General features: G+C 42.1%; 100 protein-coding genes and 11 pseudogenes (2 of these 111 cut by a window edge). 70 read left to right on the top strand and 41 right to left on the bottom strand.

The annotated features are described in order from the left end of the window. On the bottom strand, positions 1 to 692 hold the 5' portion of the coding sequence (gene purU / locus ABJ384_RS15400; RefSeq protein ID WP_349929806.1) for a formyltetrahydrofolate deformylase. Its footprint begins 175 nt before the window's first position; the window shows 692 of its 867 coding nt (coding positions 1–692); its start codon is at positions 690 to 692; the stop codon falls past the left edge of the window. 254 nt (positions 693 to 946) lie between these two features. Here purU (ABJ384_RS15400) and ABJ384_RS15395 point away from each other — a divergent pair, with 254 nt between their 5' ends. The 9 genes from ABJ384_RS15395 to ABJ384_RS15355 all read left to right on the top strand — a co-directional run bounded on the left by ABJ384_RS15395 (position 947) and on the right by ABJ384_RS15355 (position 8,866). Next, entirely contained in the window at positions 947 to 1,267 is a 321-nt protein-coding gene (locus tag ABJ384_RS15395; RefSeq protein WP_349929805.1) for a multidrug efflux SMR transporter, read from the top strand. Between the two features lie 70 nt (positions 1,268 to 1,337). Then, positions 1,338 to 1,466 (top strand): hypothetical protein, encoded by a 129-nt coding sequence (locus ABJ384_RS15390; protein WP_349929804.1) that lies wholly within the window; start codon positions 1,338 to 1,340, stop codon positions 1,464 to 1,466. Further along, the gene (locus ABJ384_RS15385; protein WP_004704298.1) at positions 1,438 to 1,671 is read left to right on the top strand and encodes a hypothetical protein; all 234 of its coding nucleotides are present in this window, start codon (positions 1,438 to 1,440) and stop codon (positions 1,669 to 1,671) included. Before ABJ384_RS15390 ends, ABJ384_RS15385 begins: the two co-directional genes overlap by 29 nt. 231 nt (positions 1,672 to 1,902) lie before the next feature. Continuing rightward, entirely contained in the window at positions 1,903 to 2,769 is an 867-nt protein-coding gene (purU, locus tag ABJ384_RS15380) for a formyltetrahydrofolate deformylase (protein WP_349929803.1), read from the top strand. Next, a complete protein-coding gene (folD, locus tag ABJ384_RS15375) occupies positions 2,766 to 3,665 on the top strand; it encodes a bifunctional methylenetetrahydrofolate dehydrogenase/methenyltetrahydrofolate cyclohydrolase FolD (protein WP_349929802.1) in 900 nt (299 codons plus the stop codon). Before purU (ABJ384_RS15380) ends, folD begins: the two co-directional genes overlap by 4 nt. Before the next feature lie 38 nt (positions 3,666 to 3,703). Next, positions 3,704 to 4,942, top strand: a complete 1,239-nt coding sequence (locus ABJ384_RS15370; protein WP_004704294.1) for an FAD-dependent oxidoreductase — start codon at positions 3,704 to 3,706, stop codon at positions 4,940 to 4,942. Between the two features lie 11 nt (positions 4,943 to 4,953). After that, positions 4,954 to 5,289 (top strand): sarcosine oxidase subunit delta, encoded by a 336-nt coding sequence (locus tag ABJ384_RS15365; protein WP_086176141.1) that lies wholly within the window; start codon positions 4,954 to 4,956, stop codon positions 5,287 to 5,289. Beyond that, a complete protein-coding gene (locus tag ABJ384_RS15360) occupies positions 5,286 to 8,198 on the top strand; it encodes a glycine cleavage T C-terminal barrel domain-containing protein (protein ID WP_349929801.1) in 2,913 nt (970 codons plus the stop codon). Before ABJ384_RS15365 ends, ABJ384_RS15360 begins: the two co-directional genes overlap by 4 nt. A gap of 2 nt (positions 8,199 to 8,200) precedes the next feature. Then, complete coding sequence (locus tag ABJ384_RS15355; protein ID WP_349929800.1) at positions 8,201 to 8,866, top strand: sarcosine oxidase; 666 nt, start codon at positions 8,201 to 8,203, stop codon at positions 8,864 to 8,866. A gap of 639 nt (positions 8,867 to 9,505) precedes the next feature. On the opposite strand, the gene ABJ384_RS15350 is transcribed toward ABJ384_RS15355, so the two are convergent. The 3 genes from ABJ384_RS15350 to ABJ384_RS15340 form a co-directional block, all read right to left on the bottom strand. Next, positions 9,506 to 10,819: an ammonium transporter gene (locus ABJ384_RS15350; RefSeq protein ID WP_349929799.1), complete on the bottom strand. Its 1,314-nt coding sequence runs from the start codon at positions 10,817 to 10,819 to the stop codon at positions 9,506 to 9,508. Positions 10,820 to 11,233: 414 nt separating this feature from the next. Beyond that, the gene (locus ABJ384_RS15345) at positions 11,234 to 12,547 is read right to left on the bottom strand and encodes an ammonium transporter (RefSeq protein ID WP_349929798.1); all 1,314 of its coding nucleotides are present in this window, start codon (positions 12,545 to 12,547) and stop codon (positions 11,234 to 11,236) included. 305 nt (positions 12,548 to 12,852) lie between these two features. Further along, entirely contained in the window at positions 12,853 to 13,452 is a 600-nt protein-coding gene (locus ABJ384_RS15340) for an XRE family transcriptional regulator (protein ID WP_004704287.1), read from the bottom strand. Positions 13,453 to 13,746: 294 nt separating this feature from the next. On the opposite strand from ABJ384_RS15340, the gene glnT reads away from it, so the two are divergent. From glnT to ABJ384_RS15285, 11 genes are all read left to right on the top strand, one after another. After that, positions 13,747 to 15,144, top strand: a complete 1,398-nt coding sequence (glnT, locus tag ABJ384_RS15335) for a type III glutamate--ammonia ligase (RefSeq protein WP_349929797.1) — start codon at positions 13,747 to 13,749, stop codon at positions 15,142 to 15,144. Between the two features lie 67 nt (positions 15,145 to 15,211). Further along, on the top strand, positions 15,212 to 16,126 hold the full coding sequence (locus ABJ384_RS15330; RefSeq protein WP_004704283.1) for a glutamine amidotransferase family protein: 915 nt from the start codon (positions 15,212 to 15,214) through the stop codon (positions 16,124 to 16,126). A 33-nt stretch (positions 16,127 to 16,159) separates the two neighbouring features. Next, positions 16,160 to 16,885: a protein glxC gene (locus ABJ384_RS15325; RefSeq protein ID WP_349929796.1), complete on the top strand. Its 726-nt coding sequence runs from the start codon at positions 16,160 to 16,162 to the stop codon at positions 16,883 to 16,885. Positions 16,886 to 16,912: 27 nt separating this feature from the next. Further along, positions 16,913 to 18,247, top strand: coding sequence for an FMN-binding glutamate synthase family protein (locus tag ABJ384_RS15320; protein WP_349929795.1), 1,335 nt, complete (start codon positions 16,913 to 16,915; stop codon positions 18,245 to 18,247). A gap of 1,000 nt (positions 18,248 to 19,247) precedes the next feature. Beyond that, positions 19,248 to 20,468, top strand: a complete 1,221-nt coding sequence (locus ABJ384_RS15315) for an integrase arm-type DNA-binding domain-containing protein (RefSeq protein WP_349929794.1) — start codon at positions 19,248 to 19,250, stop codon at positions 20,466 to 20,468. 348 nt (positions 20,469 to 20,816) lie between these two features. Continuing rightward, complete coding sequence (locus ABJ384_RS15310) at positions 20,817 to 21,359, top strand: ATP/GTP-binding protein (protein ID WP_349929793.1); 543 nt, start codon at positions 20,817 to 20,819, stop codon at positions 21,357 to 21,359. Between the two features lie 71 nt (positions 21,360 to 21,430). Next, positions 21,431 to 21,787, top strand: a complete 357-nt coding sequence (locus tag ABJ384_RS15305; RefSeq protein ID WP_349929908.1) for a roadblock/LC7 domain-containing protein — start codon at positions 21,431 to 21,433, stop codon at positions 21,785 to 21,787. 110 nt (positions 21,788 to 21,897) lie between these two features. Next, on the top strand, positions 21,898 to 22,857 hold the full coding sequence (locus ABJ384_RS15300) for a hypothetical protein (RefSeq protein WP_349929792.1): 960 nt from the start codon (positions 21,898 to 21,900) through the stop codon (positions 22,855 to 22,857). Between the two features lie 47 nt (positions 22,858 to 22,904). Next, entirely contained in the window at positions 22,905 to 23,261 is a 357-nt protein-coding gene (locus ABJ384_RS15295) for a roadblock/LC7 domain-containing protein (protein ID WP_349929791.1), read from the top strand. Between the two features lie 231 nt (positions 23,262 to 23,492). Beyond that, a complete protein-coding gene (locus ABJ384_RS15290) occupies positions 23,493 to 23,885 on the top strand; it encodes a hypothetical protein (protein WP_349929790.1) in 393 nt (130 codons plus the stop codon). Then, entirely contained in the window at positions 23,882 to 25,516 is a 1,635-nt protein-coding gene (locus ABJ384_RS15285; protein ID WP_349929789.1) for a SulP family inorganic anion transporter, read from the top strand. Before ABJ384_RS15290 ends, ABJ384_RS15285 begins: the two co-directional genes overlap by 4 nt. A 297-nt stretch (positions 25,517 to 25,813) precedes the next feature. Here the strand turns inward: ABJ384_RS15285 and ABJ384_RS15280 are convergent, their stop codons facing one another. Then, positions 25,814 to 26,041, bottom strand: coding sequence for a hypothetical protein (locus ABJ384_RS15280; RefSeq protein ID WP_349929788.1), 228 nt, complete (start codon positions 26,039 to 26,041; stop codon positions 25,814 to 25,816). A gap of 117 nt (positions 26,042 to 26,158) precedes the next feature. Beyond that, positions 26,159 to 28,237, bottom strand: coding sequence for a polyphosphate kinase 1 (gene ppk1, locus ABJ384_RS15275; protein ID WP_349929787.1), 2,079 nt, complete (start codon positions 28,235 to 28,237; stop codon positions 26,159 to 26,161). A gap of 424 nt (positions 28,238 to 28,661) precedes the next feature. Between ppk1 and ABJ384_RS15270 the strand changes: the two genes are divergently transcribed. The 6 genes from ABJ384_RS15270 to ABJ384_RS15245 all read left to right on the top strand — a co-directional run bounded on the left by ABJ384_RS15270 (position 28,662) and on the right by ABJ384_RS15245 (position 37,936). Next, positions 28,662 to 29,408, top strand: coding sequence for a beta-ketoacyl-ACP reductase (locus ABJ384_RS15270; RefSeq protein WP_086197570.1), 747 nt, complete (start codon positions 28,662 to 28,664; stop codon positions 29,406 to 29,408). 85 nt (positions 29,409 to 29,493) lie between these two features. Beyond that, positions 29,494 to 29,838: a phasin family protein gene (locus ABJ384_RS15265; protein WP_086197569.1), complete on the top strand. Its 345-nt coding sequence runs from the start codon at positions 29,494 to 29,496 to the stop codon at positions 29,836 to 29,838. 122 nt (positions 29,839 to 29,960) lie between these two features. Beyond that, positions 29,961 to 31,730: a class I poly(R)-hydroxyalkanoic acid synthase gene (gene phaC, locus ABJ384_RS15260; protein WP_180176561.1), complete on the top strand. Its 1,770-nt coding sequence runs from the start codon at positions 29,961 to 29,963 to the stop codon at positions 31,728 to 31,730. Between the two features lie 81 nt (positions 31,731 to 31,811). Then, positions 31,812 to 32,990 carry an acetyl-CoA C-acetyltransferase gene (locus ABJ384_RS15255; protein WP_349929786.1) on the top strand — a complete coding sequence of 393 codons (1,179 nt, stop codon included), beginning with the start codon at positions 31,812 to 31,814 and terminating at the stop codon, positions 32,988 to 32,990. A 335-nt stretch (positions 32,991 to 33,325) separates the two neighbouring features. Next, the gene (locus ABJ384_RS15250; RefSeq protein ID WP_349929785.1) at positions 33,326 to 35,785 is read left to right on the top strand and encodes an ExeM/NucH family extracellular endonuclease; all 2,460 of its coding nucleotides are present in this window, start codon (positions 33,326 to 33,328) and stop codon (positions 35,783 to 35,785) included. Between the two features lie 225 nt (positions 35,786 to 36,010). Beyond that, positions 36,011 to 37,936, top strand: coding sequence for a 5'-nucleotidase C-terminal domain-containing protein (locus tag ABJ384_RS15245; protein ID WP_349929784.1), 1,926 nt, complete (start codon positions 36,011 to 36,013; stop codon positions 37,934 to 37,936). 193 nt (positions 37,937 to 38,129) lie between these two features. Here the strand turns inward: ABJ384_RS15245 and ABJ384_RS15240 are convergent, their stop codons facing one another. Both ABJ384_RS15240 and ABJ384_RS15235 read right to left on the bottom strand, forming a co-directional pair. Next, positions 38,130 to 38,312, bottom strand: coding sequence for a hypothetical protein (locus ABJ384_RS15240; RefSeq protein WP_349929783.1), 183 nt, complete (start codon positions 38,310 to 38,312; stop codon positions 38,130 to 38,132). 408 nt (positions 38,313 to 38,720) lie between these two features. Then, positions 38,721 to 40,298, bottom strand: coding sequence for a Na/Pi symporter (locus ABJ384_RS15235; protein ID WP_349929907.1), 1,578 nt, complete (start codon positions 40,296 to 40,298; stop codon positions 38,721 to 38,723). Positions 40,299 to 40,633: 335 nt separating this feature from the next. Here ABJ384_RS15235 and ABJ384_RS15230 point away from each other — a divergent pair, with 335 nt between their 5' ends. Then, entirely contained in the window at positions 40,634 to 40,852 is a 219-nt protein-coding gene (locus tag ABJ384_RS15230; protein WP_349929906.1) for a TIGR03643 family protein, read from the top strand. A gap of 5 nt (positions 40,853 to 40,857) precedes the next feature. Here the strand turns inward: ABJ384_RS15230 and ABJ384_RS15225 are convergent, their stop codons facing one another. Beyond that, entirely contained in the window at positions 40,858 to 41,001 is a 144-nt protein-coding gene (locus tag ABJ384_RS15225) for a DUF2256 domain-containing protein (protein ID WP_349929782.1), read from the bottom strand. A 3-nt stretch (positions 41,002 to 41,004) separates the two neighbouring features. Then, a complete protein-coding gene (locus ABJ384_RS15220) occupies positions 41,005 to 42,528 on the bottom strand; it encodes a cryptochrome/photolyase family protein (RefSeq protein WP_349929781.1) in 1,524 nt (507 codons plus the stop codon). A 383-nt stretch (positions 42,529 to 42,911) separates the two neighbouring features. Between ABJ384_RS15220 and nudC the strand changes: the two genes are divergently transcribed. After that, positions 42,912 to 43,685 (top strand): NAD(+) diphosphatase, encoded by a 774-nt coding sequence (gene nudC / locus ABJ384_RS15215; protein WP_349929780.1) that lies wholly within the window; start codon positions 42,912 to 42,914, stop codon positions 43,683 to 43,685. A 187-nt stretch (positions 43,686 to 43,872) separates the two neighbouring features. Continuing rightward, on the top strand, positions 43,873 to 43,983 hold the full coding sequence (locus ABJ384_RS15210) for a helix-turn-helix domain-containing protein (RefSeq protein WP_349929779.1): 111 nt from the start codon (positions 43,873 to 43,875) through the stop codon (positions 43,981 to 43,983). Between the two features lie 19 nt (positions 43,984 to 44,002). Here the strand turns inward: ABJ384_RS15210 and ABJ384_RS15205 are convergent, their stop codons facing one another. From ABJ384_RS15205 to ABJ384_RS15185, 5 genes are all read right to left on the bottom strand, one after another. Then, positions 44,003 to 44,200: a hypothetical protein gene (locus ABJ384_RS15205; RefSeq protein ID WP_349929778.1), complete on the bottom strand. Its 198-nt coding sequence runs from the start codon at positions 44,198 to 44,200 to the stop codon at positions 44,003 to 44,005. Positions 44,201 to 44,264: 64 nt separating this feature from the next. Further along, complete coding sequence (locus ABJ384_RS15200; RefSeq protein WP_004761266.1) at positions 44,265 to 44,492, bottom strand: hypothetical protein; 228 nt, start codon at positions 44,490 to 44,492, stop codon at positions 44,265 to 44,267. 101 nt (positions 44,493 to 44,593) lie between these two features. Then, positions 44,594 to 44,809 carry a cold-shock protein gene (locus tag ABJ384_RS15195; protein WP_019837890.1) on the bottom strand — a complete coding sequence of 72 codons (216 nt, stop codon included), beginning with the start codon at positions 44,807 to 44,809 and terminating at the stop codon, positions 44,594 to 44,596. 640 nt (positions 44,810 to 45,449) lie between these two features. Next, positions 45,450 to 46,823, bottom strand: coding sequence for a heavy metal sensor histidine kinase (locus ABJ384_RS15190; protein ID WP_349929777.1), 1,374 nt, complete (start codon positions 46,821 to 46,823; stop codon positions 45,450 to 45,452). After that, positions 46,820 to 47,491, bottom strand: coding sequence for a heavy metal response regulator transcription factor (locus ABJ384_RS15185; protein WP_349929776.1), 672 nt, complete (start codon positions 47,489 to 47,491; stop codon positions 46,820 to 46,822). The genes ABJ384_RS15190 and ABJ384_RS15185 overlap by 4 nt, the downstream gene beginning before the upstream one ends. Positions 47,492 to 47,612: 121 nt before the next feature. On the opposite strand from ABJ384_RS15185, the gene ABJ384_RS15180 reads away from it, so the two are divergent. From ABJ384_RS15180 to ABJ384_RS15170, 3 genes and pseudogenes are all read left to right on the top strand, one after another. Further along, positions 47,613 to 48,089 (top strand): heme-binding protein, encoded by a 477-nt coding sequence (locus ABJ384_RS15180; RefSeq protein ID WP_349929905.1) that lies wholly within the window; start codon positions 47,613 to 47,615, stop codon positions 48,087 to 48,089. A 26-nt stretch (positions 48,090 to 48,115) separates the two neighbouring features. Beyond that, positions 48,116 to 48,514: a hydroxyisourate hydrolase gene (uraH, locus tag ABJ384_RS15175; protein WP_349929775.1), complete on the top strand. Its 399-nt coding sequence runs from the start codon at positions 48,116 to 48,118 to the stop codon at positions 48,512 to 48,514. Positions 48,515 to 48,710: 196 nt separating this feature from the next. Continuing rightward, positions 48,711 to 49,916, top strand: a pseudogene (locus ABJ384_RS15170) (alpha/beta fold hydrolase). Between the two features lie 296 nt (positions 49,917 to 50,212). Here ABJ384_RS15170 and ABJ384_RS15165 read toward each other — a convergent pair. Then, on the bottom strand, positions 50,213 to 50,410 hold the full coding sequence (locus tag ABJ384_RS15165) for a hypothetical protein (RefSeq protein ID WP_180044177.1): 198 nt from the start codon (positions 50,408 to 50,410) through the stop codon (positions 50,213 to 50,215). Between the two features lie 307 nt (positions 50,411 to 50,717). Between ABJ384_RS15165 and ABJ384_RS15160 the strand changes: the two genes are divergently transcribed. From ABJ384_RS15160 to ABJ384_RS15125, 8 genes are all read left to right on the top strand, one after another. Next, positions 50,718 to 51,266, top strand: coding sequence for a lipocalin family protein (locus ABJ384_RS15160; protein ID WP_349929774.1), 549 nt, complete (start codon positions 50,718 to 50,720; stop codon positions 51,264 to 51,266). Between the two features lie 137 nt (positions 51,267 to 51,403). Further along, the gene (locus ABJ384_RS15155; RefSeq protein ID WP_349929773.1) at positions 51,404 to 52,390 is read left to right on the top strand and encodes an acyl-CoA desaturase; all 987 of its coding nucleotides are present in this window, start codon (positions 51,404 to 51,406) and stop codon (positions 52,388 to 52,390) included. Beyond that, positions 52,387 to 53,679: an FAD-dependent oxidoreductase gene (locus tag ABJ384_RS15150; RefSeq protein ID WP_349929772.1), complete on the top strand. Its 1,293-nt coding sequence runs from the start codon at positions 52,387 to 52,389 to the stop codon at positions 53,677 to 53,679. Before ABJ384_RS15155 ends, ABJ384_RS15150 begins: the two co-directional genes overlap by 4 nt. Further along, entirely contained in the window at positions 53,679 to 54,473 is a 795-nt protein-coding gene (locus tag ABJ384_RS15145; RefSeq protein WP_349929904.1) for a DUF1365 domain-containing protein, read from the top strand. The genes ABJ384_RS15150 and ABJ384_RS15145 overlap by 1 nt, the downstream gene beginning before the upstream one ends. Further along, positions 54,470 to 55,666: a cyclopropane-fatty-acyl-phospholipid synthase family protein gene (locus ABJ384_RS15140; RefSeq protein WP_349929771.1), complete on the top strand. Its 1,197-nt coding sequence runs from the start codon at positions 54,470 to 54,472 to the stop codon at positions 55,664 to 55,666. Before ABJ384_RS15145 ends, ABJ384_RS15140 begins: the two co-directional genes overlap by 4 nt. A gap of 25 nt (positions 55,667 to 55,691) precedes the next feature. Continuing rightward, positions 55,692 to 56,471, top strand: a complete 780-nt coding sequence (locus ABJ384_RS15135) for a DUF1295 domain-containing protein (protein ID WP_349929770.1) — start codon at positions 55,692 to 55,694, stop codon at positions 56,469 to 56,471. A gap of 8 nt (positions 56,472 to 56,479) precedes the next feature. After that, a complete protein-coding gene (locus ABJ384_RS15130; protein WP_349929769.1) occupies positions 56,480 to 57,529 on the top strand; it encodes a class I SAM-dependent methyltransferase in 1,050 nt (349 codons plus the stop codon). A gap of 39 nt (positions 57,530 to 57,568) precedes the next feature. Next, positions 57,569 to 58,903: a HAMP domain-containing sensor histidine kinase gene (locus tag ABJ384_RS15125; protein WP_349929768.1), complete on the top strand. Its 1,335-nt coding sequence runs from the start codon at positions 57,569 to 57,571 to the stop codon at positions 58,901 to 58,903. A 5-nt stretch (positions 58,904 to 58,908) separates the two neighbouring features. Here the strand turns inward: ABJ384_RS15125 and ABJ384_RS15120 are convergent, their stop codons facing one another. From ABJ384_RS15120 to ABJ384_RS15110, 3 genes are read right to left on the bottom strand one after another with little or no spacing between them, the layout of a single operon-like run. Further along, positions 58,909 to 59,595, bottom strand: coding sequence for a response regulator transcription factor (locus tag ABJ384_RS15120; RefSeq protein ID WP_349929767.1), 687 nt, complete (start codon positions 59,593 to 59,595; stop codon positions 58,909 to 58,911). Between the two features lie 11 nt (positions 59,596 to 59,606). Then, positions 59,607 to 60,107, bottom strand: a complete 501-nt coding sequence (locus tag ABJ384_RS15115; RefSeq protein ID WP_349929766.1) for a chalcone isomerase family protein — start codon at positions 60,105 to 60,107, stop codon at positions 59,607 to 59,609. After that, positions 60,083 to 60,655, bottom strand: coding sequence for a nuclear transport factor 2 family protein (locus ABJ384_RS15110; RefSeq protein ID WP_349929765.1), 573 nt, complete (start codon positions 60,653 to 60,655; stop codon positions 60,083 to 60,085). Before ABJ384_RS15110 ends, ABJ384_RS15115 begins: the two co-directional genes overlap by 25 nt. Positions 60,656 to 61,057: 402 nt before the next feature. On the opposite strand from ABJ384_RS15110, the gene ABJ384_RS15105 reads away from it, so the two are divergent. Together ABJ384_RS15105 and ABJ384_RS15100 are read left to right on the top strand one after the other, a co-directional pair. After that, positions 61,058 to 61,945: a diguanylate cyclase gene (locus tag ABJ384_RS15105; protein WP_349929764.1), complete on the top strand. Its 888-nt coding sequence runs from the start codon at positions 61,058 to 61,060 to the stop codon at positions 61,943 to 61,945. 365 nt (positions 61,946 to 62,310) lie between these two features. Beyond that, a complete protein-coding gene (locus ABJ384_RS15100; protein ID WP_349929900.1) occupies positions 62,311 to 65,268 on the top strand; it encodes an EAL domain-containing protein in 2,958 nt (985 codons plus the stop codon). Between the two features lie 585 nt (positions 65,269 to 65,853). On the opposite strand, the gene ABJ384_RS15095 is transcribed toward ABJ384_RS15100, so the two are convergent. Beyond that, entirely contained in the window at positions 65,854 to 66,117 is a 264-nt protein-coding gene (locus ABJ384_RS15095; protein WP_349929899.1) for a hypothetical protein, read from the bottom strand. A 330-nt stretch (positions 66,118 to 66,447) separates the two neighbouring features. Between ABJ384_RS15095 and ABJ384_RS15090 the strand changes: the two genes are divergently transcribed. Beyond that, positions 66,448 to 67,761, top strand: a complete 1,314-nt coding sequence (locus ABJ384_RS15090) for a metallophosphoesterase (protein WP_349929898.1) — start codon at positions 66,448 to 66,450, stop codon at positions 67,759 to 67,761. Positions 67,762 to 68,116: 355 nt separating this feature from the next. On the opposite strand, the pseudogene ABJ384_RS15085 reads toward ABJ384_RS15090, so the two are convergent. From ABJ384_RS15085 to ABJ384_RS15075, 3 genes and pseudogenes are all read right to left on the bottom strand, one after another. Beyond that, a pseudogene (locus tag ABJ384_RS15085) lies at positions 68,117 to 68,568 on the bottom strand (helix-turn-helix domain-containing protein); the annotation flags it as partial. 146 nt (positions 68,569 to 68,714) lie between these two features. After that, positions 68,715 to 70,039: pseudogene (locus tag ABJ384_RS15080) on the bottom strand (ISNCY family transposase). A 145-nt stretch (positions 70,040 to 70,184) separates the two neighbouring features. After that, positions 70,185 to 70,664 carry a hypothetical protein gene (locus ABJ384_RS15075; RefSeq protein ID WP_349929897.1) on the bottom strand — a complete coding sequence of 160 codons (480 nt, stop codon included), beginning with the start codon at positions 70,662 to 70,664 and terminating at the stop codon, positions 70,185 to 70,187. 162 nt (positions 70,665 to 70,826) lie between these two features. Here ABJ384_RS15075 and ABJ384_RS15070 point away from each other — a divergent pair, with 162 nt between their 5' ends. The 3 genes and pseudogenes from ABJ384_RS15070 to ABJ384_RS15060 all read left to right on the top strand — a co-directional run bounded on the left by ABJ384_RS15070 (position 70,827) and on the right by ABJ384_RS15060 (position 74,286). After that, positions 70,827 to 72,152: an ISNCY family transposase gene (locus tag ABJ384_RS15070; RefSeq protein ID WP_349929903.1), complete on the top strand. Its 1,326-nt coding sequence runs from the start codon at positions 70,827 to 70,829 to the stop codon at positions 72,150 to 72,152. A gap of 146 nt (positions 72,153 to 72,298) precedes the next feature. Continuing rightward, positions 72,299 to 73,632: pseudogene (locus ABJ384_RS15065) on the top strand (ISNCY family transposase). Positions 73,633 to 73,782: 150 nt separating this feature from the next. Continuing rightward, the gene (locus tag ABJ384_RS15060; protein ID WP_349929896.1) at positions 73,783 to 74,286 is read left to right on the top strand and encodes a hypothetical protein; all 504 of its coding nucleotides are present in this window, start codon (positions 73,783 to 73,785) and stop codon (positions 74,284 to 74,286) included. Positions 74,287 to 74,339: 53 nt separating this feature from the next. Here ABJ384_RS15060 and ABJ384_RS15055 read toward each other — a convergent pair. Next, positions 74,340 to 74,582: pseudogene (locus tag ABJ384_RS15055) on the bottom strand (transposase family protein); the annotation flags it as partial. Positions 74,583 to 74,592: 10 nt separating this feature from the next. On the opposite strand from ABJ384_RS15055, the gene ABJ384_RS15050 reads away from it, so the two are divergent. The 3 genes from ABJ384_RS15050 to ABJ384_RS15040 all read left to right on the top strand — a co-directional run bounded on the left by ABJ384_RS15050 (position 74,593) and on the right by ABJ384_RS15040 (position 75,733). Next, complete coding sequence (locus ABJ384_RS15050; protein ID WP_349929895.1) at positions 74,593 to 74,724, top strand: hypothetical protein; 132 nt, start codon at positions 74,593 to 74,595, stop codon at positions 74,722 to 74,724. 269 nt (positions 74,725 to 74,993) lie between these two features. Continuing rightward, positions 74,994 to 75,407, top strand: coding sequence for a hypothetical protein (locus tag ABJ384_RS15045; protein ID WP_349929894.1), 414 nt, complete (start codon positions 74,994 to 74,996; stop codon positions 75,405 to 75,407). Positions 75,408 to 75,409: 2 nt separating this feature from the next. After that, entirely contained in the window at positions 75,410 to 75,733 is a 324-nt protein-coding gene (locus ABJ384_RS15040) for a hypothetical protein (protein ID WP_349929893.1), read from the top strand. 44 nt (positions 75,734 to 75,777) lie between these two features. Here ABJ384_RS15040 and ABJ384_RS15035 read toward each other — a convergent pair whose 3' ends face one another. The 3 genes from ABJ384_RS15035 to ABJ384_RS15025 all read right to left on the bottom strand — a co-directional run bounded on the left by ABJ384_RS15035 (position 75,778) and on the right by ABJ384_RS15025 (position 77,204). Further along, the gene (locus ABJ384_RS15035) at positions 75,778 to 76,017 is read right to left on the bottom strand and encodes a BrnA antitoxin family protein (protein ID WP_349929902.1); all 240 of its coding nucleotides are present in this window, start codon (positions 76,015 to 76,017) and stop codon (positions 75,778 to 75,780) included. Positions 76,018 to 76,085: 68 nt separating this feature from the next. Continuing rightward, positions 76,086 to 76,511, bottom strand: a complete 426-nt coding sequence (locus ABJ384_RS15030) for a GFA family protein (protein WP_205683573.1) — start codon at positions 76,509 to 76,511, stop codon at positions 76,086 to 76,088. 63 nt (positions 76,512 to 76,574) lie between these two features. Then, a complete protein-coding gene (locus tag ABJ384_RS15025; RefSeq protein WP_349929892.1) occupies positions 76,575 to 77,204 on the bottom strand; it encodes a LysE family translocator in 630 nt (209 codons plus the stop codon). 131 nt (positions 77,205 to 77,335) lie between these two features. On the opposite strand from ABJ384_RS15025, the gene ABJ384_RS15020 reads away from it, so the two are divergent. The 3 genes from ABJ384_RS15020 (at position 77,336) to ABJ384_RS15010 (ending at position 79,388) form a co-directional block, all read left to right on the top strand. Continuing rightward, on the top strand, positions 77,336 to 77,821 hold the full coding sequence (locus ABJ384_RS15020) for an Lrp/AsnC family transcriptional regulator (RefSeq protein ID WP_349929891.1): 486 nt from the start codon (positions 77,336 to 77,338) through the stop codon (positions 77,819 to 77,821). 133 nt (positions 77,822 to 77,954) lie between these two features. Continuing rightward, complete coding sequence (locus tag ABJ384_RS15015) at positions 77,955 to 78,179, top strand: FMN-binding negative transcriptional regulator (RefSeq protein WP_349929890.1); 225 nt, start codon at positions 77,955 to 77,957, stop codon at positions 78,177 to 78,179. Positions 78,180 to 78,240: 61 nt separating this feature from the next. After that, positions 78,241 to 79,388, top strand: a protein-coding gene (locus ABJ384_RS15010) for an IS3 family transposase (RefSeq protein ID WP_349929889.1) whose coding sequence is annotated in 2 segments (ribosomal slippage) — positions 78,241 to 78,487 and positions 78,487 to 79,388 — 1,149 coding nt in all. Because the reading frame shifts where the segments join, the coding sequence is not laid out codon by codon here. 15 nt (positions 79,389 to 79,403) lie between these two features. On the opposite strand, the gene ABJ384_RS15005 is transcribed toward ABJ384_RS15010, so the two are convergent. From ABJ384_RS15005 to ABJ384_RS14995, 3 genes are all read right to left on the bottom strand, one after another. Then, positions 79,404 to 79,832: a DUF6338 family protein gene (locus tag ABJ384_RS15005; protein WP_349929888.1), complete on the bottom strand. Its 429-nt coding sequence runs from the start codon at positions 79,830 to 79,832 to the stop codon at positions 79,404 to 79,406. 33 nt (positions 79,833 to 79,865) lie between these two features. Further along, on the bottom strand, positions 79,866 to 80,240 hold the full coding sequence (locus tag ABJ384_RS15000; RefSeq protein ID WP_349929887.1) for a hypothetical protein: 375 nt from the start codon (positions 80,238 to 80,240) through the stop codon (positions 79,866 to 79,868). 80 nt (positions 80,241 to 80,320) lie between these two features. Continuing rightward, positions 80,321 to 80,479 (bottom strand): hypothetical protein, encoded by a 159-nt coding sequence (locus ABJ384_RS14995; protein WP_349929909.1) that lies wholly within the window; start codon positions 80,477 to 80,479, stop codon positions 80,321 to 80,323. A gap of 296 nt (positions 80,480 to 80,775) precedes the next feature. Between ABJ384_RS14995 and ABJ384_RS14990 the strand changes: the two genes are divergently transcribed. Further along, positions 80,776 to 81,948, top strand: a complete 1,173-nt coding sequence (locus tag ABJ384_RS14990; RefSeq protein ID WP_349929886.1) for a MobA/MobL family protein — start codon at positions 80,776 to 80,778, stop codon at positions 81,946 to 81,948. A gap of 294 nt (positions 81,949 to 82,242) precedes the next feature. Here the strand turns inward: ABJ384_RS14990 and ABJ384_RS14985 are convergent. Then, positions 82,243 to 82,784 (bottom strand): annotated as a pseudogene (locus ABJ384_RS14985) (transposase); the annotation flags it as partial. A 279-nt stretch (positions 82,785 to 83,063) separates the two neighbouring features. Between ABJ384_RS14985 and ABJ384_RS14980 the strand changes: the two are divergent. Together ABJ384_RS14980 and add are read left to right on the top strand one after the other, a co-directional pair. After that, the gene (locus ABJ384_RS14980) at positions 83,064 to 83,765 is read left to right on the top strand and encodes a VIT family protein (RefSeq protein ID WP_349929885.1); all 702 of its coding nucleotides are present in this window, start codon (positions 83,064 to 83,066) and stop codon (positions 83,763 to 83,765) included. A gap of 299 nt (positions 83,766 to 84,064) precedes the next feature. Further along, entirely contained in the window at positions 84,065 to 85,087 is a 1,023-nt protein-coding gene (add, locus tag ABJ384_RS14975) for an adenosine deaminase (protein ID WP_349929884.1), read from the top strand. A gap of 133 nt (positions 85,088 to 85,220) precedes the next feature. On the opposite strand, the pseudogene ABJ384_RS14970 reads toward add, so the two are convergent. The 3 genes and pseudogenes from ABJ384_RS14970 to ABJ384_RS14960 all read right to left on the bottom strand — a co-directional run. Beyond that, positions 85,221 to 85,388: pseudogene (locus ABJ384_RS14970) on the bottom strand (IS982 family transposase); the annotation flags it as partial. Between the two features lie 57 nt (positions 85,389 to 85,445). Then, positions 85,446 to 85,775, bottom strand: a complete 330-nt coding sequence (locus tag ABJ384_RS14965) for an XRE family transcriptional regulator (protein WP_349929901.1) — start codon at positions 85,773 to 85,775, stop codon at positions 85,446 to 85,448. Between the two features lie 52 nt (positions 85,776 to 85,827). Continuing rightward, a pseudogene (locus tag ABJ384_RS14960) lies at positions 85,828 to 86,487 on the bottom strand (IS6 family transposase); the annotation flags it as partial. Here ABJ384_RS14960 and ABJ384_RS14955 point away from each other — a divergent pair. After that, a pseudogene (locus ABJ384_RS14955) lies at positions 86,487 to 87,426 on the top strand (ISNCY family transposase); the annotation flags it as partial. The pseudogenes ABJ384_RS14960 and ABJ384_RS14955 sit on opposite strands and share 1 nt — an antisense overlap. A 346-nt stretch (positions 87,427 to 87,772) precedes the next feature. Here the strand turns inward: ABJ384_RS14955 and ABJ384_RS14950 are convergent. From ABJ384_RS14950 to ABJ384_RS14935, 4 genes are all read right to left on the bottom strand, one after another. Next, positions 87,773 to 88,900 (bottom strand): ABC transporter permease, encoded by a 1,128-nt coding sequence (locus ABJ384_RS14950; RefSeq protein ID WP_349929883.1) that lies wholly within the window; start codon positions 88,898 to 88,900, stop codon positions 87,773 to 87,775. Position 88,901: 1 nt separating this feature from the next. Then, on the bottom strand, positions 88,902 to 91,658 hold the full coding sequence (rbbA, locus tag ABJ384_RS14945) for a ribosome-associated ATPase/putative transporter RbbA (protein ID WP_349929882.1): 2,757 nt from the start codon (positions 91,656 to 91,658) through the stop codon (positions 88,902 to 88,904). Next, positions 91,655 to 92,716: an HlyD family efflux transporter periplasmic adaptor subunit gene (locus ABJ384_RS14940; RefSeq protein ID WP_349929881.1), complete on the bottom strand. Its 1,062-nt coding sequence runs from the start codon at positions 92,714 to 92,716 to the stop codon at positions 91,655 to 91,657. Before ABJ384_RS14940 ends, rbbA begins: the two co-directional genes overlap by 4 nt. A gap of 171 nt (positions 92,717 to 92,887) precedes the next feature. Continuing rightward, positions 92,888 to 93,802 carry a cation diffusion facilitator family transporter gene (locus ABJ384_RS14935; RefSeq protein ID WP_349929880.1) on the bottom strand — a complete coding sequence of 305 codons (915 nt, stop codon included), beginning with the start codon at positions 93,800 to 93,802 and terminating at the stop codon, positions 92,888 to 92,890. 619 nt (positions 93,803 to 94,421) lie between these two features. Between ABJ384_RS14935 and ABJ384_RS14930 the strand changes: the two genes are divergently transcribed. Next, a complete protein-coding gene (locus tag ABJ384_RS14930; protein ID WP_349929879.1) occupies positions 94,422 to 96,989 on the top strand; it encodes an EAL domain-containing protein in 2,568 nt (855 codons plus the stop codon). A gap of 21 nt (positions 96,990 to 97,010) precedes the next feature. Here ABJ384_RS14930 and ABJ384_RS14925 read toward each other — a convergent pair whose 3' ends face one another. The 3 genes and pseudogenes from ABJ384_RS14925 to ABJ384_RS14915 form a co-directional block, all read right to left on the bottom strand. After that, positions 97,011 to 98,576: a sensor domain-containing diguanylate cyclase gene (locus ABJ384_RS14925; protein ID WP_349929878.1), complete on the bottom strand. Its 1,566-nt coding sequence runs from the start codon at positions 98,574 to 98,576 to the stop codon at positions 97,011 to 97,013. A 562-nt stretch (positions 98,577 to 99,138) separates the two neighbouring features. Next, positions 99,139 to 99,790 (bottom strand): annotated as a pseudogene (locus ABJ384_RS14920) (N-6 DNA methylase); the annotation flags it as partial. Between the two features lie 290 nt (positions 99,791 to 100,080). Then, a complete protein-coding gene (locus ABJ384_RS14915; protein ID WP_349929877.1) occupies positions 100,081 to 101,250 on the bottom strand; it encodes a RepB family plasmid replication initiator protein in 1,170 nt (389 codons plus the stop codon). Positions 101,251 to 102,154: 904 nt separating this feature from the next. Between ABJ384_RS14915 and ABJ384_RS14910 the strand changes: the two genes are divergently transcribed. The 13 genes and pseudogenes from ABJ384_RS14910 to ABJ384_RS14850 all read left to right on the top strand — a co-directional run. Then, a complete protein-coding gene (locus ABJ384_RS14910) occupies positions 102,155 to 102,940 on the top strand; it encodes a ParA family protein (protein ID WP_349929876.1) in 786 nt (261 codons plus the stop codon). An 18-nt stretch (positions 102,941 to 102,958) separates the two neighbouring features. Further along, positions 102,959 to 103,858 carry a ParB/RepB/Spo0J family partition protein gene (locus tag ABJ384_RS14905; protein WP_086197142.1) on the top strand — a complete coding sequence of 300 codons (900 nt, stop codon included), beginning with the start codon at positions 102,959 to 102,961 and terminating at the stop codon, positions 103,856 to 103,858. A 294-nt stretch (positions 103,859 to 104,152) separates the two neighbouring features. Beyond that, a complete protein-coding gene (locus ABJ384_RS14900) occupies positions 104,153 to 104,296 on the top strand; it encodes a hypothetical protein (protein WP_171263237.1) in 144 nt (47 codons plus the stop codon). A 579-nt stretch (positions 104,297 to 104,875) separates the two neighbouring features. Further along, positions 104,876 to 105,625, top strand: coding sequence for a thermostable hemolysin (locus ABJ384_RS14895; RefSeq protein WP_349929875.1), 750 nt, complete (start codon positions 104,876 to 104,878; stop codon positions 105,623 to 105,625). A 30-nt stretch (positions 105,626 to 105,655) separates the two neighbouring features. Next, the gene (locus tag ABJ384_RS14890; protein ID WP_349929874.1) at positions 105,656 to 107,167 is read left to right on the top strand and encodes an AMP-binding protein; all 1,512 of its coding nucleotides are present in this window, start codon (positions 105,656 to 105,658) and stop codon (positions 107,165 to 107,167) included. Positions 107,168 to 107,231: 64 nt separating this feature from the next. Beyond that, positions 107,232 to 108,083: a TauD/TfdA family dioxygenase gene (locus tag ABJ384_RS14885; RefSeq protein WP_349929873.1), complete on the top strand. Its 852-nt coding sequence runs from the start codon at positions 107,232 to 107,234 to the stop codon at positions 108,081 to 108,083. Between the two features lie 48 nt (positions 108,084 to 108,131). Beyond that, a complete protein-coding gene (locus ABJ384_RS14880) occupies positions 108,132 to 108,941 on the top strand; it encodes an SDR family oxidoreductase (RefSeq protein WP_349929872.1) in 810 nt (269 codons plus the stop codon). Between the two features lie 344 nt (positions 108,942 to 109,285). Beyond that, the gene (gene ribA, locus ABJ384_RS14875; RefSeq protein WP_349929871.1) at positions 109,286 to 109,888 is read left to right on the top strand and encodes a GTP cyclohydrolase II; all 603 of its coding nucleotides are present in this window, start codon (positions 109,286 to 109,288) and stop codon (positions 109,886 to 109,888) included. A gap of 792 nt (positions 109,889 to 110,680) precedes the next feature. Beyond that, on the top strand, positions 110,681 to 111,238 hold the full coding sequence (locus ABJ384_RS14870; RefSeq protein WP_092819581.1) for a hypothetical protein: 558 nt from the start codon (positions 110,681 to 110,683) through the stop codon (positions 111,236 to 111,238). A gap of 399 nt (positions 111,239 to 111,637) precedes the next feature. Beyond that, positions 111,638 to 113,815 carry a TonB-dependent siderophore receptor gene (locus ABJ384_RS14865; RefSeq protein ID WP_349929870.1) on the top strand — a complete coding sequence of 726 codons (2,178 nt, stop codon included), beginning with the start codon at positions 111,638 to 111,640 and terminating at the stop codon, positions 113,813 to 113,815. A gap of 87 nt (positions 113,816 to 113,902) precedes the next feature. Beyond that, positions 113,903 to 114,030: pseudogene (locus ABJ384_RS14860) on the top strand (transposase domain-containing protein); the annotation flags it as partial. Between the two features lie 520 nt (positions 114,031 to 114,550). Beyond that, a complete protein-coding gene (locus tag ABJ384_RS14855) occupies positions 114,551 to 115,120 on the top strand; it encodes a fimbrial protein (protein WP_349929869.1) in 570 nt (189 codons plus the stop codon). Positions 115,121 to 115,220: 100 nt separating this feature from the next. After that, positions 115,221 to 115,343, top strand: partial view of a molecular chaperone gene (locus ABJ384_RS14850; RefSeq protein WP_349929868.1) — the start only. It continues 618 nt past the right edge of the window; only the first 123 of its 741 coding nucleotides appear in the window; it begins with the start codon at positions 115,221 to 115,223; its stop codon lies beyond the right edge, outside the window.

The following is a 115,343-nucleotide window of genomic DNA, read 5'->3' as shown; positions in this document are numbered from 1 at the left end:
AGATCACCGGTGACAAAATGTGCCGTGGCCCCGATCAGTTTGACGCCGCGTTCAAAGGCCTGGTGATAAGGCTTGGCCCCTTTAAAGCCAGGCAGGAAAGAATGGTGGATATTGATGGCGCGTCCTGCCAGCTGGCGGCACAGGTTGTCTGACAGGATCTGCATATAGCGCGCCAGAATCACCAGTTCGGTACCGGTTTCATCCACAATTTTTAGCAGTTCCTGTTCCTGCTGTGCTTTGGTCTCTTTGGTGACCGGCAGATAGATAAAGCGCAGGCCTTCACGTTCTGCAATCGGACGCAAATCCAGATGGTTGGACACCACTGCAGTAATCTGGAAATCCAGTTCGCCTTTATGATGGCGATACAGCAGGTTGAGGAAACAGTGATCAAATTTGCTGACCAGGATCATGACTTTCATCGGTGCGCTGCAGTCATAGAAGGTGGCCTGCATCTCGAACTGCTGTTCGACTTCGGCAAAGCTGGCTTTCAGGCTGTCAATATCGCCACTGGCGTCATTGAAACGGAAGACAATACGGGTAAAGAAATAGCCGGTGGTCTCGTCATCATACTGTGCCATTTCACTGATATAGCAGCCGTTCTGGGCAAGGCAGCCGCTGATGGCGGCAACGATGCCGGATGCAGCCGGGCAACGGATTTTTAGAATATATTGGGCTGAAGTGTACTGCGTCATGGTCGATTTGCTCCGGTATTTAAGGCAGTCAAAACTCAGGTGCTCAAGATGGATATTCTTAAGAGTAAATTTAATTTCTTGTAAAAATTTATATAAAAACACCCGCTGTTGTCCATATTTCTTGTTTAAATTCAGCTACTTTTTATGAGTATGCCTTTAGAGGTATAGGTAAAATTGGCCAGCCATCGCAGTATTAAAATCAGCCGTATGCTGAGCTGATCCGGCATAAAACTCAATTCAGGGAGTCAATACAGATGGCATGGATAGTTTTAATTCTGGCCGGTATTTTTGAGATTATCTGGGCCTATTCCATGAAACTTTCAGCCGGTTTTAGCAAGCCGATCCCCACCCTCATGACAGTGGTTTTCGTAATTTTAAGCTTTCTGCTGTTGAGCTATGCCATGCGTACGCTGCCCCTAGGTACGGCTTATACCATTTGGTCAGGCATAGGTGTGGTCGGGGCATTTTTGCTGGGTATCCTGATCTTGGGCGAACAGGCCACCTTGATGCGTATTTTAGCCGCCGTTTTGATTACGGCTGGACTGCTATTGATGAAATTATCCGAGCCATCCTGATTTGCAATTTGGTGCAGGCCATCAAGCAGATGCGCGGTTTTAATGCATAAAATATTCATATCAGGAATAAATGTCAGATTTAGCCGGCATCAAACAGGCCAAATCGGTTATTGGCAAACTTGGCGCGGTATTTGCTTTTTATCAATTGAACTTTGTAAAAGGAGAATGCGATGAGCTATCCGGAACACTTTGTGATTAAGAAAATTCGCTTATTAACACCGACCACCTGTGAGGTGTATATGCTGAATATGAACAAGAAGTTTATGAAAGGCTGGCTGATTCGATGCAATCAGGGTCTGGTTCAGCAGTTTCATGAACAGATGAATCATTTAATGCAGTCTGCCCAGCCTTTTCAGGCATTGTTGCAGCTGAAGCAGTTTCATCGGGTAGAGGTTTTATGTTAAGCCAAATCTAGCCAGCAGGAGATTAATTTCCTGCTGGTGCTTTCGCACATCTTAATAAAAATCAACAATTTAAAAAACTTTCCTAAAAATAAAAAAACTTTCCTAAAGCTGTAGACGGCTGAAAAAAAATCCTATATAAATTCTCACAGAGAAAATAATTTTCCTAAAGAGAAAATTAAACATCGCATAGAAACTCACTTTAAAGATTGAGAATTTATAGGAAGCACCCCTATGCCCCAGAACGCTCCAGCCCAATATATTCTAAAAATCCGTTGCCCGGCTGCATCCGGCATCGTTGCCGCCATCAGCGGCTGCCTTGCCCAGAACGGCTGCTATATCAGTGAAATGGCACAGTATGATGACGAGACCACCGGCTATTTCTTTACCCGTATTGTCTTCCGTTTCAATGACGCCAGTGGCGATATTGACAGCCTGAAAGCCAGCTTTGCCGAAGTCGAACAGCAGTTCGAGATGCAGGCCACCTTCTATGACTGCAGCGCACCGATGAAAGTCATGATCCTGGTCAGCAAATTTGATCACTGTTTCCTCAACCTGCTGTATCGCCATCATAAAGGCGAACTGGATTTCCAGATTACTGCAGTGGTGTCCAACCATCTGGATTTGCGTCCGATTGCAGAACGTGAAGGCCTGCGCTTTATCTATCTGCCGGTCACCAAAGAGACCAAAGCACAGCAGGAACAGGAACTGCTAAAAATTGTGGATGAAACCGGTACCGAACTGGTGATTCTGGCGCGCTATATGCAGATCCTGTCAGACAACCTGTGCCGCCAGCTGGCAGGACGCGCCATCAATATCCACCATTCTTTCCTGCCTGGCTTTAAAGGGGCCAAGCCTTATCACCAGGCCTTTGAACGCGGCGTCAAACTGATCGGGGCCACGGCACATTTTGTCACCGGTGATCTGGACGAAGGTCCGATTATCGAGCAGGAAGTGCAGCGGGTAGACCATGCCTATTTGCCGGATGACCTGGTCTCGGTGGGGCGTGATACCGAAACAGTCGCGCTGTCCAAAGCGGTGAAATACTTTGTTGAACACCGCGTATTCCTTAATGATGACCGTACGGTGGTATTTAAATGAACATAGCCATTCAAGAACACTCACAGCCGCTGATTATTGACGGCAAAGCAACTGCACAAACCGTTTTGGACGAAATCAAAAGCGAAGTGCAGCAGATGAAAGTGCAAGGTATTGAGCCTTGTCTTGCAGTAGTCCTGGTCGGAGATGACCCGGCCAGCCAGGTCTATGTGCGCAACAAAGTTGAAAAAACGCTGTATGTCGGCATCCGCTCACTGGAATACCGCATGTCGGCAGATACAGATGCTGACACGCTCTTGCAGAAAATTGATGAACTGAATGCAGATGCCTCCGTGCATGGCATCCTGGTGCAGCTGCCATTGCCTGCACATATTGATGAAACGGCGGTGTTGCAGCGCATTCATCCGCTTAAGGATGTTGACGGTTTCCACAGTGAAAATGTCGGCGGTCTGAGTCAGGGCCGTGAGGTGTTAACCCCATGTACACCGACCGGTTGTATCCGCCTGCTGAAAGATACTCTGGGGCCGGATCTGTCCGGACTGCATGCCGTGGTGGTGGGCCGTTCCAACATTGTCGGCAAGCCGATGGCGGCGCTGTTATTAAAAGAAAGTTGCACCGTCAGCATTGTCCATTCACGTACCCAGAATATTCGCGACATTTGCAAAAATGCGGACATTCTGGTGGCCGCGGTCGGTAGACCGAAAATGATCGATGCATCGTATTTAAAGCCGGGTGCGGTGGTCATTGATGTGGGGATTAACCGCATTCAGGAAAACGGCAAAAACCGTCTGGTCGGAGATGTCGATTATGACGATGCGCTGTCTGTGGTCAAAGCGATTACGCCTGTTCCGGGTGGTGTCGGGCCTATGACCATTGCCTACCTGATGAAAAATACCCTTGATGCTGCGCGTATGCAGGCAAACATTTTTAAAAAATAAGCTAGCGGCATTGGAAAAGATGCCTTGGAGAAGAAATCATGCCACTTGGTTTGCTCAAATACGGATTAAGCAGTGAATATCCTGTTGAAGTTGATTTGCCTCCACCGAAGGAGCTGAAATCACACTATGACGTAGTGATTATTGGCGCTGGCGGTCATGGTTTGGCAATCGCATATTATCTTGCAAAATATCAAGGCATCACCAATGTTGCTGTGCTGGAAAAATCCTATCTTGGCGGTGGTAATACGGCGCGCAATACTGCGGTGATTCGTTCCAACTATCTGACCTCAGAAGGGGTGAAGTTCTATTCAGAATCGGTTGATTTATTTAAAAACCTGTCCAATGAATTTGACTTTAACATCATGTATTCAGAGCGCGGCCAGCTGACTTTGGCGCATACCGATTCTACTGTGCGTGCCTTCCGCCAGCGTGCCGAAGTGAACAAGCATTTTGGCGGTCGTACCGAAATGATTGACCGTCAGCAAATTAAGGAGCTGGTACCGTGTCTGAATCTTGATCCTGCACATTTGCCGGTTCTGGCAGGACTCTGGCATATGGATGGTGCCACAGCGCGGCATGATGCCGTGGCCTGGGGCTATGCCAAGGAAGCGGCGAAACGCGGCGTGGAAATCCACCAGTTGACTGAAGTACAGGATTTTGTGACTGAAAAAAACCAGGTCACGGCAGTAAAAACCAACCGTGGCAGCATCAAGTGTGGCTGCGTGGTACAGGCAATTGCCGGTGCTTCCAGCATTTTAATGAACAAGCTGCATATCAAGTCGCCGATTCATACCTTCCCGCTGCAAGCCATGGTGTCCCAGCCGTTTAAACCGTTTATTAATCCTTTGGTCAGCTCGTCTGCTTTGCATTGTTATGTGCAGCAAACCAGCCGCGGTGAAATTGTTTTTGGTGGCGGTTCAGACCCTTATCCACTGTACAACACCCGTTCTACCCTGGATTTAAAAGAAAGCCTGCTGGCTCATGCCATTGAAATGTTCCCGTTTATGGCCAATGTCAAACTCATGCGCCAATGGGCGGGCATGACCGACATGACGCCTGACTACAGCCCGATTATGGGCAAATCGCCTTATGACAATTATTACCTGGATGCAGGCTGGGGCACATGGGGCTTTAAATCCACCCCGATCTGCGGCAAGACCATGGCGGAACTTGTGGCGACTGGCCGTACACCTGATCTGATCAAGCCATTTGAATTGTCGCGTTTCAGCCGCTTCCAGCAAGTCAATGAAATGGGCGCCACTGCGGCGAGCCATTAAGGAGTAACCCCATGAAAATAATGATTTGTCCTTTAAATGGTCCAAGAAATATCAGTGAATTTAGTTATGGCGGCGAGCTGAAAACCATGCCGGACCAGAACACCTGCAGCAATGAAGAATGGGCAGATTATGTGTTCAATAAAAGCAATATCGCCGGCGTGGTACTGGAATGGTGGATGCATACCCCAAGCAGTTATTGGTTTATTGCCGAGCGCCATACAGTGAGCGATGAAATTCTGCGTACCTTTGATGCCAAAGAAATGTTTAGCCAGCGCATCGATTTTGAAAATCCGGCAGCTACAGAAAAAACAGCAGAACAAGCTGCTAAACAGGAGGTATCCGCATGAGCAATCTAGATTTAAACCGACTGCCTTTACCGTATGGCATTTTGATTGACCGCAACCAGCCTGTGACTTTTCAGTTTGATCAGCAGACTTTTCAGGGCTATGCGGGCGACAGTATTGCCAGTGCCTTGATTGCCAATCAGCGCTGGATTATGTCGCGCTCTTTTAAATACCATCGTCCGCGTGCACCTTTAACCATGGCGGGACAAGATGCCAATACGCTGATTCAATTGCCGCAGGAGCCGAATGTACTGGCAGATAGCACCGAGATTGCAGCGAATCTGTCAGCAATGGGGCAAAACTATGCTGGCTCGTTAATGAAAGACAACGATGCGTTTTTAGGCAAATTTTCAAAATTTATGCCTGTCGGCTTCTATTACCGCTCATTCTACAAGCCTAAAGGGGTCTGGAAGCTGTGGGAGACCATGATCCGTAAAAAAGCCGGGCTGGGAGTGCTGGATCTGAATTTTCAGCCTGAATACTACGACAAAGCCTATCTATTTACGGATATTACCATTATTGGTGCCGGTCCGGCCGGTTTGCAGGCAGCGTTGACTGCCGCGAATGCCGGTATGAAAGTGTTGTTAATCGAACAGGATAAAATACTGGGTGGCAGCCTGCATTATGCGCGTTTTGATGCCGAAGGCAAAAAAGCCGCTGCATGTGCAGCCAAACTGATTGCGCAAGTAGAACAGCATGAAAACATTAATGTGCTGAAACAAGCCATTTGTAATGCCTGGTTTACCGATCATTATTTACCGGTCATTCAAGGCAAGCGCATGTATAAAGTCCGTGCCAAGCAATGCATTGTGGCCAGTGGCAGTTTTGACCAGCCGGTGGTGTTCCGCAACAACGACTTGCCTGGAGTGCTGTTGACCAGTGCCGTACAACGTCTGGTCAAACTGTATGGGGTACGGCCCGGCCAGAAAACGGTTATTTTAACCGGTAACGATGACGGCTATCTGGCTGCTCTAGATCTGGCCGAAGCCGGTATCTCTGTGGCTGCCCTGGTTGACATGCGCGCGGGTGCAGAAGATCCCGCTTTGCAAAAAGCGGTTGAACTGCAGCAGATTCCTGTCTATCTCAGCAGTACCGTGTATGAAGCCTTGCATAGCAAGGACATGCAGCATCTGACCGGAGTCGATATACGCAGTATTGTTGCGGAAGGCCAGGTAGGGACACACAGCAAGAAAATTGATTGTGATGTACTGGCCATGTCATCCGGTTATATGCCGGTGTACCAGCTGCTGTGTCAAGCCGGGGCCAAACTGAACTATAACGACAAAAAGGCACAGTTCAGCATTTCTGGTTTACCTCAGGGATTGCACATTAGTGGCTCTGTTGCCGGTGTGCATCAGCTGGACAATGTTCTGCATGATGCAGTGCAAACTGCCACGGATGCTGTGAATGCCATTTTGGGCAATGCTACTACAGCGGTGAAAAAACCTGTTGTCGAAGCAGCGGTGAATTTCCCATGGCCGATTTTCGCGCATCCTAAGGGCAAAGAATTTGTCGATTATGATGAAGACCTGCAAATCCGCGACATTATCAATGCCACCAAATCGGGCTACCGTGATGTACAGCTGGTCAAGCGTTTTTCTACCGTGGGCATGGGACCCTCTCAAGGCCGTCATTCAGCCCTACCTACTGCACGTCTCGTGGCAAAATATACAGACCGCACAGTGAGCGAAACCGGGGTGACGACCGCCCGCCCACCGTTCACCGCAGAGAAACTGGCGCATATTGCAGGACGCGGTTTTGATCCCTTCCGTCAAACCGCCATGCATCAACGCCATATTGAGGCCGGTGCACAAATGATGCCGGCAGGCAACTGGCAGCGTCCGGCCTATTATGGTGACGTCGCTGGCCGTTTACAGCATATTGAAAAGGAAGTGCGCAATGTACGTCAGAATGTCGGCATGATTGATGTCTCTACTTTAGGCGGATTAGATCTTCGCGGGCCTGACAGCGGCGAGTTCCTCAACCGATTATATACTTTCAGTTTTGTAAAATTACCGGTGGGTAAAACCCGTTATGCGGTCATGACTGCCGAAGATGGTGTGGTGATTGACGATGGTGTTGCCGGGCGTTTAAGTGAAAATCATTTTTATGTTACAGCAACCACCAGCGGGGTAGACCGCATTTACCAGCAAATGCTGAAATGGAATGCACAGTGGCGCTTAAATGTCGATATCGCCAATGTCACGTCGGCATTTGCGGCGGTGAATATTGCCGGTCCGAATTCCCGCAAAGTGCTGCAAAAGGTCTGTCAGGACGTGGACTTCAGTGCAGCAGCATTTCCCTACCTGGGTTTGCGCACCGGAACCATCCAGGGCATTGCTGTGCGTATCTTGCGCGTTGGTTTTGTGGGCGAATTGGGCTATGAAATTCACTTCCCCGCACGCTATGGCGAGTTCATGTGGGATCTGCTGATGCAGGCGGGTCAAGAGTTCTCAATGAAGCCTTTTGGGGTGGAAAGCCAGCGACTGCTGCGTCTGGAAAAGGGCCATATTATTATCAGTCAGGATACCGATGGCATGTCGCATCCTAAGGAAGTGGACTTAGGCTGGGCGGTGGCGAAAAGCAAGCCGTGGTTCGTGGGCAAGCGTTCGATTGCCATTTTGGAACAGCAGCCAATGAAGCGCAAATTGGTGTCCTTTGTGCTGGACAAACAGCAGCAAAAACCGCTGGAAGGCCACATTGTGCTGAATGGCGACAAAATTACAGGAAACGTAACTTCGTGTGAATATTCACCGACCCTGGACCAAATTATTGGCATGGCGTATGTCGGTATCGAGCAAAGCGCAGTGGGCCAGCAGTTCCAGATTCGTGTGGAAAAAGGTGCAAGTGTCTACGCCACAGTAGTAAAAGCACCTTTCTATGACCCTAATAATGCCCGTCAGGAGATCTGATCATGAATATTTTACCTCAAGCGGAACGCAGTCCCATTCAAAAAACCTGTGCGGCCTATCAGTCTTATGGTGCAGGACGCATGTTTCTTGCAGGCGGTAAGTCCCAGCACATTCAGCAATGTGCAGTGGTGGATTTAACCAATATGCCACGCGTCGGTTTCCGGGGAACCGACAGTGCCAGCTATTTAACTGCAGCAGGTTTTGCATTGCCGGATGCACCCAATCGATTGTGTCATCAGGCCAATGGCAGCATTGTGGCACGGCTGTCTGCGACCGAATATTTAGTGCTAGGTGCAATGCAGGATTTTGGTGAGAGTGTAGCCGCACTGGAACTGAGCTGGGAGCTGAGTGACCGCGCCAACTATCTGCTGCCGCGTCAGGACAGCCATGCCTGGATTCAGCTGACCGGGCAATCTGTGGCTTTCATCATGGCTAAGCTGTGTGCCGTCGATTTGTCCGCAGAAGCTTTTGCTGCAGGTCAGATTGCGCAGACCTCGGTGGCGCGCATTAATATTGTGGTGATGAATGTCAGCGATGCCCAGGCGCCGAAATTCAATCTCTTGTGTGACCGGGCCTCTGCACTGTATTTATGGAATGTCTTGCTGGATGCCATTGCAGAATTTGATGGTCAAGCCGTCGGTATTGACGGGCTGCTCAGCATTGCATAAATAACAATTCTGTTTTCCCCCAACTGTAATCCCCCTGAATGGCTGTTAGCGTAAGCTGGCAGCCATTTGCTTTATGTGCTGGCATCCGGATAACAATAAAACTTTATCATAACAGCGTACAGCCATCCGTTGCCAGCGCTATGCTTTCAAGCCCTTGTCGTTTAGCCAAGTATCGTCTTGATCAAGAAAAAATTTAAATGCTTCAACCCGATAGGACGAAATCCACCGTTTGTTCTTGCAACCATGGCTACATGATCTCGCTACCCGATTTCTCTATAATGATGACCCTGTATAGAGAATTCTTCTTGTGGTTCTTTTTGGAATGTTCAGCCATATATAGTGCTGGAGCACTCGGTATTCGATCATACAATCTCAAAGACGTGCTCTGGGAAAATGACCGAAAGGAAGCCGTTAGCGCTATCTATCCCTGTTTTTCCCAGGAGAGAATGAGCGAGGAGCGTACCAGTTTAACCCGTTGACAGGGCACTCAGCAGTTAAAATCCGCAGATGGACAGTAGCGGGATTTAATCCCCAAAGGGCAGCATAGCCATGTATGCAAATGATGCAAAGCGACGTTCATCCCAAGCAGCCATAAAAAAACAAGGGCCGAAGCCCTTGTTACTTGATTTTATACGGCCTTTAGTTATAGGCACGTTCGTTATGATCACTGACATCCAGACCGCGCTCTTCCTGTTCTGCCGTGACACGTAGCCCCACGGTTTTATCAATGATTTTCAGCAAGATCCAGCTCAAGATGCCGACATAGGCAAAGGTCATCGCAATACTGGCCAGTTGTGCCAAGAATTGCGGGAGCAGGGAAATGCCTTCAACATTGCCGCCCAACTCGGGGATACAGAAAATACCGGTCAGCAGGCAGCCAACCATACCGCCAATGCCATGTAACGAAAATACATCCAGCGCATCGTCTACGCCGAGCTTTTTCTTTAGTATCATAATCGCGTAATAGCTGGCCATACTGGTGAGCAGGCCAATCACAATTGCACCAAAAGGGCCAACATAAGCGGCCGCCGGGGTAATGCCGACCAAGCCGCCAATGGCACCTGAAGCCAGACCAAAGGCAGTGACATGGCCGGAATACATTTTTTCAGCAAACATCCAGCCGACAATACCACCACAGGTTGCCAGCATGGTGGTCATGAAAATCAGTGCTGCTGAAGAATTGATGGCCAGAGCCGAACCCACGTTAAAACCGAACCAGCCGGCCCAGAGCAATGCTGCGCCAATCATCACAAATACCACATTGTGCGGCGGCATCGGCGTAGCAGGCCAGCCTTTACGTTTGCCCACCACTATGGCACCGACAAATGCCGTGACCCCGGCTGCAATATGTACTGCAGTACCGCCGGCAAAGTCCAATACTCCCCAGTTATGGAATAGTGCGCCTTTGCCGCCCCATACCATATGGGCCATTGGGCCATAGACCAGCACTATCCACAGAGATGAAAAAATAACCGTTGCCCGGAATTTCATTCTTTCCGCAAAGCCACCCAGTGCAATACACGGCGTGATCATGGCAAAGGTCATCAGGAACACAATCAAGATATATTCAGGAATGCCGCCTGCCAGACTTTCTGCCGTGATGCCTTTCAGCATCAGTTTATCCAGGCCACCGACAATGCTGTTCAGGTTATAAACGCCCTCTTGCATATTAGTGGTATCGGTTGCCAGGCTATATACCCCGGCCACCCATAAAATGCCGACAATCCCGGCAATCGCAAAAAACTGGGTAAATAAAGACAGGATATTTTTGGCGCGGACCATACCGCCATAAAACAGCGCAAGTCCTGGAATAAACATCAGCAGGACAATAACAATAGAAACCATGAGCCATACAGTGGCAGGTCCATCAATCGTTCCCTCAGCGGCAAAAACTGCGCTAGGCGACAGCAGTACACTCAGCATGAGTAACTTCTTCACATTGTTCATTATCATGAATTGCTCCTGAATCTCATGAATATGGATTTACATTAGCTTGACCATTTTTTGGTGGGAATTGGTATTACTAAAGGGAATATTTCTTTCATGATTCAAGATGCAATTCTTATACCACTAGTCTGTAATTAATAATTATTTTATTATTTTTCAAATATATATTTTTACTTAATTTGTAGTTAAACGATCTATCATAATCATTTTCAAGCTAGGGAGTCTATATCTCAAAAGAAGTAGTCCTTGAGCCATAGTCAGCTGTTTTCACCCCGGAAAATCAGATGGAAACTGCCAGTCTCGGCATCGTACTTGCAAAAATAAAAGCAAATGCCCTGAAGCATTTGCTTGGTGAAGTTGAAGAATTTTAAATGGACTAAAATGAAATTTTAATTTATCAATTAAAAGCGGGCTGCGGCGTTAATTGTTATATGCACGTTCGTTGTGATCGCTGACATCCAGACCGCGCTCTTCCTGTTCCGGGGTTACACGTAAACCGATGGTCTTATCGACGAACTTCATAATCAGCCAGGTCAGCACGCCGCAATAAATCACGGTAAGTACAATACTGCCTGCCTGTGCAGCCAACTGGTTCAGCAAGGAAATGTCGGCCACTTTGCCGCCCAGTTGCGGGATGCAGAAAATACCAGTGAGCATACAGCCGACCATGCCGCCTATGCCATGCAGGGCAAAGACATCCAGGGCATCATCAATCCCCATTTTATGCTTCAGCTTGGTCACGGCATAAAAACAGCAGATGGCGGTGATAAAGCCGATTGCCAACGCACCAAAAGGTCCGACATAAGCTGCTGCAGGGGTAATGCCCACCAGTCCGCCAATCGCGCCTGAAGCCAGGCCCAAAGCCGTGACATGATGGGTATGTATTTTTTCAATCACCATCCAGCCTAAGATGCCGCCGCAGGTCGCCACCATGGTGGTCATCATGGCAATGGTTGCCGATGCATTTACCGCGAATGCAGAACCGACGTTAAAGCCGAACCAGCCTACCCATAAAAATGCTGCGCCGATCATGGTATAGACCACATTGTGCGGTGGAACGGGTGCAGCCGGCCAGCCTTTACGCTTGCCTAATACAATTGCGCCGACTAAGGCGGCAATGCCGGCATTAATATGCACCGCGGTACCGCCAGCAAAGTCCAGAACTCCCCAGGTGTGCATGATTGCACCTTCACCGCCCCAGACCATATGGGTCATTGGCCCATATACCAAAACCAGCCATAGGGCAGAAAACAACACCACTGCACCAAACTTCATGCGTTCAGCAAAAGCACCTATGGCCAGACAGGGGGTAATAATCGCGAAGGTCATGCCAAAGATAATCAGAATATATTCAGGTACACCGCCCAGTAGAGTATTTTCATCAATACCTACCAGAAAGGCCTTATTTAAACTGCCAACAAAGCTGTAGAGATTGGTTACCCCTGCTTGCATATGGGTTTTGTCTGCACTCATGCTATAAACCACAGTCAGCCACAGTACACAAACCACGCCTGCCACGGCAAAAAACTGGGTATAAATGGACAGAATATTTTTGGCGCGGACCATACCGCCATAAAACAGTGCCAAGCCGGGAACAAACATCAGCAGTACCAGCAGTGTGGACAACATCATCCATACAGTGGAGGCGCTATCCAGATCAGTTTCACCTGCAAAGGCCAAGCCAGGCAGCAGCAGGCTCGCTGCGACAATTCTTTTTAAATGATTTACCCACATAGGTTGTACTCCGGATTTTTTTACTAGGCTGTAAAGATCAATATCCCAAAATCAATTCGTTGCAATAATATATTCTTATTGGGAATATTTATTTATTTTTAAGCAAAGCAATTCTTATACCAGAGTTGAATTTTGATCTCTGCAACAGCGGAGGGATGTTGTCGTAAAGGATGGGGCTGTTGATAGGGAGAAGGAGCAATAAGGGTAGGGCAAGATAAACTTTGATTACGCTACCGCACGGTTTATTTGAAGCGTATAAATAAAAAAGATGGCACTGCCATCTTTTTTATAAAAACAGGGCTGCTTTATTCGGCCTGGTTATCCCCATAGTTCACCATAGAGATCAAACGGATGGGGACTTTAATCAGTTGTTCTGGGCCATGCGGAATTTCACCATCTAAAGTCAAGCAGTCGCCTGGCTGCATATGAAATACTTCATCGCCATGACGGTACATGATTTCACCTTCAATCAGATACAGCATCTCTGTTCCCGGGTGGGCAAAGGTGGGAAATTCTTCGCTAGCATCATCCATGCTGACCAAATAGGCTTCAAAGTTTTTGCGCGGCCCGCGGGAATGGGTCAGCAGGTGATACGTATGCCCTTTTTCGGTACCGCGACGCACCACCTCCATTCCTTCGCCTGATTTCACAATCATGGCCCGGCTTTCCTGATGGTCATATTGACTGAATAAGGTGGATAAGGGGATTCCCAGTACTTCACATAGGCGGCTTAGCGTTTCAAGGCTGGTCGAGACCTGGGCATTCTCAATTTTACTCAGCATACCCTGACTGATTTCAGCAGTCTGCGCGACTTCCGCCAGTTTCAAGCCCTGTTCCTGACGACAGCGTTTGATTTGAATGCCAATGTACTGTTCCAGTTTAAGGCTGTTCTTGTTTTGTCTCATTATGGATCAACTCGCACTGTTTTGAATCTAAATCCTGCTGACTCTTAATCAAAATTAAAAAGCAGCCCCGATGTGGAATGAAAGTATTATTTTATGAAACTTTTATTCTCTTTAGGAATATTAAGGCTTTTAGGCCCCAAGCACAAATTTTTTAACCGATCTAAAAAAGTTGGCAAGAGAATTGCTTTCTCTTTAGGAAAGAAAGTTTCTTCTGCTGAATAATACATTGAATCAAATATCTGTGCATTATTCGAGCCAAATATCATTTTTTGTCATATCGGGAGTATGTCAAATATGTTCCAGCAGGCCATCGTAAAAGAGTTCTTTGAAGAAGAACAGGACATCATTAGCAAGCCCAAGTACCGTGCAGAAGTACAGAAAGTCATTGATGATCATCAATTAAAATATGTATTGGCTCAGTTTGTCGATATTCACGGGTCAGCAAAAACAAAATCTGTACCGATTTCGGGTCTCAAAGCCATTGAAGGTGCAGGGGTAGGTTTTGCCGGTTTTGCCATTTCAGGTATGGGGATGCAGCCGCATGGTCCAGACTTTATGGTGAAAGGTGATTTATCTTCTTTAACCCCGGTACCCTGGCAGCCGGGTTATGGCCGTGTGGTCTGTGAGGGCTATGTCAACGGCAAACCACATCCCTACGATTCTCGCTATGTACTACGCAAGCAAGTTGAGCGTCTGTCGGCTAAAGGCTGGACCCTCAATACCGGCCTGGAACCTGAATTCAGCTTATTCCGCCGTGGTGAAGACGGCAAACTGAAAGCGGTCGATGAGTCAGACAATCTGGACAAGCCCTGCTATGACTATAAAGGCCTATCCCGTTCACGCCAGTTCCTGGAACGAATTACCGAGGCATTAATTCCTGTCGGTTTTGATATTTATCAAATTGACCACGAAGATGCAAATGGCCAGTTTGAGATTAACTATACCTATAGTGATGCCATGAACTCGGCGGACATGTTCACGTTCTTCCGTATGGCAGCCGGTGAAATTGCCCATGATTTGGGTATTGTCTGTTCGTTTATGCCCAAGCCAGACCCGAAACGTGCCGGCAATGGTATGCATTTCCACCTGTCGATAGGCAGTGCAGAATCCAGCAACCTATTTAATGATGACAGTGATCCGCAAGGCATGGGGCTGTCAAAAATGGCCTATCACTTTATTGCAGGACTGCTTGAGCATGGTCCGGCTCTGTGCGCCTTCTGTGCCCCAACTGTGAACTCATACAAGCGCCTGGTGGTGGGCCGCTCCCTTTCAGGTTCGACCTGGGCACCGGCATTTATTGCCTATGGTTCCAATAACCGCTCCGCCATGGTTCGTATTCCTTATGGCCGTATTGAACTGCGCTTGCCGGATGCCGGTTGCAACCCTTATTTGGTTTCGGCAGCGATCATTGCGGCCGGCTTAGACGGTATTGAACGTGAACTGACCCCGCCACCTGCATGCAATGAAAACCTGTATACCTTGAGTTTGGAAGAAATTGCTGCACGCGGTATTGGCACCCTGCCTCAATCCCTGAAAGAAGCTGTCGAGGCTCTAAAAGTAGATCCGCTGTTTAGAGAAACTCTCGGTGCCGAAATTGTTGACGAATTCATCCTGCAAAAAAGCATGGAATGGGTTGAATACAGCCGCCATGTTTCAGATTGGGAAATTCAGCGCTATACCGAATTTTTCTAAAACTTATTTTCACCCCCATAGCGTCCTTAGGACATGAATTAAAAAGAGCATTTAGCGGAGAACAATTATGTGCGGAATCGTAGGCCTATACTTAAAAAATCCAGCTTTGGAATCACAACTCGGCAAACTGTTTGAGCCGATGCTGGAATCAATGACCGGACGTGGTCCTGACAGCGCAGGCTTTGCCATTTATGGTGACGAAGTATCTGAGGGCTGGGTCAAACTTACCTTGCAATCGGTTGAAGATGAATTTGACTGGTCTGCATTTGCAGAAGCACTGAAAGCAGAACTGAATACCGACATGGACTGGTTCCAAAACGCCACGGCTGCAGTCATTAAAGCAAAATCTGATGAACAAACAGTGCGCGCGGCGATTGGCAAAATTGCCCCACAGCTCAAGATTATGAGTGTCGGTCAAAGTATTGAAATTCTTAAAGGTATGGGTTTGCCAGTCGAAATTTCTGAGCGTTTCGGTTTAGCGAATATGAAAGGCAGTCACATTATCGGTCATACCCGGATGGCCACTGAAAGTGCAGTGACCATGGAAGGCAGTCATCCATTTTCCACCGGCGCTGATTTGTGTTTAGTACATAACGGTTCTCTGTCTAATCATGCCCGTTTACGCCAAGAGTTAAAACGTGAAGGCATCAGCTTTGAAACAGATAACGATACCGAAGTGGCTGCAGGCTATCTGACTTGGCGTTTACAGCAAGGGGATTCTCTGGCAGAAGCACTGAACAATGCATTGGACGATCTGGATGGCTTCTTTACCTTTGCCATTGGCACCAAAAATGGTTTTGCCGTGATCCGTGATCCGATTGCCTGCAAACCGGCGGTGTTGGCAGAAACCGATGACTATGTAGCCATGGCTTCCGAATATCAAGCCTTGGCGTCATTGCCGAATATTGACAAAGCCAAGGTCTGGGAGCCAGAACCAGCCACCTTATATGTTTGGCAACGCAGTGCAGATCAAGCCGCCTAAGAATGACCCAGAATAGAAAACAGGAATAACCCTATGAATACAGCATTTGCAGAAAAAATCAGCACTTCAATTTTAAAAGATGAATTTGATTTAAGCGTAGACAGCATCCGTGATTTAAACCAGGCCCTGCATAGCAAAGAACTGACCGACAGCATTGTAGACTGGAAAATCAGCAATCCAGGCGGCCAGCATAATATTGCCGTTGGCATTAAAGCCCCTGTGAATGTCACCATTGACGGCCATGCAGGATATTACTGCGCCGGCATGAATCAAGAAGCTCATGTCATCGTCAACGGTAATGTTGGGGTGGGCGTAGCTGAAAATATGATGTCAGGCTCAGTGCATATCAAAGGCAATGCCTCTCAAGCAGCAGGCGCAACAGCGCATGGCGGTCTGCTGGTCATTGAAGGGGATGCTGGGGCACGCTGTGGCATTTCAATGAAAGGCGTCGATATTGTGGTAGGCGGCAGTATTGGACACATGAGCTGCTTTATGGGGCAGGCTGGCCGTCTGGTGGTTTGCGGTGATGCAGGCGATGCGCTGGGCGACTCGCTGTATGAAACCAGAATTTATGTCAAAGGTGTGGTGAAGTCTCTCGGTTCAGACTGTATTGAAAAAGAAATGCGTCAGGAACATTTGGCAGAACTGGCAGAACTGCTGTCTAAAGCCGGATTTGATGAAGATCCCGCTTGTTTCAAACGTTACGGTTCGGCACGCCAACTGTACAACTTCAAAGTCGACAATGCATCTGCATACTAATCAAGCGTGATAATGGAGCAATCAATCATGACTCAAACTATCCAAGAATTTGAACCCGTGTTACGTGAATCTGCAACGTTTGACCGTTTAACCATTCAAGAAATCCAGCGTGCAGCGGCAACCGGCATCTATGACATCCGTGGCGGTGGTACCAAGCGTAAAGTGCCACACTTTGATGATTTGCTGCTGCTTGGTGCAAGCATGTCACGTTACCCGCTGGAAGGCTACCGTGAAAAATGCGGTACCGATGTGGTACTGGGTACACGCTTTGCCAAAAAACCGATTCATTTAAAAATTCCTGTAACGATTGCCGGCATGAGCTTTGGTGCATTATCTGCCAATGCCAAAGAATCTTTAGGCCGCGGTGCATCTATGGTCGGCACATCTACGACAACCGGTGACGGTGGCATGACCCCTGAAGAACGTGGTCATTCGCAAACATTGGTGTATCAATATTTGCCATCGCGCTACGGTATGAACCCTGACGATTTGCGTAAAGCAGATGCGATTGAAATTGTACTCGGGCAAGGTGCTAAACCCGGCGGTGGCGGTATGCTGTTAGGCATGAAAGTGACGGAACGTGTGGCAGGTATGCGTACTTTGCCAGTCGGTGTCGATCAGCGCAGTGCCTGCCGTCATCCGGACTGGACGGGTCCAGATGACTTGGCAATTAAAATTGCCGAAATCCGTGAAATCACCGATTGGGAAAAGCCAATTTATGTCAAAATCGGGGCCAGCCGTCCTTATTATGATGTAAAACTGGCAGTGAAAGCGGGTGCAGATGTGATCGTGCTGGATGGTATGCAAGGCGGTACGGCAGCTACCCAGGAAGTGTTTATTGAGCACGTCGGTATTCCTATTCTTCCTGCCATTCCGCAAGCGGTACAAGCCCTGCAGGAAATGGGCATGCACCGTAAGGTTCAGCTGATTGTTTCTGGCGGTATCCGCACAGGTGCCGATGTGGCCAAAGCGATGGCATTGGGAGCAGATGCGGTAGCAATTGGTACAGCAGCGCTGATTGCGCTCGGAGATAACCATCCGCGTCTAGACAAAGAACTGAAAGAAATCGGTTCAGCGGCGGGTTATTATGATGACTGGCAAAATGGCCGTGACCCTGCAGGGATTACGACCCAGGATCCAGAACTATCAAAACGTCTCAATCCGGTTGAAGGTGGACGCCATTTGGCCAATTACCTGCGTGTTTTGGTCTTGGAAGCACAAACCATGGCACGTGCCTGCGGTAAATCGCATTTGCATAATCTTGATCCGGAAGATCTGGTGGCACTAAATGTCGAGGCGGCGGCAATGGCTCGTGTACCGCTTGCTGGAACCAACTGGATTCCAGGTCAAACGCAGTATTAATAAACCCTCATCAGATGGAGATGCATCATCTCCATCTGATGATCTCATCGATAACCTGATTTAAATCTTGCAAGGTTGCTGAAACTTATTAGATTAAATCTTTTTTAAATATTTTATTTGTAATAAATACAATTATATAGACAAATATTTCTCCATCAGGTCATTTGCAATGATCTTGGCCCATTTATTTTAAAATAAGAATTTTCCAAATTTAGTCATATTTCAAGACTGATTTTTAAGCCACAGGAACATACAGGGAAGGATAAAATTTCTATGTATCTTCATACAGGTGTTATCTTGCATGTAATAAATCAATATTCTGTTCAATCCGGCTTTGAATCATATGAAGCGATCTGATCGGATCAGTTCAGCTAACAGATCATCAGCGATCTGATTGAATTAGTGCACAACCTCTCAGAAATCGAAATCACAATTTCATCGGCGACTGGCACAGAAAAGATCGACTTGCCGAGAACCCAGTTTAACCATCACAGGTTGGCTAAGATCCAGCGCCTTATCATAATCTCCATTTGGTCATCCAGCGGGATCTTCACAGAAAGTGACATCGTAAGCGGCTTAAAGCCGTCCAATGTTTTAGGCTGTATTATCCCCTGTAATAGCCCCCCTAGAACGGTTGTCGAATTTAGTGGCCCTTTCCTAATCTTCATCTACTCATTCATATCGTACTCCTGTTGCCTGACTGTCTTATTGGCTTCGTTGGGGGGCTATATTTGGATACATAAAAAACTCGCTGATCAAGTGAACTTAGTTAGTTTAACTCTTTCTCGGCATTAAATTCCTAGAGCAGCAGTTTCAGATATCTTGCAAGTAATATTGGTGGTACTTAAGCTGGTGACTAAAAATGAAATACTAAAAATTAAATTAATATAAAACAATAAATTAAAAAACAGTATGATGCGTATGATACGCATAACATAAAAATTGCTTAAATTTGCTATAATTAAAATATGCAGTGTCATTAGTGGTTGAGTTTAAATTTATGAGTCTTACGGAAGCGAAGGTACGCCAGGCCAAGCCCAAGGAGAAAGTTTATTTTCTTACAGATGACGATGGCTTAAGTTTGAAGGTGGAATCGAATGGACGTAAATCTTGGAGTTATCGTTATTCAGTAGCAGGGAGCAATAAGCGTCCGCGAGTGAAGCTGGGCGAATATCCTTTCATGTCATTAAAACAGGCAAGAACCGCCCGGGATGAATATAAATTTAATGGTTATAAAAATGAAACAGTACATAAAAAAAATATAAAAACATTTCAAGATATTTGCGAAGAATGGTTGGATTTTAAAATAAAAAACTCTTTTAAAGATGAACCCCGTTGTGGTGTTATTCAGTTGGCAAAAAAATTTTTAAATCATGAAATTTATCCTGATTTAGGATATATGCCATTTAATGAAGTGAAACGATATGATTTAGTGACTGTCGTTAAAAATATAGAAGCACGTCATGTCAAGGAACCGGTTAAAAAAGCCTACAGTTATTTAAACCAAATTTATGATTATGCTGTGGCAATGGGTTACTGTGAATATAATATTGCTCACGGATTAAATAAAATATTAATAAAAAATAAAATCAAAAAAAATTATCCTTATTTAAAATCAGAAGATTTACCTAATTTTATAACCAGATTGAGTCAAGTGAATACGAATCCTATCATAAAAAAAGCCTTATTATTTAAACTTTATACTGGAGTTCGTGGGGCTGAGCTTCTACTTTGTGAACCACATCATTTTGATTTAGATAATAAAATTTTGAAAATACCGGCTTTGCATATCAAACAGTTCCGACGGAAAGTCATTTTAGGTCATAATATTCCTGATTTCTTAGTACCTTTATCTGATCAGGCAATGACTCTGATAAAATCTGCTTTAGCCTGGTCTCATGGTGAAAAGTATGTGTTTTCTAGTCCCCGTTATCCGAATAGACCTCTGCATTTTAATACATTAAATATGGCTATTCGAAAAATGGGCTATGATAAAGATGAACTATCTGCACATGGTTTACGTTCTACTTTTAGTACAATATTAAATGAATCTGGATTATTTCAATCAAATTGGATTGAAGCGCAACTATCACATACGGATAAAAATAAAACACGGGCAAGCTATAATCATGCTGAATATCTTTTACAACGTATTGAAATGATGCAGTGGTGGGGAAATTATATAGCCAGCCTGATTAAGGAGCAGGCTGTACAAGATTAATCTATTAGGAGACTAACGTGGGTGGTCTGCCTTATAAACTAGAAATTTTTATTAGTGATAATAAAAATATTTAAATGTATTCTGTTCTAGCATATAAAAGTCACATTAATGTGTGAAATATCAAATAAATTCACAGTTTATTCACACTCCGAAGCCTAAGCTCCCTTCCCAACATATGACGAATTTTTAAATTTCGGCTTATGGCAACTTTATATCATTATTGCTTGGTTCCAGCGACAGTCCAAACAAATGATTTAAATATGCAGCTTAATTCTGGCTGCTTTAACTAAAAAACCGCCAAACAGACTTTATATCAATCTATTAAACTTTGATAAAACGAGTATCTATATGATTTTACAGCAATATAAGATTGTTTTTGGCGGGAGTATGGGTGCTGGAAAATCGGCGGCCATTAAAGCGCTCTCTGACATTCCGGTCATAGAAACCGAAGCCATGAATACTGACATAAATAGGCATAGCAAATATTCCACCACGGTAGGAATCGACTATGGTGAAATCGTGCTTGAGGATGACACTAAAATCGGACTGTATGGCACTCCCGGTCAGGATCGCTTTGATTTTATGTGGTCTATTGTCTGTAAAGGCGCCATTGGTATCGGCATTTTAATTGATCATTCACGTGCAGAGCGTTTGCAAGATTTGCAAACCTATCTCAACGCTTTTCAAGGCTATAGTGAAAATATCGTGATTGGTATTACTCATCTTGATCAACAGCAGGATCAGATGCTCAAGATTTATCGGGATTGGATGAGTTTACACCACTACAGTTATCCAATATTTGCGGTCGATGCCAGACAAAAAGATGATGTGCTGCTGATGGTGGAAGTCTTAATTGCTGCTATTGAAACTCGCAGCATGGTTATGCTTTAAAGGATGAAATCAAGGTGAATATCAATCCTCTTTCGCGCCAGATTCCTCAATCATTGATTGAAACTGGTCGTATGCAAATTCATGAACTGTTAAATAACGTGAGCGGCCTTGATTTTGTCATGCTGTGTTCCTCTGACGGTTTTCAATTGGCTTTGGCCAGTAAAAAAAAGCTGGAAAATACTGGAAAAATTGCGGCAGTCAGTAGCTCAATCTTAGCGATGGTGTCAGCCTTCATTTCAGAAATCAACTTGATCGGCTGTAAGACGCTTTCACTCGATGCAGAAAATGGTCATGTCGTATTAACGGGGGTAGAACATGCCCACTATCCAATGCTGATTGTCGCAGTAGGCTCATCTGATGTTCTGATGGGGCAAATGCGATATGAAATCAAGAAAACCTCAGAATTTTTAGCCAAAATAAATGCATAGATGATTACCTTCATGAAAATACGTGATTGATTAATTTCCATGTAATGCACTGTATTTAAGTTAATTTAAATTATCTCTTGTAGTAACACCTGGCTTAATACGGTTAGAAAATGAAAACATTTTTAAATATTGCTGTGTTCGGGGTGAGCCTGAATGTGCTTGACCAGCTTAAAAGCCAAATATTGTTATCTGTTCCTAGTGAAGTACAGGTACGCTGGGTCAACATTGCTGAAAAAAATATTGACCTGCTGATGGTGAATGACGCCTTTTTTGCATCATCCAGCATTCAAAAAATTCTCTCGCAGATTCATGTACAGTACCTGCGTCTGATCAAAATGCCTGAACAACAGGGCATGATTGTCGATGACACCTTATCTTATCCTGTAACCCAGTTAGATCATTTACGTGAGTGGTTACAAGAAAAATTCTTTGATTACGAACCGGATGATCATCTTCATCTGCCCTATACAGCTGTAGAACAATCTGTTGATATCTCGAGCATATTTGATCAATGCCTATTGGCCCGAAACGGTTTTATCCAGTTATTCGATCATCAGGGGTTCTTGGCTCTAGCCGATACCATGACTGAGCGTGTCTGGGTCAATTCTGATCATCCCATGACTGGTTTTGACAAAAGTCTGAATCAAACCTATGCCACGAATCAGTTTGTGCAAGAGATGCTGAAGAATACACAAGCTCAGGATTTACGTAGCTGGTTATGGCAGAAGGCCTATTGTTCTAAGGACATAGAGCTTCGAGAGATTCAGACGAATCAATATTTTAAATTGCAGATCTGGCCAAAATTCGAGCCGGGTTATGAACGTCGGCATCTATTAAAAATTGCGACATGTTTTGCGCAGGGTGCTCAGATTCAAACTGCAATCAATCAATTAAACATTCCCAAACAACAAATCATCCGTTTTGTTGCACTCACAGATATGCTCAAAATGGGTTCATGGATTGACTTTCATGAAGCGAAATTCATGAGAAGCAATGAATCAACTGATCAAGGTCAGATGATTAAAGTGCGCAGTTTTTTTATGAAACTACGTAAAAAATTAGGTCTTTAAATCAATATTTTTTCCGGGGAAACCCTTAATTTAAGGTAGAAATTAATATGGCTCGTATCGTTTTAGACAGTTTAACTGCGATGGATGGCTTTATTGCAGCAGCATTAGTAGATAGTGAAAGTGGTTTAGCTTTAGCCGTTCAAGGAACCGGCATAGATTTAGAACTTGCTGCAGCAGGCAATACAGAAGTCGTACGCGCGAAACGTAAAATAGCCAGAGCACTTCAATTAAATGATGATATTGAAGATATTTTAATTACTTTGGGCAAGCAATATCACCTGATTCGCCCGCTTGAAAGCAATGAAAATTTATTTCTTTATCTTGTTTTAGATCGTTCTAAATCAAATTTAGCCATGGCTCGTTTTGAACTAAAAGCATTTGAAAAAGAACTGGACTTTTCTTAATACTAGATTCGAATCAAATTTATCTAAGCATCTCTTCTTGAGATGCTTATTATCATATGACAGCTTTCATTTAATTTAAAAAAAGACTTTTTTTAGAACGCATTAGATAAAAATAACCGTGTTTAACTTTCACTGTGCCGATTATCATGCCTAGTTTTTATGGGTAACGAAGTTCTAATTAAAACCTCTTTTTTTACAGACTTTTATTCGACTGATTTGTTATGCTGTCAGATGATTGATGGGCATCGTAAGAAACCTGAAACCATGGATAGCAATCATAAAAAATCTAAACATTCAATTGCATGGCGTGATCCGCCAGAAGCGCAGGATTATCCTGCCGCGAGTTCTGATTTATGTTTATTGTTACATCATTCTTCAGCGGTTGTTGAAAAACTGTTGAACCAGTTACAAGCCGAAACCATCACTCAGTCTAAAGCCAAAGATATTTTTCGTGCAGCCCTATTTGATGAACACAATTTCCATATGGCACGTGATTTAGGACAGCGTCAATTAATTATCGCCGATGGTGATCACCACCTTTGTGCGGTGTATCTGCAGGATGAAGAGGCCCTCATTCCTTGTCAGATGATTTCACTGACTATACAAGATTTGGCTAGCCTATGAACGCTGCTAAAAAGTTCCCTATTTTTGATGTGATCGCAGGTTTATCTATCGCAGGTTTGCTACTGCCTGAAGCGGTCGCCTATTCCAATATGGTCGGGTTGCCACCGCAAAGTGGTCTGGTGGCACTGGTGCTGGGTTTAGTGCTGTATGGTCTGATCGGGAATAGCCGTTTTGCGATTGTTTCTGCGACCTCATCTTCTGCCGCAGTCATGAGTTCAGGTCTGGCAACCATGGTCATGTTTTCTTCGCCGGAACGGGCAGGTCTGGCCTATGCCCTGGTATTTCTGTCGGGCATTTTACTGGTGATCGCAGGGTTATTTAAACTTGGAGATGTGACGCATTTTATTGCAAAACCTGTACTGAAGGGTTTTTCCTTTGGCCTGGCACTCAGCATTGTGCTGAAACAAATTCCTTTAGTACTACAGGTACATCCTGAACATAGTAATTTTTTTCGTCAGTTGTGGGAAATGCTACAAGCCTATTCGAGCTGGAACTGGCATGCTTTGATCATGGGACTGTGTACCTTTTTCACTTTGCAATTAACCCAGCGCTATAAAACTATTCCAGTGGCCTTGTTGCTGATTATTTTAGGTATTAGTTTCAATGTGATGGGATATACCCACGCATGGGGAATCCGTTCTGTTGGGCATTTTGAGTTGGTTCTACCGAGTATTCACTTGCCTCAGTTGGGTATGAATAGCTGGTTGCAACTGGTAGAACTTTCACTGGCCGTTGCACTGATTATTTATGCAGAATCTTATACTTCAATTCGTAGCTCGGCCCTAAAATACCATGATGCAATCCAGCCAAATCGTGACCTGATTGCATTGGGCGTGAGCAATATCTGCTCAGGACTGTTTAAGGGAATGGCGGTTGGTGCAGGTTATTCGGCGACTTCAGCCAATGAATCAGCAGGGGCAAATAGCAAAAAATCAGCCTGGGTAGCAGCGCTGGCCGTGGTGATTTTTTTACTGTTTTTTCGCCAGTATATCGCCAATATTCCTGAACCCGTTTTGGCGGGTATTGTGATGTATGCAGTCAGTGGACATATTCGTTTTGCCCCATTTAAACAGTATTTTATCTGGCATAAAGATCGCTTGTTGTCGATTATTGCAATTTGGGCAGTGATTATTTTTGGTGTGCTCAATGGGTTACTGATTGCGGTGCTGGTGAGCATTTTAATGTTATTGAAAAGCTACTCTGTTCCTCGAATTGCCTGGCTTGGACGTCTCAATGGCGGGCATGATTTTGTTGATATCAACCGTTTTCCTGAAGCTGTAGCACCTGATGCTATTTTAATTGCACGGCCTGATCACCCCCTGTTTTTTGCCAATGCAGAAAAAATCTGTCATGCAATTCTAAAAAAGGTTTCTGAGCAAAATTATCAGCATGTGATTTTGAATCTTGAAGAATGCCCAAGCCTGGATAGTACCAGTATTGAAGCATTGTTATTGTTGGCTGAGCATTTGCAAGAGGAGGGGATTAAGCTAAAGTTGGCACGCGTACGCCGTTCAGTCGCAGAAACTTTATTGTATGTGAATAGTCCTTTATTCCCCCGCTCGAGTTATGATGCACAAAGTGTCGATGATGCCGTGAGCCAGATAGAAAATCATCGTTCGACAGCAACTTAAGCGCACGGCGTAAACCACGCGTACGATACAACTCTGGAAAAAACGACTGAGAACATCCTCTACCTGATCGTCCAGTTACAATCAGCAAAATGCGAATCTTGCTGGGTGGAAAACAATACACTGATACTTATGGGCAGAACATTTTGCTGTCAGCACATATGCAGTATTTAATGCATGTACTTGTTTAAACTTGATCTGACAGCGATATTTTCATTGGGTTTGTCAGGTTATATCGGACAATTGATCAAGAGCAATGACATAAAATAATTTACAAGTTTATTAAAAATTTTGTACTTCTTACTTTATTTTAAAATGATGTTTCTCTGGAATAAGTTTGATTTTTATTTTTTTATAAAGTCGCTCTTCGGCATTTTCTGCTGATTTGGTCACTTTATCCGCAAATTTCTGATCAGACATAAGCATGGCATACGTTTTATAGCCTATTTCAAGCGCTTGTGTTTTATTGCCTTCTTGTTCAAACTGTTCAATTAATTTGTTGATCTTTTTAACACTGATATCGCTCATGTAGTTGACTCATTCCCTCTTGATTTTTACTTTAGGATTGGATTGTTACAATTTAGTTAAAATGAATTTAAATCATTGCTAGTGATTGTCATTTATACAATAACTCGCAAATTTTCGTTAAAAAATCTGATTCATTAATTGTTGCTGGGCAATGTAGACTGGTTGTCCACTACCAGGCTGACATTGTATCCAGGTTCCATCTGCGTGTAATTCCCATGCACGCCGATTATCTTTGAGATAATTATTCAATCCTTCTTCAAGAATTTGTTTGCGAATTTTTTTATTCTCGATCGGGAAACAGGTTTCGATGCGAGAAAACAAATTACGTCCCATCCAATCCGCACTGGCGCAATACAGTTTGCTGTCACCATCATTATAAAAATAATACACTCTAGTATGTTCCAAATAACGTCCGACGATTGAACGTACACGAATATTGTCAGAGAGTCCTGCAACTTGTGGTCGTAAGCAACAAATTGAACGAACAATTAAATCGATTTGTACACCTGCTTGTGATGCTTGATAAAGTTCATGAATCAGTTGCGGTTCAGTTAATGCATTGACTTTAATAATGATCTGCGCTTTTTTTCCTGCTTTACTGTTTTTAATTTCCTGCTGTATGAGTTCAAGTAATTGTGAATGCAGGGTAAATGGCGCGTGAAAAAGTTTTTCCAGCTTTATGGTTTTTCCCATACCAGTTAATTCTTGAAAGATTTTATGTACATCTTCACAAATATCAGCATCACTGGTGAGTAAGCCATAATCGGTATAGATTTTGGCATTGGTCGCATGATAGTTACCTGTACCTAAATGAACATAACGTTTAATTTTGTCTATTTCACGACGCACGATCAGAATCATTTTGGCGTGAGTCTTATAGCCAACAATCCCATATACGACCACTGCGCCAGCTTCTTGTAATAGATTGGCAACTTCGATATTTGACTCTTCATCAAAGCGTGCACGTAATTCAATCACGGCAGTGACTTCCTTACCGTTCCGTGCCGCTTCAGCAAGGACTTGCACAATTTCAGAATCTGCACCACTGCGATAAAGGGTTTGTTTTATAGCTAACACATGCGGATCACGGGCTGCCTCTTTCAGCAACTTAATAACCGGAGCGAAAGAGTGAAAAGGGTGGTGTAATAAAACATCTTCGGTTTTTAATACCTCAAATATCGATTTTTTGCTATACAACCCTTTTGGTAATTTTTGTACATAGGGAGGGAAACGTAACTCGGGTAAATTAAAGTTCGATATAAAACGAGCCAGGTTAACAGGACCATTCACCAGATAGAGCTGATCTTGATCAAGATCAAATTGTTCGAGTAAATAATCAGTAATCATCTCTGGACACGCTTTATTTACTTCGAGTCTGACAGCGCGACCAAAACGCCGAGATGAAAGTTCCCCTTTTAAAGCAATCGCTAAATCTTCTACATCCTCTGATACGGTGAGGTCAGCATTTCGCGTTACCCGGAATTGATAACACCCCGTGGTGGTCACTCCTGGAAATAATTCATGAATATGTTGCTGAATGATCGCGGAAAGTAAAATGTAGTGCTCAGCCTCACCAGAAACATGCGTGGGTAATTTAACTAATCTTGGCAATGATCGAGGGGCAGGAACAATCGCTAAATCAATTTTTCGTCCAAAGGCATCGTTGCCTTCCAAAGTGACAATAAAGTTTAAGCTTTTATTGGCTAAACGAGGAAAAGGGTGTGCGGGGTCTAGACTGATGGGGGTTACAACAGGTTGAACTTCATGATGAAAATAATCTTTAATCCATGCTTTATGTTTTTGAAGGATATCACCATGCTGAATAAAATTAACTCCATTGCCTTGCAGTTGTGGCAGGATATTATAGTTCAGAATTTTATACTGTTCCTCAACGGCCTCATGTGCAAGCTTAGAAATCGTCGTCAGTATTTCTGAGATGAATAAATTATCCGGACGGGTCTTATTATGGCTAGACAGCTCAAATTGCTGTATCAAACTCGCGACACGTATTTCAAAAAATTCATCTAGATTTCGTGAAAAAGTAATTAAAAAATTGAGTCGTTCAAGTAAAGGATATTCAGTATCTTTCGCCTGTGCCAATACTCGCTTATGAAATTCAAGTAAGGAAAGGTCCCGATTAATATAAGTTTTTAATGTATGTATGGAAGAATTTGAAGGCACATTTAAAGCAGTCATTTATGGCTCTTATATCATTAGATAACAAGGTTCAAATCAATTGAATAAACATTCATAAAACCCTTAAATGAGACAAACTGATTTTCAGTACATTAAATAAGAAAATTATTGTATTAATAAAAGGCTAAAATTGAATTCTATTCAACTTTAACAGTCTGCGGACATTACATTACAGATTTGTTAAATTATACCTTATATATTATTTAAGTGTATGTTATTTATACTTTTTAGTGATTTTTTTTGCATTATTTATTTAATTTTTCTTTTTTGCAGTTACTCAAACCTAGAGCCATTTACATTTGCTCATAAAAAATCGATCGCCTGTAATCGAGCCTTAACATAGAAAGGGTTAATTTAAGTCCAGATTCCAAAGAATCTTTGTGGATTCACTCAACCATTTTTTCGATTTGCTAAAGGTAAAGATATGTCCGAAAGAAAAGTCGCATTTGTGACAGGGGCACTCGGTGGTATTGGTAGTGAGATTTGTCGTCAGCTGGTAAAGGCAAATTATAAAGTGATTGCAACGGTTGTGCCTCGAGAGGAAGACCGTGAAAAGCAGTGGTTAAAAAGTGAGGGATTCCAACAGGAAGATGTCCGTTTTGTCTTAACCGATCTGACCCATCATGCTGATGCGACGAGCGCGATCCAGGATGCGATACAGGCTGAAGGTCGCGTAGATGTGTTGGTGAATAATGCCGGCATCACACGCGATGCAACATTTAAGAAAATGTCCTTTGAACAGTGGTCACAGGTAATCGATACCAATTTAAAGACACTATTTACCGTGACCCATCCAGTCTTTAATAAAATGCTGGAGCAAAAGCAGGGACGCATTGTCAATATTAGTTCGGTCAATGGTCTGAAAGGACAGTTTGGTCAAGCGAATTATTCAGCCGCAAAAGCGGGCATGATCGGTTTTACCAAGGCTCTGGCTCAGGAAGGTGCACGTTCCAATGTTTGCGTGAATGTTGTAGCCCCGGGCTATACGGCAACACCGATGGTGACTGCCATGCGGGAAGAGGTTGTAAAAAGTATTGAAGACCAGATTCCTTTGCAGCGTCTTGCCCAGCCTGAAGAAATTGCAGCGGCTGTCATGTATCTGGTCGGTGAGTATGGCACCTATATTACGGGTGAAACCTTATCGATCAATGGCGGTTTATACATGCAATAAGTCCTGTGCTCACTGAGCCAGTTTTTTCATTTATTTTTTAACAATAACTAAATTTTAAGTACTATAAATCAATGGAGTAATACACATGCTATATGGCGATATCTTTTCAAACATGAATGCTCAGTACAAAAACATGTTTGAACCTTATGCAAAATTTAACAGTCTGGTGGCAAAAAATTTTGCGGATCTGACCAATTTACAACTCAATGCTGCACGTCATTATGCCGATATCACATTGTCGCAAGTCTTTGCCAACAGTGAAGTCAAAGACATGCAAAGTATGATCAATTGTGGCATGAAGCAAGTGGAAACCATGAGCAAACTCAGCCAGCAAATGATTGATGATGGCCAAAAACTGGCAAGCTTGGCCACTGAATTTAAAGCCGAGTTTGACAAGTTAGTTAGCGAATCGATGCCGAACAATAAATAACGGTTAACAGTCCTAATGAAGATTGAAGACTAGCGAGCGGGGAAGTGGAGATCACTTCCCCGTTTTTCGATTCCATTCCTGATAGGAAAGTGAGGAATGACCCAGTATGCGGAGTGGTGCAAATGCAGCAGAATCTTTTTCAGTTTAATCAGAACGTCCAGCGTTTTTTCGATGTCCATGAAGAAATCTGGAAGAAAGTACAAGAATTTTACTATGGCGATAATCCGCTCAATGATGCATTGAGCAAAGTCAACAGTGAAGATATGAACCTGTTCTTTCAGGCATTAACCAAAAATCCGGCACGCTTGATCGAGATGCAGAGCAAATGGTGGATCGGTCAGATGCAGATTTACCAAAATATCATGCTGCGCAGTGTGAACAAGGATATTCAGCCTCTCGTGAAACCTGAGCCGGGTGATCGCCGTTTCAAGGATACACTTTGGCAAGAACCCAATTACGATCTCTTGACCCAGTCCTATCTGCATTTCAGTCAATTGGTACAAGAAATGCTGGATGAGGTCGAAGGCATCCCAGATAAAGTCCGCCAGCGTATCCACTTTTTCACCCGCCAAATGGTGAATGCCTTTTCTCCCGGCAATTTTTTATGGACCAATCCGGAAGTGATCCATCAGACGGTACAGGAACACGGGCAAAACCTGGTGCGTGGCATGGAAATTTTCCATGATGATATCATGAACAGTAGCAAATATCTGTCCGTACGTATGGTCAATAATGACTCGTTCCGTTTGGGAAAAGATCTGGCCTATACGCCAGGTGCGGTGGTCTTTGAAAATCCGGTTTTTCAATTGTTACAGTATGAAGCGACCACTGAAACTGTATATCAGACGCCTATTTTGCTCATCCCGCCTTTTATTAATAAATATTATATTCTGGATTTGCGTGAGCAGAATTCTTTTGTGAACTGGTTACGTCAGCAAGGGCACAGCGTATTTTTAATGTCCTGGCGTAATCCGGGAGCTGAACAAAAGGACATGCACTTTGAGGACCTGATTACCTCCGGTACGGTTGAGGCGATGCGTGTCATTGAGGAAATGACCGGAGAAAAAGAGGTCAATGCTATTGGTTATTGTATCGGTGGTGCGGTGCTTGCTGCGACGCAGGCGTACTATGTGGCGAAACGCCTGAAGAATCGCGTCAAGAGTGCCACCTATTTGGCCACAATGTTGGACTTTGACAATCCAGGCAGTTTGGGTGCTTTTATTAATGAGCCGGTCATTCAAGGGATTGAAACTTTGAATCAACAGGTGGGCTATTTTGATGGCCGTATGTTGGCGGTGACCTTTAGTCTGTTACGTGAAAATACCCTGTACTGGAACTATTACATTGAAAATTACCTGAAGGGCAAACATCCGTCCGACTTTGATATTTTGTACTGGAATAGTGATGGCACCAATATTGCCGCACATGTGCACAATTTCCTGGTACGCAATCTGTACCTCAATAACGAACTGATTCAGCCGAATAAGATCAAGATCAATGGTGTGGGTTTAAATCTGTCGAAAGTGAAAACACCGAACTTTTTTATCTCGACCCAGGAAGATCATATTGCACTATGGGATACGTGCTTTAAAGGATCTACCTATCTGGGGGGTGAAAGCACGCTGGTACTCGGCGAATCTGGACATGTGGCAGGCATTGTCAATCCGCCAAACCGCAACAAGTATGGCTGTTATACCAATAATATACCTTATGAAAACCCGAAACAGTGGCTGGCAGATGCCCAGTTCCATCCAGAATCCTGGTGGTTACGCTGGCAGGAATGGATCGCACCTTATACCGGCGATCAGGTTCCGGCGCGTACATTAGGTAGTGCAACCTATCCTGTCAAGGAAGCTGCACCGGGCAGTTATGTACAGGTCAGTCTGTTTTAGCATTTAGGTATTCTCACTGCCGGCCAATCGTATGGGGGCAGGAGTATCAAGCAAGACATGAGTTAAAAAATAGGAAATAAAATGAAAGAAGTTGTGATTGTTGCCGCAAAACGTACCGCGATTGGAAGTTTTTTGGGTGGCCTGGCTAGCGTCAGTGCACCGCAGTTAGGAAAGGTAGTGATTGCTGCGGTATTAGACGCTGCCGGAATAAAGCCAGAACAGGTAGATCAGGTCATTATGGGGAATGTGTTGACTGCAGGTGTGGGACAAAATCCGGCACGTCAGGCGGCAATTGCAGCGGGTATTCCGGTTTCAGTACCCGCTTCGACCTTGAATGTGGTGTGTGGTTCTGGACTGCGCGCTGTTCATTTGGCCACACAGGCCATTGCCACTGGTGAAGCCGATATTGTCGTGGCAGGGGGGCAGGAGTCGATGTCACAAAGTGCCCATATTATCCAGATGCGTAACGGACAGAAGATGGGCAATGCGAAATTGGTGGATAGCATGGTCTATGATGGTCTGACCGATGTGTATAACCAGTATCACATGGGAATGACCGCTGAGAATATTGTGGAAAAACTGTCGATTAGCCGTGAAGATCAGGATGCTTTGGCACTATCGTCTCAGCAGCGTGCAGTCAAAGCACAGGCGGAAGGGAAATTTGACGCGGAAATTGTGCCGGTTCAAGTGCCTCAACGTAAAGGTGATCCGTTCGTTTTTGACCGTGATGAATATATCAAAGCCGAGACGAATGAACAGAGTCTAGCCAAGCTGCGTCCAGCCTTTAAAAAGGATGGCACGGTGACTGCAGGTAATGCATCGGGGATTAATGATGGCGCAGCAGCCGTCTTGGTGATGAGTGCCAATAAAGCAGCAGAGCTTGGTTTACAGCCATTAGCAAAAATTAAAGCCTATAGCATGTCGGGTATTGAGCCGGAAGTGATGGGACTTGGTCCTGTAAATGCTGTGAGAAAAACATTAGAAAAAGCAAGCTGGTCTTTGGACGAGGTTGATCTGGTAGAAGCCAATGAAGCCTTTGCCGCACAAGCTTTAGGAGTGTCGAAAGAACTGGGCCTCAATATGGACAAGGTCAATGTCAACGGTGGAGCTATTGCCTTAGGCCATCCAATTGGAGCCTCAGGCTGTCGAATTCTGGTCACGCTGTTACATGAAATGCAACGCAGTGACCAGAAAAAAGGACTGGCGACCTTATGTATTGGTGGTGGAATGGGCGTTGCATTAGCAATTGAGCGACTTTAAACATTATTTCTGATTACGAGAAGCTTTGTTGCATAAAGATTTTCAAGCCTAGATGTCCCGAACAGATTTTGAACTGAGTGCTGTATGTTAGTCACTTTTTGGCAACAGGAATCACTGCTAAAAATTTATGATCATGAACTAAGTCCCCACTTAAAAATACTACGTGGGGACTTACATCAAGCTAATTGTATGGATTATTTAGGAGGTGCTTTAACCGATACTTACTGAATTAAAACAGCATCTTATATTTTTCTAGCAAAACTGTCATCAATCATTCATAACGATGTAATGTACAAAAATTAGTCTAATAAAAATTTTAACAAACATTAAAAAATATGAAGACTTTAAAACCACATACCTTATGTCTCAGCTTGGCTTTATTAGGCTGTTCGTTTCCAAGCTATGCACAACTCATGTTCAGTCAATATATTGATGGTTCCTCTAACCGTAAAGGATTAGAAATTTATAATCCTGATGGTAGTACAGTAAATTTAGCAGATTATGAAATTCAGCAATTTAGCAATGGATCAACCACTAAGTCAGCAGCTTTTCCATTACAAGGTACATTGGCAAGCAAAACAAAATACGTTATTGGTCGCTCAGAATTACAGACAGAAATTGGTTCTAAAGTTGATCAGGTTGCAGGACTTTCTTTTAATGGGGATGATACACTTGTCCTGCTGTATAAAGGTACGCCAATAGATCGTTTTGGTCGAGTGGGGGAAGATCCAGGCACTGGTTGGGGAGTCAGTTTTAGTAGTTATCAAAATAGTTTGTCACGTACTAAAACTTCAAATAATGTCACTTCGATCGATCCTGCAGCAGCATTTGAGTTAGAAAGTCAATGGTCTAAATGGTCTGAACGAAATGCATTCAACAGTTACTTAGGTGCAGTCAATACTGAATCTACCTTGGCTGAAATCAGTTGCAGTACGGCCGATACGCCAATTGCAGACTTACAAACCGCTGCACTCAATCAGCAATATATCGTTCGTGGAGTCATCACTGCTGATTATCGTTACCAAAATGGTTTTTCCGGGTTTTATATTCAATCCCCAGACAGTAAAGCTAAACTTGGCTTAAGCAACGCCATTTTTGTATATTTACCCGCAAGTAGTACAGTGACTGGCGGAAAAGTAGGTGAAGAGGTTATTTTTCAAGGTCGCCTCACATCTTATCAAAACCAGTTACAGATTGATCAACTCAGCAGTAATATTCAAACTTGCAATCAGCAAGCTGAAAACCTGGTTAGTGCCACTCCTTTACAATTGCCCTTCTCAAGTCTGACAGATGCAGAAGGTCATAGCCCTAAACGATATCAAGGGATGCTGGTCAAAATACCGCAGACTTTAACCATTAGTGAAAATTATAATTATGGGCGATATGGTGAGCTATCCTTAAGTTTGGGGCGCTTATATATTCCAACCAATTTATATCCAGCAAAATCACTTGAAGCCGTCAATTTGGCCAAACAAAATTTATTGTCAAAAATTATCCTGGATGATGGTTATAACAATCAAAATAGAACCCCATGGCTGCCGCAAAACTTTAATGCATTAAACACTTTAAGAAGTGGCTATCAGTTGAAAAATGTTGAAGGGATTCTGGAATATCGCTTTAATACATGGCGTATTCAACCTATTTTAAATAAAACACAGCCTGAAATCATTAAAGACTCAAATTTAAGAACAACAGTACCCGCAAAAGAGTCCAGACAAATTCGTGCCGCTGCTTTTAATGTATTGAATTATGATAATGGTACCACCCAAGGTTTTCCTACGGAACGCGGTGCAACCTCACAATCCGAGTTTAACAAGCAGCATCAGAAAATCGTGACTGCTTTGAAAGCGATTGATGCAGATGTTTATGGATTAATGGAAATTGCAAACAATGGCTATGATGAGAAAAGTGCAGTCGCTTACCTCACCAAAGCTTTAGGTAGCGATTGGAAATATATCATTCCACCGAAGATGACCAAACTGGGTACAGATGCAATTGCTGTGGCTATTATTTATAACAGTAAGCGTGTTAAAACCGTGGGAGAACCTGCGGTCTATGATGATCAGACTCAAAAGAATCGGGTAACGATGGCACAAAGCTTCCAGTCTCTATCTGGCGGGAAAGTTTTTACCATTGTGCCGAATCATTTGAAATCTAAAGGCAGTTGTCCTGATGATAAAACTTCGTTAGATGCTGATCAAGGTGATGGACAGGGCTGTTGGAACGCGACACGTTTAACAGCAGTACAAAAATTGATGCAGTGGATTGCAACGAATCCGACCAAAGTGAATAACCCCAATTATTTACTGGTCGGTGACATGAATAGTTATGCTAAAGAAGACCCAATATTGGCATTTGAAAAAGCCAATTATAAGGTTTTGCTAAATGATGAAAAAATTGGTCAGGGTAAAGCAGCCTATAGTTATATTTTTGGCGTAGCCAGTGATGCTAATGGCAATGGCGGTTCAGGAAACTTAGACCATGCCATTGCCGATGCAAACTTATACCCAAGGGTGAAGCGTACTTTTGCATGGCACATCAATGCGGATGAGCCGACAGCTTTGGATTATAATGAAGAATATAAAACACAAGAGCAAATCACAGCATTCTATAGCGATGATGCATTCCGTTCTTCAGATCATGATCCTGTGATTGTGGATATGGACCTCAATGAGAATGTAGCAAACACTCCTGATAGCAGTGAAATAAGTGGTGGCAGCATGGGAGTATGGTCAATTTTTGCATTAGCCGGGCTTGTTTTAGTTTCCACTCTACGCAGACGTAAATTGAGTTGATTGAATAAAGTATCAATTTAAAAAACTGAAGACATATAGCGGATGGCTGCATTGCTGAGCACAACAAAACATTCTTAAATGATAGGTTTCGATAATAACTCCATGCTAGGAGCTTTAGAATTTTTGTGTTGATTTAATCAATAAGGAGAAATATAAAATTTCTCCTTATTTTATTGTGCGGAAAATATCTAAATTCATGAATTTTAAACAATAGTCCCACATGATATGTGGTTAAATTATAGCCAAACAGGAATAGCAGTGACCTTTAAAAATAGAAGCATTCATCAATATTCAGGTCTCACATGCAGTTTATTGATTTCCAGTATATTTTTAGCTGGGTGTAATAATAGTAAAGACAATACGAATATAACAGCGATCATTCAATCGCAACCGCTGGAAGTCAATGTATTGCATATTAACGACAGCCATTCACATTTGGATGAAGAAAGTACCAAATTACTGCTGGAAACCTCTTCAGGTAATCGCGAGTCAATCCAGGTCTCAAATGGAGGTTTTGCACGAGTTGCGGCACTGATGAATAGCCTAGCCAGTACGGAGAAAAACCCGATAAAAATTCATTCAGGGGATGCCATCACTGGCGATTTGTACTTTACTTTAAAAGAAGGTGAAGCCGAAGCAGATCTCATGAATACGGTATGCTTCGATACGTTAACATTAGGCAATCATGAATTTGATAATACCGATGAAGGCTTAAAAAAATTTATTGGTTTCTTGAATAATAAAGGTCGCTGTAAAAATAAAACACAAGTTTTAAGTGCCAATGTCGAGTTTGGAAAAACCTCAGCACTCTACCAGACTGATCTGGTGAAACCTTATACCATTATGGACAAAGAAGGGCAAAAAATTGCATTCATCGGTTTAACCATTGCAGATAAAACCAAGAATGCCTCTCGTCCCAATGCAGATACCATTTTTAAAGATGAAGTAATCACTGCACAAAACTATATTGATCAGCTCAAGCAACAAGGCATTAATAAGATTATTGTACAGTCTCATTTAGGCTATGGCATGGATAAAGCACTGGCTGCACAATTGTCTGGTGTTGACGTTATTGTGGGCGGTGATTCGCATACCCTACTGGCCGATGCTAAGCTGAAAAACTACGGGATAAGCCCTGAAGGTGACTACCCAACGACCCTAAAAAATAAAGAGGGTGATCCGGTTTGTGTGGTACAAGCATGGCAATATGCTTATATGGTTGGCCAGTTAAAAGTAAATTTTGATGCCAACGGAAAAGTTCAAGCATGTACCGGCAAAGCAAATGTATTAATTGGAGATGATTTTAAGCGCAGTGCTAAAGATGCTCCAGCCCTGAATACTACTGAATTGGATGTGATTAAAAAAGATATTGAAAGCAGTAACAGCTTGCGTATTATTCAACCTAATGCTGCAGCTTTAGCTATCCTGGAACCGTATAAAGTTGCTAAAAATTTATTGGGCAAGGAAATTGTTGCCAATGCCCAAGAAAATCTATGCCTGCGTCGTGTACCCGGAACGACAAAAGATACCTCACGTTCCAGTTTAGGGGACATCTGTAATAAATCAGATTTTACCAACCAACATGGCGGTGATGTGCAACAACTCGTGGCTGAAGCATTTTTGCAACAAGGTAAAAAGTATTTTAATGCCGATATCTCGATCCAAAATGGCGGTGGTGTCAGGGTAGATCTTCCCCAAGGTGATATTTCTGTAGAGAAAATTTATACGGTATTGCCATTTAAAAACACATTGGTGCAATTGAAGGCGACTGGGCTAGAAATTAAAAATGTACTTGAAGATGCGATGGATGCAGTCGTAAATAACAATACCGGTAGTTATCCCTACGCGGGTGGACTACAGTGGGATGTAGATTTATCCAAAACCAAAGGTCAACGGATATCCAACTTAAAAGTTCGCAATACCCAGGGAGTCTATGAAGCTTTAAATCCAGACCAGACCTATCAGGTGATTACCATTAATTTTCTGGCAGATGGTCAAGATTTTTATAGCAGTTTTAAAAATATCACCGGTGAACGACGTGTAGAGGTGGGACTGGATTATGCTGAAGCCTTCTTGGATTATGCAAAAAATGAAAAAGTGTTGAAACGCTTAGCTGTTGAACGCTACAGTACGCAGACTTATAAAGAATAAGCTGACTTGATTAGTCCGGGTCAGCCGAATGATGACTGACTCGGAGCATGTAAATCATTATAGTCAAGTTCCGAATCTGGTCTTGGGAAATTTTTCCATTTTTTATCGTATGCGAGCATACTCCAAAATATTGTGCAGTTTTGTCTTTAAAATTTTTGAATATCTTCAGTCTTCTACTGTAATAGAATCCTACTCAATGAGGTTGCTTATAATTGCTTGTTGTATCATGGTGCTGATGATAGTGACTTGATTTATGCATTTCATGCTCATCAGATTTATCTTTAGGATTCTTTTGTGGCTGAAGATCCTCTTGATTTGTCTGTTCTTCAGCTCTTTTAGATTCCGATTCATCTTTGGGGTGCTGTCGCTTGGTCATTTTATTTATCCTTTTCAAAAATTATAAAATTACCGATTGTTTAATCGACCCAATTAGAATGCGCGGACGCAAAAAAAAGAGATAGTTTTATATTGTATTGGCTTTGTTGCACCAAAGTTCTCTGGATATTTACTATTAAAAAATGGCGAAGCCGTATATATCACAGCAATTATTGGTGTAATCAGAGTCGGATACGATGAAACACTGGAAAATGTCATCGAAAGAGCAGATCAGGCCATGCATATGGGAAAACAGTAGGGACGTGACAGAACCGCATTCGCATGATCAGATGGAGTCTAGAACTCAGTTTTGAATAGTCGAGTCACCCCAAATGAACTCGTCCTTCGAGATTTAGCCCAACCTTCATCTTGCCTATACCCAAAAACCATTACAGGGCTGTTCTCGTTGTTAACGTTCGGCCAGTACCTTGGATAATCTTTTGGTATGGGCGATTAATCGGTCCAGCCAGCGTTTTGCAGCAAGCAGTTTTAAGCTTCTGGCTGCACTCAACCGATTCAAGGTGGCATATTGCATCACTTCCTCACGTAAGTCGGCCCGATGCTCATCGCTCCACTGTTTAAGACTGGTCACTTCCTGCTTAAAATTCTCAATCTTTTCAGCATTTTCTAAAAAATCTGGATGGGTGACATAATGCTCGAGAATATTTAAAAAATCTAAAGCCACTTGATAAATCCGTGGTTGGGTCCGAATAGCCAGTGCATAGGGAACACCTTCCAGATCACTGCGTAGAACCCGAATATACACCATCATCCTTAATAAAGAGGTCAGTCGCTGTTTATCCTGTTGATATTCTGGAACGACTATTTTTTCTAAATAGGCCTCTAGATACTCAATCTCTTGATCTAATTGTTGTAATTCTTTTAGGCTCAGATTGATGCCTTCCTGAAATGCGCGACGTAATATCCCAAACATCTGAATCAGGATTTGAAAAGTCACTTTTTCTGCAGCAATGATGGCTACACTTGGAATATCCAGATTAGATTCATCCAGAATTTCTAGGGCACCTGATTTTTTCTGCGGTAGAAACTTACAAATGAGCTGATTAAAGGGATGGATCAACGGCATAAAAATACATGCGCCGATTAAGCTAAATAAAGTATGAAATGCTGCCACAATGACGACTTCATCCCATTCAGCAATATATTGAATATGATGGTCGACCCAGTTAAATAAAGGGATCAACAAAAAGAAAGCAAATATCGCACTGACTACATTGAAAACCACATGAACCGCTGCAGTCCGTTTGGCATTCACCGAGCCACCAATCACAGCCAGCACCGCCGTGGCAACTGTGCCGATATTTTGTCCAATGACCAGTAACAAGGCTTGCTGCAGGTCAATCGCAGTACTGGCTAAAGCCGCTAAAGTCGCGGTAATGGCGGCACTGGAAGACTGTAGCAACACTGTCATGATCAGTCCGATCCAGACCAGAAACAGCTTCTGTCCAAATGAATCATAGTGAAAAATAGACAAATCGACTTGTTGAGCAAGACCTGACATCGCAAACTGTAATTGCTCAATTCCAAAGAAAATCAGGCCAAAACCTGCAAGCACAAAACCGAATAATGCCAACCGACCACGCGTTAACAATTTGAGCAAAGCGCCTACAGCAATCATGGGTAAGGCAAAAGTGGCAATAGAAAACTTAACCCCCAGCAAAGCCACCATCCAGCCGGTACTGGTCGTTCCGATATTGGCCCCTATAATCACCCCAATCGCCTGGGAAAAACTCAATACTCCAGCTCCGACAAAACCGATAGTCGCCAGCGTCGTGGCTGTAGAGGATTGCACAATTAAGGTCAGACCAATACCAGAACATAGTGATTTCAACGGTGTTCCGGTAAATTTGGTCAGCCATAGCCGTAAGGTTTCACCGGCCATGTCCTTAAGACTGTCGGTCATTAACATCATGCCAATCAAGAATAAACCAATACCGCCACAGAGCTGAGCAATAACTTCGAGCACAATTTTCCCAAGGTGTTTTTTAGCATCAGCATACCGTCTGATCCAGGCGATGTCATTAACAACGACCCGAGGACAGGCTTTGGTCGTAGGGATTTGGATCACGGGTTGAGCTCAAAAGCCCGATAGCACTCCAATAAAATACAATCCAGGTAAAAAAATCACAAAATATTCATCTGCATTTTTTTAAAATGATGTCGGTCAGCTTGATCTGACCAAAACACACAGAGACATAAATTTAAATTTTATCGCTCAATTTTTATTTTAAAAATCAAAGCAATCAGGGGTATGTGGTGCGTCAAGTAATTGAATATGTAGGAGCGGACCTGTCACGGATTATGGAAATGGCCTGGGAAGATCGCACCCCATTTGAAGCCATCCAGCGTGAGTTTGGTTTGAATGAAGCGGCGGTGATCCGCTTGATGCGGAAAAATATGAAAGCATCAAGTTTTAAAATGTGGCGTGAACGCGTGACCGGTCGAAAAACCAAGCATCTACAGCTGCGTTCACCCGATGTAATACGGGCCTATTGTTCACGGCAATACAAGCGTTTCTAAACGTTTTATTTTGACCGCTGTCTGGACTCACGTTTACATCGTTCAGAACAGTATCGTACTTCCTCCCAGCAGCGTTGCCATTTTTTGCGCCAAGTAAAAGGGCGCAAGCAGTGGATACATATTTTTTCAGGGAGATGCTGTTTTTTCATCGTTTATAACTCATTGATCTGGCTGAGGAGCTGCTGGGCATGGCTGATGATTTGCTGCCGATCTTGAAGTTTATCCAGCTGCCGATAGATCATGCCCATACGTGGATGATTGCGGAATGTCGCTTCATGCCGGATCATAAAATACCAGTACAGGCTGTTAAACGGACAGCTGTCCGGCTCGGTACGGGTTTTAACATTGTAGCTACAGTGCTTGCAGTAATCCGACATCTTATGGATGTAATTGCCCGAAGCGGCATAGGGTTTGCTCGCCATCAAGCCTTCGTCGGCATGCATCACCATGCCCAGCGTGTTCGGCAGTTCTACCCATGCATAGGCATCGGCATAGACGGCCAGATACCACTCGCTAATCTGCTGCGGGTCAATACCAGTTAACAGGGCAAAATTTCCGGTCACCATCAGACGCTGGATATGATGCGCATAGGCGTGCTGAAAGGTATTGCGGAAACACTCCGCCATACAGTTCATCCGGGTACGGCCGGTCCAGTAAAATTGTGGCAACGGCGCTGAGTGCTGCAGTGCATTACGGCTGGCATATTCCGGCATGTACAGCCAGTAAATCCCGCGGACATATTCACGCCAGCCGAGAATCTGCCGGATAAAACCTTCGACTGCATTTAACGCTGCATGACCGGTATGGTAGGCCGCTTCTGCGGCATCACAGACTTCTTTAGGTAGCAACAGGCCACAGTTCAGATAAGGTGAGAGCAGGCTGTGAAATAGCTTGTCTGCTCCCTGAACCATAGCATCCTGATAGTCGCCAAAATAAGGCAAACTGTGATCAACAAAATGTTGCAGTGCACGCAGGGCATTGCTGCGCGTGGTGGCCCAGCGGAAATGGGCAAGGCTGCCGGGGTGAGGGGAAAATTCACGTTCAACCAGTTCCAGCACATCCAGATCAATCTGATCGCGTTCAAAGTGCAGTGGCGCGGGCAAGGCTGGGCTGCCTGACCAGGCCTTGCGATTGGCACTGTCATAGTTCCATTGCTGTCCAAGAGGCTGCTGGCCCTGCATCAAGTAGCCAGTCTGCTTGCGCATTTCCCGGTAAAAATATTCCATACGCAGTGTCTGGTAGCGGCTGGCCCATTTCTGGAACTGCTCCGGACTACAGAAAAAACGCTCGTCATTCAGACACTGTACCGGCAGTTGCAGCTGCTGGCTCCAGTGCTGTTCAATCTGCTGCTGCAAGCGGTATTCCCCGCATTCGGTCATGACTAATTCTGTGACGGGAAATAGCTGTTGCTGCGCCTGCACGAAATCCAGCAGGCTACGAATCTGGCTGCCGGATTGAAAAGCATGGTAACGTACACACCAGCCCTCAGCTTTAAGCTCTTTAGCAAAATGACGCATGGCGCTAAAAATCAGGGCAATTTTCTGCGGATGATGGGTGACATACGTGGCTTCCTCAACAACTTCGGCCATCAGGATTACATCCTGGGTACGGTCCAGTGCTTTGAGCGTAGCAAGCTGATGATGAAGCTGGTCACCCAGAATTAAACCGAAACGCATACTGATCGCAGAACCCGTGAAAGATAGCGCAGTGTAAAGCCAGACAGTTCAATTTTTTGTGAAAATACCGATCAGCCCGCATGTTGAGTCAATTCAACTCGACCAAATGATCCTCTGGCATTGCACAGAAATCATGATTGCTGCAATAACAGACTGTTCATCTCTATAATGCTAAAGCCAGTTGATGAAACTCGCTTCGCATTATTCCTTAATGCATAGGTGGTGTGAAAATTATGTGATTTTAATCAAAAAGATACAAATTATTATGGTTGTAATTCAGGCAGCTTGCGCCTAGTATCTGGGTAGAAGTTACTCCATGTAAGCTTCCTTAGTTTTGTCCCATACACCCCTCTGTATGGGATTTTTTTTAATCAGGGGATCGTATGAGCATGCATTCAAAAGCGTATATTTTTAGACAGCAGCAATTACTGGTGGATGACCATTTTCAGTTGCCGCAGGTAGAAAGACTGCAGCACGACCTGAACCTGTCGGAAAATGGCGAGATCATTGCCCGTGATCTGAAAGAAGATGAACCTGTGCCGGAAGGTTATCAGCTGGTGCCGATCAGACAATTGGTGCAAGTCTGGAGCAGACCACAGTTTGAACAGGCCAGCCGTGCGGTACAGTTACTGGAATGGCGCCGTAATCACCGCTTTTGCAGTAAATGTGGTCACGCCACCGAGCAGCATGCCACCCAGTATGCCATGGTCTGTCCATCCTGTGGCTATAACCAATATCCGCGGGTGAATCCCTGTGTCATTACTATCATTAGCCGAGGTACAGATGAAATTCTGCTGGCAAAAAATGCCCGCAACAAAACTCAGATGTACAGCCTGATTGCAGGCTTTGTTGAAGTTGGAGAAACCTTGGAAGAGGCAGTACGCCGTGAAACGCTGGAAGAAGTGGGGCTGCAAATCAAAAATATTCAATATCTAGCCAGTCAGCCGTGGCCGTTTCCCAGCAATCTGATGATGGCCTTCAAGGCAGAATATCATGCAGGGGAAATTCAGATTCAAGAAAATGAACTCAGCGATGCGCAATTTTTCAAATTTGATCAGTTCCCCGAGATTCCGTTCAAGGGCAGTATCGCCTATGCCATGATTCAGCATGTCATGCATGGAACGCCAGTTGCAGATGACAGCAAAGAATGGCTTTGAAATTTTGAACAAATTTAGTGGCGCATTCTCGCTCTTTTAAGGGCGAGTTAAGCCACTAGAAATTTAAAATTATTATATCAATCATAAAATATATAAAATGTTAATATATAGATATTATTTAGATTTTTGGCTTTGTTTTTTAGCTAAAATAGTATTGGATTCAAGTATCTAAATAGTAAATTTACTGATGATTTCAGGCGTTAAACTTGAAGCATATCTAACTCAGAAACAGAACTTAATTCTGAGCCAGTGGATGGGGTGTGCGAGATTAACCACATATGGAAACTCGTTGCTTTAGCTGCGAGTAGTTCATTGACTTAAATAATCTTGAAAATTTTTCCGCTAGAAGTACTTTGGAAAAACATTTCAAAGCTGGGGCGAATATCTTCACCATCAACAGTAATATATTTGACATGGGAACAAGACTGGTTAGCACTAAAATGGCGCTCAACCGTGGCCTGAATAGAATATTTGATACCGAATTGGTCTTTTACATTTAGATTTTGTTTCAACATTAGTTTACCTTTAATAAGATTATGGCAGAGCGGCTATTCAATTAATTAAGCAATATATTATTTTTTAAATAACTTTTTGATTTAGCTTAAATAATTGATTTAAAGACGTATAAAATGTACGACCATCTAAATTTAAATCTACCTCAATTCCCGATTCCAGCAGAACTCTTTTACCCACTTCAATTTCTTTAAAACCTTGACGTGTATTCTGCATTTTATTTAAAGGAATTAAAGAAACGATAATTTCAGTACCATTTTTAGATTTTGCAATTAATTCATTAACTTTTAACAATTTGTATCCTATTTTTATGATTTTTTTCCAATATGGAAGAACAACTTTTTCTTTAAAATTAAAAAAGCACTGAGTAGTGCTTTTTCAACTCGTATTAGTGCTTATATGGCAACAATATTGACTGCATTCGGGCCTTTTTGACCTTGAGCAATACTAAATTCAACCTGTTGGCCTTCAAATAAGGTTTTAAAACCTGAGTTGGCAATTTCACTGAAGTGCGCAAAAACATCTGGACCTGATTCTGGTTGAATAAAACCAAAACCTTTAGTTTCATTGAACCACTTAACGGTACCTTTAACAACATTTGAGTTTGACATAATAAATCCTACTGATTTTTTAATAATTTTTAGTCATTTTAGTGACTGAATATAACTTTGAAAATAATAAATAATGAAACTTAAAATCTGAAAAAAACGAAGAATTATGAATAAAACGACGATACTTAAGAGAGATTTAATGAAACAAGACTTTTTTCTAGTTGAGTTAACTATACCCTAAAAACAGGAATAATCAAGTTTTTTTATATGTATATTTAATTATCTTATTAAAAATCTAGTTATCTGACTGATTTATATCTTTTATTGTATTTTAGTAAAAAGAAAAATACTTTGAAATTATTGAAATAAGAGCATTTATACCAAATGGCGATGAACATGCTTTCTGAAACTTTCAATTGAGAAGACTGCATTCTTGAATGCTTGTTACTGGGTTTTAAAATTACCAATAGGTTGTTTCGAATTTCTGAAATAAATCATCAATCATGCAGAAGCAATATGTAAAATCGAACAAGGGGACTGAAGGCGTAGGTTATGTGGTAATTCCCTAATGGTTTCAGCCACCTTTCTTTCAAGTTCATTTCTTATTAGAAATTCAGGTTAAATCATAATATGTTAATTTTAGATGGTCTAAAACACCGCAAGATCAAATTTTTATTTTTATAATTTCTTTAATAATCGCTTAATATTTAATCCTTAAACGAAAGACAACCCCTTGTTGACTATTATGTGCATTTGCTTCCCCATTATGTAACATCATGATAGATTTAACTATTGATAGCCCTAAACCACCAGTTTTTGCTTTGGAATGTCGACTACTATCAATTTGATAGAAACGCTCAAATAAATGATTCAAATGCTGTTTATCAATAAAAATATTTTTAGTTAACACTTCAATATCGACATAGTCTGCTGTAGATTTTGTTGTAATTACAATGTCTTGGTTTTCGAATCCATAATCAATGGCATTGATGAGAAGATTAGATAGCGCTCTTTTTAATAAATCTTCATTACCATATATTTGAATTCCTTTTTCTAACTCCAAAACAAATTTCATTTGTCTATCTTCAGCTAAGAATTCAAAATAATGCACCAATTCTAAAATAAGGTTGGATAAATCAATATTTTCTTTATCAATAATATAATCGCTGTGTTCAGAACGAGCGATGAACAACATATTGTTTATCATCTTACTGAGTCGTTCATATTCCTCAAGATGAGAATATAAAAGCTGCTCCAGTTCTTGGGGTGATCGAGATTGCATGAGCATAATTTGTGTTTGACCCATTAAATTATTTAAGGGGGTTCTTAGTTCATGGGCAATATCTTCGGAAAACCGTGCCAATTGATCATAATTAATTTGAATTTTTTCTAACATCGCATTCATTGCTGAACGGAGTTGCTCAACTTCAACGGTAGTACTTTTAGTTTCGATTCGCTGATGTGGTTGAGTGCCCTGAATTTTATGTGTTTGCTCAATCAAATTATTTAAAGATTTGAGTAAGTACAGACCCACCCAACGTCCGAGCAGGCTTGCCATGACAATGCCCAATAAACTATAGAGAATCAATTTCCATAAATATTGATCTAGAGTAGATTGAGCTTCATCAAGTTGTGTGCCAGCAATCAGTTGGTAATGTTGATTATTAAAAATAACAGTTTTATAAGCCAAACGGGTTGTGGCAAATTCAGATTGATTATCCAGAAAGGTAATGGTTTTTGATTCCGCCATAGTGGGAATAGCAACTTTCAGTGGATTAATCTCAATTAAGGCGTGTTGTGGGTTTCTTAAGATTAAAAGATTATCTTCTTTCCCTAGCATATTTTCATACAGACGAGGGTATTGAACTAAAATCTGAAAACTTGCTTGATCCTGTAAAAAAATTTCGATGCGTTCAACACGTGCAGTTAAATTCTGATCGCGTTGTTTGGCTAATAGGTGCTGCATGTTGTGATAAGAAAGTAAACCAATAGCAAAAAATACAGTGCAACAAATAATACTGAAGGAAATACTTAAGCGTGTTGTTAAGCTGAGTTGCGTTAGCTGATTTTTCATTTATTTATGCTTAAACGATATCCCATACCCCGAACAGTATGAATTAATTTTGGCTGAAAATGATCATCAATTTTGGCACGCAAACGGCGAATAGCAACATCTACCACATTGGTGTCCGTATCAAAATTAATATTCCACACCTCAGATGCAATTTGAGATCGGGTTAACAATTCACCTTGATGTTGCATTAATAAGTTTAAGAGTGAAAATTCTTTAGCGCTTAAGTCGATTTTCTGTTGGTTCCGATAAACAGTACGTTCAAACCTATATAAAACTAGATCTTCAACCTGGTAATATTCAGACTCGGGTTTTACACTTCGTCTCAACAGGCTTTTAACCCGTGCCAATAGTTCAATATAAGAAAAAGGCTTAATTAAATAGTCATCTGCACCAAGTTCTAAACCTTTAACTCGATCTAGGACATGATCTTTCGCAGTCAGCATAAGTACCGGAATTTTAGAAAATGTCCTTAGGGTCTTTAATACTTGCCAACCATCAATTTCAGGTAACATGACATCCAAAATTACTAAATCAAAGTTTTTTTCTTCAAACAACCTGAGTGCTGTTAATCCATCATGAGCAATACTGGCTAAATAGCCGGATTCATTTAAACCTTTTGCTAGAAATTCAGCAATTTTGGTTTCATCTTCAATAATAAGTATCTGCATCTAAATAATATTATATGGATTTGTCTATTCCTACATTACAAATTCGTAATCTGATTGTCATGCAATAGTGAGTTTATTTTATATAAGCTAATTTATCTCTTCATTTAGCTTAATAGAAATGATGAAAAAACTTCTATTTATTCCAGTACTTCTATTTAGTTCAATCACATATTCAGCTCCTAAAACCAGCTATGTCATGGATCTAAACCTCGCCAATCAACTGGCAACCAATGTCATGCAAGCCTGTAGCACTACTACTAAACCTGCGGCTGTAGTGATCTTAGATCAGGGTGGCAATGTCCTGGCAAGTCAACGGCATGAAACCGTGGGTATACATAATTTAATCGCAGCGCAAAGGAAAGCTTTTACCGCATATTCAAGCAAGGTGACTACCTTACAATTTATGCGTAATGCCCAGAAGAATGTTGATTCACAGAATTTAACCAGTTTACCTGAATTATTACTTTTAGGTGGAGGAGTGCCCGTCGTTTATAAAAGTCAGGTATTAGGTGCAGTTGGTGTAGCCGGTGCAGGTGGGTCAATTCAAGATGATCAATGCGCACAACTGGGTATAGAAATCACACTCAAACAAATTTAAATCAATTTAATTCAGGATAAATTCATATGAACAAGTTATTTTTATTCGCTGGAAGTTTATTTATTTCAAGTTGGGTAATGGCGCAAAATCCTTTAAGTGTGCATGTACTTAACTTGGAAAGTGGATTGCCTTCACCTGATGTAAAAGTTACTTTGGAAGAACAGAAAAATGGAAAATGGATACAGATTTCAGAAGCTAAAACCAATGAGCAAGGCCGCGTAACGGCATTATTTCCAGAAAATAAAACTTTAGATAATGCAATATACAAAGTCACGTTTAAAATAGGAGACTGGTTTAAGAAAAATAATCAAAATTCTTTCTTCCCTGAAGTTCCGGTGATTTTCCAAACAGATGGTTCAGTAAAACACTACCATATTCCATTACTGCTTAGCCCTTATGGATATTCAACCTATCGAGGTAACTAAGCTGAGAAAAACAGAAGCTCTAACTTGTATGAAATTAGAGCTTAGTATCACTTAATATAATGGTGCTTATAGGTAATAGCCCTCATTTGAGGGCTATTACCTTATTACAAAATTTTCACAATGGATTGTGATCAAATATGGTAGTGAAAATACTCATATATTCAAAATTAAATTTATAAAAATGGAGTGCATTCTCATGATTAAAATAAAAAATCATGTTCTGAATATGACGTTAGGTTGCATCTGCTTAGGTTCTACATCTGCAATTGCCTCTCCACTAATATCATCTCACGATACAGCTCACTTACCGACTGTGGCAAGTACAAAGCCCGGCACTTTGTTATCCATACAAGCACAAAATACCGATCTATTTTCAAGTGCATCACAACGCTTCTTAATTACCTATCGAAGTCGCGGCATACAATCGGAACCGATTGTAGCTTCTGGATTTATTTTACTACCCAAAGGAAAAGTACCAAAAGAAGGTTGGCCTATTTTAGCATGGGCGCATGGTACAACAGGTGTTGCCGATACTTGTGCTCCCTCGAGTGATTATGTGGATGGACCTGTTCATATTTATCAACAAATAGCGGAAAAAGCTTTGAATGCCTAGCTTGCTCGTGGATATGCAGTAGTCGCACCAGACTATCAGGGTTTAGGTACACCCAGTGGACATCCCTATATGAATGCTCAAAGTCAATTGCATACTGTAGTGGATGCTGTAAGGGCAACTCATCATTTAAAGCCTTATAAATTTAATAAAAACTGGTATGTCATGGGGCATAGCCAAGGAGGTGCTGCATCTCTTGCTGTTGCGGCGTATGGACAAAAAGACGCACCTGAACTTAATTTACGTGGAGCAATTGCCCTTGCTCCAGGCGGTTATCAATATGAAGGAATTGCGGAATATGTGGCAACTCACTCTCAAATCGACACCAGTGTTGCAGCATTTTTTCCAATCGTTCTTCTCGGAGCGGAAGCTGCAGATCCTAATCTTGCTCCAGCAAATTTAGTTAGCCCAGAAATGGGGGAAATTCTTAATCTGGCACGTAGTCGCTGTTTATCAGAATTACAATCTGATCTGAAGCAAGCCCCTAAAACTGTCTTTAAACCGAATGTAAATCTAGCCCCTTTGACCAATTATTTAAAGAAGCAGTCTATTGAGAATATGATACCCACTGTGCCAGTTATGGTTGTTCAGGGTGAGAAAGATCTGTTAGTGGATTCACGCGGTACTTATGCCTACTATCAACAAATCTGCAAGGTAGGAAAACCTATTGCCTTTTATCCTTTGAAAGAAGGCGACCATCGTGACTCCTTAAGACAAAGTGAATTCCTGATTGGAAATTTTATTAATTCAGTGGAAGAAAGGAAATCTGTAAATACCTGCAGCCTAAAATAGTATGGTAGATCCAAGAGGTTGAACTCAAAAAACTCTTATACAGAATTAAAATTTAGCATTTCAATTTTAAATATAAAAAATTGAATTAAATCAATATGATGAAAAACTGTTTGTTATCACTAACTGATAAAACTTCTCTTGTAACAGGAGGTGCTGCAGACGTTTATGATCAAACCACAGAAATATCCAAGAAAATGCCAGTCAATTTCTTAACTGACTGGCATTACATCTTATAATTTATAATGAGTTTTTCAGCGATTAGATTACTACTTTATCAATTCATATAAATACACTAGTTAGTGGGATTGATTTAATTCATTATCTGTTGCAGAGATAATAGATGCAAAGATTGGAACACCCACAATAATGGGGAATGAAAGGATCCATACATCAATTGTTACTTGACTTGAAAATAAAAACTGGTTGACAAGAGCAGCTAAAATTAATAGTGAAACTAAAATACTAGTGAATCGGATTACAAATTTGATAGGCATTTGCCTGCTCCTAGGTGAGTCTAGCTGTTGTTGTAAAGTATATACCTTATCTGACTGTCCTTAAATCCATAAATAGCTGTCCACTTCATTTTACGTGGACACTATCGTGATGTTGAGCAGATAAAAAAGTAGGACTCAGCGAATGCTTACAGTTTTAAGCTCCATTTGATAGAATTATTGTAAGGACAATAAGATTAATCCAGCTTAAATTATTCAATCACAAATACTGAATTTCACCATTTTGTCTTCACGCTTTGTTCACACCCACCTAGGTTATCTTAAGCCTAGGATACAACAAGGCTAAAAAATGAAGATGCTATTCAAATCTGTTTTTGCAGCGACAGCACTTGCCATCATCAGCTTAAGTACAACGACTCGAGCAGAAACTGTTGCACATCAGGCAGTCGATCAGGTAGATATCGAGCAGTATGCAGGCAAGTGGTATGAAATTGCGCATTTACCGATGTATTTTCAGCGTAAATGTGTCTCGAATATCTCGGCACAATATAGCGTCAATACCGATCAAACCATGCGTGTTTTGAATAGTTGCCGGATTGCCAATGGTGAGATGATCAGCTCTGAAGGTATTGCCTATCCGCAAAATAAGGGCAACAGCAAACTAAAGGTCAGCTTTTTGCCTCAAGGTTTAAGATGGATACCATTTAGCAAAGGTCATTACTGGGTATTACGAGTAGACCCAGAATATAAAGTGGCACTGGTAGGTGGGCCAAGTAACAAATACCTGTGGATTTTATCGCGTGAACCGCAACTGGATGAAGCCACTTATCAATCCTATCTGGAAACTGCAAAACATTATGGTTATGACGTGACAAAACTGATCAAATTGCCGCATTAATCTGTTACCCTTTTGCCGAACTGACCACGCTCTCTACACAGTTCGGCTTTTTTTATTTACTTCACATAAAATTCATATCTGACTGATTACACTCATCAAATAGAATAAAGACAATCGCTTGAAAGTAGGATGAGTCCATGTTGAAAAGTCTGATGCGATGGATAGACAGCTGGTCTACACCCACAACGCCCAAAACACTGACGGCTGAAAACAGCAAGATTCAGTGGCTGAGGATTTTGCCCTTTATTCTGTTACATCTGGCCTGCCTGGCGGTATTCTGGGTGGGAGTGTCTTGGTTTGCGCTGGGATTTATGCTGCTGTTCTACCTGATCCGCATGTTTTCCATCACCGCTTTTTTCCATCGCTATCTGTCACACAAAACTTTTCAGACCTCGCGTCCGGTGCAGTTCCTGTTTGTGCTGATTGGCACCATGAGTGCACAGCGTGGTCCGCTATGGTGGGCGGCGCATCACCGTTATCACCACCGCTATACCGATACTTTGCAAGATCCGCATTCCTCGACGCATGGTTTTTGGTACAGCCACGTAGGCTGGTTTTTAAATGAATATAATTTTGCCACGCGTAAAGAAGTCATTAAGGACTGGCTGAAATATCCGGAACTGATCTGGCTGGATCGCTTCAGTTTAATTGTGGTGCTGCTGACCGCAGGCGGAATTTATGCATTTGGGGAATGGCTAGCCATCACCTGGCCGCAACTCGGTACGTCAGGCCTGCAATTGCTGGTCTGGGGCTTTGTCATCTCTACCGTGTTACTGATCCATGCCACCTTGTGTATCAATTCACTGGCGCATCATTACGGCAGCCGGGATTTTGACACTGAAGATCACAGCCGCAACAACTTATTCCTGTCCATTATTACCTTGGGCGAAGGATGGCATAACAACCATCATTATTATGCTGGCAGTACCCGGCAAGGCTTTTACTGGTGGCAGATTGATGTGACCTATTACCTGCTGAAACTCATGTCCTGGTTCGGACTGGTCTGGGGAATCAAACCCATTCCGGCAAGGGTCTATCAAGTCAGTAAAATTGCTCAGGCCAGAAAACAGAAAAAAGCCGCTACGACAGGCACTCACAAAATTCAATCGAAGGAATCACCATGAAAATTGCAATTATTGGTTCAGGTATTTCCGGTCTGTATGCTGCCTGGAAACTCAGCAAAGTGCATGAGGTCACGGTCTTTGAAAAGAATAACTACTTCGGCGGTCATACCGATACCCATCAGCTGAATATAGACGGTGAACAGGTCGCGGTGGATAGCGGCTTTATTGTGTTTAATGAGCATAACTATCCGCTGTTCTGCGCCATGCTGAAAGAACTTGGAATTCAATCACAAAGCAGTGACATGGGCTTTTCCGTGAATAATCAGGTCAGCGGCTTACAGTACAATCCTTCAAAAAAATTCTCCCTGCTTTTCCGCCCACAAAATTTTCTGAATGCTGATTTTCGCGCGATGTTGTCGGATCTGTTCCGTTTCTATGCGGCCAATAAAGATATGGATGTGGAACAGGTCAATGCACAACTCAGTATTGATGAGTATCTGAATCAGCATGGCTATTCCCAAGCCTTCCGTCAGGAGCATCTCTACCCGATGTGCGGGGCGCTGTGGTCCTGTCCGGTGGAGCAAGCCGGACAAATTCCCTATAAGTTTGTGGTGAGCTTTTTCCAGCATCATCGCATGTTGCAGCTAAAAGACCGGCCGTTATGGCTCACGGTCAAGGGCGGATCAGCTCGCTACGTCCGTGCGATTCAGGCCCAAGCCAATATTATCTTCCGCAAGACCGGCGTTCTGCATGTCTCGCGGAGTGCCAATGATGTGCTGGTTGAAACAACACAGGGCAGCGAACGTTTTGACTGGGTAGTATTTGCCAGCCATGCTGACGACAGCCTGAAGTTACTGAAAGACCCGTCCGCGCAGGAGTTGGACGTACTGAGCAAGTTCCGCTATCAGGATAACCGCATGGTGGTGCATTCTGATACCCGCATCATGCCAAAATCCAGACGCCAATGGGCCAGCTGGCATGTGCATGTAACCCCGAGTCAGGCCACGGAACAGACCCCATTCCAGCACAGTGGTATGCACTATGGTTTCAGTTACTGGATGAACCAGCTGCAAAACCTGCAATGCAAAACCCAGGTCTTTGCCACCCTGAATCCTAATTTTGCCCTGGATCCTAAAAAAGTCTGGGTAGAACGGCATTACCGTCATCCGGTATTTGATGTGCCAGCCATTGAAGCACAACAACGCTGGAGCGAAGTCAATGCTCAGAACCGCACCTCATACTGTGGCGCTTACTGGGGCTGGGGCTTTCATGAGGATGGGGCACGTAGCGCTTCATGGGTAGTCGATCAGCTATTGCAGCAGACCGAGCAGGCAGCTAGGAGCGCATGATGCAGATGTATCCACTGGCGATCGCCGCTGCCGAAATTAGGCATCGCCGTTACCTGCCCAAAGCCCATGCTTTTGAGACCCAGCTGACCTATCTATGGTTTGATCCGGATCAACTCTCAAGCTTTACCCGAAAATCCTGGCTATGGTCTTCCAGGTACTGGAATTTCCTGACCCTGGATGAGCGGGATTTTCTGACCATGGAATATGGTTCGATTCGGCAGAAGGTCGCACGCCTGCTGATCAAGCGGAAAAACTACCTATTACCGCATGCCGCGTCTATCCGGGTTCTGGCCTTGCCACGCACACTCGGCTTTCGCTTTAATTCTGTGGTGTTTTATCTGGTCTTTGATGCCACCGACCAATTGCTCTTTGTACTGAGTGAAATTACCAATACACCGTGGAATGAACGTCAGGTCTATATCCATGACTGCCGGCACAATACAACTGAATATGCGCCGTACCAGAGTCACCAGTTTGATTTTAAAAAGGCCTTTCATGTATCACCGTTCATGCCGATGGCACTGGATTACCGCTGGCGCTTCAGCTTCTCTGATCAGCAGAACGTGATTCATATGCAGCTGTTTGAGCAGGGCGTGCTGCAATTTGATGCCACCCTGAAATTTTCTCTGCAGGCCATCACGGTTCCTTCACAGCAGTATCGCTATGCTGTGTTGAAAGTTCTTGAACCCTTCAGGATGGTCAGCGGAATTTATCTCCATGCCTTCCGTTTATGGAAAAAGAAAATTCCGTTTTACCGACATCCTAAAAAAGAAAAAGGAAACACATTGCGATGAAAACACTGTTAATGGGAGAGCAAAGCACACTGCCAGTGATATTGCGTCATTTGCTGAAATTGCGGCATGGTCAGCTGATTTTTAAAGGCGTCTGGAACGGGACAGTCGGAGAAAACAGTGATCTGCAGGCCGTGATTCAGGTGCATGATCCCCGTCTGATGGAACTGTTGTTCCGTAATGGTGTGCTCGGTGCGGCAGAAGGTTTTATCCGCGGTTACTGGAGCAGTGAAGATCTGGTGGATGTCATCCGCATTTTGGCACGTAACCGCGATGTACTGGACCGGATGAATCAGAATGCAGTGGCCAAGGCCAGCCAGTTGCTGTTAAAGGCCTGGTACAAATCGCGCAAGAATTCGATTGATGGTAGCCGCAAAAATATTGCCGAGCATTACGACCTGAGCAATGACTTTTTCAAGCTGTTCCTGGATAGCAGTATGATGTATTCCAGTGCGGTATTTAAAGAGCCGGGTATGAGTCTGGAACAGGCTTCGGATTATAAAAAAGAGCTGATCTGCCAGAAACTCAAGCTGAAACCGATGGATCATTTAGTCGAAATTGGCAGTGGCTGGGGCGGTTTTGCCATTTATGCCGCGCAGCAGTATGGCTGTAAAGTCACCACCATCACCATTTCCAAGGCACAGTATGATGAAGCCGTGGCCCGGGTCGCTGCAGCTGGACTATCACATCGGGTCACTGTCCAGCTGAAAGATTACCGACGACTGGAAGGCAAATACGACAAGCTAGTGTCGATTGAAATGATTGAGGCCGTAGGTGAGCAGTATTTAGCGACCTATTTCCGCAAATGCCGTGAACTGCTAAAACCGAACGGTTTGGCCCTGATTCAGGCCATCACCATTGAAGATGCACGCTATGCCAAAGCCCTGAATACCGTGGACTATATCAAGCGCTATATTTTCCCGGGCAGTTTTATTCCCTGTATTAGTGTCATGACCCAAGCCGCTTCTGAACAAAAACTGCGTCTCAAGCATCTGGAAGATATCGGTCAAAGCTATGCAGAAACCTTAAAGGTCTGGCGTCAGCGTTTTCTCTCCCAACGTGATCAAGTTTTAGAACTCGGCTTTGATGATAAGTTTATTCGTATGTGGGATTTTTATCTGTGCTATTGCGAAGGCGGCTTCCGTGAAGGCGTGATCAGTGATGTACATCTGCTGTTCGAAGCGAGTGCTTACTAAGCCGAGATAAAACAGGAGGGTCGACATGCTGCTGAATTTACTGGTGCTGAATGTCTTTATCATGTTCTGTAGCTGGCTGCTGGTGACCTATAACCAGCGTGCCGGACTGGTCGATGTGGCCTGGAGCTTTGGTATTGCACTCAACGTTATTATCGCGGCCTGGGTCATGGAAACTGCACCGCTGCTGGTTCGAGTATTTCTGGGCGTGTTTAGCGGCATCTGGTTTTTACGCCTGACCTGGCATCTACTGCGCCGTTATGCAAATGAAACTGCAGAAGATACCCGTTATGCCAATATGCGCCGGGCCATGGGCGATTATCAGCATCTCGGTTTTCTGGCCTTTTTTATGTTTCAGGCCGGTCTGGTAGTGCTGTTTTCCTATCCGATGCTGGAGTTGCTAAATATTCCGGCCCAGCAGTGGAATGACTGGACACAGGCTACGGTATTGGTGGCAGGCATGATCATGCTGCTGGCCCTGATGGGGGAAAGCACTGCCGACCAGCAACTCTACCGTTTCAAACTGAATCCACAAAACCAGGGCAAAACCCTGGACCAAGGCTTATGGAGATATTCACGCCATCCAAACTATTTCTTTGAATGGCTGCACTGGTTTGCCTATCCAATCCTCGGTCTGGCGGCAGGTGTTTATGAATTATGGCTGTATCCACTGTTGATGTGGCTGTTTCTGTACTACATCACCGGTATTCCCTTTAGTGAACAACAGGCGCTGACACATCGCGGCGACAACTATAAAGACTATCAACGACGAACTTCAATGTTTATTCCGTGGCCACCCAAAGAGTAGGTAAATACATGGACTTTATGATTCAACAATCTTTAAAACTGATCGAAACTGGCAAACTTCCCGATCCGGTGATTCGGGCCGGCATTCGTACTTTAAGCAAAAAACGCCTGGCACAGGAAGGACGCTTCGACCCGGCACTGGCGGCACAGCGCTATATGGATGTGCTGCATATGCTAAAAAACAGCGAGATTGCCATCGAGACCGACAAAGCCAATGAGCAGCACTATGAACTGCCCACCGCATTTTTCCAGGCAGTACTGGGCAAGCGTCTGAAATACAGCGCCAGCTTATTTGAACACGCACATACCACACTGGATCAGGCGGAAGAAGCGGCACTAGCCAGCTATTGCCAGCGTGCACAGCTGCAGGATGGACAGGATATTCTGGAAATAGGCTGTGGCTGGGGTTCTTTCAGTTTGTACATGGCGGAACATTATCCCAAGGCTCGCATTACTGTGGTGTCAAACTCCTCGACCCAGCGCCAGTACATTCAAGAACAGGCCAATCTGAAAAAACTGGATAACCTGACCGTGATTACCTGCGACGTCAATGTACTGCAACTGGAAGCCGCTTCTTTCGACCGTGTGGTTTCGGTGGAAATGTTTGAACATGTACGTAATTACCAAAAACTGTTTGAAAATATCAGCACCTGGCTGAAAGCAGATAGCTTGCTGTGGTGCCATATTTTCTGTCACCGTTTCCTGCATTATCCGTTTGAAGTGAAAAATGAATTTGACTGGATGTCGAAATATTTCTTTAGTGGTGGTCTGATGCCGGCAGCCTCAACCTTCCTGCATTTCCAGCAGCATTTGCAGCTGGAACAGCACTGGCAATGGGCCGGCACCCAATATGAACGCACCGCAAATGCCTGGCTGGAGAATATGGACCAAAAGCAGGTCGAGCTGCAGCCCCTGTTTGAACAGACCTATGGTGCAGATGCTGCAATCTGGTGGCAGCGCTGGCGAATTTTCTTTATGGCCTGTGCCGAACTATTTGGTTATGACCATGGACGTGAATGGGTGATCGGCCACTTTCTGTTTAAGAAAAAAACCATATAATTGAACGATGAATCGGATGGGCCAGCGGGGAATATAGCAATGTTAAGGCTGTTTAGGGACAAACGCGATCATCCTTTGGGTGAGGTGTTTAACCGCTACTACTGGCTGCAAATCGGATTCATTGCCCTGTCTGTGGTGATCGGGATTGCCTGTAGTGCCTGGGTAATCAAGGGTTCCTTGCTCAGAACTGCGCTGGAACAGGAAATGTCCCACTACTGGCAGCGGCTGGAACGTAATCCAGCTGCTGAACTGCCCGACACCAAAAACCTGTATGGTTACCGCTGGAACGATGTGCCGCCGGTCCAATTTCGCCACATGCAGCTTGAGCAAGGGGTGAACCGGCATTTTGTCGATGGCAAGGAGCGCATGACCGTTTATGGTGAAAAAGACGGACAGCATGTGCTGCTGGTGTTTGGTGAAAGCAACGTCAACAAGCTGGTCTGGCTGTTTGGCCTGGCACCGCTGATGGTCAGCCTGTTTGTGCTGTATAGCGTGCTGTGGTGGTGGAATCGCCGTGCGCGACGCTATTTTTCCCCGATTACCCGCCTGGCCAATGCGCTGGAGCATATTGACTGGGAACACCAGAAAAATCAGGCTTCGCCGTTTCAGGACATCCGTACCGACTCCAATCTAGAAGCGGAATATCTCAAGCAGGCATTAGAAAAATATCATCAGGTGTTAAGCCAGTTTATTCAGCGTGAACGCGAGTTTACCGGTGATGTCAGCCATGAGCTGCGCACGCCACTGACCATTTTAAAGGGCAATGTGCAGCTGTGTCAGGCACGCTATGGCGACAACAAGTCCTTTACCCGCCTGCACAATACCATTGAAGACATGCAACTGCTGGTCGATACTTTGCTGGCTATCGCCCGCAATACCACCAATACTTTAAGTGCAGAACCGAGCATGCTGTCCCAGTTACTGGACAATCTGGTGCAGGATCTGGACAGCGTTAGCCATAACAAGGGTATGCAGATTGACCTGCAAAAAGACCTCGATGAACAGCCACGTAAACTGTATCCGTCAATGACCAAAATGGTGTTTGGCAATATTCTGCGTAATGCGCTGAACTATTCGCAAGGCACAGAAATTGATGTCATTCTGCAAAAAAATAAAGTACTGATTGCCGATAATGGGGTCGGCATTCCTTTACCGAATAATGCCAAAGTCCAGGAGCTGTCTGGACAGCAGCTGCAACTGGAAATCAAAGGACATGGCATTGGCCTGCAACTGGTACAGAAGCTGTGCAAGCAGTTGGGCTGGCGGGTGGAGCTGTTTGACCGGCAGTATTATCTCAGCACCCATCAGGATGTTGATCTGGCGATGACGACCGGACTGATTGTGGTGGTGTATTTAAACGAGGTTTCCGCTTGAAAAGCTTAAGCGTCCAAAGAGATTTTTAAACCGACACCGGATATGGTATGAATCAGCTTCTGCTCAAAAGGCTTGTCGACCATCTTACGCAGATTATAAATATGACTGCGTAAAGCATCACTTTCCGGTTCTTCATCGCCCCAGAGTTCCATCATGATTTCCTGTTTGGTCAGCACTTTAGGTGAATGGCGCATCAGCAGTTTAAGCAGTTTAAACTGAATTGGAGGCAGTTCAATGGTCTGACCAGCCCGGGTCAGTTGCTGTCTGGCCGGATCTAGGATCAGATCGTGAATTTGCAGACGGCTACTAGAGACTTCACCCAGCGAACGCTTGATCAGGGCTTTGACCCGCACCACCAACTCGTTAAAGTCAAAGGGCTTGACCAGATAATCATCCGTGCCGGAATTAAAGCCCTTGAGCTTATCGTCTAAGGTATCACGAGCAGTGAGCATCAGCACCGGCAGGTCCAAACCTTCTTCATGACGTAGCCATTCACACAGTTCATAACCGGAACCATCCGGCAGGTTAATGTCTAGAAGCAAGATATGATAGCGCTGCTGCTTGAGTAACTGACGCGCAGCATTCAAATTGCGGGCATGATCTACCACAAAACCATGTTCTTCCAGAAACTCACATAAGGTAGAGGCCAGTTCGTAATGATCTTCGACCATCAGGATAAAATGTTTGGACATAGTCACGGATACTAATTTAATAATTGCTGTTTTAATTTAGCACTAAATGGCTGGGGACCAAGCCATATATTAAAATATTGCTGGGCCAGCGGATGCTGCAGCTGCCCTAAACTTTTCCGGTTGAGGGATAAACTCAGGGTTTGCGTGGCATGGCTGTATTTCAAGCGGTACAGATCACCTGATCTGACCGGACGATATAAATCACTGATCGGATTGAAAATGGCCTGGATGTTGGGGTCTTTGACGTTGCGCTTGAGCAGATGCATGGCAGCACGTTTAAATGCCCATTCCGGAATATTCTGTGTATAGGAAAAGTCCATCTGGATCGTCTGCTCTTTCCAGGACTGGCTACAGTTTTGGGCAAAATAACTGGCCATACCGACCTGTTTTTGGCCCACCATCAGCGGGCCATTGCCACATTGATTCAAGCTTTGCGCCTGCGCCCATGGACTGAAACTACATCCCATCAGTAACGCCGTGCTGATGGCTATTTTTTGAAAGGCAGTAGCCATGAATAGGCTCCTCCGACATAAGGTAGGGAACGGTACAGGCCATTGGCAGGGTCCCAGAAATCCTGCTGGAAAATAATCTTGTTGTCCCGGTTGATCTTGATTTCACTGATGCCAAAAGAGTCCATACTGCGGGTCGTGCCGAACATTTTAAAATCATAGGCCATATGCCAGTGCACATAGGCAGAGTCCTGATGATAAGAAGTATTTAACAGCTTGACACTGACCTTACTGACCCGTTTGTTCATGCCCTGAAAATGCTGGACTAGATTTTGCCGGGATGAAAACTGCGACAAGGTATCATTAATAAACAGCGGATCAGCATACAGCGAGCCAGCTCGTTCCACAAAGGCGGGTGTGCCCAAAGTATTAAAGGCTGAGGTAAAACGGGTGCCAATATCCAGCGCTTTGGCCTCATCCAGGGCTACCCCCTGAACAGCGCTTCTGGATTTTGCATAATCATTTGAATAACTGGGAATACTTTGACATCCAGCCAAGGCTAGCAGCGGTAAGGACAAGGCCGCTGCCATTATTTTCTTAACATATTTCATTATCACTGTCCGTCTTAAATTTATGCATTTACTCTAAATAAAGAGTCGTGAACAGAATGTGAAGAGTAAAGCTGTTCCCAAGGTTAGGATCGGGAGATTCCAACCTTTGCTTTTAAGAAAGAGGGGGGGCTTAAAAATATTCATCATACCGCATGATGAAAGAGAGCACAAAATGGCACTGTACGTTCTGCTATCGGCGGGATGAGTCGATTTATTCAGCCCAGATTTATACTTTTTCACATCGCTCTTATCTTAAATTCAACTTAATAAAAGATCACAAATCAAGTAAAATAAAAGTTAGATCAATAGTTTATCTGGATGCTTGCCGAGATGAAGTTTTAAATGCTGTAAATGACCTGTTGTTCAACCTATTCAATACGCTTATTTGAGATACTCTTTTCTATGGATCAATTACATCACACTAAAAACTCTCAAAATGCAGCACTGATCGAGATCGATGAGGGCATTCGGTTACATATCACTTGGGCGCAAAAAGTATTTCAATATCTCGTTTTAAAAACACCTGCCGAGCCACAATTTTCCGCGAAAGAGAGTCATTTGTTGTGTCATTTTGGCAAATGGTTTCAATCAAATCACGCTAAATTTGAAAAAATCAATCCTGACAAAACCCGGGAACTGGAGCAGGTGCATTATCTTGTGCATCATCATTTGCATAATATATTTTCCAAGCTCAGAGACAATAGGTGCGTAGAGGCCGCTTTAGTCAGTCAATATCAAAAAAGTCAGAATGATCTGCTGGAACTGCTGATTTATTTTAGAACCCATTTGATTACCCAAGCATTGCAATATGACCCTTTAACCGGTTTGGCCTTAAGATATGGAATGGAGAATCAATTCAGTACCTTGAGTCAAAGTACTAAAAAAAACCAGAAAATATTGGCGGTCGGTTTACTGGATTTAGATCATTTTAAAGACGTCAATGATCAATATGGACATCAGGCGGGTGATGAAGTTCTTGCCCATACAGCACAGATACTGCGTGATTCTCTTCGAGACACGGATAACATTTTTCGCTTTGGTGGCGAGGAATTTTTGATCTTTTTGGAAGTGGACAATGCCGATTCCCTGCATGAGATTATCGACAGAATTTTTCAGTCACTGCATAGCAATCCGACCCGACTAAAAAGTGGTGAAGTGATCTATACCACCGCCACGGTCGGTATTATCCAAGTCGAGCCTGATGAAACCATGGAAAAAGCCATTGCAAGAGCGGACCAGGCGATGTATTCAGGAAAGCAGCAGGGACGAGACCGGGCAGTCTTTGCATGACAAGATATTTTGTAGATTGCTCGTCTGCTGGGTGTCTCATTCATAGATATAGCTAAGTTACGCTCCGCGGGCTTTCCTGAGATAAGATCCCCCGTTTATCTCTTGAATTTATTCAACATGGCGAGAATTTATTCACTGATGGTTACTATACAAAATTGCTCGGAATTATAAAAAATGTATTTTTTGATTTCAGCAAGAGAGTCAATATTATTGTGTGTTAGATTATGGTAAGTTTTGAATGATTTTTAATCTATTCAGTTCACCCCAAAAGATTATATTTTGGGGTACTGCATTGGGATCACAGAGGGAATATGCCTATCAAAAACAAATCTATTTTTATCCTTCTTGTCCTTACTGTAGTGATCATGAATATTTTTATGATCAGCTTATTGGCTTATACCTTGCACACTGCACGTGAGCACGCAGAAGCTGAAGCTCGGACTGGTGTAGAAAATTTAACATCCCTGCTTGAAAAAAGCGTGAACAGCAGTTCACAAGAAATCGATTTGTCTTTGCATACGTTACAAACCTATATAGAAAAAGAATTAGATAATAAAAAACAAATAGATAATAAAGAAATTAATCTATTTATTCAGAAAGAAAAAGATTGGATCGGTTCTGTTACACAAATACACATTACCAATGCAAAAGGTCAAGTCCAATTCGCTGATCATGATATTGGCACTCAGACATCCAATTACGCAAACTATAGTTTTTTTAAACAGGCCCAACAGAAAAATACGAATCAACTGTTTGTTACTAAACTGATTAAAGATCCCAATGGCCAAGGCTGGGTTCATCTATTTGCACGACGCTACAATCAGGCTGATGGAACTTTTGCAGGCATGATTGTCGCTGCATTACCTGCCAGCTACTTTAATGATCTGATTACCGAACTAGATGTAGGTTCCAAAGGAGTGGTGCTGGTACAAGACCTGGATCTGCGAATTATTGCACGCAACCCCATACTCAAAACAGCGAATGGCCAGGTCGGTTTTGTGGGGGGACCACCGGAACTGTCTCAGCGGGTTCACTCTGGGGCACAGTCTGGCACCATTTACACACGACAAACAACCGATCATGTTCCACGTATAGGGAACTTTCGTCGACTAAGCAGCATGCCTATTTTTGTCGTTGTTGCCTTTGGTGAAACAGACTACCTAGCCCAATGGTATGAGGACCTGATCAAAGCCGTTTTGCTGGGCTTGCTTTTCCTTGTAGTGACCACGATTGCTGCCTGGTTACTCTGGCAGCAAATCCGGGCGAACCTATTGGCCAATCGTCGTAGCCGGATGCTGTTGCGTAATGCACAAGATGGGATCCATGTCATAGATCGCCAAGGTCGGCTGCTTGAAGGCAGTGATTCCTTTTTCCGTATGATCGGCAGTACTCCGCAGGCAGCCGTGGGCAAAACACTGTGTTACTGGGATAGCGGCTATGATCAGACAGAGCTGCAAGACCTGATCAGCAGAGGGATTTCTACGCCTGAAGGCATTCGCTTCGAAACATTTTACCAGAATGCACAAGGTGAGCGTTATCCGGTAGAAATCAGTTCGGTCTTGGTACATCTAGATAATGACGATGTATTTTTTTGCTCAGCACGTGATATTACTGAACGTAAAAAAGCTGAAGAAAACCAGCGTATTGCTGCAACGGCATTTGACTCCCAGGTTGGAATGCTGATTACAGATCCGCATATGCTTATTTTACGGACCAATCGTGCTTTAACCGAAATTACCGGTTATAACGAACAAGAGTTAATTGGTCATACGCCTAAAATCCTGCAATCCGGCATGCATGACAAAAACTTCTATGCCACCATGTGGAAACATATTCACACAACCGGATCCTGGCAAGGTGAAATCTGGAATAAGCGCAAAAATGGTGAACTATATCCACAGCATATCTTGATTGCCGCTGTACGTGATAAAAAGGGCCAAACTACGCATTATGTGGCGTCCATTACCGACATTTCTGCCTATAAAGCTTCAGAAGAAAAAGTACGTCTGCTGGCATTCTATGACTCTTTGACCAAATTACCCAACCGTAGCCTGTTTTTGGAACATCTTGAACAGAGCATGAGAGAGGCAGAAAATAAAAAACAGCTCGGCGTAATTTTGTGCATTGATCTGGATAATTTTAAAGCTTTAAACGATACCGAAGGTCATGAAACTGGAGACCGGTTATTACAGCAAGTTGCCACTCGTCTGTTAAATTGTGTAGAAACAAATCACATGGTTGCTCGACTTGGTAGTGATGAATTTGTTGTGCTGCTTGATCAACTTGGCACATCTGAAACCGAGACGATTCAACAAGCGGAAAAGACGGCAAAACGTATTTTACAGGCACTGGCTCAACCCTACTTTTTCGCAGACTCAGAATATCGTAGTTCTGCCAGTATCGGGATCAGCCTGTTGGGGCTAAAAGCATATGAAAATGTGCAGGATCCGATTAAACGTGCAGATATGGCGCTGTCTGAAGCAAAAAATTATGGCCGGAATACCTATCGCTTCTTTGATCCGTTGATTCAATCTCAGGTTCAGGAACGTGCGGAGATTGATGCCGGACTACGTCAGGCACTAGAAAAAAATCAGCTGGTGCTATTTTACCAGCCTCAAGTCAATGGTGCACAACAGGTGACTGGCGTAGAAGCCTTGTTACGTTGGCAACATCCAACCAAAGGGATTATTTCACCTGCGCGTTTTATTCCCGTTGCAGAAGAAAATGGTTTTATTATTCCACTGGGCCATTGGGTATTAGAAAGTGCATGTCAACAATTAAGTGACTGGGCCAAGTATCCGCAAACTGCTCAGCTCAGCATGGCTGTAAATGTCAGCGCCAGCCAGTTTGCCCGTGATGAATTTGTTCAAGACGTGCTCGATATTCTGGAACGTACCCAGGCTCCTGCACATTTACTCAAGCTTGAACTGACCGAAAGTGCCTTAGTGATGCGGGTAGAAGACATTATTGAAAAAATGACGATTCTTAAACGTTATGGGATCATGTTCTCTCTGGATGATTTTGGTACAGGCTATTCTTCTCTCACTTATTTACAACAAATTCCGATTGATCAATTAAAGATCGATCAAGGTTTTGTTCGTAATATTGTGATTAGTGCCAATGATGCTGAAATTGCCAAAATGATTATTGTCTTGGCAAAAACTTTGGGTATTTCTGTACTGGCTGAAGGGGTAGAAACCGAAGCTCAACGCGAGGTATTGGAAAAACAGGGGTGTTACCATTACCAGGGCTATCTGTTTGGCAAACCGATGCCTATTGATGAGCTTAAGCAGTATCTATTGTCTCAGCAAACCCGGCATTAAAATTAAATAGGATCATCATTCAGGTAATCACCAAGCTTAAAGTTGGCGATTAGACCGTTGTAAACGAATTGCGGTTTACCTGCTAATGAAGGCAATTGCTAAGCCCTAAAGTGCAATAAAAGACATCTACCCAAAAGAAGGGTGGCCGTACAGTCTTTAAAATTTGATATATAATGCGATTTATTTCACATATTAAACCAAGTATATTAGTATAGATTGATTTCTCCACAGAAATAATCTTGAAGTTTTCAGCCTGCATCCTCCCCAAGATGCAGGTTTTTTTGTATTAATTGAGCAGAAAATTGAACAGGTAGGAAGAAGTCTTTTATGGATCCTCTTTTTAATTCTTTCCTTCTTTAAGCTGCTAAAAAAGGATTCAGTAACAGCATTGTCCCATGAGCAGTATACTGTGCAAGGCCTCTGCGGCTCATTGCTGGGAACCAAGTTATACTTCTGACTGAATTCTGCCAGTCTCCACTGCTGCGCAAGTGAGTGTATGATCACAGGTTCATTTGGTCTGCGTCGCCATACCGCCATAAGAAGTGCATCCAAAACGATATCCTTGGCAAGCGTAGCTTTCATTGATCAACCGATGACTTTTCTCGAATATAAATCAAGAACCACAGCCAAATATAACCAGCCTTGCCATGTGCGAATGTCTTGCGAAGCAGTGCTTCTCATATCAATCACCTGAGAAACACTATTTCGTAAGGTATCAGATGTCTTTACAACAAACTCTCGATTTAAATGGTTAGGCGGCACAATCTGAGGACGACCGCAAGCATAGCTTTTATGCTTCTTATATCCTCGAACAGCGATAATGCCTTTGTTCTTCATGATCTTCAGCACACAATTAGGTCCACAGCTTCCACCTCGCTCTTTAAGATCCAGCGTGATGCGACGATAACCGTAGATACCATAACTGGCATCATAAGAAGAAGTGCAATTAAATCACGTGAATTCTCAATATATTCCAAAGTATTACTCAATTCTGTACAAAAATTATTCCAAATATAAAATAATTCGTTAATATGATTGATGAAATAGTCTTTTTATAAAATTTTATCTTGATAATCAAAATGATAAAAATTCAAAGGTTGTTTCTATCCAACTTTTCGCTTGAACCCGTGTTAAAGAGGGCATGCGAACAAATACTCCAATTAAGGGGGAGAAATCATAATGAAAAAGAGAATTGTCACATTGTTATTACTACAGATGGCATTGCCATTTGCACTTTCGGGGTGTAATACAGACAATAATGCTCCGGAAGCCACATCAACTCCAGCAGTCAAAGGACTTTGGACACCATCTGCATCTATAAATAAAATCGTTGTGCTCAGTGATATACATCTTGGGGTAGATGATCGCTATTCTGAAACAGTTGAAAATCGCGACCTCCTGCTGGATTTTCTCGTAAAACTTGAAAATACTTCCGATGTGCGCGAAGTCGTCCTTAACGGGGATTTCCTGGATGACTGGTACCTGCCTCTTACCTATGCGACCTACAGCGATCCCGGGAAATTTTACCGCGAGGTCATCAAAAACAATCAGGAAGTGATAGATGCATTGAACAGCCTGATGAAAAAGGGCATCAAACTGGTTTATATCCCTGGCAATCACGATATGCTGCTGAAAAGCGCAGTGTTGGATGAAGCTTTGCCCGGAATCTTGCAGCAGCGTGATGCGGAAGGTCTTGGGGTATATATAACCGGTGACCGTCAGGAAATTAGCATTGAGCACGGTCATCGCTATGATGTTTTTTCAGCACCTGACAGCATTTCCAATCAAGAATTCTGTCAAAATGGGGAAAGCAGCATCCTTCCTCCTGGATATTTCTATGCACGCGTTGCGGCAAGCTGGGTGCTACAGGGTAAACCGCCCATTAAAAAAGATTATCCGGAGATTACAACTAGCCCCGATCCAATCGACAATCCTGACCAGTATGGCGCCTATCTGTACTACAAAGTGCTCAGCTCCGAATTTACCCGAATTACCCCGATTGAGCGCTTTGAAGATAAGGTAGTTGATTTGAATATTGCCTGCCTGCATGGCCGTTACTCGATACAAGACTTTTACCCAGTGCAGCAGCTAGATGGAACCATCTCCGCACCACTACTGTTCAAGAACTTTCAGCGTACATGGGATGAACGTCAGACAATCAATCAGGTTGCAGTGAAAACCAGCTTTGTCCAAGCAGTAGCGGGCACTCTCAGTCCAGACTACTATTTCAACCAGGCCAAAGTGCAATATTTAGAAAATCCTGAAAAATCCATTGATATCGTAGTATTTGGCCATACCCATTCACCAGAGATCCGGACAATCGAGAGTAAACAGTATGTGAACGATGGTACTTGGGTCGATCATAACAACGTCTATCCTGATGCGGCCAGAACATTCGCTGTCATCACTACTGGTACGGTTAGCAACGCTGCACTTTATGATTATATGCCTGATGGAACAATCATCGACATTTCGAATAAGGTGAGCAAATAATAAAGCTGAATCATTTCTTTACCTTATGTAAACGATTTGATATGCGCCCGATACGTTGTCATAACAAGTAGGTGAGACACGACATGATTGGTTGAAAAGCAATCATGTCTGTAGGCCAAGATGAAAGTTGCCCTTTATTGGCAGTTATTTTTGGAAAGGATAAAGCGTGATTTGACTCTTGGCTTATAGAATCATCATTGTGTTGGTGACCTCTACCTTCGTATTATCACTTTGATTACCTGTGAACAACCAGATCATCAACATACCTTTCCCAATCTATCCAATGTTAATCTCCCACTTATTTTTAAGTAAGCTGTGTGCTGGCTCACTACACAGTGGTCAACGAACGGCGAACATCATGATAAGAGCAATCAATCTGAATCAGTTCACCGAAGCAATCCCGATTATAGCGTGGCTGATATGGACGTTTCAGGCGCTTGGATCGAGGAATCCAGAGCTTATTGGCAGTCTCCAGCGACGGATCGTTTCTACACGAATATTCAGGCCAAGCATACTGCTGAGCTTCTCATGCGCCAATGTAGGACCAAAGCCAAGTAAATGTTCAGAAATAATGGAAAGACTTTGTGGTTGTAATAAATCATCATGGCGATGATGACGAGGTTGACCACGACTGGCATGCGCTAAACTTGAAACACCATCTTGATTGAGCCTATGCAATAACCGGGTAATTTGACGGGTTGAAAGATTCAGAATTTCAGCAGCACGGACTTGTGTAATACGTTGATCTCGAACGTCTTGCAGGACAGCAAGACGTTGTATTTCCTTGTCAGACATAGTGATCAGCATCTCGATTCATATCCAGTCCATGATGTTGATGCGCATCATAGACCAGACATTTTTATTGGTGAGAATACAGACACTTTAAATGGTTTCTAACAAATTATGTTATTCCCAAGTAGAAATGTCCTACCTAATAACCAAATAGAAATGTCCTATACAGGACTTTCCAAGTCAAGCACAGGATTCAGATTCCGTTGTTGAATTGCTGTTTTCTGTGCACGTCTACGTGGCATAGATTGAGAACGATTGCGTTTATTTTGTTGTTCCAATTCTTCATGCTGTTGTTGGATATGAGCCAAGACTGAACCCAAACGTTTATTCTCAACGATCTCTCGCTGGTTGAGCTGACTTAACTTATCGAAGATGCTGTAATTGATCTTCCGACCTTGATGCTCAATCGCTACCGTACCATCGGGGTATTCTAGAAATTCAAGATATTACCGATCAGCCTCTGATTTTCTTCTGTATTCTCCAGGAGATATACGCATTTATCATAAGTAATGGTCAAGCTATTCGTGACTCTGCGGGGTTCACGCCAGGTAAAAATATCATCTAATTCCTCAGCTGTTTCAGTGACAGTCCGGTGTAGATCCTTGGGATTAAAAGCCATCTTGGCAAATTTACGATTAAACTGCTCGATAAAGCAGGGCAACCACTTATTCGCATCTGCAATCGAATTGATACCCTCCAGGCGCATTTCCTTGATCAGACGGTCCTGAAGGGTTCTGTTGGCACGTTCTACGCGACCTTTGGCCTGAGGTGAGTTAGCGAAGATGATATCGATATTGAGGGTACTGAGTACGCGTCCAAATTGCGTAACTTTGGTGTCTTTCTTGCTGCTTTGATTCACCCTAAAGACTGAATGTTTGTCGCTGTAAAATGCTAAAGGCTTACCGTGCTGTTCGACATACAGGCGTGTTGAAATCATATAGTCAAAGGTTGATTCTGATTCACAGAAGCGTAAATGCTGTAATTTGCCTGTGGCATCATCGATAAACACCAGCAAACAGCATTTAGCAGCGCGTCCTTCAAACCAGTCATGGTGTGAGCCATCGATTTGTACCAGTTCACCATAACAATCCCGGTTATATCGAGGCTGATATGGACGTTTCAATCGCTTGCAGCGAGGAATCCATAAATCGGCTGCAATCATCCAGCAACGCAGGGTTTCTACTGAAAGATCGAATCCATGCACGGTGGTGAGCTTTTCATGCGCTAAAGTGGGTCCTAAACCATGAAGTTGATCAGAAATAATATTGAGGCACTTGAGTCTGAGTTCTTCAGGAAGCTTGGAATTGCTGGTTTGGCCACGACCGGCATGGGCTAATGCAGCTGGGCCTTGAGCTTTGTATTTTTGCAATAAGCGTCTGATCTGACGTTCAGAAATATGCAATAACTGAGCAGCTTGGGATTGAGTTATGCGTTGATCACAGATTTCCTGCAAGATCGACAATCGTTTAAGTTCTTTATCCGACATAGACACCAACATATCAAACCGTCCGCTTCGATAATCGCAAAAGCGCATATTCTAAAAGCGGACATTTTTACTTTGGAGAAACCGGACATTTCTATTTGGGGCTTACAAAATTAATTTCGTATAACGTACATTATGTTAAATACACTCATTCGACGATACTTTGTATCCAATTTTGTAGATATCTATATAGTTCAGAATAAGCTTCTTTTGGCCACATACCGATATTGCCGAAAGAAGCTTCTGTAATTTGATCATCAAAAGCAGTAATGTAACTAGATAGAAAAGGTTCATTACGTAATTCATTAAAATTAACAAGGTAATCTGCTATAAATTTTAAATTTTCAATATGAATATCTAAATTCTCATCCAGTTCTCTAGGCATTTTTTTATAAAAATATTTTTTGAATATTTTTAAAGCTATCTGCTCTCTATTTAAAGAATTATCCACTAGATTATAAATGAATTTTTTTAAGTCTAGCTCTCTTCGTATAAAAGACATTTCTAAAAGTAGTTGATCAGTATAATTTTTGAGAAATCTTTTATTTAGACATCTTTGAATCTGTTTAGGCTGAATTAAACCAACCCTCAATTGTATTTTTAAACAGAAAATTTCGTCATCATTCATTTTGATTTTTTATATTTCCTAAAATTAACATAATACACCTTATACGAAGCTAAAATGTAAGCCCAAAGTAGAAATGTCCGGTTTCTCCAAAGTAAAAATGTCCGCTTTTAGAATACGCACTTTTGCGATTATCGAAGCGGACGGTTTGATATGTTGGTGTCTATGTCGGATAAAGAACTTAAACGATTGTCGGTCTTGCAAGAAATCTGCGATCAACGCATAACCCAGTCCCAGGCTGCTCAGCTACTTCATATTTCAGAACGTCAGATCAGACGATTATTGCAAAAATACAAAGCTCAAGGTCCAGCCGCGTTAGCACATGCTGCACGTGGTCAAACCAGCAATTCCAAACTTCCTGAAGAACTCAGACTCAAGTGCCTCAATCTTGTCGCTGATCAATTCCATGGGTTCGGACCAACTTTAGCCCATGAAAAGCTGACAGCTGTTCATGGCTTCAATATTTCAGTAGAAACACTCCGTTCCTGGATGATTGCAGCTGATTTATGGATTCCTCGCTCCAAGCGCCTGAAACGCCCGTATCAGCCTCGTTATAATCGGGATTGTTATGGTGAATTGATCCAGATCGATGGCTCATACCATGACTGGTTTGAAGGACGTGCTGCTAAATGCTGTCTGCTGGTATTTATTGATGATGCCACAGGGAAATTGCAACATTTACGCTTCTGTGAATCAGAATCAGCCTTTGACTATATGATTTCAACACGTTTGTATGTCGAACAGCATGGTAAACCTCTGGCGTTTTACAGTGATAAACATTCAGTGTTTAGGGTGAATCAAAGCAGCAAGAAAGACACCAAGGTTACGCAATTTGGACGCGTACTTAGCACCCTCAATATCGATATCATCTTCGCTAACTCCCCCCAGGCCAAAGGTCGCGTAGAACGTGCCAACAGAACCTTACAGGATCGCCTGATCAAGGAAATGCGCCTAGAGGGTATCAGTTCGATTGCCGATGCGAATGAGTGGTTGCCCTGCTTTATCGAGCAGTTTAATCGTAAATTTGCCAAGATGGCTTTTAATCCCAAGGATATACACCGGACTGTCACTGAAACTGTTGAGGAATTAGATGATATTTTTACCTGGCGTGAACCCCGCAGAGTCACCAATAGCCTGACGATCACTTATGATAAATGCGTATATCTCCTAGAGAATACAGAAGAAAATCAGAGGCTAATCGGTAAATATCTTGAATTTCTAGAATACCCGGATGGTACGGTGGCGATTGAACATCAAGGCAGAAAAATCAATTACAGCATCTTCGATAAATTAAGCCATCTCAACCAGAGAGAGATTGTGGAGAATAAACGTTTGGGTTCTGTGCTAGCGCATATTCAACAACAGCATGAAGAATTAGAACAACAAAACAAACGCAATCGTTCCCAATCTATGCCACGTAGACGTGCACAGAAAACAGCGGTTCAACAACGAAATCTAAATCCTGTACTTGACTTGGAAATGTCGGTATAGGACATTTCTATTTGGTTTTAAGGTAGGACATTTCTACTTGGGAATAACATAAAATGTTAGAAACCATTTAAAGTGTCTGTATTCTCACCAATAAAAATGTCTGGTCTATGATGCGCATCAACATCATGGACTGGATATGAATCGAGATGCTGATCACTATGTCTGACAAGGAAATACAACGTCTTGCGGTTCTGCAAGACGTTCGAAATCAACGTATTACACAAGTCCGTGCTGCTGAAATTCTGAATCTTTCAACACGTCAAATTACCCGATTATTACAGAAGCTCAATCAAGATGGCGTTTCAGGTCTGGCACATGCCAGTCGTGGTCAGCCGGGTCATTGTCGCCATGATGATTTGTTAAAATCAGAATGTCTTTCCATTATTTCTGAACATTTGCTGGGCTTTGGTCCTACATTGGCGCATGAGAAGCTCAGCAGCATGTTTGGCCTAAATATTCCTGTGGAAACGATCCGTCGCTGGAGACTGCCAATAAGCTCTGGATTCCGCGATCCAAGCGTCTGAAACGTCCATATCAGCCTAGATATAACCGTGATTGCTTCGGTGAGCTGATCCAGATCGATGGCTCATATCATGACTGGTTTGAAGGACGTGCCGCCAAATGCTGCTTACTGGTTTATATCGATGATGCCACTGGAAAGCTGTTGCATCTGCGCTTTTGTGAGGCCGAAACCACCTTTGATTATATGCTTTCGACTAGAGCCTACATTGAGCAATACGGCAAACCTCTGGCCTTTTACAGTGACAAACATTCAGTATTCAGAGTCAATCAGAAATCCAGCCAGGACAGCCAGATCACGCAATTTGGACGGATTCTGAATGAGTTAAACATTGATATTATCTTTGCCAACTCGCCACAGGCCAAAGGTCGTGTGGAACGTGCCAACAGGACACTCCAGGACCGTCTGATTAAGGAGATGCGTCTGGAAGGCATCTGCTCAATTGCCGAAGCAAATGCGTGGCTGCCCTGCTTCATTGAGAAGTTCAATCAGAAGTTCGCAAAGTGTGCGAGAAACCCAAAGAACTTGCATCGCCCTTTAACAGAGTCTGATGCTGAACTGGAAGATATTTTTACCTGGCAGGAACCGCGTAAAGTTACAAAGAACCTGACCATCACGTATGACAAGTGTATTTATATGCTTGAGCCAATAGCACTGAATCACAAACTTGTTGGGCAATACATTTCATTTCTGGAGTACCCGGATGGTACTGTGGCCATCATGCATGAAAGACGGAAGATCAACTACAGCATCTTCAATAAACTGGCTGGACTGCAGCAGAATGAAGTGGTTGAGAATAAACGGTTAGGCGCAGTCCTAGCTCATATTCAACAGCAACACGAAGAGTTGAGGAAACAGAATAAACGCTCCCGTGCCAAGAAAAGTATGCCAAGTCGTAAAGCTCAGAAAGCTGTTATTGAACAAAGAAATTTAAATCCTGTTCTTGACTCTTGTAGTTAAAAATAGGACATTTTAATTGGTGAATAACATTTTAAATTTCTTTAACTATCATAAAGATAATCTCATTTTTCAAATTTCGTATAAGGTGTATTATGTTAATTTTAAGAAAACTAATAAAACTCGAACAACTAAGAGTTCTGGTATCAAATAATGATTAGAGTTTACACAAAAATCGGTGATGTATTTTCTGTAGAGTTGGATTATGGCAGTAAAAAATATTTTCAACTGATTGCTTATGATAAAACGCAATTGGATAGTGATGTTATTAGGGTATTTAAGACTGTGTATCCATGTGGTTTCAAGCCTAACTTACTGGATATAGTTAATGATGATATCGATTTTTATGCTCATTGCGTAACTAAATTCGGCGTTAAAATGAACCTTTGGAAGAAATTAGGAAACACCGTAGAAGTTGGTGATTTTTCTAAAATTCTATTCAGGGATACAAGTGATTATGGGGCGCAGATAGGTGAGGAAATAATTAAACTATCTCACAATTGGTATATCTGGCATATTAATGAAGAGTTTATTGATGTCGGGAATCTAGAGGGCGAGAACCGTAGAGCAGAAATTGGTATAATTGTTAATCCTTATAGTATTGTAAATCGCATAAAAACAGGATGTTATGATTTTATATACCCGCAATTTGAATAGAATTTTTAAAAATAAAAAACTACTATAAAACACTAGATCTCTTGCGAAAGTCATTATTGAAAATTTATCCGGTCTACCAGTGCAGCGATTAAGTTAATGCGTAAACCGAATCTTTTCCGTCTATTTCGATAGCGTTCACTTAATATTCTAAATGTTTTCAATTGACTATTGATGTGTTCGATCACAACTCGTATTTTTCCAATCATTTTATTGTACTTTTTCTCAACATCAAATAAGGGTATATTCTTCTTTTTCTTTATTGGCATCAATAATTTAAAGCCATCTTGCTCTAATCCGGAGCCTTTTATGAAAGTTCAATTAGAGGCACGTTTTGCAAGAGTTCATTTAAAAGATTGGCAATTAATTAGAAAAAATTCAGAGAAACTCATTAAGAGCTTTGCAGTAGATCCAAAAACTTTAAAACGCATAATAGACTGAACAGAGAAACATCTTATAAAAAATACCAAACCTAAAGTGCCCAGATCTTTTTCTTATTAAGAAATTTGATTTTTCAATCTGAATCAGTTTAGTTTTTCTAAAATTAACATAATACACCTTATGCGAAATTTGAAAAATGAGATTATATTTATGATAATTAAAGAAATTTAAAAAATTCGTATAACGGCCATTATGTTAAATGGGGCAAGTATCTCCAAGAAAATCAGTATAGTGTTAATATTTATTGAGTAGAGAAAAGAGTTAAATTAGTGAAATACTCAAATGAAAAAATAGTAAAAGCTCTGCTACTTGCTCCTTTACCGTTACTTATTTTTACAGCAGTGCTGTTTATCATAATGAATCAGGAATATAGCCTATCTTCGATTTTCGTGATTTTTATAGGACATGGACTTGTCTACCTGGCTTATTGCATTTCGAATGTGCCTTTCAGTTTCATGTTCTCAATTCTTTTAAACCGTTATAGCATCCTTAATTTGCTGACCATCTGTATTAATTCTCTAATTATTGCTACACCATTTTTTGTCCTTTTAGGGTGGAGTCATACAGGAGAAATTTCCAAAGAATGGTGGAAGATGTACACGAATACCTGGACTATTCTTATGGCTCTACTTCCTGGCTTATGTTATTGGCTGTTTTTAATTAATTTAAATGATAAAGAATAGTTATGAAAAAAATATTATATTTCAATTTTTTAGCCTTTATTTTGACTTACTTATCTTTATTTTATCAAAAAAATATATTAGTTGACCGCATAATTGTAGATAAGCTTGGAAAAGTTGAGGTTATAGCTGGAGGATTTCCTTTACAGTTCCTAATAGATGGTGAAACTTCTCCGGTCGGGAGTATAAGTATTAATCCATTATTTATTTTCATTGGTATGGATCAATTTATTGTTCTCAATTTTTTTGTCGATTATTTATTTTGGATAATTTTTTTATTAGCTCTTTACATGATAGTAAAATATGTAGCTTTCCTAAAATTAATATAATACACGTTATATGAAGTCAAAAATGGGAGCTTAAGCTCCCATTTTTATTGATGATTTTTTAATTCTTTCAGCATAGCATCTCGCAGAATTTCATTCATCCTAGTTTGATAGCCTTTGCCTTGAGCTTTAAACCATGCAAGTACATCCGCGTCTAAGCGAATGGAAGTTTGTTGCTTCACGGGACGATAGAACTGATTATGACGTACAGCATTGCTCCAGTCTGTAATTTTAGATAAATCTAGTTGATCAGCTGGAACAGTTTCTTTAGCAAGTAGGCGTTCAATTTCAGCATCTTGCTTCTTACTAAATTTTTCATTTAGTTCTTTGCATGAGTATCTACTCTAATGATCAATTAATTTGGATTTTCCTGATACTGAGGTGCAGCATCTTCTATTTCATACCAAGCTGGCTTAGATGAAACAAAAACATGGAACTGATTTCTTAAGATAGGATCATCGTCCAAACAATTAACTGGTATTGGAAAAGATGCACTCTCTGAACCGATTTCACCCAAAGCAGTTCCGCACTTTTTACAGAACGTTCGTACATAGCTAAATGGTGGTTCAGGCTTATATGTTTGTATAAACTCTTTACCTTGAAGCAAATTAAAGGATTCTTTTTTCACAAAAATAATCGTACTCGATCCGAGCTTACGACAGCGTGAACAATGGCATGTTCCCATCATGTCAGGAACAGCATTCAACTCAAATTTAACAGCACCACAACAACAACTACCCTGAATCATATTTTGCCTATATTTATAAAGAGGTTTGGACATTTTTAATGTAAAAAAGGATAACTATTAAATCATTATCCTGCATAGCAGCCATTATCCATTATATTAAATGGATGGGAATTCTCTGTATATCATGCTTAAAGCTAAGATACACATCATTAGAGATAAACCTTTAAGCAAAGCACTTTGTATTTTTAAATTACGTAGAATTTTTTTTAGACTTAAAGAAAAAAATACATAAAGACCACCAGTGATCCCCAAAGTTAAAATTGTTATGACGATTAAAGAAAAAGTTTGTTCTTTCAAGCTAGATGCTCCAAAAATAGCAGGAACAATTGCTAGATAAAATGAAATGGTTTTAGGATTACTGAGCGTTATAAATAGCCCATCCCGATAAGAAAAGATGGTTTCGCTTACCGTACCTTTATCTTGGGTTTGTAAAAGATCACCGTTGAAAGACCAAAAGCTATAAGCTAAATACAATAAATATATGCTTGATAGCATGACTAAATAGAAAGAAAAATGTGGAAAAATTTGAGTTAAAGAAGTTAGTAAAAAAATAGACGTTAATAAAAAAATTAAATCGCCCGTAATAAGGCCAAGGAGCATCATTACACCATTTCTATAGCCATGAGTAAGTGTTTTAAACATTAGCCCTGTCATACCTGGCCCAGGAAGGATTGCTGCTAAAGATAAAGTAAAAAGATATGTGGTGAGTTGTGCTAGATAGTCCATTTGAAAATAGATCAAGAAAAAATATTAGATCTATTTTTTTATAAAAACAAAGAGTAAATTGATCTATTTGTTTTATATAAAATTCTAAAAAGGGTATAAAATTTCTAATTTAGTTAATTATTTGAATATTTATGCCTGCCAGTAAAAAAATCGATAAAACTGATGTAAAAATTTTAGAGTTGCTACAGAAAGACTCACGTATTACAACAGCCGAATTATCTGAACGATTAAACTTATCTACCTCTCCTTGTTGGCGTAGGGTCAAACAACTTGAAGATACAAGCATTATTAAAGGATATGGAGTATTACTTGACCGCAAAAAAATAGATTTAGGCGTAATGGTATTTATACGTGTATCTATTGATAGTCATAGCGAAAAGGAAGCTAAAAAATTTGAAGAAGAAGTTACAGCCCTAGATTATGTCGTTGCATGTTACAGCATTGGGGGAGATGCAGATTTCTTACTTCAAGTTGTATCACCAGATCTTGATACTTATGCTGAATTCTCAATGTCAACAATTAGAAGATTGCCTGGAATAAAGGAAATGCAAAGTATGTTTGTTCTAAAAGAAATAAAGCCCTTTGTAGGATTCCCAGTTAAAATTTCTCTAGGTTAGAATCCAGACACTTTAAATGGTGAAAAACGAGATAATTTCGCATAACAGCTATTATCTTAAATAAGAGTTGATAAGTAGCCATTAATTACCTTAATTTGATGTAATACAACGTCAAAACTATAGAAAGAACCAAATGTACTTACCCCCTCATTTTGAAGAAAGACGAATAGATCTTCTTCATGATTTAGTAAAAAAACATCCCTTCGGTTGTATCATTACATATTCCAATGGTGAGTTAGATGCTAACCATATTCCTTTTGAATTAGTGCCTGATAAGGGGGATTTTGGGAAATTATTGGCACATATATCGAGACAAAATCCTTTAGCTGAAATTTTAAAGAATGATGCCAATGTATGAATAGCCACTAATTTTGTAGACACCTTTTAGTTAGATAAAATGGCTAATTAACGAGGTGCTTATGAGCAGTAAACGATACCCTGAAGAATTCAAAATTGAAGCAGTAAAACAAGTTACCGAGAAAGGTCATAGTGTGACCGAAGTTGCTGCACGTTTAGGAACCACCACACATAGTTTATATGCCTGGATTAAACGTTATGATCCACAGCAACCCAAGACAACAGAATCTACTGATCCAAGTGCAGAATTGGCAAAGTTAAAAAAAGAGCTGCAAAGGGTCACTGAAGAAAGAGACATATTAAAAAAGGCCGCGGTGTACTTCGCAAGCCAGTCCAAATGAGGTACGCCTTTATTCAGGACAACCAGCACATATGGCCTGTCCGTCGTTTATGTTCAGCTCTGGATGTTCATCACAGTGGTTATTACGCATGGTTAAAGCAACCCACCAGTAAAACTGCGAGGAAACGGCAACAGCTTTCGGGATTAATTAAACAGTTCTGGCTAGAATCTGGCGGAGTCTACGGCTATCGCAAGATTCACTGTGATTTAAAAGATGTTGGTGAAAGTTGCGGGATTAATCGAGTACATCAGCTCATGAAGGCGAATGGTCTCAAATCACAGCGTGGCTATCGTAAACCTAGAGCTCACGCTGGTAATCCAGCTATCGTTGCCGCAAACACTTTAGACCGCCAATTTAATCCAACTTATCCCAACCAAATATGGGTGACAGATATTACCTATATCCGTACTCATGAAGGGTGGCTATATTTCGCAGTTGTGATTGACCTGTTTTCACGTCTTGTAGTTGGCTGGTCGATGAAATCCAGAATCACGACAGACCTGGTTTTAGATGCATTATTGATGGCTTTATGGCGAAGAAAACCACAGAATAAAGTTCTGATTCACTCTGACCAAGGCAGCCAATACACCAGCCATGAATGGCAGACATTTCTCAAGCATCATAATCTTGAAAGTAGTATGAGTCGCAGAGGAAATTGCCATGACAATGCTGTTGCAGAAAGCTTCTTTCAGCTATTAAAGCGGGAACGAATTAAGAAGAAAATCTATGCATCAAGAACTGAAGCCAGATCGGATATTTTTGAATATATTGAGATGTTCTACAATTCAAAACGCAGACATGGTTCCAATGGTCAGCGTTCTCCATTAGATTATGAAAAGGCCCATCAAAAGATGGTTATGTGTGTCTAGAATTTTGGTGGCTATTCAGACACCACTTATTAAAGAATCATCTTTTAACTCTACTTGAACCCATACATGCTTATTCTTACGTACCTCATTATTAAAATATTCTAATGGGGTTTTATGGGGAGACTTACCTAATTTTGTCTTTTTACATATTAGATTAATTATATAAACCCATAAAAAAGCTAAAAAACAAGGTGCTACTAGAAGAGAGATTATTCCAATAATGAAGAAACCCAATAGATTAATATTATAATTATCAATAATATAAATTAATGGAAAACCTATGACTGAATAATTTAAGCAGCTAAAGAAAACAGCATCTAATATTTCTTTTCCTAAATCCTTTTTGTTCACAGCATAAAAAAAATCATATGTTTTTAATGCAATAAATCCAGGAATAAAGAAGAATATAAATAGTAAGATCTTATTTCCATCAAAAAGATCCATAACTTTCCCTTAACAAATTTCAGTCTAAATAAGTTAGATTCTTTTCATTTCTGCCAACTTTCGATAATGTGCACCTAGAGCCGTTAATCTACAACCTGTGGATTTTATTGCTGCGTAATACATATGCTCAGCATCAACAGGTGCAACTAATCCATGTCGGTTACATAGCTGTAATTCCTTAAAAATTCTAGCATTATTTGAGTCGACAGGAATGTCTTTGAATTCGTCTGGTACATTCTCTCTGTCAGGCTCAAATGATGGATCAAGAGAAAATATTGATGTAGCATCAGGAAAATAATCAGTTAATCGTCGAAGAATATCTAAAGGAATTTTAGGACTTACTTGTCGGAGAGTAATGAATGTTTGTACATTTGCTTTATAGATTGGACGTTGTTCCCAAGGCCCCAAAGTTTGATCTACATGAGAATATAATGACGCCGGTGTAATACGCCCACAAATATCAGCTGAACTTCCACTTAATCCATCAATTAAAAGATCTGTAAATATTCCTTGCCCATGGACTTCACCAGCAGTAAGTCGGTCCGTGGATCTTTTTCTAATAGATACTCAACAAAAGCATGTAACTCTGCCACTTGAAGTAATTGAGCTGGTCTTCCACGTTTTTTGGTTTTTTCAAGAGTCATCATCTGCCGCCTAATTTTCAGAACTGCAACCTATCTATATGGTTTTACCATATAGATAGGGCAGTCTGAAAATAATTATTTAAAATAAAAATAAAATTTCTTGAAAAGAATTTTTATTTTTATTTTAAATAATTCGCACTTGACAGTTTCTTCCTATCGGAGAAACTAGTACGCAATTGGGCGTTTCCCCCTTGACCCCCTTTAACCGGATTTTTCAGCCATTCAGGCGTTCCAAATCCGGACGGTTTTCATTTCGTTTCACTGCATAAAAACCGGTCTCCAAGCCACCAGAGGTGAACATGGCCAGCTACCATTTCAGCGTCAAAAGCAAAAATAAAGGCTATGCATCAGGCCATTATCTCTACATTTCCAGGCTTATGCAGTATGAAGACATCCGCAAAACCAGTAATGAGACCATCGAGCACATTGAACCTGGTCGCTGTATGCCTGCCTTCGTCCAAGATCCAATCGAGTTTTGGCAAGCCGCGGATACCTATGAACGAGCAAATGCCAAAGCGTACATTGAGTACGAAATTGCCCTACCGAATGAATTCACGCCAGAACAGCGTAAAATGCTCATAGAGACGTTTTTAGAAAAACATGTAGCTAGCTTTAACTATCCTCATTCATACGCCATACATAACGTAAAATCGCGCATCAGTGGCGAAGATCAGCCTCACTGTCACCTCATGTTCTCATTGAAAGCCGATGATGGCATAGAACGAACAGCCGAACAGTATTTCAAACGCTATAACGCTAAAGACCCATCGAAAGGCGGTGCCAAGAAAATCCAACTCCAAGAAGGTCATGAAGATTATTCTGCTTTCCTGATCTACATCCGAAAACAATGGGAAAATCACCTCAATGATGCCCTTGCTCAACACTGCCCGACTGTCACCTACAGGCTAGATGGACAAGACATCACAATCAAAAACCAAGTGTCAGCAGATAGCTATGAAAAATACAATGAGATCCACGGTACCTTGTACCTTCCTGAACCTAAATTGGGTGTCGGCAAACAAAATGCGACCCCTGAATACCTCGCTGAGATCCAGAAGATCCGAGAACACAATCACCAAGAACGAGAACTAGAAGAACGCCAGAAGAAAATAGACCAGAAACATGAATATTTTTATAGTTGTAGTAATGAACCCTACTCAACACTGGAGGTTATGTACTACGTCAATTACTTACTCAAAAAAGCAAAGAATAAAAAAGAACTCGAAAACGATATTGTGACAATCGTCAAAGCGCAGAATTCGATCATTGAAAGTGAAATGTGGAATACACAGCAAATGACCCGAAAATTCAACCATGCCCAGCATTACCCAACCCCATCTGTTGAATTTAAGGTCTATTCAAAACCTGAACAGCCGATCCACACACACATCAATCCACGGCCTCAACCTGATCAGCATGAATTGAAGAAGCCAAAACCTGATGACTATGATTTTGGAGGTCCTGGTTTTTAAGTCTATGTGCTTTATCTGTATAAACAGAGCGAGTGTCTACGAGCGAACGGATGCAATCAAAATTCTCGCTATGCTTTTTCCCTGATTACAAGCTTTCCTTTGATTCTTAGATTTAGATACAGAGCATCCCGAAGGGTGCGAACAAACTTAATTTGAGTCTAGACGGAGCATAAAAAACTCATGAGCGAAGCGAATCCGGAATTGCTTTTGTTTTTAGAGAATTGATTCCAGGTATTTGCAAAAAATTGCCCCAATGAACTAAGTTCAATAGAGTTTGAGCGTAGCGAAAACATAGTAAATACGGTAAATACGCTTGTGGTTCCAGTGATGGCTTTCAACATGACGTAGATAAGAAAAACACAGACCAAAACCCCAATCTGTATTTTCTTCAGTCAGTTCAATGAGCTGTTCTGCAATGAAAGCATTGTCATCACTGAGTTTAGCTTGATAACGATAGCAGGTCTCACTGATTTCAAATGCAGTGCAAGCCAAACGAATACTAATGGCATATTGGGCAACTGCCTGCTGTGCCATCTTACGTCGGCAAGATGGCTTCACCCTTGCGTAGCAGTGCTACTCATTGCCATTGCTTCCTGAATGATCTCTGCTTTTAATCGCTCTTCAGCATACATTTTTTTCAGTCTGGCATTTTCTGCTTCTAACTTTCTGAGTCTAGCCATTAATGACATATCAATACAGCCATATTTGGCACACCATTTATAGAATGTAGCATTGCTCATGCCGTGTTCACGACAAAGAATAGCTACAGGTGTGCCAGATTCCGCTTGTTTCAAGATGGACATGATCTGGCTGTCTGTAAATTTAGATGTTTTCATGCAGAATCCCCTGCTTGTATCTTAAGAGAAAATTCTACTTTTAAATCCTATTGTTTTTAGGGGGGATTACCCTTGATTTGATCACCAGTAAACAAAATACCGATGATATCCAGCCTGAATATGGATGCAGTCCTGGATTGATGGGTATTTAAAGCAAGTTATTCAAAATGGCAGGGATAGGTATGGATACGGATTTATATTCGCTATTGTCTTGCTCAATTAAGGTTTCGTCATCCTATATTGACTATAATCATGTGTATAATAGCAAGAGAGTTTATTGTGCGCCATTCTTATCATATCGAAAAACATTATATTGAACGTGCTGGATGGTTACGTGCAGCGGTGCTGGGGGCAAATGACGGGATTATTTCAGTCACCAGTCTGGTGGTGGGAATTGCAGCCAGTGGCGCATCTACCCATACCCTACTGGTGACCTGTATCGCCGGATTGATCTCTGGGGCTGCATCAATGGCTGCAGGTGAATATATTTCAGTTAAATCCCAGCAAGACATTGAACAAAATGATCTGGAGATGGAACAACGTGAACTGCAACGCCATCCCGAACATGAATTGAATGAGTTAAAAAATATTTATATACAACGCGGATTACAACCCGCTTTAGCTGAAGAAGTCGCGCAACAACTGACTGCACACAATGCTTTAGATGCACATGCGCGTGATGAAATTGGTATTTCAGATCATACTTCTGCCCAGCCCTTTCGTGCCGCATTCTCTTCAGCCATTGCATTTACAGTCGGTTCACTCTTTCCTTTAATTTCAATTATGCTTCTGCCTGAGCAATACTTAGAGAAAGGCGTCATGCTGATTGGGGTATTAAGTCTCGGAATTATGGGGGCCTTGGCCAGTTATGCTGGCGGTGCAAGTATTTGGAGAGGTTCGATTCGGGTGATGATTTGGGGAATTATCGCCATGTTATTCAGTGCTTGGATCGGATCATTATTTAATGTGAGCGTGGCATAAGAGTGCTTTTTATATGTTCTGTACTCTCTGCATGATGGATTTGACGTCCTCACCGCCCTTTAAGGACGGTGATTTCTACTGCTAGATTATGCCCAAGCACAAGTGTTCTTAGCACTGTTCAAGTCCATCAGCGAGGATAGAGCAATACTCCATAATCCATTCAATAAAGGCCTATCTCTTTTAAAATATCGTCTTCACTACCGCATATATGATTATGCAGTATCCGAATGAATATACTTGCGATTATGCTGTGAGGACATCACGCTTTTCTGACTGGATAAACCCTTAGGTGAATAATAATGATTGATAAAAATATCCCGCTCACCGATTTACACCGCCACCTCGATGGCAATATCCGTCCGCAAACCATTTTAGAACTGGGGCAGCAATTTCAGATTCAACTGCCTGCCAACACCCTGCCGGAACTACTACCGCATGTTCAGGTCATGGACAATCAGCCAGACCTGCTGAGCTTCTTAAACAAACTGGACTGGGGCGTGAAAGTCTTGGGTGATTTGGAAGCCTGCCGTCGTGTCGCATGGGAAAATATGCAAGATGCAGCCCAACAAGGTTTGGACTATGTGGAACTGCGCTTTTCACCCTTTTATATGGCGATGAGCCATCAACTTCCACTGGCTGGTGTAGTCGAAGCCGTGATTGATGGCGTTCAGCAAGGCAGCCGTGACTTTGATCTTCCTGCTAAGCTCATCGGTATTATGAGTCGTACCTTTGGGCAGGTTCGCTGCCAGCAAGAACTGGATGCCTTACTGACTCATCGTGACCAGATTACCGCACTAGATTTGGCAGGTGATGAACTGGGCTTTACAGGGGAACTGTTTATTGATCATTTCAAGCAAGCTCGTGATGCAGGCTGGCACATCAGCGTCCATGCAGGTGAAGCCGCTGGTGCAAGCAGTATTTGGCAAGCGATTCAAACCCTCGGTGCAACCCGTATCGGGCATGGGGTGAAAGCTGTGGAAGATGCAAAATTGCTGGATTATTTAGTTGAACATCAGATCGGGATTGAGTCCTGCATTACCTCAAATCTGCAAACCAGTACCGTTGCCGATATTGCTCAACATCCGCTTAAAACCTTTCTTGAACATGGCATTTTAGCCACGATTAATAGTGACGATCCTGCGGTTGAAGGCATTGATATTCAACATGAATATTTACACGCAGCACCACAGGCAGGCTTGTCCGAAGCACAAATCCGACAAGCGCAGCAAAACGGTTTGAGCATCGCCTTTTTATCCGCTCAGGAAAAACAGCAACTTCAAGAGAAAGTATCGCAGCGTAACGCCTTTTCAGGAATCAATTAACCACTTGCTCTACTATAGCTAATTACTTAATTTAGCAGTACACCAAACACCTTATAAAATAGCGTATTAGAACCCGTCTAAAGTGTCTATATCCTCACCTTTAGAGAGAAAGATTATTTAGCCCCAATCCTGTTTAAGCCAATGATTCTATAATTTGAATGGTTGGCTTATTTCGATGGGTTAATTGGTATGCACATAACGAAACATAAATCCCACTTAAAAATCCCGAAATACTACCTGCTTTACTCGTGACTAAATTGTATTGTCCTTTCAATAAGCTGAATAATGTTTCTATTTTATTGTAAGCGTCCACTGAACCCCACTTTTGTTATCTGCTCAACATCCCGATAGTATCCATTCAATTCCCCCGAATAGCCTCAACAAACTGTAGTACTGAAACCAAGCCACGTGCAGTTTCAATTTGTTCCACTGGAACTCCACCAGTTACCCTGTTTTTAGAGTTAAGAAAATGGAGTATCCAATCTAGATCACCACCGTTTAAATCATATAAAGCTGTATACAGTTTGATAAGTAATAATGCTAATTCACCTTGCTTTGAAGCTAGGTCTAATTTAAGTTGGGTTTTTAACCGACTTATTGTTGGCTGAGATACCCCTAGAATAACAGCAAGTTGAGTTTGGGTTAGATTGAGTTGTTGAGCTGTATTGAAAAAAGCTTTTGCTAAAATTGTTTTTTATCAATAATTTGTGCTGAAAATATAGGCATATCAAAAACTCATCTTATTTATGTAAAATCATAGTTTTATTCATATTTAGACCAAAAACCCTGTTGATTAGACACACTTCACCCTGAGGCTGACCATAATAAAATGACGAAGCTTGTCCTTTACGTAGTGCACGCATAACTTCAATACCTTTAATTGTGGCATAAGCCGTTTTCATGGATTTGAATCCTAACGTAGCCCTGATGATCCGCTTTAGTTTGCCATAATCACATTCAATCACGTTATTTTTATACTTAATTTTCCTGTGCTCAAGGTCTGGTGGACATTTACCTTCCTGTTTTAACCATGATAAAGCACTTCCATATGTAGGTACTTTATCCGTATTGATCACCTGTGGAATTTGCCATTTCTTTACATTATTTAAAATTTTTCCGAGTAAACAATAGGCTGATTTGGTATTACGTCTAGAAGAAAGGTAAAAATCAATGGTATAGCCACGTTGATCGACTGCACGATACAGATAAGACCATCGTCCATTCACTTTTACATAGGTTTCATCAATATGCCACGGGCTGATATTAGTAGGATTACACCAATACCAGCGTAACTGTTTTTCTATTTCAAGGGCATAACGTTGAACCCAACGGTAAATAGTCGTGTGATCAACATTCACACCACGCTCGGCCAGCATTTCCTGAAGTTCACGATAGCTAACGTCCATATCAGCCTCGATATAATCGGGATTGCTTCAGTGAACTGATCAAGATTGATGGCTCACATCATGACTGGTTTGAAGGACCAACCCCTAAATGCTGTTTATTGATGATGCCACAGGCAAATTGCAGCATTTACGCTTCTGCGAGTCAGAATCAGCCTTTGACTATATGATTTCAACACGCTTGTATATTGAACAGCACGGTAAGCCCTTAGCGTTTTTACAGGTACAAACATCTAGTGTTTAAGGTGAATCAAAATAGCAAGAAAGACACCAAGATTACCCAGTTTGGACGCGTGCTCAGCACCCTTAAATCGATATCATTTCGCCAAATTCACCGCAGGCCAAAGGTCGCGTAGAATGCGCCAACAGAACCCTTCAGAACCGTCTGATCAAGAAAATTCGCCTCGAAGGTATCAGTTCAATTGCTGATACGAATAAGTGGTTGCCCTGCTTTATCGAGCAGTTTAATCATAAGTTTGCTAAGACAGCTTTTAATCCCAAGGATCTGCACCGAACTGTGACTGAAACCGCTGAGGAATTAGATGATGTTTTTACCTGGCGTGAACCCCGTAGAGTCACGAATAGCTTGACCATTACTTATGATAAATGCGTATATCTCCTTGATAATAAATAGGAAAATCAGAGGCTGATTGGCAAATATCTTGAGTTTCTAGAATACCCGGATGGTATGGTAGTGATTGAACATCAAGGTCGAAAAATCAATACAGCATCTTTGATAAGTTAAGTCAGCTCAACCAGAGAGAGGTCGTTGAGAATAAACGTTTGGGTTCTGTGCTGGCGCATATTCAACAACAGCGTGAAGAATTGGAACAGCAAAACAAACACAATCGTTCTCACAAAATGCCAAGAAGACGTGCACAGAAAACAGCAGTTCAACAACGAAATCTGAATCCTGTGCTTGACTCTTGCAGTTAAAAACAGGACATTTTAAATGGTTTATCGCATAGACATTTTAATTGGTGAATAACGGTTTTAAGATTACGTTAAGATCATTAGCTTACATTGAGTCATACCCTCTAGAACGACCTCGTTCAACCGACTTAGAAACAAGTCGGTTTTTTTATGAGCATTGTTGACACTTCCTGCCAACAAAACGGTTATTTTTTAATCAAATTAGGAATTTTTTCAATGTTCCCGGCCTTTCCAGGGCAAAAATTATCCCCAATTTCTGTGGACAACTCATGGGATAAAAACAAAACTGTATTTACGGAAAACTCAACGATATTTAAAAATACTGATATTTACCCGTCCCTGGTTATGCTCAGGTCATGGTATGAATCGTATCCTTAAAACGTTTCCAGGCCACATAGAAAAACAGCACGGCAATTCCAACCAGCCATAGAAACGACGGCCAAACGATATTTAGCCCGGCATTTCGATACAGAATAGCTTGGGCCAGTTCAACAAAATGCGTGGTTGGGGCGATCAGCATCAGATACTGCAATACCTCTGGCATGCTTTCCCGCGGTGTCATCCCACCTGAGAGCATTTCCATCGGGATCAGAATCAGCATCATCAATAAACCAAACTGCGGCATCGATTTCGACATGGTGGCCAGATAAATGCCCATCGAGGTGGTGGCAAACAGGGTCAATAATGCCCCAAAGAAGAAGAGCAACAGGTTCCCTTCAATCGGAACCTGCAAGGCCAGCTGTACCACCAGTTTCAGCCCGGCAAAAGCTGCAATCAATACCACCAGGCTCATAGACCACACTTTAGACATCATGATTTCAAACACCGTGACCGGCATCACCATCAGGTGTTCTACCGTGCCGTGCTCACGCTCGCGAATTAAAGCTGCTCCGGTCAGAATGATAGACAGCATCGCCACATTATTGATGATTTCCATGACACTGCCAAACCATTTCTGGTCCAGCAACGGGTTAAAGCGGGCACGCATCTCCAGTTCAACCGGCATGCTGCTCACTTCCCGGCTATGCAACACATATTCACTGACTTCAGACTGAATAATCTGCTGAATATAGCCAGCCCCGGTCATCGCCTGAGACATGCGCGTGGCGTCGACATTCACCTGAATCGCCGCTTCTTTTCCTGCAAGCACATCTTCCTGAAAATTCACCGGAATATTTAGAGCAAAGGTAAATTCCCCAGCATCCATTCCGGCATCCATATAATTCAGTTCAGTGCTTTGTGGAATAAAATACGGTGGATAAAATGCCGAGGTAATTCGCTCGGACAAGGTTGAATGATCTTCATCTACAATTGCAATCGGAGCCATGTTCAGACTATCGGTCATGGCTGTGGCTGCCGTATAAATTGCCACAGTAAAGGTGTAGATGATCAGGATCAGCATGACCGGGTCACGCCATAGACTCCACAATTCCTTGCAACCGAGCTGGTAGATATTCTGTATTTTCTGACGGAACATCCTAGGACTCCTGTTTTTTTAGCGCCAGGATTGCCGCACACATAATGACAGGCACTGACAGCAAGATTACCCAAAGAGACTGATGCAAGTCCTGAAAACCTAAAGCTTTGTTAAACACGCCACGACTAATATTCACCATATGTGTAGCAGGATAAATCCCGCCAAACCAGCGGCCAAATCCTTCCAGCGCAGAAACTGGATTAATAATACCGGCAAACTGCATCACCGGAATCAGCGTGCCAAGCATCACCAGAAACATCGAAGCGATCTGACTCTTGGTCAGGGCGGAAGCCAATAAACCGGTACCCGTGGAAAAAATAATAAACAGGAATGAAGCTAGGGTCAGGGTCAGAAAACTGCCTTTAATCGGCACATCAAACATCAGCACAATAATCAGACACATCAGGAAATAGTTCAGCATGGCCAGCACCACGTAGGGAATCTGCTTGCCGATCAGGAACTCACTGCGGGTCACCGGGGTGACATACAAATTGACAATCGAACCCAGTTCTTTTTCCCGCACCACAGACAGCGCTGTCAGCATGGCCGGAATCAGCAGAATGAGCAGCGGAAATAAAGCTGGCGCCATTGCGGGCAAGCTCTTGATATCCGGATTATAGCGGAATCGGGTTTCCACATTGACCGTACTCGACATCTTATACCCGCTGTGCTCCAGCGCCTGCTGCATCAACCAGTGTGCATGAATGCCCTGTACATAGCCCTGGACCGTTTCGGCACGCTGGGGCATAGCCCCGTCGATCCAGGCCCCAATCTTGACCTCCTCACCCCGGGCCACATCCCGGGCAAAACCGGGCGGAATCTCGATCGCTAGAGCAATATCGCCGCTGCGCATACGCTGGTCCAGGTCGTCATAACTTTGCAAAGGTGTCTTTTCGACAAAATAACGCGAACCGGCAATACTCATGCTGTAATTCTGACTCAGCCCGGTCTGATCCCGATCCAGCACCGCAAAAGTCAGATCATCCACATCCATGGTAATGCCATAGCCCATCACAAACAGTAGGATAATCGAGCCGACCAAGGCCATGGTGGCGCGAATCGGGTCACGTGCCAGTTCTAGGGATTCTCGCCAGGCATAACTAAGCAGACGTTGCAGGCTAAATCGACTGGATTTTCTCTGCTGCGTCCGGGCTGGCTGACACTCGGCTGGACTACTCTCCAGCTCTTCTTCAGCGGGAGTCTGGCTGCCTGCACCGGCATCCAGCAGATAGCCAATAAATGCCTGTTCCAAAGACGCAGCCTGCCGGTTCTGCATCAGTTGCACCGGTGCAGCACTGTCCAGCACCCGACCGGCATGCATCAGCGACATACGGTCACAGCGCTCGGCTTCATTCATAAAGTGCGTGGAAATAAAGATGGTGACCCCATCTTTGCGCGACAGGGTGATCAGATCATGCCAGAATTTATCCCGGGCAATCGGGTCCACGCCTGAGGTCGGCTCATCCAGAATCAAAATTTCCGGATTATGCACCAGCGCCACCGCTAATGACAGACGCTGGCGGATCCCGAGCGGCAAGTCATCCGGCAATTTGTCTTTCAGTTCCCTCAAATCGAAACGCTGTAGCATCTGCTCAACACGTGCATCAATCTGTTCTGCCGGCACATGAAACAGTTTGGCATGCAGTACCAGGTTCTGGATAATCGTCAGTTCACTGTAAAGTGAAAAGGATTGCGACATATACCCAACACGCCGACGCGTGGCAATATCACTGCCTTGCACCGGTTGCCCGAACAGCCAAGCTTGCCCTTCCGAAGCCTCCAGCAATCCAGTCAAGACCTTCATCGTGGTCGATTTACCACAACCATTGGAGCCTAAGAATCCAAAGATTTCCCCACGCCTGATTTGGAAATTGACATGATCTACTGCGGTAAAGTCACCAAATTTGACCGTCAGGTCCTTGGCTTCCAGCGCATAGCCATCCGAACCATCATCCGCTAAAGGCGGAATCACCACCGGCTCATAACCCTGTTTCTTTTGCTCTGGCAAAAGCTTGATGTAGGCTTCTTCCAGACTGCGGCTGTCGGTCTGTGCCAACAGTTCCTCGGGACTACCAGTTTGCAGGATGCGACCTTCATCCATCATCGCTAGCCAGTCAAAACCCTGTGCTTCATCCATATAGGCAGTCGCCACAATCACACTCATCTGTGGGCGGACGCTACGGATACGGTTAATCAATTCCCAAAATTGTGCACGTGCCAAGGGGTCAACACCGGTGGTGGGCTCATCCAGGATCAGAAAGTCGGGATCATGAATCAGGGAACAGCACAGACCAAGTTTTTGTTTCATCCCGCCGGACAGTTTTCCGGCTGGACGATCGAGAAACTCATATAGCCCCGTACTTTTAGTCAGTGAATCAATACGTTTTCGGCTTTCTGCAGCATTATGTCCAAACAGACGGGCGACAAACTGCAGGTTTTCTTCAACCGAAAGGGTTTTGGACAGGTTCTTGCCAAGTCCCTGCGGCATATAGGCAATATGCGGACAGACTTTTCTGCGGTGCTTTCGGTCGGCAATATCTCCACCAAGCACCATCAAGCGGCCTTGCTGGACCACCTTGGCACCGGCCAGTAATGCCAGCAGGCTGGATTTTCCCACGCCATCCGGGCCGATCAGACCAATCATGCAACCCGCAGGCAATGCCAGGGAAATCTCCTTTAAGGCCTGGGTTTTGCCGTATTTCAGACTGACCTGCTGAATATCGGCAACGATTTCGCCCTGTGCGGATGCTGCTGTCATGATTTAACCAGATTGCTTAGGAATGCAGGCCAAGGCGCATTCTCGTCAATTTTGATATAGGCTACACCCGGAAGACCAGTTTTGACTTGCTGGATGTATTTCTGCAACAACACTGGATCAATTTTTGCCTTAATACGGAACATCAGTTTCTGACGTTCACTTTCAGTTTCCACCATCTTTGGGGTGAACTGCGCAGTATCCGCGACAAACGATACCTTGGCAGGAATCACCACATTTTTGGCCGCATCCAGTACGATACGGACTTCAGTACCTATCGCGATACGTCCAGCCACGGTTTCCGGTAGGAAGAAAGTCATATACACATCAGACAGATCAATCAGGTTCATGACCCGTCCACCTGCCGAAATCATTTCACCCGGCTGCGCTACCAGAAACTGGACACGCGCTTTCAACGGTGCCTTAAGCTGGGCATCTTCAATATCGAAATTGATCCGCTCGACTGTGGCCTTAATGGCATCGACTTGCGAGTGTGCGCTCGACACCTGGCTGCGCGCGGCCACAATCGCACTTTGTGCACTGTCCACTTGTGCTCTTGCCGCACTCAGCACGGCTGCAACACTTTTGACATCAGCGCGCTCATCATCCAGCTGCTGTTTAGAGACTGCCCCGTCTTTGGCCAAAATTTCGGTTCGTGCCAGACGATTTTTAGCAGCGACCAGTTCGGTTTCACGCTGCTCGACCATGGCTGCAGCTGCCGCTTTTTCACTGATACGCATAGCCACCTGGGCTTCTGCGGTCGCAATGCCATCCTGTGCCTGACGCTGCTGGGCCTGAACTTCACGCAGCTGTGCTTCTAGTGTAGAGACTTTAATCCGTGCCAAAACCTGGCCTGGTTCGACAAAATCGCCTTCCTGTACCAAAATTTCTTCCAACTGGCCAGATAACTTACTGGAGATATTGATTTCCGTCGCTTCAATCCGCCCATTGCCACTGACTAAAGCCTGTGTATCCGGCTGGTTCATGTTTTTCCAGACCAGATAGGCCACCAGCCCCAGAACCACAATTGCACCGACAACAGCGAGTTTCTTTATATTCATGTGCCTGCTTACCCAAATTTTATTCTAAAGATATCTTTCAAAATTATTTTATAGGAGTCATGTCACCCTCAATACGCAGCACAAGGTGACAGTTGAGCGGATAAAGCGACATTTCGCTGTCAATCCACTGTGGTTTAAAGCTCAGTCGCTTAGGTTGTGTACCCAATTAAATTAAACAGGATCCATATGAGTAATGACATCAATCACCTGATGCTTCTTCATCACCAGATTTCTCGCATTCACTGAAATATCATGTCCTTGACGAACACTCAGATTGCCATCTACCTCAATATGTGCATCTACGATAATCATATCTCCCATTTTACGGGTCCGAATATTATGCACGCCTTGAATACCTTCAGTGGAAAGGAAGGTCTGTTCTATGGCCTGAATTTCATGTTCATCTGCCGCCCGGTCCATCAAATCACTTAATGCTTGCCAGCCAAATTCCCACCCCATTTTAATAATCATCAAACCGACCACTAGGGCAGCAATCGGGTCAAGAATAGGATAACCGAACAAGTTTCCTGCAATCCCGACCAGCACCACCAAAGATGAAGCGGCATCAGAACGGGCATGCCATGCATTCGCTACCAACATACTTGATTTGACTTTTTTGGCAACTTTCAGCATGTAACGAAACAATAATTCTTTGCCTACCAGGGCCAGCATGGCGATATACAAGGCCACTGACTGTACTTGCGGAATCTGTTCCGGATTGAGAATTTTATTGGTTGCCATGACCAGCATTCCAATGCCAACTCCCAACAAAAGCAAGCCTAGAATAAAAGAGGCTGCATTTTCAAAGCGGTAATGACCAAAAGGATGATCGTCATCTGCCTCTTTTTTACTGTGATGGTTGGCAAACAGTACAATAAAATCAGCCACCAAATCACTAAGGGTATGAATACCGTCTGCAATCAGGCCTTGGGACTTGGCAAAAATCCCGACCACAATCTGAAAGATCGATAAAACCAGGTTAACCCCTACACTCACCCAAGTGGTTTTACTCGCTGCCTGAGCACGCTGTTCCGGACTAATTAAATCATCTTCATGGGTGTCATCGTCAAAATGCTGTACAGACATCGCTGCTCCAGTCGCTCAGTTCACTTGATTATTATCGATTATATATCAGTATGATGGGGTATGAGCTTTATCAAGCACGCATTTTTCTTCAACAAGGCATCCCAAGGTATTTACGAGTAGAAAAGAGAGAAATAACCCCATTGTCCCAAACTACCTGAATTCAACTTAATTTGAATGATGATTGAGTATGTTTTAAATGTCGATATTTTCAATATTCAAATAAAAAGGAATGTAATACGCTGAAAAAGACCGAGGTGATGAGTGCTACTGTTGTAGTGATCTCTCCATTATAGGTTGTATTCTGCAAGATACAATTTGCAGCGTATCTTTGCTTTTCAGGACCATATACTGTTGCAATGCAAACGCATGAATAAGCTATTGATACGTTAACAAACCATTGTTTCAGTCCCGATGATTGTAACCGGGAATATTCTTGAGGCTACTTGTTTAAATTAAAACCTGATATCGATAAGACTTTTAGATAATAATATGTGAAGGTTATCGCATTTTTGTTATAGTATTTAAATAAAGGTAATCATTCACATTTAGATCCAGTTTTACAAAATTTCGTTGAGAATCTATCCAAAATGCGCAATACAACTCTAGGGTGGCAAACTATATGAGTCAAACAGCGAGTTATTTAGATACTCAATCTATTTTTAATTTAATTGGGCAGCATGCTGAGTTAAGCCTCATATTTCAGATGGTCAGTGAATGGCTAGAAGCCCGGATACCAGATTCAATGGTCTCCATTATGTTGTACTCTGAAACAGAACAAACTTTAAATTTAATTAGTGGTAGCCAGCATTTTTCCAACCGATATATAGAAACGGTCTCTAATCTAAAAATAGGTCCACATGTGGGCGCATGTGGTGCAGCCGCTTTTCACCGCAAACTGGTGATTTGTGAAAATTTAGCGATTGACCCCAACTGGGTAGCTTTCCATAGCCTGATTCAAGAAGAGAATCTCAACGCGTGTTGGTCAATGCCGATTATTAATGCGCAGGGAACCCTCTATGGAACCTTTGCAACCTATTACCGTTCTCCCAAGTGTCCAAGCTCTACTCATATTAAATTGATTGCTCATGCCGCATCTTTAGTTGCCTTGAGTATGGACCTGCATGCAGAACGGCAACAGAGACTGGCGCTAAATGACAAATATCGGTCTTTCTTCACTTACCATCCCGATGCCATTTTTGAACATAATCCTGCAGGCATTATTCTGGATGTTAATCTTGCCTCTAAAGACCTCACCAGATTAAATCCGGAACAGACCAGGGGCTTACATTTCTCAAAATTTATCTGCCCTAACTTTCAAGCTATAGTTCAAACTGCATTTGAACAGGCCTTGCAAGGCAACAGCCAACACCTGGAAATTCAGGCAAAGAATGCCTTGGGGGAATGTTACTGGCTAGACCTCACTTATTTACCTCTTCAACAAGCTCAGCAGGTGGTCGGTGTATTTGGGATTGCCCGTGATATTACCGAGCGGCATGAAACCGAAGAAATGTTACGTTTACTGAAACGTAGTGTCGATGCGAATCCTCATGGCATCGTGCTGACCAATGCTTCTGCACAGCATGCTATTGAATATGTTAATCCTGCTTTTGAAAGCCTGACCGGTTATAAAAAAGAAGAGGTGCTAGGTCAGAACTGTCGTTTTCTGCAAGGTCCTGATACCGACCCGAAGACAATTGATAAAATACGCAACGCACTTCAAGAACAGCAAGAAATCCAGATCACCCTAAAAAACTATCGTAAAGATGGCAGCTGGTTCTGGAATCAGCTGGTATTGGGGCCGGTTTTTGATGACAAAAATTTTTGCACCCATTTTATTGGAATTCAGCAAGATATTACCCAACAGCGGGCAAATAGCGAATATATCGCCCGTCAGCAGACCCACGATAGTCTAACCGGATTAATTAATCATCATACCTTTGAAGAAATACTGGATACGACCTTCCATTTGCACCATGACAATCACCGATCACTCATTGTCATGTATGTGGATCTAGATGGCTTCCAGCCTTTAAATCAAGGTTTGGGCCACTTCATTGGTGATCAACTTTTGATAGCTGTAGCCAATCGCCTGCGTCAGGTTATCCCAGAAGAGCATATCATTTCGCATTTTTCAGCAGATGAATTTGGCATACTGCTAAATAAATGTGATGATTTAAAACAGGTCGCTGTGCTTGCAGAGCAAGTCTTAAAAAGTCTGTCAGCTCCATTTAATATTCATGGTCATAAAATCCATATTAGTGCCAGTATTGGCATTGCAGATGATGATCCTCAAATAGAAAAATCTAACGAATTGCTGCATCATGCCATACATGCGATGAGTGAAGCGAAAAAAGAAGGGGGCAATACCTGGCATTGGTATGCTTTTAACTCTACGCGCACTCCGAAAATCGACTATGTACTGATGCGCCATGAGTTAATGGTTGCCGTAGAAGAAAAACAGTTCAGGTTAGTCTATCAACCGGTTATTGATGCTGACTCAGGACAATTAAAAAGTGTAGAAGCCTTGATTCGTTGGCAGCATCCGCAAAGAGGTTCTATCTCTCCAGCAGAGTTTATTCCCTTTGCTGAAACAACCGGTCAAATTGTAGTGATTGGCCAATGGGTATTACAGCAAGCCTGCCAGGATATCGTCGATTGGAACAAGAAAAATGGCACTAATCTGAGTGTAGCTGTCAATCTTTCCCCGCTACAGTTTAAGCGCACCAGCTTTTTACATGACTTACAACAAACCCTGGCAGATACTCAGTTGCAACCAGAGTTGTTAAAAATTGAAGTTACCGAAACCATGTTAATCGCAGGTGCTGACCGTTCGTTAGAAATTTTAAAGGCTGTTCGTGACTTGGGCATCAAAGTCTCTGTCGATGACTTTGGCACAGGATACTCCAGCCTGAGTTATTTACGTACTTTACCTGTGGATGAGATAAAACTCGATCGCAGTTTTATTGAACATTTACCTCAAAATGAGAAAGATGGCGCGATTGTCGCTGCGATTATTGTCATGGCTCATCAACTTGGATTACAAGTGGTTGCTGAAGGCATAGAAACTCAAGCTCAGGCGCAGTTTTTAAAAAACTATGATTGTGACCATTTTCAAGGTTACCATTTTGCTCACCCCGCTTCGCTTAGCGAGCTCAAGCTTAATTATAAACAGATCGAATTAGTATAAAACTCAATACGCTCTCTCCACCTAATAACAGATACAGTTGCGTCCGTTATTTTTAGCTTGATAAAGTTTATTATCAGCCATTTTAAAAACCTCGGTCACATCATCTGAGCTTTTAGGCCAAAAGGCAATTCCAACAGATATGGTAATCGGTTCGATAAAATTGAAGTTACTAGATTCGATTGTTTTTCTTAAACGTTCCGCAGCATTATAAGCAACCTTCGCATCTGAAGTCGTCATTAATACAATAAACTCCTCTCCTCCTATCCGACAACAGATGTCTTCATCCCTGAAATTATTTTTCATCAAGCTGGCCAGGGTTTTTAAAACGGCATCTCCTTGACCATGACCATAGCGATCATTCACCTGCTTAAAATAATCGATATCAATTGCTAGCACAGCAAAATCTCGTCCTAAGTTCATCACTTCTTTTAAGAAGATTTGCATCCCCCGCCGGTTATATAAACCAGTCAGTGGATCAGTATTCACATGTTGACGCAATTCAGCAATCTTCTCACTGAAGGTTTGCGAGCTGAGTAACAATGAGGTTCTAAACTTTAAAACCTCAAAATACCAAGGATCAACTTGTTTAATGTTCTCCTGAATGTCGGGCTGATTGAGCATGCTGGCCATTTTTGCCAAGCTATTTAACGGTGAAGAAATAAAGCGCGACATTCTCCAGACAATAATAAAAATAAAAATATAAAAAATTAAAATGCCGACTGAGACTTTTAAAAGAATAACGTTAGCCTGCCTAAACAACTCTTCCGTCGGTTGCTGGGAGACGACAATCCAGTTCACACTGGGAATGTAGGCAAAACCGGCCAAATTTTCAATTCCTCGACTATTGATTAATCGGACACTCCCCATCCGGGTACGGATCATATAATCCAGTCCGGTATTATTGATAATTTTTTCTCCGATTCTGCTCGGATCGGGATGAAAAATAATTCGATCATCCTTATCAATGACATACATATAACTTTTCTTAAAGTCATATTCGGTAGAAAGCATTTTCTGGATCAGATTATTTTTTTGTAAATAAATCGTGCCCCCCACCATGCCCTGATATTTTTTATTGCGGTCATAGATCGGTTGAGACAGCAGTACAATTAGATTATGTTTAACTGACCAATAAGGAGGAGAAATATAAGTGCTTTTATGCTTTAAGGATTCAGTAATTCCCACTGTTTTATATAAAATATGGGGACTCAAGTTTAAACTTTGAGGTGCAAAAGAAATAACTCTGCTTTGCTTATCCACAACCAATACACTGTTAAATTTGTTGGATTGATGTTTAAGACGCTTTGCTTCTTCTTGGATTAATTGGGGATTAGAAAAATCCTGCCCTAACAACTCAGCACTATACTTTAATTCTTTGAGCATATCATCGAAATGCTGATCTGCGCTGTTGGCAACCTTGGAGGCATATTTGACATTCACTAAAAGTGAATTCTGAATTAATTGGTCTTTAATGACATAATTAAGAATAAATACAGAAACAATAAATAAACACGAAACACTGAGGATAGTCGAAATCAAAATCAGTTTGCGAAGATTTAATTTAAGTGCCAAGAGAATCTGTTTCAAAAACCTGATCCCAAACTATTGTGACTATATTTATATTTTATAATACATTTGATCAACAAGTTAATAAATTCATGTCTAATAAACTCGATGAATGCTATTTTTTAAACCTCATGTTTGAGTGTGCCGATGCATAAGCTACTCAGTAAAATCACGACAAGTTATTGAATAAAAATTAAAACTTAGCTAAACCTGAAAAATAGACCAAAGATAGCCTCCAATTTCAATGGGGTTATTCAGTTGTTCTCAAAGATATGGATACCCTTTGACCCACTATTGCGGATTTATGAGCTGAATAATGGGTGTCATGCTTAGGCTATTTTCTAGAGAAAAAGCCAGCATACATCATGGGTATATGATCCTTTTCCTTTCTTTTTTGGGCATAAGTCCATCAGTTAAATACGATCTCTGATCAGGAATGATTTGGACTGGCTCAAATCTTATCTTGCCAGATCACATCGTTGTCTGCTTTTCAAACCCGACATAAAACTGCTTAATCAGCTGCCGCGTTTCCACCAGCAGACAGCTAAACACACGATCCCGTTCAAACAGCTTAATCTTGTCGTTGACCGTAAATCATCTCCACATCTTTACCTTCACGCTTCACCCACAACGGAACGCAAGCGCTCTTTACCTTGGGTGACCATCTTGAACAGTAAGGTTGACATCTTTTGCGGGGTATAGAACTTGCCGGGTTTCTTTCCGGCACCGGAAGCAGACTCGCCAATCCGGTATTCGTGGGCATACCCTACTACATCGGCTTCGGTATTGGAAATATCAAAATCATCTCAATGACTGAGAACTTTTACCACCAGTTAATTACGGTTACTGGCATTGTTGTCAAATTTGGTGGAGTTTAAATCCAAGTCTTTAAGCAGGTTAGTAAAGTCATCGGTCGGTACCCAGGGTAATTTGTTTAATCGACTTAAGGGTGCAGTTAAATCATCTCGAATGAATTTTCCCTGACAGCCACGCTGCACAAGGCTATAAAATAGTTGTTTTAGGGTTAAGGCATAACCCGCTTCTTCACATAGCGTTCTTTTTAATTTCTTTGATATATGACACATGCTCAAGATTGTTTTCATCCAGCTCAAGGTATATCTTCACCCTCTAACAGCTTATTGGCAAAGTTCACCGCTTTCTGACAGATATTTAAAGAAAATAAAAACCCAGTTGTAATCACGCAATTCATCTTCCCCTATGCTGCCACGCAACATATTGGCAATATTCCAAAGTTGTTTTTGTAGCTGTTGCAGTTACACCAGGGTCATGCAGAATCCATCAGTCTAATTTTTTATAATTATAAGTATATAGTTTAGCTTGATGATCAAAAGCTTCCAGAGCGATAGGACTTTATTTGTCACTGCGATTGTACTTTTTCAAATATTGCATTAAATCCAGCCCCGGATAAGAAATGTAGCAAGTTGCTACATGCTTTAAATCAGCGCTGATGCAAAAATCCAGTTTAAAGCATAGTCATAAAAGCTGTAGTAAGTTGCTACACTTTTTAAATAATTTCTTTACCAAAAATCTCATTCAAACGCGCACGATTTTGCTGAACGAAATCGGGATCATTTTTCAGTTTATATTTCATCTCTTTCTTGAAGTCACTCATGGAAGCACCCGCCACAGCAAAATCCATTTGGAACATAATATCGTTTACAATCACGTTGGCCTGAGAATCAGTTAAGCAGCCTTCGGTCTTAAACCATTTGCTGAACTGTTTATAATTCGGATCATTGGCATAGATATACCAGGAACGGACTGTCAGATCGAACTTTGCCCCCAGCTCTTTCACAATAGCATTATCATCAAAATCGACATCCAGATAGATCTGGGTTTTTTCGTTGCTGTGTGGGATCACCACCTCAGCATGTCCATTCACAATTTTAAAGCGCACACCCACCACAGGACGGCCTTTCTTGATGGTGTCATATTCGAGTTTAAGGCTGGTTCTTTGATTAATTTCTTCAACAATCTTATCCAGCACATAACGCCTGAAGTCGACCCAGCGATCATATTTTTTTTCGCCAATGTCGGTAAGTGCCTTAATATTTTCCAGTGACAGTTCAACTTCATAGCAGTCTTGATTGGCATATTTGAACTCGTTTTTAATAAAGTAGGAATACAGGCTCATACTGGTTACCGAGTCTAAAGCAAATAAATCCTTTAATTGGTAAGTGGTAAAATTGCCGCTTGCCAGACGGGTAAAATAAGGCAGTACTTCACTGGTAAAACGGATCTGCAAGGCATTTTTGGCATCATCTTCCCAACGCAGTTCTCGAATAATCGGAACTACCGAATGGACTTTTTTAACCTTGCGCTTGCTTTCATCTACGGGTTCTTCAATGACAAAATGGGCCACCCGGGAGGACAGCTCTTTATAGATCCGGTCAATCGCGACATTAATGGAATTCTTTTTATCCAGACCCAGCAATTCGCCTAAATCATCTTTATGCAAATAAATGTAGGTTTGCTCGGTAATTTCACGATCTTGATTATTTTTTTCACCATAGTTGGCCACTGCCATCGCATAAAGTAACGCTTTGTACTCATTGGATGACAGTTCGATCGGTCGGATCAGTCGATTGCTGGTACTGACCACGCCATTATGTCGAATATTGCCAATACAATACGGTAAGTATTCTATTTCTTCTTGTTGATTCAGCTTGTTCATAGGTGGAAAAAAAAAGTTATTTTCTACATGTTATACACAAAAGTGGAATCTCATGCAAATTATCCACCATTTTAACTCAGGCAAACCGACCCTTGGACAAGAAACTCTTAAATCCCAAGCTAAGAGTGGAAAGCTTGTCACTCTGTTTTGCCATTTAAAACACTTTTTAAACATGAAGTGGAAAGCCATATTAAAAATTCACTTTTTAGTGACAAAGCTTCCACTTTTAATATTTCTCAGAGATCTTTAAGTCAGCTAAAAAGGGAAAAAAACCATTAAGCCCTGTAATAAAGTGGAAAGAATAATAAAAAATACACCTTAATAGTGACAAAGCTTCCACTTTTAGCCAGTCCAGAAGTGAAAATGTACAGTCGCCTTGATGAAATTAGCAACAAACAGTTTATCCACAGGATAAAAATATCAAAATGACAAGCTTTCCACCTTTAAGGTCAAATAATTCAACTTATCAACAGATTAAAATATTGAATTTAAATAATATTGTAAGATAAATTTAAGTTTTTTTTAAAACCCGTGACAAGCCTTCCACCATAGTGACAGACCTTCCACCTTTCAGTGACAGACCTTCCACCTTTTAGTGACAAGTCTTCCACCTTTCAGTGACAAGTCTTCCACCTTTCAGTGACAAACCTTCCACTTTTCGGTGACAAAGCTTCCACTTTAAAATCTATAAGATATTGATTTTAAAAAATAAAAAAGTGTTCTAATTATAATTAACTAATTATATTAATTAATACTAATTATAATTAGCTAGCTATATTTTATAAAAAAATCAATTTGTTTGTTTTTTATTCATATTCAGATTATAACTTCAAACTAAGCTCAACAAGGTGTAGCAACTTGCTACAAAGTTCTTTATATTACAATAACTCAAGTGAGGATAATTATGACAACTCGGTCAACTAAAATCATTGCAGTGGCAAATCATAAAGGTGGTTGTGGAAAAACAACCACAGTCGTTCATCTAGCGTCTGAACTAGCCGACTTGGGTAATAAAGTATTGGTGATAGATTTAGATCCTCAGGCCAATGCAAGCTTACATATCGGATCAAGACATCCAAGTGAAGTTGAAACCACGTCGGCTGAATTACTGCTGGGTGATTTAAACCTATTATCGGATGCCCTGGAAGAAGAAACCAATTTCAAAAACGTTTCTTTAATTTATGGTTCACTCAATTTAGGTAAAGCTGAAGATCAACTCAAAGATGATGCCCCAAGACCATCCGAAGAACTCTCCAATAAGTTGGAATTATTAAAAGGATTATATGACTTCATTCTGATTGACTGTCCTCCAAGCCTAAAACTGCTCACCAGTAATGCATTGGCAGCATCTACCCATGTGATGGTACCAATTGAGTCAGGTTCACAATATGGCTTATATGGAGTAACTGACTTGATTAACCATTTAAGTAAAATCAGACGGGTCAATCCTGAGTTAAAACTTTTAGGCGCCTTGTTGATTAAACATGATGAACGTCAAAACGTCTGTAAATTGATTAGAGATGAAGCTTTAAGTCAAGTCGGTGAACTGTTACAAACCACCATCCCCATGAGTACTAAAGTGAATCAGGCCGCAATTTTACAACAGCCCTTATTAAGTGTAGATAAAAACGCTAAAGTTCGTAAAGCCTTTCAAGATTTAGCCAAAGAAATCATCAATCGTGTTGAATAAAAGCCTGCTGAGAATATTATGGTAAGTACAAAAGAATTGCTGGCACAACGTTTACAGCAAAATACTCAAAAGCATCAACAAGCTCAGCAAGAGCATGTTAATGATGTGAAAGAATTGCGTCGTAATGTACAAATTACAGATATCCAGCCAAGTCCAAATCAGCCAAGAAAAATATTTAATCCACAAGATATAGAAGACTTGGCGGCATCGATTGAAGAAATTGGCTTGTTACAACCAATTGCAGTGCGGCGGATCCAGGACAAATATGAATTAATCGCTGGTGAAAGACGCTTGAAAGCGCATCAAATTCTCAATAAAAACACCATTGAAGTGATTGTGATTGATGCATCTGATGAAGAAGTAGCACTGTTAACGCTAGCGGAAAACCTAAAACGGGAAGACTTAACCGATTATGAAATTTATGTGGGCTTAAGTTCACTGGATGAGAAATTAAAAAAGAACAAGCAAAAACTGGCAAAATCCTTAGGCATGAACAGGGAAGATATGTATAAATATTTATCTTTCGAAAAATTACCTCAAGAGCTGATTGAAGATTTAGAGCAACAACCGGCATTGCTGGCACGAACTGCCGCAACAGCAGTCAAAAAGTTTCTCTCCGATTATGAAGAAAATTACAGCAATGCTAAAAAAGCACTGCTAGAAGCCTGGGCGAAATTACTGAAAAAAGAAGTAGAGCAAACAAAACTGGCAGTATTGGCAGAAAAAATTCTCAAATCGAAAGAAACCAAACAACCTATTAAAACGTCAATCGTGCATAAAATTGAATATGAGGGGAAAGTCGCCGGCAATATCAAGTTTGATCACAATACTTTAAAAGTGTCATTAAAAATAAGTGAATTTGATGATCAAAACTTACAGGAGCTGGAAAACCTGTTGAAAAAAATGCTAAATCAGTAATAGAAAAAAGGTGTAGCAAATTGCTACACCTTTTTTATTAAGTCGTGAACAATTGCCACCTGAATCAGGATAAGCAGTACTCAAACTAAACTATTATTGACTCAATCAGAATTTAAATAGACTAAGAAAAATGGGTGATTAAAAAAATCATGCTTAGTATTTAAATTTGGAGTATTTATATATTTTTTGAATTCAGATGCTATAAATTTTCTGGTTTTTTATTCGAAAATAAAAATGTTAATTCAATTAAAAAAAAATTTTCTTAATGCTGCTCATATTGTTTCAGCAGAAATTATGCCACTTGAATCGAATACTTTTTCAGTACTGATTAAAACCTTGTCAATGAGTCAGGGAAATAAAGAGGTGATCAATATTGATTTTGATGATTATGAGTTTGCCAATGCATTGATCAGTAAAATCAAAAAAGTCCTGAAATAAAGTTCTATTATATAAATACATGAGCGCCACATAATATACATTTAGCTCTCAATCCCTATTCAGCTCACTATTCGGGTTAGGGGACTATAAGTGAGATGGGAAATGCTTTTCTGGGGAGAAAAAGTATCTGATAATTATTTGATTACATATTAAGGGAACAATTTTACTAAACAGCAACAAGAATTATGGGGGCTGTCATTTTAAAGCACACTGTATTTTTTCCATATTTCACCTTGATGTTCATTCATCAGAAATATGGTTACCTTGTTTGAAGTTTAGAATGATTTAAGCTCCGATTTTTGTTTTCCAGATGCATACTCTTTTACTTAATAAAGCAGAAACAACAAAATGTTAAGTGATAAAAATAACATGATTGAGATTTAAACTACCCGTTTAAAAATCAAAGATAAGTGCTGATATTGCGATGCATAATTCGCTTTAATTTGAACCTGATTCATTCTATAGCTCAACTTTTCAAGCCTGAAGTTGCTTGAAAATACGCCTTCGATAGTGTTAAGTATTTTTTAAGTTTACAGACCTAAGGTGATCACCAAGCTGTTTATGTGTGGTGAAAAGAGAATGATGAAATTCAATTTGGATGATCGTTCATTTAGTAAAATCTACTATCTGGATCGCAATATCCATCCATTAAAATTTAAAAAAAACATCAATAATCAGAAACTTTTAGAACAAAAAAATTATTCTATTTCTCCTGTTGTGGTCTTAAAAAACTCATCACTTCGACTCGTGGTGAAAACCGTGCAACGAAGCGAGATCGCTGAACGGAACATGTTGGAAAACTTTATCCGTGAGAAATACCGCCAAGTCCATCAGGCCTCGGTCTGTGAATTTTCTTCTACCCTGTTTGCCGGTTATGTTGGGGCAGAGATGCAGGTCGTGATTGGAATGGAGCATTTAAGCGCGGCAGATGCTTTTCTTGAACGGTATCTAGATGCGCCGATTGAACAGATACTCACTCAATTAGGTAATGTACCAGTGCAAAGACCGCAGATTGTTGAGATTGGCAATTTGGCAGCTTTGGATATGGATAAAGCCAAATTGATGGTGGCTTTTCTGGTGTTTCATTTATCGCAAAAAAATATTGATTGGGCCGTGTGTACCGGTACTGTAGCGGTTCGTTATGTATTGCAAAAAATGGGTTTGCAGTTTCATGTCATTGAAAAAGCCGACCCTGAAGTGTTGGGGGAAGCAAAACTTCAATGGGGCAGTTATTACCAGCAGAAACCTTATGTGCTTGCCATTGATGTAGCTGCAGCATTGCAGGTTACTCAGCAGTTTTACAGTTTCTCTGAATCAATTGACCAGTAGTTCGTCCTGGTAGATATACGGAATTTTAACATGATGAATCATTTGTTTAAGGCCATTTCAGCCTATGCTCAGCAGGATCCGACACGTGAAGCCATTGTTACTGACGTGGATACAATTAACTATGCCGAGCTGAAACGTCTGGTTGAACAGCTTCGTGCCGAGTTAATGAAGTTAAATATTCCACGCTTGGCACTGTGGGGTGTGAATAGTGTGGATTGGATTATCATTGATCTCGCGGCCCAGTTAGCCGGTGTGACCGTAATTCCTATTCCCTTATTTTTTACCAAAGAACAGGTTCTTCATTTGTTACAAGACAGTCAGGCAGACCTGTTTTGCATGGCAAGTGAAAAAATAGAGGATACACCACAGTGGCTAATGGAATTAGTCGATGAAATAGGCAAGCATGAGGTCTCTGTATCTGTCGATATGCATGCTCTGTTTTTTCGTTTAGCACAGCATCAAACACAGCACCAGAGCTTGCTTCCTTATCAATCCCGGCAGCTGGCAAAAATTACCTATACATCGGGCAGTACTGGAACGCCGAAGGGGGTATGTCTGCCGGAAGACACTATTGAGTCAATTACCCATTCTCTAAGTCAGGCACTGGCCAGCAGTCAGCTCGGACGGCATTTATGCCTGATTCCATTTGCCACTTTACTGGAAAATATTGCCGGGATTTATGTCGCACTCAATATGAGACGTTCAGTGGTCATAGGTGAGGTGAGTCAGTTTGGGTTGATCTCTAACCATAGCTTTGATGCACAACGTTTCGTTGAAGCTGTCCGAAAGTATCAGATTGAAAGTGTGATTTTACTGCCGCAAATGTTGAAAGCTATTGTGGAATATAGCACTGAATACGGCAGTACAGGTCTCAGTACGCTGAAATTTATTGCCGTCGGTGGCGGGAAAGTATCTGCCGATTTGCTTCAACAGTGCCAGCAGCTAAAACTTCCGGTCTATGAGGGGTATGGCCTGTCCGAGTGTGCCTCGGTAGTCAGTCTGAATCTGCCAGGTGCACGCCGGGTTGGCAGTGTAGGTCGAATTCTACCCCATGTCGAAGTCGAAATTGCAGAAAACAGTGAAGTGGTGGTCAAAGGCAATGCCATGCTGGGTTATGTCAACGACTTGGTAGCCACTCCCTATATTCATACTGGCGATGCTGGCTATTTTGATGAAGACGGCTATTTATACATTACCGGGCGCATCAAGCAGATCATTGTCAGCAGTTTTGGACGCAATATTTCCCCAGAATGGGTGGAGTCCAACAGCCTGACCGAACCTGAAATTCAGCAGATTGCCATTTTCGGGGAGGCACAGCCGTATCTATCTGCTGTGATTTATGCCGATGATTCCACTTCCGAGCAACGGCTTGCAGTGGCAATCGAGAGAGCCAATGCTCGAATGCCTGATTATGCCCAGATTAAACGCTGGTGTCGTGCTCCCGAGCCATTTTCCCTGAGTAACCAGATGCTGACCGACAATGGAAAGTTGCGCAGGCAGCAGATCCAGCAGCATTTTCAGGCTGAATTGACAGCAAATTAACCCATATTTTCTGTGCATGCCCACGTGAACCACAGACCCATGTACAGCAGCAGAGAGTAAACTTATGAATATTGCATCACAGATTTTAAGCACGACTCATGCACAGATCAAACAGCGTCTGATAGAACAGGGTTGGGTCTTGTTAAGAAATGAACACTATGACGTGACATCTTTTAGTGAACTCATGAATGGTCTATGCCAGCGGCTGACCTATGACCCCGCCCGGGAAAACATTACCCGTCAGTCGCAGAAAGTCGATGCTGGTACGCAGGCCATGGGGCTACATATTGAAAATGGCAGTACCCCGCTGCCACCCGACATCATCGCCTTTTTTAGTGAAAAAAGTGCTTCGCGTGGCTCGCAGACCACCCTATGTGATGGGCATGAGGTCTGGAAAAATCTACCAGATGCTCTCAAGCAGAAATTTACCGAGCCGATGACCATCAGCCGTTATTTACCCAAGCCGATCTGGCAAAAGTATGTGGCAACTGCGCTGAATATTGAGGATGCTGAACAGGTCGGGCAGCATGAACTGGATCGCTTTATCAAGATGGTGCCCGGACAACGCATCAGCCCTGCAGACGATGAAGGCGTGCAGTACCATTTAAACATGAATATGGTCCGTCATGACAATCTCAAGGGTGTTCCGGCCTTTGCCAACACCTTGCTGGGGCCTTCTTATAATTATGAAAAACCCCGTTTTCATTTTGCGGATGGTTCAGAAATCAGCCCCGATTTGCTGGCTGAACTGGCAGAGCGCTGTGAAGCCCAGACCTCGGAAATTGACTGGCAGAATGGTGATCTGCTGATTATCGACAATAAACGTTTTATGCATGGTCGACGTGAAATACTGGTGCCACTTGAACAGCGTAAACTGTATATTTGTATGGGGCTGGGCTTAGATTTTGCCTTTTAAGCAGGATGCTACATCACATTAAAAACTTAACAGAAAGAGAAATGATCTATGTCTAATTTAACCGCAGTTCTTCTTGGTGCAACTGGTGGCATCGGTCAGGCCATTGCAAATATTCTGGGGGAAAATGGTCTGAATCTGGTCTTGGTCGGACGCAATCAGCAGGCTTTGCAGCAGTTGAGTGAAAAATTGCTACAGCATTATCCGCAGTTGCAACTGCAGTTGATCCGCTGTGACCTGGCAGAGCAGAACAGCCGAGATGAGCTGATTCGTGCGCTGGCGGCGCTGAATACCCCAATTCACTATTATATTAATAATGCCGGCATTAATGATTTCAGCCTGTTTTCAACACAATCGCCCGATACGATGGAACAGATGATGCTGATTAATGTTGTGTATCCGTTGCAGCTGCTACAAGGCATTATTCCGCTAATGTCCCAAAGTCAGCCGAGCCAGATGATTCATATCGGCTCGACTTTAGGCAGTATCGGCTATCCGGGTTATGTGAGCTATTGTGCCAGCAAATTCGCCCTGCGCGGCGCGACTGAAGCCTTGGCACGAGAATATAGCAAGACGCCGATCAAATTCCGCTATTTCTCACCGCGGGCTACCAATACCGAAATGAATAACCCTGATGTGGTTGAAATGAATATCCGGTTAGGTACAAAGATTGACACACCAGAATTTGTGGCCCAGGAGTTTTATCAATTCTTGCAGAAGGATTGTCAGTCCTATCAGGTGGGCTATCCTGAAAAAATCTTCGTCAAGGTCAATCAGGTCCTGCCGAATATTGTGGCCAATTCTCTTCGGAAAGATCTGGATATTATTTATGAATATGCAGAAAAACAGAAAGAAGGCTGATGGTTCAACGCTGTTTGATGATGCAGTCTTTATTTCGACTCTTTTTGCATATCGTTACAGACTTTATTTTAAAGCCTGACTAAGCTTTGGGGTCGGGATTGGACTGCATCTTACGATTCAACTTTGAGCTGGTTGAATCAATTAATGCAGTCAAAGCAAGCATAAAAGTATGAGGCAATGGTTTCACATAAAATTCACTATGAAATCACTATGATTAAAGCGGAAATTTTGTATTTCCAAGATATGAAAATACGAAACAGATCTTAATTTAATTGATATGACATATCTTTTATTTTTTGATGAAGCGTGTTTTTACTGACTTTAAAACATAATGGGATGAATCAGTGGCGATAAAATTTGTTTCTAAATCTAAATTACCGACGGCTTTTGGTAATTTTGAGATTATAGCATTCCAAGATCAAAGTACTGGTGAAGAACATATAGCCCTTACTCAAGGACTAGAAGCGGCTCCTACAAAACCCGTATTAGTCAGAATGCATTCTGAGTGTCTCACAGGGGACGCTTTTGGTTCATTAAAATGTGATTGTGGCCCACAATTACATGCAACCATGAAAATGATTAATGATGCAGGGCAAGGGGTGATCTTGTATTTACGTCAGGAAGGTCGTGGCATAGGATTGACCAATAAAATTCGTGCATATGCACTGCAAGATCAAGGCCATGATACGCTTGATGCAAATTTGTTATTAAACTTACCCGCAGATGCTCGTCAGTATGACATGTGTGCGATTATGCTCGATTATTTACAAATCAAAGAGGTTAAGTTGATTACAAATAATCCACTTAAAATCAAGGCATTGACTGATTTAGGAATTAATGTGGTTAGCCGCGTTCCCTTGACGGTAGGCTTCAATCATTTTAATAAAGCTTATTTAGAAACAAAGCAGAAGCGTATGTCACATCTGTATGAAAACAGTGATTTTTAGCATAGCTTAAGTCTAAACATTTTAACTCTTCTTATCGTTTCTGTTGAAAATAGATCAGAATGACAGAAATTCTGATTTTGACTTTAATCGAGAAAGCTTTGCCTAGACAAAGCTTTCAGCACCACAGCTTAGCACTTAAGTAGCTGATTGGACTGTTCCCATTATCCTAGATAAAGCAGAATCTGATCCTCCAGGTGTAATTTGGGTAGTCTGCCTTTAGCTAGAACATGCTTATGCAATTGCTCAACCATTAAATAAAACGTTGACCATGAGATGCTCATAATCGCTTAAGCTGTGTTTCAGAAAGCTGTTTTGAGTCGATGTATTTCATCTAAAAATTATGCATGAATGTTAAAAATTCTACGGTACAAATAATTAACAACAAATAGCTTAATTTTTGATTTATGAAAGAGATCTTTTATATATCACATATTCTAAAGCTTTATTTTATGGAAATAAGGCGGTTAAAAAACCTTGCTGATTGGTTTAACTTCTGAAATCTATATTCATATTGCATTTTTTATTCCAAAATAACCTTTACCTGATTGAGAGACAACCGCCTATAACACTCTTAAAGGTATTATCTTTAGTTTAAAAGTTAAAAACTATAAAATTAAAAAGATACCCTCTTCATCTGAACGCTAGCTTTAAATCTCATACATTGACAAGACAATGGATAATATAAAAATAATGGATCATGGATTTTTAATTTAGTAAATAAAATTAATGTATAAGATGTGAAAGGCTAAAAGCTTGCTATAGTGTGCTGAATTTAGCTTTTTATATAGACTAATGTTAAATAATACTTATATTTTGTTTGGGGCAGTTTTAGGTTTAACGATTGCAAATGCGGCAGGAGCTGCAACTATAAGCATGAAGAATGATCGGTTGGGCTATTTAATACAACAGGTAGATTATCAGCATATAAATGACTCTCTTGAAAAATCTGAAAATCGGTTACTGGGACGTGCAAGCTGGGATATTCAATGCTGGGTAAAGAGTAGTGAAAATACTAAAATTTGCACAATGCGTAAAAACCATATTACGGTAATGCGTATGAACGATTCTTACAGCTTAAGTGTTGGCATAAACCATGCAAAAAATTCTATTACACTACTTAAAGTAGATAATAATAGTGTTTTGCAGGCGCGTGAGGGTTTATACCGTGACGCTCAAGCCATTATAGATCAGTTCAAGCGTGGCTTTGAGGTAAAAACCGAGTTTAATGTATCTCATAATGCTAAACCGGTTGTGAATGAAGTTTCATTAATTGGTTTTTCTGACGCATTTAATGATATGCAGCAGCAGTATAGTAAGCTGAATCATTTAGATTTACAGCGCAGGCTTTAATAAAACTAATAGCCTGTTGTCTTTGAATAAAAGGCACAGGCTAAGCAATACCGTTCTTGTGATTTAATGCTAAATCCAATCAAAAGACAAACAAGGCCAAAATCAAACTTGGTCCGAGGCGATTCAGTATTCTCAAATCAGGTCTCAGATATATGCAGGTATGGCGCTATTCAACAGGCTGAATGAATGATGTAAACCTTTCACAGCAAGTTGCAGTTTAAATCTGAATAGTGGAGGGATAAACCCAATCCAAAATCCTGGTTTAAAAAGCCGTATCGGAAGCATGATAAAAAAATCTCGGATATGGTGTAGAAATGCTTGTTCAATTTGAGAAAATTGTGAATACTCATGCCCGCAAATTCATGCTGCAAGATTATCTTTTGGGGTTGGACAATTACTGTGAAAACGTATTCATTTTCTCATTTACAAAAAGCATTGCTGGCTGCGGGTTCATTTTCATGTCTAGGCTTAAGCTTAAGCCCGGTATGGGTACATGCTGCAAATGAGAATGAGATCTCGCAACTGGAAAAGCTCACAGTGACTGCACAAACGGCCTATGACCAACCTCAGGTGAATTTATACGGTTTTAGCCAGCAAAATCTGGCTGAAATTCCGGCATCGCTCAGCACAATCACAGCCGAGCAGATCGCTGATCAGCACGCCAAAACCCTGACGGATGTAGTTAAAAATGACGCTGCAGTAGGGGATGGCTATGCACCGATTGGCTATTATCCGAACTTTGTTATGCGTGGTTTTGCCTTAAACCTGGGATCCAGCTATTTACTCAATGGTCACTTGCTGCGCGGTGAGCAAAATGTGGCGCTTGAAAACAAAGAACAGGTCGAAATTTTAAAAGGGATCAGTGCGTTTCAAAGTGGCATGGCAACCCCGGGTGGTGTAGTGAACTATGTGACCAAACGCCCCCAAGACATTCACTCACTTACTGTTGAAGCCGACAGTCATGGTGGTAATCGCGTGGCAACGGACTTGGGCGGTTTCCTTGGAGCAGATCAACAGTTTGGTTATCGAGTCAATTTGGCGCATGAAGAGATTCATCCTTATGTGGAACATGCCGATGGCAAGCGCGTATTTGGTGCTTTGGCTTTAGACTGGAAAATCTCGGATCGATCAAAACTGGAATTTGATATCGAATCGCAGCGCCAACGTCAACGCTCCGTACCTGGCTATCAGTTGCTGGATGGTAAAACAGTACCCACTGGCATTGAATGGGACCGTTTGCTGGGTTATCAAAGCTGGAGCCAACCGGTGACCAATGAAAGTTTGAATACCAGCTTAAAATATATTCACCAGATCAATGACAACTGGACAGCTAATCTGGCTGCTTCGCAAAGCCGTGTGACGGTGGATGATTATTCGGCATTTCCGTGGGGATTTGGTTTAAGTAATACCTTTGACCAAAATGGCAACTATGATATTTATGATTTTCGTAGTCCGAATGACAGCTATCTGACCAATCAGCTTAAAGCTGGATTAAATGGTCAATTCAACACTGGAGCATGGCAACATACGCTCAGCTTGGAACTATCACAAACCTATAAACGGCATGCACAATATGATGCTACTAATAGTATGGTTTGGGTAGGTACAGGAAATATTTATAGTGATCCTATCATCGTACCCCCTAATGACAGAACTCTAGGCAATCATTACAAATCACTGGATAGTCAGCACACGGCCTTGAACTTACTCGACCAGATTGATTTCAATCAGGCGTGGTCCGTTTTGCTGGGTGGCAAACTCTTGCATGTAAATGAAAGTGCTTATAATGCGAATGGCAACAACATCCGCGATACCGATTTGACTCGCTTCCTGCCGCAGCTGGCCTTGATGTATCAGCCTGGTGAACACACCCATCTGTATGCGTCTTATGCCAAAGGTTTGAGTGACGGTGGACAGGCGCCTTGGTATGCTCTGGGTAATCCTGATAAAGGTATCGAAGGTAATGCTGGCGTAACTTTAGCGCCAGTACATTCCACCCAGTATGAATTAGGGATTAAGCAGCAGTGGAAAAAGTTACTCTTTACCGCGGCAGTGTTTGATTTAACCCAAGACAATCAATATACCAACTCAGACAATTATTATGTGAATGAGGGGGAGCAGCATAATCTGGGTCTGGAACTGGGTCTACAAGGGCGCGTAGGTCAGAATCTAGATCTGAACTCGACTTTGGCACTTACCCGTTCACGTCTCACAGAAATACAAACAGCTGAATATCAGGGTCATCAAACTCAAAATGTACCCACTGTCCGCTTCGTCAGCCATCTATCTTATCAATTGCCGCAAGTAGAGGGATGGCGTTTATTGGCCGGTATGCAGTACAGCAGCAGTAAATATGCCAACAAAACAGGCACCGTAAAAGTACCTGCTTATACCGTATTTGATGCAGGTACAAGCTATAACTTTCGGGCTTATGGCTATGACAATATGCTGCGCTTCAACATAGATAACCTGTTCAATAAGAAATACTGGCGAGATGTGGGTAGTTTCTTCGGTGATGACTATTTGTTCCTTGGGGCACCACGTACCGCACAACTGTCATGGACTGTAAATTTCTAATTTGACCTTAGATTTTGCTATAGAAAACTGTCTGAGTGTTTGATAGGACCATTGCTCAGCGAGCCCATGAGCTGCCAATATGATGCTTTAATCCAGTCAGCGGAACTGTGCTGATTGGATCCATAGCCGATTTGAGTGATGTATTGAAAAGAGTGCCGACACAGAAAATCAGCCAGATTGAAAAATTGTTGTCGCATACGTGGAAGCCTTTCTGACTCCAGCAGGTTTTACCACAGGCTGACTCAAGGGTGATAAAAAGGTGCGACTGACGGTGTCGGGTATACGCTTGCAATCAAAGACATATTACATAGTAGGCAACGTTTATGCCCATCAACATTGTATATCTTGGCAGGACATTCTTGATAGGCAGTAATTTCAAGAACCAGAGATCTGAATAAAACCATCACTCAGACATTCTGCCGTTTTCACTGATCATTATTAAGAATCTACCTGTAGATTGGAATCTAAGAGATACTTTTATTCAAGACAAGAGCATTAACCCAGACTTCGCTATATTTTGATAGCCTTAACAGTTTTTAGAAATCATCAGCAACAGTTCAGTCATATTTGAAGTCTCTTTTTAAAGTCTAACAGGCCCTCTATTTTTCTGCAAAAAAGGCTTTTTCTTCTACATCTATGGTGTTATCTTGTTGAAAATGATTTAAAAGTTTCGTTAATTTTCACTTAATAACAGCGCGTACATCTACCATATTATATAGGAACAGGGGAATTTTTATGAAATTAAAACAGATATTACTGGCTGGTATTGCTGCTGGAGCAGCAAATATGGCAATGGCTAATACAGGTACAATTACATTCAGTGGTCAAGTTGTGGATAGTACTTGTGCAGTAACAGTTAATAACACTACTGCCAGTGCTACCGTAACGTTGCCAACAGTGAAAATTCAAGAGTTAGCTAATGCAAATGATACTGCAGGGGCTACACCTTTTACCATAGACGTAACCGGTTGTACTGCCATTACCACTCCACTCATTACATCGATTAAAACGCGTTTTTTAGCGCAGAACGTGAATGGAGCAAATTTAGCTAATACAGCCGGCACTACCCCTGCAACGAAGGTCGCGATACAACTTTTGCAAGATACAGGAGTGATTGGTAGCACAGGTGATACAGCATTAAACTTTACTACAGGATATGCTGAATCTGGTACTCAACCATTAGCAGATGCTATAGGTTTAGGAGTAGTAAAATTTCCTTTCGTAGCACGATATATTGCAGTAGAAAATGGAGTCACCGCTGGTACTGTGCAAGCAATTGTAGACTATGAATTAGTTTACGAATAAAACATTTATAAACGATCTGACATATATTGATCTTTACTTATTTCTAGATATGTGTCAGATAATTTCAGTAAAAATATAAAAAAATGCAGGAATCCAAACCGTGTTTCGTTATGCTTTTATATTAACTTTATTGGCTTCCATAGTTTCCACGCAGTCTTGGGCGAATATTGTAATGGTCGGGACGCGAGTTATTTTTCCTGCGGAAAGCAATGAAAAGACCCTG

This window comes from Acinetobacter sp. A1-4-2, assembly GCF_040233925.1.
Taxonomy (GTDB): domain Bacteria; phylum Pseudomonadota; class Gammaproteobacteria; order Pseudomonadales; family Moraxellaceae; genus Acinetobacter.
The sequence above is the reverse complement of the archived record's forward strand: the minus strand, read 5'-3'. Positions and strand labels throughout refer to the sequence as shown.

Excerpts from the sequence above, each read along its gene's own strand:
- ABJ384_RS15320 (WP_349929795.1), top strand. The coding sequence starts at position 16,913 with ATGACTCAAACTATCCAAGAATTTGAACCCGTGTTACGTGAATCTGCA.
- add (WP_349929884.1), top strand. The coding sequence starts at position 84,065 with ATGATTGATAAAAATATCCCGCTCACCGATTTACACCGCCACCTCGAT.
- ABJ384_RS14910 (WP_349929876.1), top strand. The coding sequence starts at position 102,155 with ATGACAACTCGGTCAACTAAAATCATTGCAGTGGCAAATCATAAAGGT.
- ABJ384_RS15160 (WP_349929774.1), top strand. The coding sequence starts at position 50,718 with ATGAAGATGCTATTCAAATCTGTTTTTGCAGCGACAGCACTTGCCATC.
- uraH (WP_349929775.1), top strand. The coding sequence starts at position 48,116 with ATGAACAAGTTATTTTTATTCGCTGGAAGTTTATTTATTTCAAGTTGG.
- ABJ384_RS15145 (WP_349929904.1), top strand. The coding sequence starts at position 53,679 with ATGCAGATGTATCCACTGGCGATCGCCGCTGCCGAAATTAGGCATCGC.
- ABJ384_RS15185 (WP_349929776.1), bottom strand. The coding sequence starts at position 47,491 with ATGCAGATACTTATTATTGAAGATGAAACCAAAATTGCTGAATTTCTA.
- ABJ384_RS15330 (WP_004704283.1), top strand. The coding sequence starts at position 15,212 with ATGTGCGGAATCGTAGGCCTATACTTAAAAAATCCAGCTTTGGAATCA.
- ABJ384_RS15325 (WP_349929796.1), top strand. The coding sequence starts at position 16,160 with ATGAATACAGCATTTGCAGAAAAAATCAGCACTTCAATTTTAAAAGAT.
- ABJ384_RS15300 (WP_349929792.1), top strand. The coding sequence starts at position 21,898 with ATGAAAACATTTTTAAATATTGCTGTGTTCGGGGTGAGCCTGAATGTG.
- ABJ384_RS15060 (WP_349929896.1), top strand. The coding sequence starts at position 73,783 with ATGATTAGAGTTTACACAAAAATCGGTGATGTATTTTCTGTAGAGTTG.
- ABJ384_RS14940 (WP_349929881.1), bottom strand. The coding sequence starts at position 92,716 with ATGAATATAAAGAAACTCGCTGTTGTCGGTGCAATTGTGGTTCTGGGG.
- ABJ384_RS15190 (WP_349929777.1), bottom strand. The coding sequence starts at position 46,823 with ATGAAAAATCAGCTAACGCAACTCAGCTTAACAACACGCTTAAGTATT.
- ABJ384_RS15110 (WP_349929765.1), bottom strand. The coding sequence starts at position 60,655 with ATGAAATATGTTAAGAAAATAATGGCAGCGGCCTTGTCCTTACCGCTG.
- ABJ384_RS15295 (WP_349929791.1), top strand. The coding sequence starts at position 22,905 with ATGGCTCGTATCGTTTTAGACAGTTTAACTGCGATGGATGGCTTTATT.
- ABJ384_RS15270 (WP_086197570.1), top strand. The coding sequence starts at position 28,662 with ATGTCCGAAAGAAAAGTCGCATTTGTGACAGGGGCACTCGGTGGTATT.
- ABJ384_RS14905 (WP_086197142.1), top strand. The coding sequence starts at position 102,959 with ATGGTAAGTACAAAAGAATTGCTGGCACAACGTTTACAGCAAAATACT.
- purU (WP_349929803.1), top strand. The coding sequence starts at position 1,903 with ATGCCCCAGAACGCTCCAGCCCAATATATTCTAAAAATCCGTTGCCCG.
- ABJ384_RS14855 (WP_349929869.1), top strand. The coding sequence starts at position 114,551 with ATGAAATTAAAACAGATATTACTGGCTGGTATTGCTGCTGGAGCAGCA.
- ABJ384_RS15350 (WP_349929799.1), bottom strand. The coding sequence starts at position 10,819 with ATGATAATGAACAATGTGAAGAAGTTACTCATGCTGAGTGTACTGCTG.
- ABJ384_RS15230 (WP_349929906.1), top strand. The coding sequence starts at position 40,634 with ATGGAAATGGCCTGGGAAGATCGCACCCCATTTGAAGCCATCCAGCGT.
- ABJ384_RS15290 (WP_349929790.1), top strand. The coding sequence starts at position 23,493 with ATGATTGATGGGCATCGTAAGAAACCTGAAACCATGGATAGCAATCAT.
- ABJ384_RS15365 (WP_086176141.1), top strand. The coding sequence starts at position 4,954 with ATGAAAATAATGATTTGTCCTTTAAATGGTCCAAGAAATATCAGTGAA.
- ABJ384_RS15125 (WP_349929768.1), top strand. The coding sequence starts at position 57,569 with ATGTTAAGGCTGTTTAGGGACAAACGCGATCATCCTTTGGGTGAGGTG.
- ABJ384_RS15395 (WP_349929805.1), top strand. The coding sequence starts at position 947 with ATGGCATGGATAGTTTTAATTCTGGCCGGTATTTTTGAGATTATCTGG.
- ABJ384_RS15265 (WP_086197569.1), top strand. The coding sequence starts at position 29,494 with ATGCTATATGGCGATATCTTTTCAAACATGAATGCTCAGTACAAAAAC.
- ABJ384_RS15220 (WP_349929781.1), bottom strand. The coding sequence starts at position 42,528 with ATGCGTTTCGGTTTAATTCTGGGTGACCAGCTTCATCATCAGCTTGCT.
- ABJ384_RS15355 (WP_349929800.1), top strand. The coding sequence starts at position 8,201 with ATGAATATTTTACCTCAAGCGGAACGCAGTCCCATTCAAAAAACCTGT.
- ABJ384_RS15030 (WP_205683573.1), bottom strand. The coding sequence starts at position 76,511 with ATGTCCAAACCTCTTTATAAATATAGGCAAAATATGATTCAGGGTAGT.
- ABJ384_RS15285 (WP_349929789.1), top strand. The coding sequence starts at position 23,882 with ATGAACGCTGCTAAAAAGTTCCCTATTTTTGATGTGATCGCAGGTTTA.
- ABJ384_RS15310 (WP_349929793.1), top strand. The coding sequence starts at position 20,817 with ATGATTTTACAGCAATATAAGATTGTTTTTGGCGGGAGTATGGGTGCT.
- folD (WP_349929802.1), top strand. The coding sequence starts at position 2,766 with ATGAACATAGCCATTCAAGAACACTCACAGCCGCTGATTATTGACGGC.
- phaC (WP_180176561.1), top strand. The coding sequence starts at position 29,961 with ATGCAGCAGAATCTTTTTCAGTTTAATCAGAACGTCCAGCGTTTTTTC.
- ABJ384_RS14880 (WP_349929872.1), top strand. The coding sequence starts at position 108,132 with ATGTCTAATTTAACCGCAGTTCTTCTTGGTGCAACTGGTGGCATCGGT.
- ABJ384_RS15240 (WP_349929783.1), bottom strand. The coding sequence starts at position 38,312 with ATGACCAAGCGACAGCACCCCAAAGATGAATCGGAATCTAAAAGAGCT.
- ppk1 (WP_349929787.1), bottom strand. The coding sequence starts at position 28,237 with ATGACTGCTTTAAATGTGCCTTCAAATTCTTCCATACATACATTAAAA.
- ABJ384_RS15005 (WP_349929888.1), bottom strand. The coding sequence starts at position 79,832 with ATGGATCTTTTTGATGGAAATAAGATCTTACTATTTATATTCTTCTTT.
- ABJ384_RS14915 (WP_349929877.1), bottom strand. The coding sequence starts at position 101,250 with ATGAACAAGCTGAATCAACAAGAAGAAATAGAATACTTACCGTATTGT.
- ABJ384_RS14890 (WP_349929874.1), top strand. The coding sequence starts at position 105,656 with ATGATGAATCATTTGTTTAAGGCCATTTCAGCCTATGCTCAGCAGGAT.
- ABJ384_RS15050 (WP_349929895.1), top strand. The coding sequence starts at position 74,593 with ATGAAAGTTCAATTAGAGGCACGTTTTGCAAGAGTTCATTTAAAAGAT.
- ABJ384_RS15345 (WP_349929798.1), bottom strand. The coding sequence starts at position 12,547 with ATGTGGGTAAATCATTTAAAAAGAATTGTCGCAGCGAGCCTGCTGCTG.
- ABJ384_RS15305 (WP_349929908.1), top strand. The coding sequence starts at position 21,431 with ATGCAAATTCATGAACTGTTAAATAACGTGAGCGGCCTTGATTTTGTC.
- ABJ384_RS15015 (WP_349929890.1), top strand. The coding sequence starts at position 77,955 with ATGTACTTACCCCCTCATTTTGAAGAAAGACGAATAGATCTTCTTCAT.
- ABJ384_RS15195 (WP_019837890.1), bottom strand. The coding sequence starts at position 44,809 with ATGTCAAACTCAAATGTTGTTAAAGGTACCGTTAAGTGGTTCAATGAA.
- ABJ384_RS15250 (WP_349929785.1), top strand. The coding sequence starts at position 33,326 with ATGAAGACTTTAAAACCACATACCTTATGTCTCAGCTTGGCTTTATTA.
- ABJ384_RS14990 (WP_349929886.1), top strand. The coding sequence starts at position 80,776 with ATGGCCAGCTACCATTTCAGCGTCAAAAGCAAAAATAAAGGCTATGCA.
- ABJ384_RS14870 (WP_092819581.1), top strand. The coding sequence starts at position 110,681 with ATGTTAAATAATACTTATATTTTGTTTGGGGCAGTTTTAGGTTTAACG.
- ABJ384_RS15280 (WP_349929788.1), bottom strand. The coding sequence starts at position 26,041 with ATGAGCGATATCAGTGTTAAAAAGATCAACAAATTAATTGAACAGTTT.
- ABJ384_RS14895 (WP_349929875.1), top strand. The coding sequence starts at position 104,876 with ATGATGAAATTCAATTTGGATGATCGTTCATTTAGTAAAATCTACTAT.
- ABJ384_RS15090 (WP_349929898.1), top strand. The coding sequence starts at position 66,448 with ATGAAAAAGAGAATTGTCACATTGTTATTACTACAGATGGCATTGCCA.
- ABJ384_RS15165 (WP_180044177.1), bottom strand. The coding sequence starts at position 50,410 with ATGCCTATCAAATTTGTAATCCGATTCACTAGTATTTTAGTTTCACTA.
- ABJ384_RS15100 (WP_349929900.1), top strand. The coding sequence starts at position 62,311 with ATGAATATTTTTATGATCAGCTTATTGGCTTATACCTTGCACACTGCA.
- ABJ384_RS14900 (WP_171263237.1), top strand. The coding sequence starts at position 104,153 with ATGCCACTTGAATCGAATACTTTTTCAGTACTGATTAAAACCTTGTCA.
- ABJ384_RS15225 (WP_349929782.1), bottom strand. The coding sequence starts at position 41,001 with ATGAAAAAACAGCATCTCCCTGAAAAAATATGTATCCACTGCTTGCGC.
- ABJ384_RS15360 (WP_349929801.1), top strand. The coding sequence starts at position 5,286 with ATGAGCAATCTAGATTTAAACCGACTGCCTTTACCGTATGGCATTTTG.
- ABJ384_RS15135 (WP_349929770.1), top strand. The coding sequence starts at position 55,692 with ATGCTGCTGAATTTACTGGTGCTGAATGTCTTTATCATGTTCTGTAGC.
- ABJ384_RS14935 (WP_349929880.1), bottom strand. The coding sequence starts at position 93,802 with ATGTCTGTACAGCATTTTGACGATGACACCCATGAAGATGATTTAATT.
- ABJ384_RS15370 (WP_004704294.1), top strand. The coding sequence starts at position 3,704 with ATGCCACTTGGTTTGCTCAAATACGGATTAAGCAGTGAATATCCTGTT.
- ABJ384_RS15075 (WP_349929897.1), bottom strand. The coding sequence starts at position 70,664 with ATGAATGATGACGAAATTTTCTGTTTAAAAATACAATTGAGGGTTGGT.
- ABJ384_RS15120 (WP_349929767.1), bottom strand. The coding sequence starts at position 59,595 with ATGTCCAAACATTTTATCCTGATGGTCGAAGATCATTACGAACTGGCC.
- ABJ384_RS15385 (WP_004704298.1), top strand. The coding sequence starts at position 1,438 with ATGAGCTATCCGGAACACTTTGTGATTAAGAAAATTCGCTTATTAACA.
- ABJ384_RS14930 (WP_349929879.1), top strand. The coding sequence starts at position 94,422 with ATGAGTCAAACAGCGAGTTATTTAGATACTCAATCTATTTTTAATTTA.
- ABJ384_RS15390 (WP_349929804.1), top strand. The coding sequence starts at position 1,338 with ATGTCAGATTTAGCCGGCATCAAACAGGCCAAATCGGTTATTGGCAAA.
- ABJ384_RS15150 (WP_349929772.1), top strand. The coding sequence starts at position 52,387 with ATGAAAATTGCAATTATTGGTTCAGGTATTTCCGGTCTGTATGCTGCC.
- ABJ384_RS15315 (WP_349929794.1), top strand. The coding sequence starts at position 19,248 with ATGAGTCTTACGGAAGCGAAGGTACGCCAGGCCAAGCCCAAGGAGAAA.
- ABJ384_RS15115 (WP_349929766.1), bottom strand. The coding sequence starts at position 60,107 with ATGGCTACTGCCTTTCAAAAAATAGCCATCAGCACGGCGTTACTGATG.
- ABJ384_RS15180 (WP_349929905.1), top strand. The coding sequence starts at position 47,613 with ATGAAAAAACTTCTATTTATTCCAGTACTTCTATTTAGTTCAATCACA.
- ABJ384_RS14995 (WP_349929909.1), bottom strand. The coding sequence starts at position 80,479 with ATGATGACTCTTGAAAAAACCAAAAAACGTGGAAGACCAGCTCAATTA.
- ABJ384_RS15255 (WP_349929786.1), top strand. The coding sequence starts at position 31,812 with ATGAAAGAAGTTGTGATTGTTGCCGCAAAACGTACCGCGATTGGAAGT.
- ABJ384_RS15155 (WP_349929773.1), top strand. The coding sequence starts at position 51,404 with ATGTTGAAAAGTCTGATGCGATGGATAGACAGCTGGTCTACACCCACA.
- ABJ384_RS15205 (WP_349929778.1), bottom strand. The coding sequence starts at position 44,200 with ATGTTGAAACAAAATCTAAATGTAAAAGACCAATTCGGTATCAAATAT.
- ABJ384_RS15070 (WP_349929903.1), top strand. The coding sequence starts at position 70,827 with ATGTCGGATAAAGAACTTAAACGATTGTCGGTCTTGCAAGAAATCTGC.
- ABJ384_RS15040 (WP_349929893.1), top strand. The coding sequence starts at position 75,410 with ATGAAAAAAATATTATATTTCAATTTTTTAGCCTTTATTTTGACTTAC.
- ABJ384_RS15130 (WP_349929769.1), top strand. The coding sequence starts at position 56,480 with ATGGACTTTATGATTCAACAATCTTTAAAACTGATCGAAACTGGCAAA.
- rbbA (WP_349929882.1), bottom strand. The coding sequence starts at position 91,658 with ATGACAGCAGCATCCGCACAGGGCGAAATCGTTGCCGATATTCAGCAG.
- ABJ384_RS15245 (WP_349929784.1), top strand. The coding sequence starts at position 36,011 with ATGTGGTTAAATTATAGCCAAACAGGAATAGCAGTGACCTTTAAAAAT.
- nudC (WP_349929780.1), top strand. The coding sequence starts at position 42,912 with ATGAGCATGCATTCAAAAGCGTATATTTTTAGACAGCAGCAATTACTG.
- ABJ384_RS14885 (WP_349929873.1), top strand. The coding sequence starts at position 107,232 with ATGAATATTGCATCACAGATTTTAAGCACGACTCATGCACAGATCAAA.
- glnT (WP_349929797.1), top strand. The coding sequence starts at position 13,747 with ATGTTCCAGCAGGCCATCGTAAAAGAGTTCTTTGAAGAAGAACAGGAC.
- ABJ384_RS15020 (WP_349929891.1), top strand. The coding sequence starts at position 77,336 with ATGCCTGCCAGTAAAAAAATCGATAAAACTGATGTAAAAATTTTAGAG.
- ABJ384_RS15105 (WP_349929764.1), top strand. The coding sequence starts at position 61,058 with ATGGATCAATTACATCACACTAAAAACTCTCAAAATGCAGCACTGATC.
- ABJ384_RS15210 (WP_349929779.1), top strand. The coding sequence starts at position 43,873 with ATGATTTCAGGCGTTAAACTTGAAGCATATCTAACTCAGAAACAGAAC.
- ABJ384_RS14950 (WP_349929883.1), bottom strand. The coding sequence starts at position 88,900 with ATGTTCCGTCAGAAAATACAGAATATCTACCAGCTCGGTTGCAAGGAA.
- ABJ384_RS15140 (WP_349929771.1), top strand. The coding sequence starts at position 54,470 with ATGAAAACACTGTTAATGGGAGAGCAAAGCACACTGCCAGTGATATTG.
- ABJ384_RS15025 (WP_349929892.1), bottom strand. The coding sequence starts at position 77,204 with ATGGACTATCTAGCACAACTCACCACATATCTTTTTACTTTATCTTTA.
- ABJ384_RS15340 (WP_004704287.1), bottom strand. The coding sequence starts at position 13,452 with ATGAGACAAAACAAGAACAGCCTTAAACTGGAACAGTACATTGGCATT.